Genomic DNA, 115,343 nt, shown 5'->3' with positions numbered 1-115,343 from the left:
GCCACGGCGACGATCGCGGTGATGTACGGGAAGAACGCGACCGTGCGGAAGAACGCGCGGCCCTTGAGCTTCGAGTTCAGGAGCACCGCGAGTCCGAAGGCGAGCGCGAGCGTGAGCGGGATGTGCACGACCGCGTAGTAGAGCGTGTTGACGAGCGCGTCCCAGAAGTTCTCGTCGGTGAAGAGTCGACGCCAGTTCCACACGCCGTTGAACTGCGGGTCGCCCAGGGCGCTCCACTTGGTGAACGACGTGTAGAACAGCGTGACGACGGGGATCAGGATCAGCAGGAAGAAGCCGATGAAGTTCGGCGCGATGAAGATGAGTCCGTTGCGCAGGTTGCGGTTGCGCAGCTTGTTGACATGACTCGAGTTGTCGCGCACGTCGCGTGCGTTCCGCACGTCATGCGCGGAGCCATCCGCCACCTCACGAGTGCGATTGCGATGCTCGTTCATGATTCCACCCTCACTTCCCCTGATCCTTCGGGAGCAGGCCGGTGTTGGCGATCGCGTGCTCGGCCTTGGCGAGCGCGTCGTCGACGGACTTCGTTTCGGACAGGATCGAGGACTGGGCCATGTTGAGCTCGTCCTGGATGACCTGCGTGGCCTCGCCGACCGGGTTCTCCTGCTTGATGACCGACTTGCGGATCACCTCGCGCGACTGTTCGTCGGCGGGCAGGCCGTCCTTGGCGAAGAACGCGTCGAGCGCCTTGTCCGAGGTGTAGGCGGGCACCGAACCGGTCCTGGCGGTGACTTCGGCGCCCCCCTCCCCCGCGGCCCAGGCGACGAACTCCTTGGCGGCCTTCATCTTGGCGGACGGCGAGTTCGCGGAGACCGCGAAGCCGGTCGGGTCGCCGTAGGTGACCGGATGCTCGATCGTCGAGTCGCTCAGCTGAGGCAGGGCGGCGACGCCCCAGTCGAACTTGTTGGCCTCGCCGCTGCTCTGCTGGTCGGCGAGCGGGCCCATGAACCATGTGCCCATCGGCAGCAGCGCGGCCTTCTCGGTGCCGAACTGCGACTGGTAGGTGGTCTTCGAGGCGGAGACGGTGTTGTACGAGAGGGTCAGGCCCTCGTGCTGCATGTCGAGGAACAGCTTGTACATCGGTTTCAGGTACGAGTAGTCGCCGGAGAAGAACAGGTCGTTCTGGCCTTCGACGCCGGCGCCCTTGGACTGCTGGGCGAGCGCGATGGCCTGCGGGATCGACTGGAACGAGGTGTGGTGGTAGGTCGGGTAGGCGTCCTTGTATCCGGCCACGGGCAGCTTCCTCTTGAGCTGGCGGCACACGGACAGGTAGTCGTCCCATGTCCACGTGCCGTCCGGCGCGTCGACGCCGGCGGCGTCAAGCATCGTCCGGTTGTAGTACAGGACGGTCGCGTCGACGCGGTACGGCATCGCGTAGGTCTTCCCGTCGATGACGTAGTCCTTGGCGACGGCGAGGTTGTCGTCGTCGGCGTACTGCGCCGCGACGTCACTCAGATCGGCGAGCGCGCCCGGCGAAGCGTACGTGTAGTACATCTTCAGGTTCTTCATCGGGAAGACGTCCGGCGCCTTGCCGGCGGACAGGTCGGCGATCAGCTGCTTGTCGTAGTCGTCGGCGCTGTACTCCTTGACGTCGATGTGGACGTCCGGATGCGTCTTCTCGAATGCGTCCGCCAGCGCCTGGAACTCCGGGCGCGTGGACAGGGTCCAGCCGGCCATGCTGATGGTGACGCTCCCATCGGGATTACGCCCATCGGCATCGGCCGAGCCGGACCCGCATGCGGCGAGCGCGAGGCCCGCCGCACATGCCGTCGCGGCGGCGATGAGACGCCGCAGCCGCGACGACGGTTCCTTCCTCAACATGGCAAATCTCTCCTTCCAGTATCTGCCGTGATGCGGAACTGTCGTGATGCGGGGTCAGGACAGCTCAGAACAGCGTCTCGTCGTGGTCGTCGGCGGGGTGGGGCGTATAGGTGATCTCGAACTCGTCGTCGGCCGGGGCGTCGGTGGCGTTGAACGCGCCGGCGTTGGACTTGTGCAGGCTCACGGTGCCGTAGGCCGGGACGGTGACCTTCTGCCAGCGGGCGCCTTCGCCGTTGATCTCGACGGCCACCTCGATGTCCTTGGCGGTCGGGTTGTAGAGGATGGCCGCCAGATCGCCGTTGTCGGCGACGAAGGCGACGGAGCCGAGTCCGCCGTGGCGTCCGTCGCGCGTGTAGTTGGACGAGGCGACGCGGTGGGAGCCGACCTTCACGTCCTGGCCGAAGTTGCGCAGCATGAAGTATTCGAGGTTGCGCTTGACCTTGCCGGTGGACGAGTCGATGGTGATGACGCCGCGGCGGCCGGAGGTGCCGGCGTAGCTCGGGAAGCCCTGCTCGTCGAGCGCCATGTTCCACAGGTTGATCAGGCCCATGCCGTTGCGCACGAGCCAGGTGCCGATCTCGCCGAACATGACGTGGCTGGCCTCGTCGACGGTGTCGTCGAGCATGCAGCGGCGTTCGGTCATCGCGACCTTCCAGTTCGGGAACTGGCGGGCGCCGTTGTGGACCCACTCGGGCAGGCCGGAGTAGGTGTGGAAGGCGACGCCGGCGAAGGCGGACGCCTGGGCCGGGGTCATGTACTCGCTCACCGGGCGCTGGTAGAAGCGCAGGGAGTCGTCGCCGAAGTAGATCTCGACGTCGGGGAACGTGCGGTCGAGGGCCGGGCGCAGGTATTCGGAACCCCACTTGGCGAGCTCTTCGGGGGTCCACACGGTGATCGGCCACGGGCAGCCGTTGCTCGGCTCGTTCTGCATCGTCACGGAGGTGATGTGGATGCCGTACTTGGCGTACGCGGCGATGAACTTGACGAAGTACTGCGCGTACACGTAGTCGATGGTGTCCTGGTAGCGGTAGCCGTTGCCGACGTATTCGCCGAGGCGCAGGCGGCCGGCGCCGGAGAGCACGCCGGAGGTCTTCATCCACGCCGGGGCGGACCACGGGGAGGCCATGATCTTGACGGCCGGGTTGATCGCGACGATCTCCTGCAGGACCGGGATCACGTTCTTGAGGTCGCGGGTGGCGTCCGGAGCGCCGGGCTCGCCCTCGCCGATGGAGAAGTACTGGAGGGATGCGTCGGCGGCGACGCCTTCGGGCAGGTCGTCGTAGGAGTAGTACTTCTGGCTGGAGAAGTCGCACGAGCCGATGGAGATGCGCACGGAGGAGAAGCCGCCCTGCTCGGGGCTGAACATCTCCTCGAGGATGGCGTGGCGCTGCTCGGGGCTCATCGAGTTCATGAACAGGGATGCGGAGGAGTCGGTGATCGCGGCACCGACGCCCTCCCACATCTGGTAGCGGCGGGTCGGGTCGATGATGACCGGAACGGCGTCGCCGTGATCACTTTCGATCACCGGCGTACTGATTTCGGCGCGACGGTCGGCGAGATCGCCCGTCGTGCGGGTCCAGCGCTCGTGCGCAAACGGATTGAGAAACTCGGTCATCCTGACCACTCCTTCGTGCTACTGGCGCAAGCGATTCCGCGGTTCGGCCATCCGGGCCGCCATCGCCAACCATCGCCAACGCGTCATCCTGCATGTTCGTACGTGTTCAGTATACACGCGACACGCACTTCAAAACTTTTTCAGTCTTTTTTTATCAGTTTCGATCATAGCATGATTATTTGTGATATAGTCATGCACGTAACGTTCGACGGAGCAAGGAAGTTCGAGACGCACCGAAGCCGTCGGACAGCGCGGGGAGCACCTGCGAGCGCATCACGCCCGGCCCCGCGAGCATAAGGAACAAGAAAGGAACATCATGACGGCTGCAACCGCTGATGCCGCGACCGCGAAGGTCGTGGAGAACCCGCCGTTCAAGAAGACCGAGCCTATGGCCTACGCCATGGGCGACATCGGCAACGGCTTCTACTTCCAGCTGGTCACCAACTACGCGATGATCTACATGACCGACGCCCTGGGCATCAACCCGCTCATCGCCGGCTGGATCATCTTCGCGGGCAAGCTCATCTCCGCCTTCACCGATTTCGGCACCGGCGTATGGGCCGACAACGCCCCGCTGCGCAAGGACGGCCGCTACCACTGGTTCGTGCGCACCCTGCGCTACCCGCTGATGGCCGTCATCATCCTGACCTTCCTGCCGTTCGTCTCCAGCTGGGCGCTGCCGGCGCGAATCACGTACATCACCGTGATCTACATCCTCGGCGTCGCCTTCTACTCCTCCACCTCCGCCCCGTACGGCTCCTTCGCCTCCGTCTCCACGCCTGACGTCAAGCACCGCGACGAGATGGCCGCGGGCCGTGGCTTCGGTTCGACCGCCGGCGGCATCATCGTGACCTTCATCCTGCCGCTCGTGATGTACACCACCGTCAACGGCAAGAAGATCCTCAACGGCCCGGTCCTGATCTGGGTCGCCATCATCTTCGCCGCCCTGCTGTGGATCTGCTACGAGATCACCCTGCGCGGCACCGTCGAGCGCATCCGCGTCGAGAAGGGCAAGAACGAGCACGTCCCGCTGTTCAAGTCCCTCATGTACATGTTCTCCAACCGCGCCATGGTGGCCCTGATGCTCGCCGCCCTGCTGCTCATCTTCGCCCAGATGTTCGCCGGCGCCGTGAACGCCTACCTGTACAAGGACTACTTCAACAACACCACCGCCCTGGCCATTCTCGCCTTCCAGAACATCCCGGTCCTGATCGTCGCCCCGTTCGTGCCGGCCATCTGCGACAAGTACGGCAAGAAGCTTGTCTGCGGCATCCTGCTGGTCTTCACCACCGTGGTCTACGTCGTGATGTTCCTCCTGCACATCACCAACCCGTACGTGTTCGTCGGCTTCTCGATCGTCGCGATCTTCGGCAACGGCGTCTTCGGCCTGATGGTCTGGAGCTTCATCACCGACATCATCGACGACATCCAGGTCAAGACCCACACCCGTGAGGACGGCACCGTGTACACCGGCTACATGTTCGCCCGCAAGATCGGCCAGGCCCTCTCCGGCCTGCTGCCGGGCGTCGTGCTCGCCGCCACCGGCTACGTGACCGCCACCTCCGGCCAGGCCATCACCCAGTCCGCCGACACGCTGAACAACATCTACGCGGTCGCCACGCTGGCCCCGGCCATCGGCAACGGCCTGATCGCCCTCATCCTGCTCTTCATGTACCCGCTGTCCGGCGAGATCTCCAAGAAGAACGCCGCCGAGCTCGCCGCCCGCCGCGAACGCGGCGAGATGTGATCCGCTGACCCCCGGTCGCTGACCGATCCGCGGATTCCGCCCCGATAGCAGAGCTCCCGGCCACAGACTGCAAGCTGTGGCCGGGAGCTCTTGTCATCTGTACGATGCATATGTGCTATGATCGTTAACGATCAATAACGCTCACTTTCATCCGCGTTATTCCTTTCACACCCACACACCACCACACATCGCCAAAGGAAGCCACCATGTCCGAGTTCGCCGCGCTGATGCCCGCCGCCTTCACCACCGATCCGAAGCATCTCGTCACCATCATCGTCGTGGCCGTCGTCGTCACCATCGCCAGCTTCGTCGTCAACCAGTTCACCAAGCGCCGCTGACGAGGTCAGCGTAGGCCCCGCTGTCCCAGAAACCACTTCCACGCCGGAATCTGATGGATGACACGGCCGTCCCGTTTCCAATCGACCTCCTTGCCGTCCGCGACGATGATGGTGCCCGTCTCGACATCCCGTTCCGACATCAGCTCCCATAACGCACGGGTCTCACGTTCGGCCATGGCCGGATCATCCATGTTCATGGTGACCTGATACAGGTCGTATCCATCATGCTCAAGCATGTCGCCCACCACGAAATCCACTTCGTATCCATGGGTTTCGGTACGGCACGACGATATGCCGTCCCTGCGGAATCCGAGACTGCGCCGCCTGAGTTCAAGGTACACGGCGTTCTCCAGCCGCTGCCCGTCATCACGCATGCCGGCCGCGCTCGCCGCCGCGACCAAGCCGGGATCTATCGCGTATATCTTCGGCATTGAGGTGGTCCTCTCGCTCAACGACACGGAGAACTCCCTCACACGGAAAAACAGGTAGGCGTCCTCGAAGTATTCCAGAAGATCACCCAGCATCGCCCGACTGGTCATCAGCCCCGCCGATCTCAGCTCATTCTCGATCTTGCGGACGGACAACTGCCTGCCGACGACCCCCATCACACGGCGGGCCATCATGGACGCCACGCGTGGCCGACCGATGTCATGGCGCTCGACCACATCGCGCGACACCACCCGCTGCACATATGACTGCAACAGGGCGATCCGCTGCGGCGCGGGAAGATCCAGCGCCGCCGGAAACCCGCCATGTTCCAGATACGTCCGGAATTCATTCGACAACACCACACGCTCCGTGGTGGAATATCCTTCCCGCGGGTCACGGGACAACACGTCCCCGTCCACACCGCCCCCAGCGAGGAGAACCTCGCGGAACGAATACGGCAGCAGTTCGAAATCCAAGGCACGCCCACGAAACTCCGTCGAGATCTCCTTGGACAGCATCTTCGAGGATGAACCGGTGACGTATATCGTGGCCTTGACGGTGTCGACCACACGCCGCAGCCACTTGCCCCAGTCGGACATCTCCTGCAGCTCATCGAAGAACAGATACATGCCGTCCTTCATCGCCTCCGGGTGCATCGAATAGAACGTCTCCAACACTTCGTCACCGGTTTCCGGAGTGACGTTCCCCAGACGGTCGTCCTCGAAATTGACGTAGCATATGCGATTCCACCCGATGCCCATATCGCGCAGCGTCTCGATCTCCTGGAACAGGCGGTAGCTTTTGCCGCTCCGACGCATGCCCACGATCACCTTGACCAGATTGCCCACCTTCGGCGGCAATGGTCTGCCCAGATCCAGATCGCGCGGTGTGATGGGTTGAAAATCCTCGATGCGGAAGTTCCTCAGCTTCTCTTCGATGACGGGATTCCCTGCCATTGCACACGCCCCCTTGCCAGACTGATGCTTAACTGGTAACTTCATCATACCAATAACATGAAAATCGGTAAAAGAAAATTACCAGTTTGATGTTTCATCCGTTCCGCTGTCTCGTAGAGACGCGTTCATGACAGCAAACAGCGCAGAGAGCAGCATGACATGGGGGCGCGAGTCGGAGAAGATCCGGCACGCGCCCCCATATGTGCAATTCGGATTTGCCGACGGCCGACGCCTGAGGGTTATCTGAGGTCACCTAAGGCCGCGGCCGGCGCACCAGACTCGTTCGACGGCCCACGAGGCGGGGTCGAGGAGGTTGAAGTCGGCGGCGTAGCCGGGGGCGATGAGGCCCAGGGGCGCGCCGGTGACCGGGTTCGGCCGGTCGAAGCCGAACGCGCGGGCCGGGGTCAGGGTCGCGGCCTCGACCGCGTCGGCCGGATCGAAGCCGAGCGTCAACACCGCGCGCTGGACCGCGACCTCGAGCGTCAGCGTGGAGCCGGCGATCGCCCCGTTGGAGACGAGCCGCGCGTGCCCGTCGACGACGTTCACATCGAGCTCGCCGAGCTTGTACGCACCGTCCGGGCAACCGGTCGCAGCCATCGAGTCGGTGACGAACGCGATGCGATGCGGCGCCAGACCGAAGCCCAGCCTCACCATCGGGTCCTGCACGTGGAAGCCGTCGTTGATGAGCTCGATCGTGACGCGCGGATCCTCCACGGCCGCGGGGATCGGGCCCGGCTCGCGGTGGTGCAACCCGTTCATCGCATTGAACATGTGCGTCATGATGCCGGCGCCCGCGTCGAACCCGGCCTTCGCGGTCGCGTAATCGGCGTCGCAGTGGCCGACGGCCGGTACGACGCCCGCGGCTCGGAACCGGCGGATCGCGTCGAGTCCATGCTCGTATTCCGGCGCGATCGTGATCTGGCGGATGCAGCCGAGACGGCCGGAGCCCGCGTGACGGCCGACGGCGGCACCACCAACACCGGGAACGCCGGCACCCACGCCGGAGACGCCGGACGCCTCGAGCATCTCGTCGACCAGATCCGGCGTCGGGTCCTTGAGGCAGTTCGGGTCGTGCGCGCCCTTGCGCTTCAGCGCAAGGAACGGCCCCTCCAAATGGCACCCGAGGATGTCCGGACGGCCGGACGCCATCTTCTCGCGCACGGTGCGGATGTTGCGGCAGATCACGTCCATCGGATTCGTGATCAGCGAGAGCACCTGACGCGTCGTACCGTGCACCGCGTGGCCCGCACGCGCCACGTCGATCCCCTCCGGACCATCATCGAACGACTTCTCCCACGCGCCGTGCGAGTGGATGTCGACGTATCCGGGCGTGAGGATCCGCCCGCCCGCGTCGATCACCGACTCCCGCGACGCCGGATCGATGCCGACCGTGCGGCATGCGTGCTCGAACGCCTCCTCGCCCGAGCCGTTCGCCCCGGTCTGACCGGACGCGACGATCACGCCTCGCGCGTCGGAGACTACCCAGTAGTTGCCGCGCACGCCGCCCGCGTCGACCTTGCGGCTCCCCCGGATCGCGACCGGGCGCGCCTCACCTTCCAACGCGGCGGTCACACGCGCGACGGTCGCGTTCCTGTCTTCGGCTGATTCAGCTGCCATTCCCATTACTCCTTGTCAAACGTCCCGCAGATGACGAAGGCTCCCGCCGGCGGAACCGTCGACGGGAGCGGATACGCGCCGATCCCTCGGTCAGGTCAGATGCCCTGCCAGGCCGGCTTGTGCGCGAAGGCGTACCGGTAGTAGTCCTTGTGACGCAGACGCGAGGCGGCCTCCTCGTCGACGATGATCGTCGCATGCGGATGCAGCTGCAACGCGGACGCCGGGCAGAACGCGGACACGCCACCCTCCACCGTCTCCTCGATCGCCTCCGCCTTGCCCGAACCAAACGCCAGCAACACCAGATGACGCGCCTTGAGCACCGTGCCGATGCCCTGCGTGATGCAGTGGGTCGGCACCTTATTGATGTCATCGTCGAAGAAACGCGCGTTGTCGATGCGCGTCTGCTCGGCGAGGGTCTTCACGCGCGTGCCCGACGCCAGCGACGAGCCCGGCTCGTTGAAGCCGATGTGCCCGTCGGTGCCGATGCCGAGGATCTGCACGTCGATGCCTCCCGCAGCCTCGATCGCGCGGTCGTAGGCCGGGCCCGCGAGCGCGATCTTCTCACCGTCCTCGAGCGGGGCCCCGTTGAGCAGATCGCCGGGCACATGCACCTTGGCCGGGTCGAGGCCCAAGGGCTCCACGACCGTGCGGTGGATGGTCGAGTGGTAGGACTGCGGGTGATCGAGCGGCAGGCCCAGATACTCGTCGAGCGCGAATCCGCGCACTCGGCTCACGTCGATCGACTCGTCGTGCACGATCTTGGCGAGCGCCTGATAGGCGGCCAGCGGGCTCGATCCCGTGGCGAGTCCCAGCACCGCGTCCGGCTTGGCCTTGATGAGGTCCGCGACGGCGCGGCCGTAGATTTCGCCGGCCTCCGCCTCGCTCTTGACGATGATCACTTCAGCCATGATGTTGCTCCTTAGTGTTCGGTTGTCGTCGTTGCCATTCGACGTTGAATGGAGTGGACACCGCCCATTCTAGGCGGCATCGGGCTATTTATGCAAACTATCTTAACTTTATGAATGTCGGGTTCCATTCACCATCACGGCGGCGCCGTACGCGCCCAGCGGCACGTCGGTCGGGGCCAGCCGCAACCGGTCGCCGATACGCAGTCCGGCGAGGAACGGGCACGTCGCCTCGCGTCGCCTCATCTCGTCGCGCACGACCTCGACCAGCGGCATGCCGGTCTTCGCCATGCCGCCGCCGAGGATGATCACATCCGGGTCGACGGTCTGCACGACGATCTGCAGTCCGTCGCCGATCGCGTGCGTGACCATCGCGAGCACGCGCTCCGCCTCCGGTTCGCCCGCCCGCGCGCGTGTGATGAGGTCCGGCATCGGGGCCATACCGGAATCGGCTGGTACGGGCCACAGGCGAGCCACGGCCGATCCCGAGCACACCGTCTCCAGACATCCGACCTGGCCGCAGGGGCAGGGGAAGCGGTTCGGGTCGATCGGGATGTGCCCGATCTCGCCGCACGCGCCGCCGGCGCCGTGCTGCAGCACGCCGTCGATGAGGATGCCCGCGGCGAATCCGGTGCCGAAGTTGAGGACCACGGTCGAACCTGCTTGGGCGTCTTCTCCCCCGCCGTCCCGCGCATCGTCCAGCGCATTGGCCGCGCCGACGGCGGCCGCGTTCACGTCGTTCTCGACCGTCACCGGCACGCCGCCAAGGCGTTCCGAGACGCGGGGGCCGAGCGCGAGCTCGTCGACGTCGAGATTGACGATGTTCGACACATGGCCGGTCGCGGAGTCTACCCGGCCCGGCGTGCCGATGCCGACCGAGGCGACGACGCCGTTCATGCCGGGACCCGTCGAATCGGCCCCGCAGCCCGCCGCACCGCCGGTCGCGCCGGCGACCACGTCACGGACCAGTCCCGCCACATCCTCGACGACGTTGTCGCCGCCGCGGCGCGCGGGGATCCGGCGATCCGCGACGATGGCGCCGTGCACGTCGACCGCCACGGCCTCGATCTTCGTGCCGCCGATGTCGACGCCGACGCGGTAGCCGCCGGCCACACCCACGGCACCGCCGCCGGCCACACCACCGGCGCTCGGCCTATCGTTGTCCGCTGCCGTCGCATGCGTTGTATGCGTCATCGCACACCTCCCGATTCTTCCGACCGCTCCGGTTCCGCGATCGAATCACACCCATCAACCGTGACGAACCCCAGACCCTCGAGGAACCGCAGCGTCTGTCGCTTGTCCTTGAATACGGCGGTGTTGCCGAGGATGCGATGGCACACGCTACCGAGCTCGTCGCGCACGGCCGCGTGAACGGCCTCGGGGTCACGACGCCTGTCACCGCAGCCAGCATCGTCATCACCATCACCATCGAACCTCGCCACAAGCTCATCCCACTGCGGCCTGAACTCGCGCTCCGACTCGGGCAACGGCCCGCCGGCGACGAGCGCCTCCTCGATGCGCCCGAGCTGGTCGACGAGCCGTCCGGGCAGGATGAACAGGCCCTGCGCCTCGATCAGGCCGATCGGTTCCTGCTTGATCGCCCAGAACTCGGGGTGCGCGTGGAACACGCCTTCGGGGTATTCCTCGCTGACCGCATTGTTGCGGAAGATCAGGCTCATCTCGTACCCGCGATCCGTGACGACCACGGTCGGCGAGATCGCGGACTGGAGGTTGCCGTCAGCGTTGCGGCTCGCGATCCCGGCGGACTCGTCGTCGTGGTCGACCCACGCCTCGCGGATGCGTTCGGACACCGCGATCACGTCCTCACGCGAGCGCGAGACGACGCGTACCGCGGTGCCCGGCCAGTCGAGGATCTCGACGACGACGCCCGGGAAATCCGGTGCCACGAGCGAGGTGCCCCACGCGCCGGCCTTGTGCATCGGCAGCAGCTCGCCGCCGCCCTGGTAATGATCGTGGGCGAGCACCGATCCGCCGATGCGCGGCAATGCGGCGTTGCAGCCGAGGAAGTAGCCCGGGAATCGATCGACGAAATCAATGAGATGCCCGAACGTGTCGCGGTCCACATGCATCGGCGTGTGATGCCTGTTCACGCAGATGCCGTGCTGGTGGAAGTAGCCGTACGGGGAGAACTGCCAGAACCACTCCTCGCCGCCGAGCGTGACCGGTATCGTGCGCAACGTGCGCTTGTCGCGTCCGGCGAAGCCCTCGTTCTCATGGCAGATCGTGCACTTCGGATATCCGCCGGACACCGCGTTGCCGGCGGCCGCCGTCTTCATGTTCTTGAACTCGGGCTTGGCGAGGTTGATCGTGATGACCAGCCCGTGCGAGTCGAAGCGCGGGTTCCTGTCGAGCACGGCCTTCTTCACGTAATGGTTCGCCACGCAGTAGCGGTAGAACCAGTCCATCGCAGCCATGCCGCCGGACTCTCCGTCGGTTTCCCCGCCAAGCCCCTCACCGAGTTCGATGACGGTGAACCGGTCCTCCACATAGGAGGGCCGCTGGGAGAGCAGTCCCATCACCTCATCGTCGTCATCGAGACCGTCCTCGCCAAGGGCGAGCAGACGGTTGCGGGTCCAGTCGGCGTCACGCGGGTCGAGATCCAGATGCTCGATCGCGTAGTCGATCAGACCGTCGATGCGGGCGAAGACGGCATCCTTCTCGGCGCTCTCGGTCGCCGCCGTCTCCGCTGCCGTCCCTGCTGTCGTCATTGGCGATCCCCCTCCGCATGCTCGGCGCCGTCCAGTACATCGTCGACGATGGCGCGGATTTCGCCGGCTTTGGCCTCCATCTCCTCGACGAGCCTGATCTGCGTACGGGCGCGCACCAGATTGTGCTCCGGATACTTCGTCGCGAAGTACGTGTCGCCCGCGAGATAGTCCGCGAGGAAGCGCATGCCGCACTCCAACGTCATCAGGTTGCCGGCGAACGCGAACAGCTCACCCTCGCGCGGCGTGACGCTGCCGCGCACCTCGCCGATGAACCCCTCGGCGTACGCGCGGAAATACTCGGTGCTGAAATGCACCTTGTCGAGGTCCCGCTCGTCCTCGAGCGCAGTGGAGGCGCCGAAGCGGATCGAATCGCCGAAGTCGTAGAGCATCGAACCCGGCATGATCGTGTCAAGGTCGATGATCGCGCGCGCCTCGCCCGACTCGGCATCCATCAGGATGTTGTTGAGCTTGGTGTCGTTGTGGGTCACGCGCAGCGGGATCGACCCGTCGGCCAGCCCCTCCACGACCGTACCGTACTGGCTTTCGCGCGCGAGGAAGAAGTCGATCTCCTCCCGGCAGGTCGCGGCACGGCCCTGCGAGTCGGCCTCGACCGCCGCCCGGAAGTCGGCGAACCGGTGCGGGGTGTCGTGGAAGTGCGCGATCGGCTCGGTCAGCTGCGAGGCGTCGAACCCGGCGAGCGTCGACTGGAACTCGCCGAACGCCCTGCCGGACTCGCGGAACACGTCCGCGTTCGGCACGAGGTTGTACGAGATCGTGCCTTCGATGAAGTCGTACGCCCGCCACTCACCGCTCGGCAATGAGGCGTAGGATGCGCCGTCCTTCGTGCGGATGATGTCGAGCGTTTCCTCGCCATGCTCGCGCAGGAACGCGGTGACCAGCTCGATGTTGCGCATGAGGTTCGGCGTGTCCGGGAAGACGTTCGTGTTCATCCGCTGCAGGATGTAGCGGTGTGTGGCCGTGGTGACCAGATACGTCACGTTGATGTGCCCGTCGCCGTATGGTTCGACCCGTTCGATCGCGCCGTCGAAGTCGAAGCGCGAGGCGACCGCCTCCAGTTCGCTTGCGTCGAGTGTGTTGAGTGTCATGGTGATCCTTCCCTCGTCATTGAGTGGAGGCGCGTGCGGCCCGACTCCGCTGCCTCGCCGCATCGTCCTTGTACTGCCGTCACCATCGTATCCCAGCTCCACGATCACTGCAAACTACCTTTACATTATCGTGGCGCAAGTGATACGAACGGTTGTCAGGGATTCTAGACACTCCAGTCAAGTGTTCTCGTTAACAATCTTCCCCTTGCGCATCCGGTACAGCACGGCTACAGCACGGCTACAGCACGGCGTTGGCGACGGCCATCGCGGCGACTCCGGCGAGGCCCATCGAGGTCAGGCAGAAGCCGGACAGGCGCGCGTTGCCGAGGACCTTGTCGGTGAAGATCGCGGAGAAGATGCCGGCCGGGGCGAAGCAGATGAACACGACGGCCTTGCGGGTCATCGCGTCGAACGGCAGCAGATGCCACGCGGCGAACGCGAACAGCAGCCCGAACCCGAACCGGCAGACGAGGATCATCAGCGCGTCGGCCACGTCGCGGCGGGAGCCGGGCAGGTCCATCATCATGCCGATCATCAGCATCGAGCACAGGGTGTTGCCGCCGGAGATCGGGGCGAGGAAATCGGCCACCGGCATCGGCGGCTTCACGCCGGCGATCATGAGGACCGTCATCACCATGTAGACGTCGAACGGCACGGACGTGACGAAATTGCGCACGATGGTGCGCGCGAAGGCGCGGCGAGCGAGGCGACGGGCGTCGGGATCGCCGGAGCGCGGGGTCGCACGCGGCACGACGGTCGCGCGCGGATCGGAACCGACCTGCGCGGCGAGCGGACGGGACGAGTCGATGTTGAGCAGGGCGGCGGTGGTCACGTAGTTGCCGGCGGACATCATGATGGAGTTGCCGACGTCGAACATGATGGCCGGCAGCGCGGCGGCCGGGCCGATGAACGTGGTGAGGATCGGCAGCGTGAAGTTGCCGACGTTGAACCCGGCGCCGTTGAGCATCAGGAACGCACGGCGCGCGACCGGCATGCGCCGGGAGACGACGAACATCGTCACGAGCGGGATCGTCGCGCAGATCAGGCCGAACGCGGAGATCCACAACAGCCCCAGATCGTGGCGCCCGGTGGCGAATGAGGAGACGATGGCGGCCGGCAGGGTGATGTTGAGCACCACCTTCTGCAGCACCTTGTAGTTGTCGGGCCCGAACAGTCCGATGCGTTTGAGCGCGTATCCGATGAGGATGACGGTCAGGATCTTGGCGACGGCGAGCATGACGGCCCCTTGATTTCAGCGTTGGTTTCAGCGTTGGTTTGCGGACTCGAATGACGGACTCGTTTGCGGACTCGTATGACGAGAAAAGGGGCGATTCCCTGCGGAACCGCCCCTTTTCTCGCAAACATGGAAGAAGTCAGGAGTGGAGATGGATCAGGCGATCACTCGTCGTGGCCCCAGACACGGACCTTGCCCGGAGCGACGTCACCGAGCAGGTGGGTCGGCGCCGGGTTGAGCTCGAACTCGCCGTCGGCCGGGACCTCGGACTTGTTAAGCTCGCCGTTGCCCTTGTGGACGGTGACCGTACCCCAAGCGGGGACGGTGACCTTCTGCCACTTGTTGCCCTCGCCGGAGATGGTGAAGGCGGCCTCGAGCGGCTCGCCGGTCGGGTTGTAGATGTGGGCCGCGACGTCGCCGTTCGGGGCGAGGAAGGCCACGGAGCCCAGACCGCCGGACCAGCCGTCAGGGGTGTAGTTGGAGGAGCGGACGACCACGGAGCCGGGCTCGACATCCTGGCCGAAGGCGCGCAGCATGAAGTACTCGAGGTTGCGGATGACCTCACCGGTCTCGTGCTGGATGGTCACGACACCACGGCGGCCGGTCGCGCCGACCTGGTTCGGAAGGCCACGCTCGTCGAGCGCGAGGTTCCACAGGGCGATGAAGGACTCGCCGGTGCGCACCAGCCAGTTGCCGATGATGCCGGACATGATGTGGGCGGCGTCCTCCGGGGTCTCCTCGATCATGCAGCGACGCTCGGTCATGCCGAACAGCCAGTGGCTGTAGGAGCGGTTGGCGTTGAAGACGTTGGAGTACGGGCCCTCGTAGGTGTGGAAGGTCAGGCCGTCGACGGAGGCGGCCTCCTCCGGGGTGACGATGTCACGCACCGGCCACTGCAGGTTGTGCATGGAGTCGTCGTTGATGAAGATGCGCATCTCCGGGTAGAACTCGTTGAACGCCGGGCGCAGGAAGTTGTGGGCGAACTCGGCCTGCTGCTTGAGGGTCCACATCATGGCCGGCCACTTCGGGGCGTTGGACGGCTCGTTCTGGACGCTGACGCCCCAGATCGGGATGCCGAGCTTCTCCATCTCCTGCACGTACTTGACGAAGTAGCGGGCGTAGGTGCCCTCGAAGGAGTCGTGCATCGGGTCGAAGCCATTGCCGGTCCACTCGTTGAAGCGCAGGTGACCGCCCTGGCACAGGTGACCGGTGTTCTTCATCCACGCCGGGGCGGACCACGGGGAGGCGATGATCTTGATGGACGGGTTGATCTTCAGGATCTCGAGCAGCACCGGGATGATGTACTTGAAGTCCTTGGTGGCGTCCGGGGCGCCCGGCTCGCCGGTGCCGAGGGAGAACTTGGAGAGCACGTTGTCGTGCTCGCCGAAGGGCAGGTCATCGTAGGTGTAGTACGGCTGCGCGGCCGGCTCGCAGGAGCCCAGCGGGATGCGCAGGACGGAGAAGCCGCCCTTGTCCGGGTTGAAGCAGTCGTCCAGGAAGGCGTGACGCTGCTCGGCGTTCATCGAGCCCCAGATCAGGGAGGCGGCCGCGTCGGTCAGGGCGGCGCCGGCGCCGAGCCACGGCTGCTTGCGGTCGGCCAGATCGACGACGATCTTGGCGGCATCACCCGGGTCGGTGACGACCTCGGGGGCGGCGAGGGTCTCGCGACGCTGCTTGAGATCGCCGGAGGTGACGGTCCAGAATTCGTTGCTGTACTTGCTCATGTTGGTCCTTAGCTGTGTGTGCCTGTACACCATGCGGTCCCGATCACGTCTCCGTGACCGTTTCCCGTTGACGGTTCACACTATAGCATTTTTAATCTGTTTCGATCAAATCTAATCATGCTCATTCAGCGTGTCGCGGCGATCGTCGTCGATGATGCGGGTTTTCCATGGGTTTCGCATACAATGAAACGCACTAATGATCACGAATGTGCATCGAGATGAATCGCCCGATCATCGAAGGACCGTAGCGTCAGCGCACATTCCGACCACACCATAGGAAGCGAAGAAGTTAGAGAGCAGATCATGGCAGACATCACCAACCACCGCAACGCAACCGGCGACGAAGCCGACCCCACGACGACCGCCGGCATCGGCGCGGCCGGCACGAACGCGGCGAAGCGTGATTACCTGCCCGCCGAACGCCAGAACATGATCCTCAACCTGCTCACGCGCCAAAGCGTGGCCACCGTCGCCGAACTCGCCAAGCTGCTCAACACCACCGAGATCACCGTGCGGCGCGACCTGACCGTGCTGAGCAAGGCCGGGCTGCTGAAGCGCATCCGCGGCGGCGCGATGTCCGTCAGCAGCTCCGCCAGCGCGGACGGCAACCCGACGATCGAGGAGATCGCGACCACCGCCCTGTCCGAGCGCACCCCCGCCGGCGGCATCGCCATCAAGCCGGCGCCGCGCAACCTCGAACTCGGCCACGATCAGCCGGCCATCGGCGTGATGCTGCCCGAGCCGAGCTTCTTCTGGCCGGGGGTCATCGAGCACATGCGCACGATCGCCTCGCGTCTGGGCCTGCGCATCATCACGCGCGAGACCGCGTACGACATCGACGCGCACGAGGACGAGATCCTCACCGACATGGTCTCGGACCCGACCATCTGCGGCCTGATCGTGGCCCCCAGCGTGCACTCATACGGCAAGCGCACATGGGACTGGATCGCCGCGTCCGAGACGCCTACCGTCGTGATCGAGCGCGACCTGCCGTTATTGTGCGAGCATTTCGTCGACTCCGTAAGAACCAACCACCCGTACGGCGTGCGCAAGGCCGCCGTCCACTTCATCGAGCACGGTCATCGGTTCGTGGGAGCGGCCTTCACCGATTCGCCGACCTCGCCGATGATCCAGGAGGGTTGGCGCGACATCATCGAGTCGACCGACGAGATCCAGTGCCCGTTCGTCTTCGACGGCATCCAGCCGTACGACACGAAGGGCGTCAACGGCATCGTCGACAAGATCCTGCTGTCGGGCGTCACGGCACTACTCGTCCACTCCGACTATCTGGCGATCGCCATCGCGCAGACACTGGAGCGGCGAGGCAAGCGCGTGCCCGACGACCTGTCGATGATCTCGGTCGATGGCTTCGCGACGCCCAGCTCGCGCCCGTTGACCGTCCTGCGCTCCTCTGACAAGGATCTCGCCGAAGCCGCGATCCGCACGCTGCTCGCGCGTATCCAGGACCCGGACCGCGCCACCCGTCACGTCCTCGTCGACCCGAACCTCATCGACCGAGGCTCCGTCATCGACGCGGAGTAGACCACCCTGTGGGTACCCATAACAGGGTACCCACAGGGAACCGGGAAACCCCAGAAGGACATCCACGGGTACTCACACCGGAGTACCCAAAGGGGAACATCACGGGTACTTACAACGGGACACCCAAAAGGGGACATCACGGGCACTCACACCGGAACACCCCAAAGGAGTACCCACACGTCCACAAGTATCCACAGTAGGCGTCAGCGTACGTTCCCCCGGGTATTCCCCACAGGCTTCCGGAAGAACGTACATTAAGACCCGGTTAGGGTACGGTTACCCGGAAAATCACAGGAAATACCCGTACAAACGTACGCTCAAGTCACCACCGTACGTCTCCCCGTACGCTCCTCGGGGGAGCTCCCCAGCGACTCCCGGAAAACGTACGGCCAACCATCACCACCGTACGTCCCCCCGGGTATTCCCCACAGACTTCCGGAGGAACGTACACTAAGACTCAGTTAGGGTACGGTTACCCGGAAAATCACGGAAAATACCCGGAGGAACGTACGCTCAGGCCAGTAGCCGGCGTGTGGTTCACGGGGCGTACGGCCACACAGGGCACACGGCCACGCGGGGGCACGGCCACAACGTACGACCACAACATACGGCCCCCGGGTAATGGGCCTACAGTTCTACCTCTTCCTTGGTGGGGTCGTCTTTGATGTGGGCGAACTTGGCGGCCAAGGCCTCCTTGTTGCGCCTCTCGTCCTCCTCCTTGGCCTTCTTCTTGGCGGCGGCCGGGTCCCACAGGACGTCCTCGCGGTGCTTGGCCCATTCGACGGCGGCCAATGGGGAAACGAGGCCAGCAAGCGCGTCGACGGAAGTCCCGACACCAACCGGAGCCTCATCTCCATCGCCGACGAGGACCTTGGCACGGGCTTCCAGCAGCTCACGGATCTGATCGTCGTTCAGGGCGATGCGCGGCACGGCGAGCTGCTCGTTGAGCTCGTTGATCACCAGCATCAGTGGCAGAAATGCCTTGACAGCATCATCAGCACCGGCCCCAACATCAACACCGTCCTCGGCGACAGACTCCCCGTCCGCAACACCGTCCGCAACCGCGCCGATCAGCGCGTCAAATACCGTGAGCCCGGCCGCGAAGCGATGGGCCACCGCGTCGACCAATGCCGAGGACGGCTGGAAGGCGTCGTCCGTCGGTGCGGCACCGGCGGAGCCGACCGTACCAGCAGCATCAGAGACCCCGACCGTACCGACGGCACCAGCGGATTCCGTCATCCCGGCATCACCCGAACCAGCGGACTCCCCCGAACCAGCGGACTCCCCCGCCTCGGAACCCGAGGCATCCCCCGAACCGTCCAAACCGACCGAACCGACCGCATACACCCCGGAATCGAACTCCCCCGCGTCCATCGCGCCCTCGACCGACTCCAGCACCTCGTGCACGCGCACGGACACCGCGTCCGGCCACACGACCCCGAGCGCCTCGACCGCGTCGTCAACCAGAGAGGCGTCGCCCGACTCGGAGAAGTCGGCCATCGCGTCGTAGGCGTCATTGGCGGCCAACAGCGCGTCGACGATCGACTGCGGACGGCCGGGAATCGCGTCGGCACCCTCGTAGACGAACTCGGCGTCCGGCACGGTCACGTTCTCGCCGGTGAGGATCCTGGCGAACGCGCGAGTAATGCGCACCTGCAGGTTCTCCGCGTACTTCGCGTCGTTGTCCATGTGCATGGCCTCGGTCAGCGGCCACAGGGCCACCAGCCTCGCGCCGGCCGTCGCGGCCTCGCGCACGGCGGGCAGCGCGGCGAGTCGCGCCACGTCTTCGGTGTTCAGTTCGTAAGTCATAAGGGCTCCTTTGCATGACCGTTCACCGGGGCCATCCTCAGCCCCGTGACGCCCGCCGCCGTTCCCGGCGCATCCGACAACCGACATCCGGCACGGCATCGGACCGCCGTATCGGCCGGCCCGCCGACGCACCGGGACCACCGGGATTACCGGACGTACCGGAATCACCGGTGAAGGCGGGGCGCATATCCGTATCCGATTCTAATGCGCCCTCACTCGATGCCGGCGGCGGGGTCGACATACGTGATGGACATCACACGGCCGGTATCGCTGTCGAACGTGATCGACGTGATCGAGGCGAGCGCGGTGTGGCGCAGGAACATCCAATGCTCGGCGTGACCGGTTTCGAGCAGGTGGCGGAACGACCAGATCGGCGACTCGTGGCTGACGACGATGATCTGCTCGCCCGCATGCTGCTTCACCTTCTCGCGGGCGAACGCGCCGACTCGCGCGGCGATATGCGCGTACGACTCGCCCCAGCTGGGCCGCCACAGGTTGCGCACCAGCTTCCAGTTGCCGTTCCTCCATAGCGCGCCCTCGCCGTGGCCGATGCGCTTGCCCCGGAACTCGTTGCCGGCCTCGATCACCCGCTCGTCGGTCACGAGCTCCAGCGGCTTCTGCCCACGCGACTCACGCACCGGGTTCAACGCGTCGAGGATCGTCCCGGCGGTCTCGCGCGTACGATCGAGCGGAGACGAGTAGACCGCCGAGACCGTGTTCATCTGCGGGCTTTCGGCGATGTACCGGCCCGTCGCCTCGGCCATGCGCCGGCCCACGTCGGACAGGTGGAAGTCGGGCAGACGCTCGTAGAGCAGGTGATCGGGGTTGTAGACCTTGCCGTGACGGACGAAATGGATGGTGGTGGCGCTCACCGCCGGCCTCCTTGATCTGGTTGATCCGGGTTGCGAATACTGTCTCCAATCTACCGTCCGTCGGGGGATTCCACCGCGTGTCGTGACCGCTTACAGCGTAGAGTCGGCCGCGACGCAAACGTGCGCACGGTCGAACGAACAGCCGGAAAACGCACCCCTTTGCGCGACCAGAAGGACAGCACATCAGTATCGATGAGGGCTCCGCCGTCCAACGCCACGGACGATCGGGGGACATCCAATCGGGAGCGGAAAGGAGCAGGTGCAGTATGTCCGAAACCATCAATCAGACCAACACTCAGGCGGGTCAGACGAATCAGACGAATCAGACGGGTCAGACGAATCAGACAGGGCAGCCGAACGGCGGCCGGGGACCGCGCAGGACCACGGTCGGATCGGCACTCAAAGAGATCGGCGGCAAGGTGTTCGGCGGGTACGCGGAGCTGCTGCGCATCCCCCACACCGCGCGCTATTCGATCGGCGGCGTCATCGCGTGCATGCCGTTCCCGATGATCGGCATGACGATCACGATCTCCGTGCAGCACTACTACGGCAACTACTCGCTGGCCGGCATGCTCACCGCCGTCCAGGCGATCGCGCTGGCGATCTCGACGCCGTTGCTCGGCAAGCTCACCGACAAGTTCGGCCAGCGTCAGGTCTCGATCCCGACGATCATCGTGTGGATCGTCGCCGCGATCGCGCTGACCACGTCGATCACGAACCGCGCGCCCGAATGGGTGCTGTACTGTCTGACGCCGTTCCTCGCCGCGATCCCGCCGTGGGGCGCGATGAGCCGCGCCCGCTGGACGCGACTGCTCAAGGGCGACCGCGAGCGCACCGACCGCGCGTTGAGCCTGTGCGGTGTGCTCGACGAGTGCATGTGGGTGGTCGGCAATCCGCTCGCCTCGACATTGGCGGTGATCTCCGGCCTGCTCGCGTTCTCGTTCACCGGCGTGTGCGTGATCGTCGGCGCGTTGATGTTCCTCACGGAGCTTTCGACCGAACCGCCGTCGCAATCCGATCTGGCACGCGCGGAGGGCATCACCCGCAAGGAGTACCGCGCCCGCGAGGCCGCGAAGGCCGAGGCGCTGAAGGAGCAGACTGCGGCCGAGGAGACGCGTCGCCGTCTCGCGCGCGAGGGCGTGACCGACCCGGATACGATCTCGCGGGAGGTCGAGCACGCGGTGGCCGACGTGCGCAGCGGCAAGGCCAAGAAGGCGTCGATCTGGGGTCCGGGCCTCGTCGCCGTGTGCGTGACGTGGTTCGGCTTGGGCGCGTTCCAGTCGGCGGCCGGCATCTCGATCATCGCGTTCGCGACCGAATCGAACATGAAGCAGTACACCGGTTTCGTGTTCGCGTGCTTCTCGATCAGCTCGCTGTGCGGCGCGATCGTGTACGGCGCGAAGAACTGGGCGATCCCGCTGTGGAAGCGTTTCTACTTCTGTCTCGCGGTGGTGAACCTCGGCATCGGCTCGTTCATGTTCGCGCGCCACCTGTGGGTGATCATGATCATCTATCTGCTGATCGGCGTGTGCCAGGCGCCCACGTGGATCAACGGCAACCAGCTGATGCTGCACTTGGTGCCGCCGTCGCGCCTCACCGAGGGCATGGCGTGGATGGGCGCGATGAACTCGATCGGCGCGTCCGCGGGCTCGGCGATCGCCGGCCAGTTCATCGACCGCATGGGCTCGCACGGTGGCTTCCTCGTCGTGACCGTGCTCGCCCTGGGGTCGCTCGCGATCGCGTTGATCGGCTTCAGGCAGATCAAGAGCTCCACCGAACAGCCGACCCTGACCGAAGTCGCGGTGTGAACAGCCTCTCCGGCCCCCTCTGACGAGGGGGCTGTCAGCGAAGCTGACTGGGGGGAGAGAGCGGTTACCTGTTCCCGTGCGACGCTACCCCTCAGACCCGTTTCACGGGCCAGCTCGTCCGCAATTAAGGACGTGCCACGCACGACGTTATGCTGGCTCGCCTGTCGGCTCGCACGTCGCCTACAAACAGCTCTGCTGTTTGCTTGACGGCAACGTCCTGACAAGGGGAGCCATGAATAGAGGACTACTGCCAGCCCTTGGGCGTGTGCTCGAGCGACCACACGCCGAGGCGATGCGAGAAGCTGTTCTCCCACTTGGCTTCGAGCTCCTCGGCGGTGAGCTTGTTCTCCGCCGAGCGCAGGCGGTTCATCGCGTGCGTGTGGGTGTCGTCGAGCAGCCACTTGCGGATCGCGAAGTTCCACACCATCACGACGGCGGTGGCGACGAGCTTGCCGACGTTGGTGCGCAGCAGGTACTCCGCGTGCTGGGTGTTGAACGCGTCGTGGTTCATGCCGTACGTGGAGATCCAGATGATCGCGTCGTTCATGAACAGGCCCACCACGGCGCCGGCCACGAAGATGACGATCTCCATCCAGCGTGCCATGTCCTCACGGTGCTTGAACACGAACTTCATGCTCGCGAGGTAGTTGAAGATCAGGGAGATGATGAACGAGATGGTGGCGGCCAGCACGTTGTGCATGTGGAACACGCCGACCAGGATGTTGAGGATGCCCCAGTCGATGACGAAGGCGATGACGCCGACGATACCGAATTTCATAAGCTGCGCGATCAGTTTTCTCACAGTCAGGTATTCAACACTACGTGCCTGACCGTCGGCTGGCCGTTGCCTGCATCCATCCCGCAATCTCCGCATTTGCGACGAACGAGACCGAACTAGATCGAACTAGGACCGAACTAGACTGGGAGACGACCATCCCCGCATCCCAGGGGTTTCATTCCACCAAGGAGGAACCATGCCCGTCATCCACACCCATGTCTCCGTCAAGACCACGCCCGAGCAGCGTGAGGCCCTGAAGACCGCCTACGGCAAGGCCATCACCGCCGTGCCGGGCAAGTCCGAAGGCTGGCTGATGTGCCCGTTCGAGGACGAGATGCCGATCTACTTCGCCGGTTCCGACGACCAGCCGGCCGCCTATGTCGAGGTGAACGTGTTCGGCCGTTCCGTACCGGGCTCCGCATGGGAGAAGCTCACCGAGCAGATCATGACCGCGCTGAACTCCACGCTCGGCATCCCCGAGGACCGCACCTACATCCGCTACACCGCCACCACCGACTGGGGCTGGAACGGCGGCAACTTCTAGTCGTCACGCCCTATCCACGCCCTATCTGCGTTATGAGGGGTATTTTTCCGCTATTGCGGACATCTATCTCGCTTACGAGGGGTATATGACTCATATACAAAGGCCCGGAAACGGCTTAACCGCATTGCGGTTGAACCGTTTCCGGGCCTTTGTACCTAGACCAAGCACCCCTCATAACGCAGATAGAGGTCCGTGCCGGTGAAAAAGCACCCCTCGTAAGCGAGATGCTCCCGGAATGCTCCAGGTCAGACGATCTTCGGCATCGGCGTGGTCAGCGAGGTCGTCAGGTTGACGTGGACCAGTCCGGCGCCGGCGTGCACCTCGACCTTCTTCAGGGTCACGGTGCGCTCGTCCTCAGGCGCGCGGTCGTCGTCGGTCATCGTGGCCGGCGACTTGACCGCCACCAGCGCGAGATCGGACAGCGAGAAGCCGGCGGACTCGCACAGCTTCACGGCCTCGTCGCGCGAGGCGATGAACCCGTCCTTGAGCTTAACGCGCTCGGCCGGCACGCCGTAGGCGTTCTCGGCCACCCACTTCACGTTCTCGATGACCGACATGCCCTTGTGGCTGTGCGGGCGGGCGGGCATCGAACCGTTCACGAGCGCGTCGACGAAGCCGTCGAGCTGCGGGGCGAGCGCCTCGCCGCCGTCGCGGTACAGGTTGCCGATGATCGGGTCGCGGAACTCGAGCTTCGCGGCCGTCTCCTTGAGGGACGGGATCTGGTCGTCCTCGCCGTCCCACAGGTTGACGAGCGGGAAGGTCGGGATGTCGAGCTGCTCGAGGCGGTTGACGTGGAACGGGTAGCGCCATGCGAGCTCCGGATCGTCACGCCAGGTGGAGGCGCGGGTCACGACGACCGCGGCGGACGGCCACTGCGCGCCGAACTCGCGGCAGGCGATGTCGAGCCACTTCTGGGCGCCGGCGTCGGTGCCGTAGCCGGCCTCGACGATGACGACGTCGTGCAGCGCGCACGCCATCTCGACGGAGACGAGCGTCGGGATGCCGATCGACACGTTGGCGAACGGGCCGCCGTGCACGTACACCGGGGAGCCGTTCACGGTCTCGGTCTTGGCCGGCTTGACCGCGTCGGTCAGGATGCCGGTGATGCGCCACAGGTCGACGAACTCGCCGAAGGTGACGGCCTTGCCGTCCTTCGTGCCGGCGATCATCTTCGCCACGCGCTCGGCGATCTCGTCCATCGAACGGGACAGCACGACGATCTGCATGAGCTCGCAGGTCGGGGTGAGCACGACCTTCTCCTTGACGTCGCCCTTGCCGTAGTCGACGGCGATGGAGCGCAGGGAGCGGCTCGGCACCTCGGAGACGCGCGGCACGAGGATGTCGTCGAGGCGGCCCTCGTCGACGGCCTTCTCGGCGAAGGAGACGAGCAGGTTCTGTGCCGCCTCGATCGCGCCCATCTCTCCACACAGGCCCCAGTCGATGAGCTCGGGGTGGGTCAGGGACGCCTTGCCGCCGCCGGAGGCGCCGCCCTTGGAGCCGGCGGCCGTGATGCCCATGCTCGGCTGGCGCAGCACGGCGGCTGCGTCGATGCCGCGCTTGTTGAGCGCGTCGATCAGGGCGATGGTGGTGGTGGTCTTGCCTTCGCCGCGCGACGCCTTGAGCGGGGTGTCCGCGGTGACGAGCACGACCTTGCCGTGCTTGCGCGGGGCGTCGGGATTGTTCTTGAGGTAGTCGAGATAGCCGAACGCGTCGATCTTCTCGACCGGGCCGTACTGGCTGGTGAAGTCTTCGATGGTGGTCATGGATAAACCTTTCTCAATATCGCTGGCTCCCCTTGTCAGGGGAGCTGGCTCGTGTAACGAGACTGAGGGGTAGTCACATCATATAGAAAACTACCCCTCAGTCAGCTATCGCTGACAGCTCCCCTGACAAGGGGAGCCAAGACAGTGAATCAGAAGTCGGACATGTGGAAGCCGTTCTTCATGGCCATGGACCGCGTGTACAGCACGGAGTCGAGCAGCTTCTCGGTTTCGACCTTGAGCTGGTCGGCCATGGTCTGGTTGGCTGCGGCGAGAATACCACGGACCTCCTCGTTGCGCACGGCCTCGATGATCTCCTCCGGCTCGAGCGGCTGCACGTCGCCGTCCACGTTGTCGGCCTCGAACTCGGCCTCGGCGGCGGACTCGGCCTCCTCCTCGGCGGCCGTCAGGCCCAGGCGCGCGACCTGCTCGTCGGTGGCGGAGACGAGGCGGTGGCCCAGCGCGCCGGTTTTCTGCTGGTAGCGCTCGACCGCGTTGGACGTGTCGGCGAACGCGCCGTCGCACAGAGCGGCGATCACGCGGTTGGCCCAGTAGAAGTTCTCGGTGGTCACGCGCGTGGTGGTGTCGGCGAGGTAGGCCGGCGTCACGTCGACGTTCGGGTAGAACGGCACGAGCGTGTTGAACGGGTTGGAGCCGTACGCCATCCACTGGATCGCGCGGTTGGCCTGCGGGCGATACGGGCGGATCTGCATGACCGCGAGCTGGCTCTGGCGGTTGATGCCGATCGGACGGTACATGTGGCGGGTGTGCTCGTCGCCGAGCTTGCCGTACGGATCGTACGGGGTGCCCTGGTAGTGGCCGGAGAGGACGTACTTGATGTCCTCGATGGTCACCTTGCGCTCGGGCTGGCGGGCCCACGGGATGTCGTTGTTCTCCGGGGAGTGGTCGGCGTCCGGGCCGTCCCACACCTCGTCGTACGGGTTGAGGAAGCGCTGCATCCACCACGCGCGCGGCGTGTTGTAGACGTGGTCGGAGTCGGAGTGGGAGCCGAAGGCGTCGCGCGGGTTGAACGGCGTGGTGTTCTCGACGGCGAGGTCGAGGTGGTTCTCCTCGATGAACTCGGCGAGATCCTCGGAGCACATGTGGTCCTCCTGATCGCCCAGCGCGTCGTCGAGATCGAACTCGTCGATGCCAAGCTGGTTCGGCATCGTCACGTACGCCTCGTCCGGCACGCGCTTGGCGATCCAGTGGTGGCCGCCGACGGTCTCGAGCCACCAGATCTCGTCCGCATCGGAGAACGCGACGCCGTTCATCTCGTAGGTGCCGTACTCCTCGAGCAGCGCGCCCAGTCGGGCCACGCCCTCGCGCGCGGTCCTCACGTACGGCAGGACGATGGTGAGGAAGTCCTCCTCGCCGATGCCGCCGGGAATCTCCGGCTCGTAGCCGTCCTCGCCGGGCTTGCCCTTGGCGGGCACGAGTTCGACGAACGGGTCGGCGCCAAGCACGCGCTCGTTGGTCGTCAGGGTCTCGGTGGCGCTCATCGCGACGTTGGCCTCGTTGACGCCGGCCTCGCCCCAGATGCCCTCCTTGCGGTCCGCGTTCGGCACGGACGTGTACTGCAGCGGGTCGTCCGGCAGCTCGATGGTCACATGGGAGATCACCGACGTGTACGTGCGCGGCTGCTCCTCGGGCGTGATGACGAGGAACTGCTTGGGGTTGAACTCGCCGTTGGCGGAATCCTCGTTGCGGGCGATGATGGTCGAGCCGTCGTAGCTCGCGTCCTTGCCGACCAGAATCGTGGTGCAGGCCATGGTTGGATGGGTGTCCTTTCTTGTTGTCTTCGATGATGCTCAATGATGCTTTACAGCGATCGGCGCGTCGTCACGCCCTGCCGGTCAGGAAGATGCCGGCCTGATCGGCCTGCTCCCCCGACTCGCGCAGCCGGTGCAGCAGCTCGTTCATCCAGAATCCCTGATTGAGGCCGGGCAGCGGCTCCTTGGTGGCCCAGACGTGCAGGTAGTAGTCGTGGTCCTTGTCCGGCGGCTGCGGGCCGTTGTAGCGCATGATGACGGCCGGGTCGTTCTCGCGGCCGACGAACCTCGAGGCCGAGGAGTTGCGGCCCTGCACCGCCTCGGGGATCATCGCGGGCATCTGGCGGGAGAAGTCCGGCGGGATCGACAGGGCGTGCGAGTCGTTGAAGTCGAACATCAGCGCGTCGATCGGCAGGTTCGCGACGGTCCAGTGGATCCATTCGAAGCCGCACACCGGGATCGAGTCCGGGTCGGTGAACGTCCAATGCAGGTACTTCGCGTCGGGGTCCACCTCGTCGACGTAGAAGGGGAAGGAGATGACGGGCACGCCACCCGCGCGGTATTCGGGCGCGGCCGCCTTGGCGAAATCGTCGGGGATGACGGTGAAATCAGCGGAGATCTTCATACGCTCCAGTGTATCGCGTGCCACGTTGCGCGCGTGATTCGCCGGGTTCGCCGGGTGGGTCCGCCGGGAAGAACATGCCGAATAAAAGGAAGCCCGGCCCCGGGCGGCGGGGAGTGCTCATTCCCGCCGCCCGGAGCCGGGCTGCAAGTGGTGATCCGGATGAAGGGGAAGCCGGATCACGTCTGTTGGGTCATCGCCGCCCGGCGCACCGTTCGGAGCGCGGCGCCGGGAGGCGGGGATGGGGCCGGGACCGTACGCCCCGGCCAATGAGATCAGTCGCCCCAGGCCGGCTTGTAGAAGTCGCCGTTCAGGGCGGCCTCGGCCTTGGCCTTGGCCTCCTCGAAGGTGACTTCGGCGAGTTGGGCGCGCACGTCGTCCAGCGCCACCGGGGTCATGGACAGCGAGTTGACGCCGAGACCGGTCAGCACGACGGCCAGATCCGGATCGGCCGCGGCCTCGCCGCACACGCCGACCGGCATGCCGTGGGCGTTGCCCGCGTCGGCGATCAGCTTGATCGCGCGCAGGACCGCCGGGTGCCATGCGGTCTGGTAGTTGGAGACGGAGCCGAGGATGCGGTCGGCGGCCATCGTGTACTGGGTCAGGTCGTTGGTGCCGATGGAGACGAAGTCGGCGACCTCGGCCACCTTGTCGGCCATCAGGGCGATGGACGGGACCTCGGCCATGACGCCGACCTTCTTCAGGCCGAAGCTCTTGCCGAGCTTGACGAAGTACGCGGCCTCATGCTCGTCGGCGACCATCGGGGCCATGACCCACAGGTCGGCGTCGGTCTGCGCGTCGGCGGCGGCGAGGGCCTTGAGCTGGCCTTCGAGGACCTCCTTGTGCACGCGCAGGGTGCGCAGGCCACGCAGGCCGAGGGCCGGGTTCGGCTCGTCCTCCGGGGTCAGGAACGGCAGCGGCTTGTCGGCGCCGGCGTCCAGCATGCGGATGACGACCTTCTTGCCGGGGAACTGCGCGAGCAGCTCGGTGTAGGCCTTGGTCTGCTCCTCGACGCTCGGCGGCTCGGCGTTGCCGATGAACAGGAACTCGGAGCGGAACAGGCCCACGCCCTCCGCGCCGTACTCGATGGCGGTCTTGCCGTCGGCCGGCTTGCCGAGGTTGGCGAGCAGCGGGACGTGATGGCCGTCCTTGGTGCCGCCGGCCTGACCGCGCAGCTCCTTGGCCCTGGCGGCCTTCGCCTTGGCGTGCTCGGCCTCGTCGATCTGCTCCTCGGTCGGCTCGGTGACGACCTCGCCCTTGGCGGCGTTGACGATCACGGTCTCGCCGTTCTTCAAGTCCTCGGCGCCGGCCGCGGAGACGACCGCGACGATGCCGCGGGCGCGGGCCAGGATCGCGGTGTGGGAGGTCGGACCGCCCTGCGAGGTGACGATCGCAAGGGTCTTCTCAAGGTCCAGCGAGGAGGTGTCGGCGGGGGAAAGATCGTCGGCGACGAGCACGAACGGCTCCTCGGAATCCGGCACACCCGGCGCGGGCACGCCGCGCAGCTCGGCGATGACGCGCTGGCCGACGTCGTGCAGGTCGGCGGCGCGCTCGGCCTGGTAGCCGCCGATCATCCTGAACATCTCCTCGACCTGGGCGAAGCCCTCGAGCACCGCACGCTCACCGGTCTTGCCGCCGTTGACGAGGTTCTGGATGGAGGTGGCGAGCGACGGATCGGAGGCGAACATGGCGATCGCCTCGAGGATCGGAGCGGCCTGCTTGGCGCCTTCATCGCCGTTCTTGGCCTCCTCGGCGCGGCGGTTCAGCTCCGCGTTGACGGTGGCGAGGGCCTTGGTGACGCGATCGTTCTCCACGACCGCGCTGATGGATGCGTCGCGGCGCACGTCCGCCGGCTCCTCCAGCGGCGGGGCCATGCGAATGACCTTGCCGACGGCGACTCCACGTCCGATTCCACTTCCGGTGATAACCATGATCGAGCACTCCTTTATGTCTTATGTCTTGTCCTGACCGGCGGCGCGCGGTTCGTTCCGCGATGCCGGCCAGCGGTGTAATGGCGTGTAATCCATTTACCGACAGTGTCAGTATACACAGAAAAATTATTCCAGCAATACCGGTAATCGTTTTCTGCGTGTCGTGAAAAACTGTGCTATAGTTTCTTTCAGCGCGAGACGTCATCGATAGACGATCGCGCGCGACAACAACATACAGACATAAAGGAGTGCTCCCTATGGCAACTGCAACCCGTTCCACCGTGATCAACGACCCCGTCGGCATCCACGCCCGTCCGGCCGCCGAATTCGCTCAGGCCGTCACCGCCTCCGGCTGCACGGTCACCATCGCCAAGGAGGGCGGCGCCCCCGTTCCGGCCGGCTCCATCCTGTCCATCATGGGCCTGGGCATCAAGCAGGGCGACACCGTCAACCTGACCGTCGAGGGCGACAACGCCGAGGCCGTCGCCGACTCCCTGGTCGAGACCCTGACCAAGGCCGAGTGATCCGGCGCATCTGAACTCTTCGGACGCCACAAGCGCATGGTGACGTCCGATCCTTTCCCCTATTCCAACGTGTTCGCCGCCCGCGCGCTATGATGCTGTGCCGGGCGGCGAATTCGTTTTTCAAGCGGGTTGCACCGGGTTCGCCCGCGGATCACACCACACCGGATATCAATTCCAGAAACGGAAGAGCAGCTTATGGCCAACCGGGCATCGAAGTCCCAGGCATCCATCGTGGAGGTCGCCACGCTGGCGAACGTCTCCACCGCCACGGTGTCGCGCGTGCTCTCCGGCCGGCGGTCCAAGGACGACGAGATCGCGGCGCGCGTGCGCAGGGCCGCCGCCGAACTCCACTACTCCGTCAACTACGCGGCCAGCGCCCTGCGCTCCGACGTGACCAACACGATCGGACTGGTCATCCCCACCGCCTCCGACAACTTCTCCGCCGGGCTCCTCGACGAGCTGGAACCGACCGTCGACGACGACAGCCGCCAGCTCCTGCTCGGCATCGGCGCCGACGAGGCCACGCAGATCGACCGCATCGACGCGCTCTGCTCGCGCAAGGTGGACGGGCTCATCGTCGTCACCTCCGCCGGCGCCGACCTGTCGCAGGTGTTCGACAAGTACGCCGACTCCATCCCGATCGTGCAGGTGGGCGGCCGCCAGCGCTCCTTCCGCACGAACATGGTCTCCATCGACGAGAACACCGCGATGGAGGCGATCATCCGGCATCTGGCCGAACAGGGCGTGCGCTCGGTCGCGTACCTCGCCGGCAAGGAGGTCTCGTTCGAGTCGGCCGAGCTGTTCGCGATGTTCCACACGCAGGTACGCGCCGCCGGACTCACCACCGACAGCGACTGGAACCGATTCGGCGATCGCACGGTCACGCGCGGATTCGACTGCACGATCCGCCTGTTCGGCGAGCGCGGCCACCCCGATGCGGTCGTCTGCGCCGACGACACGATCGCGTTCGGCGTGATGATGGCCCTGCACGCGCTCGGCATGAACGTGCCCGAGGACATCAAGGTCGTCGGCTACAACGACTCCCCCATCGCCTCGGCGTCCCTGCCGACGATGACCTCGGTCCGCCCGCCCTACGCGCAGATCGTCTCCGAGGCCCTGCGACTCATCGAATCCGGCCCCGGCCACCCCTTGCACGTCTCCCTGCCCCCGCAGCTCATCGTGCGCGTCTCCTCCACCAAGCGGTAGGAACCATCTTGGCTCCCCTTGTCAGGGGAGCTGGCCCGCGAAGCGGGTCTGAGGGGTAGTCACAGCGCCGACACGTCTTCAGTCCGCCCCGGTAACCGGTGTGGTGGCCGCGGGACGATGCACGACACACTCAAGGCCGTTCGGCCAAGCCTACGGTCGCGCCTCGCCCCGCGGCCACCACACCTCCTTCCGTGCATATGTTTCCGATTCATTCGTTATTCGTTATTCCTACACGCCCGGGCGGGTGCGGGTGGCTACGTCCTGGAAGCGGAAGTAGTCGGGGCGGTGGCGGGATTGGGTCCATTCGAATTGGACGCCGTGGTCGTCGTAGGTCTGGCCGGTGATGACGGCCAGGCAGTTGTAGCCTTTGAGGTCGAGATAGCGGCGGTCCTGCGCGGTGACCTTCTCCACGGTCATCGTGCGTTTGCTGGTGGTGATGACGATGCCCAGCTCGCCCTCCAGATAGTCGTAGACCGACGCCCGCGCGATGTCCTCGGTCAGCCCCTTGGCGATGTCCGAACGGAAATAGTTGTGGTCGAGGATGAGCGGTTCGCCGTCGAGCAGGCGCAGGCGCAGGATGTAGGTCAGCGACGCGCCCTCCTCGAATCCGGTGCGGGCGGCGAGCTTGGCGTCGGCGATGACGTGGCGGAACTCCAACACCTCGGTCGAAGCCACGCGATGGTTGCGCGCGACGGATTCCTTGAACGACTCGATCCCGCCGACGGTGAACGCGGCCTGCTCGACCGGCTGGTAGATGGTGCGCACGCCACGGCCGTGCATCGACTGCACGTAACCGTCCGAGGCCAGTTGGGCGATCGCGCGGCGCACGGTGTTGCGCGAGCAGTCGTACCGCGCGGCCAGCTCGTTCTCACTGGGTAGCAGCGACTGGTAGGCGTACTCCTCCTGTTCGATCCGCTCCTTCAGATCGCGATAGATGTCGTCGTACTTCGCCTTCGGCATGCGTCGTTCGCCCCCTCCCCAGCAGTCCCATCTCATCACCACTTGTTTAAACGTCTTGTCGATTCTAGTATCCCTCGCCAAGAAAGGCGAGCAACCTTCCGACACTCAAGGACGACCAACCCGCCCCCCTCTGATGGGACGCTGCCGTGAAGCAAACAGCAGGGCTGTTTGTAGGCAGCGTGCGAGCCGACAGGCGAGCCAGCAGAAACGCGCGCACAGCGCGTCCTTAATTGCAGGACGGGCTGTCAGCGACAGCTGACTGGGGGAGAGACGACCGCCCCAACGACACGCCGACCCCGCGTCCCCTCGACACGCGGATTGACTTGTTCAAACAAGTTACTTATACTTGTTCAAACAAGTTGAGGTGTGATTCACGGCGAATCACCCCGACCCACAAACGACAACGGCAAGCAACGAAGCACCCCCCGCGGGGGTCAGGTCAAGGAGAGACATATGGGCAAGTACGAGGGCGACGCCAGGCGCCTGCTCGATCTGGTGGGAGGAACCGCCAACATCAAGGCCGTCACGCACTGCATGACCCGCATGAGGTTCGTGCTCGTCGACCCGAAGCAGGCCGACGAACCCGCCATCGAGGAGATCGTCTCGGTCAAGGGCATCTTCACCCAGGCCGGCCAGTTCCAGGTCATCATCGGCAACGACGTGGCCGAGTTCTACAAGGACTTCACCGCCGTCTCCGGCATCGAGGGCGTGAGCAAGGACGAGGCCAAGGCCGCCGCCAAGTCGAACCAAAACGTCGCGCAGAAGATCATGGGCACGCTCGGCGAGATCTTCGCCCCGATCATTCCCGCCCTGATCTGCGGCGGTCTGATCCTCGGCTTCCGCAACGTGATCGGCGAGATCAACTTCTTCACCGACTCCGGCGCGTTCGACCTCGCGAACGGCACCAAGTCCCTCGCGGACATCTCCCAGTTCTGGGCCGGCACCTACAGCTTCCTGTGGCTCATCGGCGAGGCCGTGTTCCACATGCTCCCGGTCGGCATCTGCTGGTCCATCACCCGCAAGATGGGCACCACGCAAATCCTCGGCATCGTGCTGGGCCTGACGCTCGTCTCCCCGCAGCTGCTCAACGGCTTCTCCGTGGCCTCCACGCCCGCCAAGGACATCCCGGTGTGGGACTTCGGCTTCACCAAGGTGCAGATGATCGGCTATCAGGGTCAGGTCATCGCCGCGATGATGGCCGCGTTCGTGCTCGTCTACCTCGAACGCTTCTTCCGCAAGCACTGCCCCGAGGTCGTCAGCATGATCGTCGTGCCGCTGTGCTCGCTGCTGCCCGCCGTCGTCATCGCGCACACCATCGTCGGCCCGATCGGCTGGAAGATCGGCGACTGGATCGCCTCCGCCGTCTACGCCGGCCTCTTCTCCCCCGTCCGCGTCCTGTTCGCCGCCGTCTTCGGCCTGCTCTACGCGCCCGTCGTCATGACCGGCCTGCACCACATGACCAACGCCATCGACACCCAGCTCGTCACCCAGTACGGCGGCACCGCGCTGTGGCCGATGATCGCCCTGTCCAACATCGCGCAGGGTTCCGCCGTGGTCGGCATGGCCGTGCTGCAGAAGAAGAACGAGCGCGCCCAGCAGGTCAACGTCCCCGCCCTCATCTCCTGCTACCTCGGCGTCACCGAGCCGGCCCTGTTCGGCGTGAACCTGAAGTACCGCTTCCCGCTCATCTGCGGCATGATCGGCTCCGCCTCCGCCGCGATGATCTCCGTCGGACTCGGCGTCGAGGCCACGTCGATCGGCGTCGGCGGCCTGCCGGGCATCCTGTCCATCAAACCGCAGTTCTGGGGCGTCTTCCTGCTCGCGATGCTCACCGCCGTGGTCGTGCCGTTCGTGCTCACTGTCGCCGTGGGACGCAGGAAGCTCACCGCCGTCGACCGCTTCGGCAAGGAGCACGCGGTCGCCGCCACGGCCGAGCCGGTCGCCGTCTCCGGCACCACCGTCGCGTCCGTCGCGCCCGTTGACACCACCCCGGCTCCGACCGCCGAGAAGACCGCCGACCAGAACGCCGCCGACCAGAACGCCGCCCCGACCGAACTCACCGCGATCCTCGATGGCACCGTCCTCCCGATCGATCAGGCGCCCGACGACGTCTTCTCGAAGAAGATCGTCGGCGACGGCGTGGCCTTCGAACCCACCGGCACCACCGTGGTCGCCCCGGCCGACGCCACCGTCTCCGTGGTCATGGCCGACACCGGCCACGCCTGCGGACTGAAGCTCGCCAACGGCCTCGAACTGCTCATCCACGTGGGCGTCGACACCGTCTCGATGGGCGGCGACGGCTTCCGGCTGCATGTCAAGGCCGGCGACGCGGTCCGTCGCGGCGATCCGCTGATCACCTTCGACCCAGCCAAGATCAAGGCCGCGGGCCATCCGACCACCACGATGCTCGTCGTCACCGGCGAAGGCGACGCCGAGAACGTGACCATGCACTCCGGATTCACGGCCGTCGCCGGCGAAACCCCGGTCATCACCTGGAAGTGAGGACACCATGACGTTCACCACCGATTTCCACAAGGCCACCGTCTACCAGATCTACCCGAAGTCGTTCGCCGACTCGAACGGCGACGGACTGGGCGATCTCAGGGGCGTGATCGGCAAGCTCGACTACATCGCCGACCTCGGCGCGGACTACATCTGGTCGACCCCGTTCTTCGTCTCCCCGCAGAACGACAACGGCTACGACGTCGCCGACTACTACGACGTCGACCCGGCGTACGGCACGATGGCCGACGTCGAGGAGCTCATCGCCGAAGCCGGCAAGCGCGGCATCGGCCTCATGTTCGACATGGTCTTCAACCATGTGTCCACCGAGCACGAGTGGTTCCGCAAGGCGATGGCCGGCGACCCGCACTACAAGAAGTTCTTCTACTTCCGCAAGGGCAAGGGCCCGGGCGTGCCGCCGACGAACTGGGAGAGCAAGTTCGGCGGCCCCGCGTGGGCGTACGTGCCCGAGTTCGACGAGTGGTACCTGCACCTGTTCGACCCCACGCAGGCCGACCTCGACTGGGAGAACCCGGACGTGCGCCACGAGGTCCAGAAGATCGTGCGATTCTGGATGGGCAAGGGCGTGCGCGGCTTCCGCTTCGACGTCATCAACCTGATCAGCAAGGCCGCGTTCGAGGATGATCCGGACGGCGACGGCCGCCGCTTCTACACCGACGGCCCGCGCGTCCACGAATACCTGCGCGAGCTCAACGAGGCGACGTTCGGCACCGATCCGGGCATCATCACCGTCGGCGAGATGTCCTCCACGTCGATGGAGCAGTGCTATCGGTACGCCGGCGCCGACACCCACGAGTTGAGCATGGTGTTCAGCTTCCACCATCTCAAGGTCGACTTCATGGGCAACGAGAAGTGGGTGCTGGTGCCGCCGGACTTCGCCAGGCTCAAGCGCATCGTCTTCGACTGGCAGACCAACATGGCCGCGCATAACGCATGGAACGCGGTGTTCTGGTGCAACCACGACCAGCCGCGCGTGGTCTCACGCTTCGGCGACGAGGGCCGCTACTGGAAGGAGTCGGCCAAGATGCTCGCCACGGTGATGCACTGCCTGCGCGGCACGCCGTACGTCTATCAGGGCGAGGAACTGGGCATGACGAACGCCGACTACACGTCGATCGACCAGTTCCGCGACGTGGAGAGCCTCAACCACTACGAGATCCTCCAGCGCAAGGGCCTGAAGGCCGATGACGCGCTGCGCATCATCCAGGTGCATTCGCGCGACAACTCCCGCACGCCGATGCAGTGGGACGACTCGCAGTACGCCGGATTCATGCCGTCGTCGCCGGCTTCGGCCTCGGCCTCGCATCACGCCGCGGCCGAACCGTGGCTGGCCGTGAACGCGAACCGCGATCACATCAACGCCGCCGCGGAGCTCGCCGACCCGGATTCGATCTACCACTACTACCAGCGACTCATCGCCCTGCGCAAGGAACTGGACGTGATCGCCTTCGGCGACGTCGAACCGCTGGCCGTGGATCACCCGGACGTGTTCGCCTACCGCCGGCGCTGGCAGGGTCACGAGCTGATCATGGTCGCCAACTTCCACGGTCACGACACCGAATGGACCGGCGTCGAAGTCCCCGATCTCGACGGTTTCGAGCGCATCCTCGGCAACTACGCCGACGCCCCACGCGCCGGAGCCGCGGACGGCGCCTCAAACCTGCGCCCTTACGAGACGTCCGTCTGGTACCGCTGAGTCGGACCCTCCCGCCACTCGGCGAACGTCAACCGTTTGCCGTGCGCTGAACGGCGCAATCATGTGGTCTTCAACACAGGAACCGTGTGATTGCGCGCTTAATCCCGCACCCATCCCGCCCCAACTTGTCACAACGCGCGCATCAACCGCCTGCCGTGCGCGTTGTGACAAGAATCCGTGTCACAACGCGCGAAAAACACCCCGATTCTCGTCTTGTGACACGGATCCTCGGGCCCGAACCCACGAACACAAGAATCACACAACCACAAAAGCCCGGAATTCCGCCATTCCTGAGATCTTGTGTCAATCCCGGACGGATTCATTACCCTCAAAATTTGCCACAACACGCGAAAACCCTTCAAATCGTCGCGTTGTGACGATTCACCGATCGGGCGATCCGCTCGTTTCCGCCCGGCGCAGGCGCTCCTCCAGGTAATGGATGTAATGGATCTGCTGTTCGATGAGCAGATCACGCGGGTCAGAGGGCACGGCCGCGACCTCGGCATCAGATCGAATGACCGCATCTCTGCCGCCAGCACTGTCCGTACCGGAGATCACATCGTCCGCGCTTTCCGCCGGATCATGCGATGTCTTACGCGGGCGTCCTGCGGGCAAGGCGGGCACCCGCGCCTCGGCACGCCACCTCGCGAACGCACGCTCGATACGCTTATAACCGATCAACTTCGGATCCAACCCCGCCTCGCGAAACAAATCCACCGGATGCTCGCCCGCACGATACCGGCGAACGCAATCCCGACGAAACCAATCCGCATACACGATCCTCGTCGACGACGCCCCAGCCACCGCCGGCAACGACCGCAAATACGCCACCAGCTCCCCGGAAAACGCAACCACAACACCACCCCCGCAACGCAAAAGCCACAACGCCCCAAACAGGAAAAGGGTTCCGACCATCCCCTACAGGGGGACGACCGGAACCCTATCCGTCTCATGCCATGGGATATCGACCGTTCAGCAGAGGATGCTCGTTGTCATGAGAGGAAACACCCACGAAAACGAACACCTCTCACAGAGACGACGTCCCGGTCAGCGACTCACTGGGCCTTGAACGCGATGCCCTCGTCACGCCACTTGTGCATCAGGACCACACCACGCTCGTTAGCCGAAGTGGTCAGCAGGTGATCACCGTTGCCCGGGTTGTACAGGCGGTGCACATCGGTCTTCGCACCATCCGGCACATAGAACGCGATGCCCTCGTCGCGCCAACCGGCCTCGATCAGCACGTCACGCTCCTTGGCGGAAGTCGTGAACAGGTGCTTGGCACCCGGATTGTACACACGGTACACCGGAGTGCCCTTGTCCGAGGACATGCGGAACGCCACACCCTCATCACGCCAACCGGCGGAGCGCAACACCGACTGCTCGGTCGCACTGGCCGTGTAGAAGTGCTCGCCCGACCACGGGTTGTAGAAGCGCTCCACATCAACGATCGTCGCCGACGGAACGGTCGTACCGCCGTTGTTGTTGCCGTTGTTGCCGGAACCACCGTTGTTGCCGCCATTATCACCGCCGTTACCGCCGGTGGAGTTCTTCTGCCACTGGGCATACAGCGTGAAGTCCTCGGTCACCGGGGAAGCGAAGTCGTAATCGTTCGCACCCTCCGGATCGGAGGTCCAACCCGTGAACGTGTACCCGGCACGGGTCGGAGCCTCGGGCTCCGTCGCCTTTTCGCCGGCCTTCACCGTCTGAGACGCGACAGCAGAACCGCCACGCGAATCAAACGTCACCTTGAAGGTCTGCGGCTTCGGAGCCGGATTCTTCCACTCATAGGCGAAGTTCAGCTGGTCGGTGGGCTTGCCGGCGGCGTCGAAGTAGGACACGTGCGCCTGACCGTCCTGCACGATGACCTGCACCGTGGCGGAGTTCTTGCCATCCACCGCGGACACGTCCTTGGCGTCATCGGAGCCGGACACGCCGGCAGCGGTCACCTTGAACGTGTACCAGCCGGCCGGCACGTTGGCGAAGTTCAGCGTGACAGGATAATCATCCGTGGTCCACTCGGCGTCCTTGTCCAGTGTCAGCGTCGCCACATGGGTCTTGGAATCATACTTCACGCCATTCTGCTCAAAGTTTGGAAGATCGACGTTTCCCTGCACCTTCTCCACATAGAACATGAACTGCTCGTTCTCATGGAAGACACCGGGGTTGATGGCAATCTTGCCATTCACCGTGGTGGCGGTCGCGGCACCTTGCTTCTCAACCGTCCACGGATAGTCCTTGTACTTGCCGTCCTGCACGGCCACGTAACCCTTGGCAAGCTCCTGATCGGTCGGCTTCACGTTGAAGTGGCCGCCCGAGATCGACACAACGCCCTTGGCGGAGCGATCAGAAACGGTCTGTTCCTTGGAGGAGAAGAATCCGCCGGTCACGTTGATGGTGCCGGCCTCGGCCTTCAGGGCATAGCCGTCAGTGCTCTTGAACTCGCCCGACTCGATGGTGGTCGTGCCGGTCTCGTTCACGATGGCGGAACCACTCTTCGGGGTCACGGCACCGGTCTGGAGTTTCGGATCGCCGTTTCCCTCGCGCTTGATAGTCAGGTTGCCCTTGTTGGTGATGGTGCCGGACACGGTGGAATACCACAGGTCAACCACGGAGATTTGCTTAGCCTTAAGAGTGGCAGACCCGTTCAGGTCGCCGATCAGCGTGATGTTGGTCTTGCTGTCGGAGGCATCGGCGCTGTCAAACGCGGAGCCGAGCTTCTCGTAGGCGGAACCGGTCTTCGTGTTCACAGCCGTGAAACCACTGAAGCTAAGAATCGGATCCAACACGTTTTCGAACGTGTTGCTCTTGAACTTCGCGATCTTGTTATTCCCGGAGTAACCGCCGACCTGGAACATGCCGTAATGCGCGTTCTTCACCGTGTTGCCGGTGAATTCGACCTGGCTGGCCCCGGCGACGCCGGCGAATTCAGCCCTGCCGCTGTCCGCGGCACCGTCGAACGTGTTGTTCTTGACGGTGATGGTGCTGCTGCCGCTATTGGCAATCAGGAATTGGCTCGGGGCAACCTTGGTGGCTTCTTCAGACGGCTTGGTCACGTTGACCGTGTTGCCTTCAATACGCACGTTCTTCAGCCGGTTGTTATCGCTGTAGCCGATGAGGTTGACGGCGACATTGCTGTTGATATCCTGGGCCTGATTGCCTCGGCCGTTGGCGTCGTTGAGGCGACCGAGGTTGAACGTGTTGTTCCTGATGGCGATGTTCTCCACGTTCGCAAACACGGCCACGGCGTTGACCTGCCACTCAAAGCCCCTGTACAGCGCGCTCGGGGAGTTGAACGTGTTGTTTTCGACGGTCACGTCCGACACGCCCTGAAGCTGGAGTGAATTGACTTGTATCCTCTCCAACGGATTCGGCGTGTTTTCCGGACGGTTGAACGTGATGCCCTTGACCGTCGAGCCCTTCGCGCTGGCGGCGAGGTAGAGTTTGCCGGAATACACGGCACCCGGCGCGGCGGTGATGGTCAGCTTCTTCTTCACCGTGAGGTTCTCGGACACATTACCGGTCAGGGTAATGGTGTCACCGGCCTTGGCGTCATCGATGGCCTTCTGCCACTTGGCGTCAGCGGCGGCCTTCGTCTGCGTCAAGGACGCCTGCGGAACCGGAGCGTCAGGAGTATCCTGAGCATTGGCAGCTGGCACTATTGCCAAGGAACTTAATGTGCATGCGGCCGCAATAATCGCTATCAAGCGACGGCCCGACGGATGATTCTCTCTCATCCTGTACCACCTTCATTGAAGTAGATGTTATATGAAGTACAGGCTCAAACCCCCAGCCCTTAGATACATCGATACCCCCCCCCGAGACGTTCCGCCCATAAAACGAAACACATGTCACCCATCGGACAAACAGAAGCCCGACACCCACACACTCTTCCCGCCCGGCAAGCCGCCACGGCATCCATCCGCCAACACCCCCTCGCCAGCACCCAACCCCAAGAGAGAATCCCGCCACCATCTGACACACATCTCTCGCCAACACCAAGCCAGCGGGACATCTCCGTCACCATGTCACGCACGGCTCTCACTGACACCCCACCCAGTGAGACACACACGCCACCACCCGGCATACGTCTCTCACCGACACCGCACCAGCGAGACATGTCCGTCACTACCCGACGCCCACATCCCGTCAACACCCAGTTCAGTGAGACGTTTCCGCCACCATCCGTCCCCCGTCTCCCGCTATCCTCGCCCGAGCAAGACATTCCCGTCACCAACCCGCACTCGCATCTCGCCGACGCCCTGTCCAACGAGAGAAACCCGTCACCAACCCCACACACACCGCTCACTGGCGCCGTCCCAGAGAGACATTCCCGTCACCAACCCGCACGCGTCTCTCACCAGAGCCGAGACATCGAGCGTTCCCTGACACCATCTGACCTATTTCATCGAATAATGAGAACCGTGCCACCCATTGAGCGCCGACGCCGGCGCCCCACACATGACAGTCGAGCATACACAGCCCGTACAAACGCTCTCGTTGTCAAAAGTGTGAAATCACTACACTTTTAACATGTTAAAAGTGTTCGATGGATACACTTTTGACAACAACACACAGGCGGACTGTCCCACACCTGCAGCACCGCACTCAGAACACTCAGAACATCAGCGCGCAGAACAGCGCCTCGAAGACCAGCACGGGGTTTCCGTTGCCCATGAGACGTCTGCGCGCGACCGCGACCTCGTCGAGTCGCGCCACGGCGGCGGCGCGCGGCATGCGCGAGGCCAGTTCCATGATCGCCGTACGGTTCTCCAGATTGATCAAACCGACCGAGCCCTCCGCACCGTTCTGGATCACGGCCACGTCGCGGTAGATCGAGGCGATCGAGTTCAGCGCGCGGTCGAGCACGTCGCGGCTGCGGCGCGTGGCACGGCGCTTCACCTCGTCCTTCTTGGAGATCGCGTTGTACGCGCCGCGCAGTTTCGGCGGGATGCGATCGTCGGCCCCGAGTCCGTTGACCCGGCGGAAGTTCGCCTCCTCGCGCGCGACCTGACGCGCCGCATCAACCTCGGCCTGCGCCTTCGCGTTCGCGTTCAGCGATCCGGCGAGCAACACGGCCTGCGACGCCTTACGCAGCCCGAGCACGCCGACGATCAGCTCGTCGCGGTCGGTCATGACCCGCTCGTCGGTGGCGTACAGTTTCGCGATGCCGATGTGCCCTTCGGAAAGCCGCGCCGCACGCCTCGCGATCTTCGGTTCCGCGCCGACGCTCTCCTCCAGATACTTCGCGACCGACTCCGCCCCCGGCACGGCGAGGTTCACGATGCGCGTGCGCGAGCGGATGGTCGGCAGCACGTCCTGCGCGCTCGGGGCGCACAGCAGCCAGATGCAGTGTTCGGCCGGCTCCTCGATCTCCTTCAGCAGCACGTTCGTGGTGCGTTCGAGCATGCGGTCGACGTCCTCGATGATGATGATCCGCCACGGCGCGGTGCTCGGCATCTGCTCGGACACGCCGATCAGCTCGCGCACCTCGTCGATGCCGATCGTCACCTTGTCGGTGGCGAGCACGCTCACGTCCGGGTGCGTCCCGGCGAGCACCTGCCTGGTCACCTTGGTCGGTTCGTCGCCCATGCCGTGATCGGGGCTTTCCAGCGCGGCCGCGAACGCGCGCGCCATGTTCGACCGTCCCGATCCGGGAGGACCGCAGATCAGCCACGACTGCGCGATCTGCCTCGGCTCGCCCGCCGCGATGGCCTTCAGTTGTTCGACGACCGGCCGTTGGCCGACGATCGCATCCCACACGCTCATGCCGACTCCCCGCCGTTCTCGCCGTCGCGCCGTTCGCGCAGCAGCAGTCCGTCAATATCCGTCCGGATGGTCGCCCACACCTCGTCGATGGATCGCGATGCGTCGATCACGCGGAATCGCTCCGGCTCGCCTGCGGCCAGATCGAGGAACGCCTGTCGTGTGCGATTCTGGAACTCGTTGCCGGCCGATTCCATGCGATCGGCAGCGTGGGTCAGCCGCAAGTGCGACAGCGACGGGTCCATGTCAAGCAGATACGTGCGCACCGGCAGCAGACCGTCCGTCGCCCACATGCTCAACTCCCGGATTTCGGCGGCGGTCAGCTCGCGTCCGCCCGCCTGATACGCCAGCGACGAGTCGAGATACCGGTCGGTGATGACGACCTCGCCGCGTTCGAGCGCCGGTCGGATCGTCTCGGCGACATGCTGCGCGCGATCGGCGGCGAACAGCAGCGCCTCCGCGCGCGGCGCGATGTCGGCGGCTTGACCGGAATCGCCATCATCCACCCCATGCAACAGCAGCCGCCGGATGGCCCGCCCCAATGCGGTGCCACCCGGCTCGCGGGTCACGACCACGCCCAGTCCGCGCGATTCCAGATACGCGCGCAGCCGTTCGACCTGCGTGGTCTTGCCCACGCCGTCGACGCCCTCGAATGAGATGAACAGTCCAGCCATGGCTTCCACCATAACTGCTGCCTGCGATTCCCCGGCGTCCGTCCCTTATTCGCGGCGACCTCGCGACTACTTCGCGGCGCGCTTGGGCTTGGCGGCGACGACCGCGGGACGCACGTAGCCCTCGTTCGCGGTGAGCCAGTCGATGTCGCTCTTCACGGTGGAAGAGGTGGAGCCGATCTTCTCGGCGATGCGCGTGTTGGCCCAGCCCTTGTCGGCGAGCTTCCTGACCTCGGCGCGGCGCTCGGCGCGCTTCGCCTCGACGGCGCTCACCTTCGGCGCGGCCTTGGTGGCCTTGGCCGAAGCCTTGGCCTTCGACCCCGCGGCGCCCGATCGCCCGCCGCGCCCGCGCTTGGGCGCCGGGCCCATCGCGCGCTTCTCGGCGAGGATGCGGTACGCGTCCGCCGGCTCGATCGTCGCCGGATCGTACTGGCGTGGCAACGTGCGGTTGGTCTCGCCGTCGGTCAGGTACAGGCCGAATCGGCCTTCCTTGATGACGACCGGCTTGCCGGACTCCGGGTCGTTGCCGAGCGCGCGGATCGGCGGCTTGGCGGCGCCGCGACCGCGACCGCGGTACTTCGGCTGCGCGAACAGATCCTTCGCCTGATCGATGGTGACGGTGAAGATCTCGTCCTCGGAGTTGAGCGAGCGGGTCTCGGTGGAGCCGTCCGCCTTCGTCTTGGTCAGGTACGGGCCGTAGCGGCCGTTGTTCGCGATGACGTGCGATTCGGTGATCTCGCCGGTCTCGGCGTTCGTCTCCTCGTAGGAGCCGACCTCGCGCGGCAGACGCAGCAGCTTCAACGCGTCCTCGAGCGTGATCGACTCGGGGCTCATCGTCTTGAACAGGCTCGCCATCTTCGGTTTCGGCGCGGCCGGCTGCTTCTTCGATCCACGCTTGGCGCCGGTGGTTTCGGCGGCCGCAGAAGACGTCCCAGTACCCTCGCCGGCGCCGGCCTCGGCCGGCGGAATCAGCGCCACATACGGCCCGAACCGCCCGTTGCGCACCTCGACCGTGCCTCCCGTCACCGGATCGACGCCCAACTCGCGAGGGCCCCCGGAATGGTTCTCGATCAGATCGTGCGCCACGGCGACGGTGAGCTCGTCCGGCGCGATCGTGTCGGGCAGGGACGCGCGCTTCGGGTTGCCTTCGGCGTCCAGATGCTGCATGTCCTCGAGGTACGGGCCGTAGCGGCCGACGCGCACATGCAGCCCGTCGCCGATCTCGATCGTGTTGATCGCGCGCGCGTCGATGTCGCCGAGCTGCGCGACCTGCTGCTGCAGGCCCTCGTGCGCCTCGTCGGCCGACTGCGCGGCGCCGCGTCCGGAACCAAAGTAAAAGCGGGTGAGCCAGTCGCGTCCGGTCTCCTTGCCGTGCGCGATCTGGTCGAGGCCGTTCTCCATCTCGGCGGTGAACTGGTAGTCGACGAGCTTCGGGAAGTTCTTCTCGAGCAGTTTGACGACGGCGAACGCCAGCCACGACGGGATCAGCGCGCGGCCGCGCTCGTACACGTATCCGCGGTCGATGATCGTGGAGATGATCGACGCGTAGGTCGACGGACGGCCGATCTCCTTGGCCTCCAGCGTCTTGACCAGCGACGCCTCGGTGTATCGCGCCGGCGGCTGGGTCTCGTGGCCGGCCGCCTCGACCGCGGACGCGCCGAGCCGCTGCCCCTCGCTCATCGGCGGCAGGGAGGCGTTCTCATCGGCCGACTTGGCCTTGCCGGCGCCGTTCTCGCCGTCGTCCTTCGCTTTATCAGACGCCTTATCAGACGACGAAGCCCCACGACGCCCCTCGCCGGTCGCCTTCATGAATCCCAGGAACTCGATGACCGTGCCGGACGCCTGGAACGCGGCCTCGCCGTGCTCCCCCGCCGGGGCGGTGAGCTTGACGGTCGCGGTCGAACCGGTGGCGTCGGCCATCTGCGAGGCGAGCGTGCGCTGCCAGATCAGCGTGTACAGCTTCAGCTGGTCGCTCGGCACCTTGGTCGCCAGCTCGTCCGGGTCGTGGAAGTGCGCGCCGGCCGGGCGGATGCACTCGTGGGCCTCCTGCGCGCCGGCGGTCTTGGTCGCGTACTGCTTGGGCGCGTCGGAGAGGTATCGCTCGCCGAAGTGGGTCGTGACGCTTTCGCGCGCGGCCGCGATGGCCTCCTGCGACAGCGTCACCGAATCGGTACGCATATACGTGATATAGCCGTTCTCGTACAGGCCCTGCGCGGCGCGCATCGTGGCGCGCGAGCTCATGCCGAGACGGTTGCCGGCGGTCTGCTGGAGGGTCGACGTGGTGAACGGCGGCAGCGGGCGGCGGCGGTACGGCTTCGATTCCATCGACGTGACGGTGAACGCCGCGTCGCGCAGCGTCAGGGCGATCGCCTGCGCGCTCGCCCCGTCGAGCTGGCGCACACCGGCGGCCTCGCCGTCCGCGGTGAGCCGTCCGTCGGCGCCGAAATCCTTCGAACCGGCCAGACGACGCCCGTCCAGTCCGGTCATGCGCGCGTCGAACGACACGGGCGCGCCTTCCGCACCCGGCGCGGACAGCGTCGCGGTCACATCCCAGTAGGGGGCGCGCACGAACGCCATGCGCTCACGCTCACGCTCGACGATCAGCCTTGTCGCGACCGACTGCACGCGGCCCGCGGACAGGCCCGGTCCGACCTTGCGCCACAGCACCGGCGACAGCTCGTAGCCGTAGAGCCGGTCGAGGATGCGTCGCGTCTCCTGCGCGTCGACCATGTCGGCGTCGACGTCGCGCGTCTGGGTGAGCGACTGGCGGATCGCGTTCTTGGTGATCTCGTGGAAGACCATGCGCTTGACCGGCACCTTGGGCTTCAGCGTCTCGACCAGATGCCACGCGATGGCCTCGCCCTCGCGGTCCTCATCGGTGGCGAGGTAGAGCTCGTCGGCCTTCTTCAACGCGGATTTGAGTTCGGAGACCGTCTTCTTCTTGTTCGCGTCGACGATGTAATAGGGTTTGAAGCCGTCGTCGACGTCAACGCCGAACTTGCCGAACTTCGCCTTCTCGTCGGCGGGCACCTGACTCGGCTGCGCGAGATCGCGGATGTGGCCCACCGACGCCATCACCGTGTACCCATCCCCCAGATAGCCGCTGATCTTATGCGCCTTGGTGGGAGACTCCACGATCACCAGCTTGGTGCCATTTGCCATGATCTCTCCTTGTTCTTCTTCCACTGTGCAGTCATCATACTCACGCCGTATGGCCAGAGGCCCCGGAACGGCGCTTCGACGGGGCAGATGCGGCCGGCGGCGCCGGCGGGGCGCCGACCAGACCGAGCCGGCTCAGGGGCGCGGCGGTGATCTGCCGCATCATCAGCGCAAGGCCGAACACCAGCACGACCACGGCGGTGACGAGGATCACGGTCGCCGCCACCGAGCTGGACCGCGCCCACGTCGCGCTCATCGTCAGTCCCGGCACGATCTGCCAGACGACGTACGCACCGTACAGGATCGCCATGATCGCGGCGGTCAGGGACACGCTGGAGACGATCTGCACGCCCGCGGAGGATCGCCGCGATCCGGTCCGGTCCATGCCGGAGACGCGCGTGAACGCGAGGACGATCATCGCGACACCACCGGTCAGCAGCGTCGCCATCACGATGTCGGAGGGACGATGCCAGCTACCGTGGATGATGGACAGCCCGACGAACGCGCTCCACGTCATGCCGACGAGCGCGGCGACCCACCGCCAGCCGCGCGACACGGCGAACAGCAGGGCGATCGACGCGGCGACGGCGAACGTCATGTGTCCGGACGGCGCGGACGGGCCGTCGACGATCACGGTGTGGATGATGAACGGACGCGGCAGCACGCGCTTGAGGAACGTGAGCGCGAAGCACACGAGCCCGAACACGGCGAGCTGGCCGATGAGCCACCAGCGGCGTCGCACGGCCGCGATGAGCACCGCGACGGCCGCGAGCGCCGACGATCCGGCGATCACGGCCACATGGGTGCCGAGGTCCAGCAGCACGCCGACCGCGGCGGGCATCGTGTTGGCGAACGAGGTCTCGGCCAGGTCGTCGAACGACTGCCCTGCCTCGGTGAAGACGGCGAGCCACCACACGCCGAACGCGGCGGCGGCGAGCGCGATGCCGAGCAGGACGCACAGCACGCGGCTGGAGATGCGCGGGCGGCGGGCCAGCGGGTCGTCGTCGACGAAGGAGGATGCCCGGGAGGCGCCACGGGAGGCGCCGCCCCGGCCGCCCGCCGGCGCGGGCGAGGACGGCGAGACGGCGGCGCCCATCGCCGCGGTCAGGTCCATCGTGTTCGTGTTCTCCAGATCCGCCACGTCGGACAGGGACGTCGGCGCCGGGGGCGCGGCCGGCACGGGGATGTCCAACGGCTCGAAGTCGCGCACCAGATCGGACGGCGCTTGGGGGTCGCGGATCACGGGACCGGCCTGTCCCGCGGTATCCGAAGGCTTGTGTTCGTCGGTCATGCCATACACAGTAACGCACGCACGGTAACGAGGCCGGGGAGAAGACCTGAGGGAAAATAGAAAACCCCCACGCACCCGTCAGAGGCCGCTTACCCTTGCTGCATTCCTGCCCTGGGGGGATTGGGCGACGTAGCGCCGCGTGGAGGCTTTGTCTACTATACACCATGCGTCGACCGGCGCGTCTCGTTCCCAAAATCTCATTTACGTTGGCTTCGGCTCCCCTTGTCAGGGGAGCTGGCCCGCGAAGCGGGACTGAGGGGTAGTCAATGTGCTTACAAATGTACAAGCGCAGGATCCATCTACATCCCAGCATCATTCCAGCCCCATTCCAGCCGCTCACCAGCCGCTCACCAGCCACCTTCCAGACACCACCGGAATTTGTGAGGATTTCACGGAAAAACCCTTGACTCCCCGCCTTTCCAAGCGAAACCCAAGTCGCTTGTTCAAGGCGTGTGGTTACGGTGGAGGGTATGGTTTCACACTCTCGTAACGTACGGAAGCATGCCCGGAGGGCGGCTCAAGGCAGGTCGGTGCGCGGATCGGATCGCACGCCTGCGGCCCGCCACTACCGCGGCGGCAACCATCGTGCCAAGGGCGGGAACGGCCCGAGGATGAGGGGTCGCAGCCGTCATCTCATCCTCAAATGGGCGCTCGGTCTGATCGCCGCGGGACTCGCGGCCGGCATCGGACTGTTCACCTACCTGTACGTCACCACGGAGATCCCGCAGCCGGAGAAGATCGCGATGGCGTCGAACACCACCGTCTACTTCAACGACGGCACCACCGAAATGGGCACCTTCTCCGACCAGAACCGCGAGATCATCGACTGCGCGGTGCTGCCCGACTACGTGGGCAACGCGATCGTGGCCTCGGAGAACCGCAGCTTCTACACCGACCGCGGCATCGACCTGCAGGGCATCGCCCGCGCGCTGGTGAACAACGTCACCAAGGGCACGCGCCAAGGCGGCTCGACGATCACCCAGCAGTACGCGGAGCGCTATTACCTGGGCGAGACGACCTCGTACACTGGCAAGCTGCACGAGGCGATCCTCGCGCTGAAGATCGCGCAGAGCCAGGACAAGGCCCAGGTGCTGTGCAACTACATGAACACGATCTACCTCGGCCGCGGCTCGTACGGCATCCAGGCGGCCGCGCAGGCGTACTTCAACAAGGACGCGAAGGACCTGACCGTCTCCGAGGCGGCGATGCTGGCCGGCATCATCCCGGCGCCGTCCACATGGGACCCGGCGCAGAGCCCGAAGATGGCCGAGCAGCGCTTCCACCGCGTGATCTCGATCATGAAGGAGGACGGCTACATCACCTCGCAGGAGGCCTCCTCCGCCGCGATGCCGACCACCGTCGAGAACAAGCAGCAGGACATGTACAAGGGCCCGAACGGCTATCTGCTGCAGATGGTGCGCGACGAGCTGGTCAACAGCAAGGCATTCACCAAGGACGACCTCGACACCGGCGGCTACAAGATCGTCACCACGATCGACAAGTCCAAGCAGGACCTCATGCAGCAGGTCGTCAGCCCCGCGAGCAACGGCATGCAGGGCGTCGTACCCGACGGCATGCAGTTTGGCGCGATGAGCGCGAACCCGAAGGACGGTTCGATCATCGCCCTGTACGCGGGCGACGACTACCTCACCAAGCAGCTCAACAACGCCACGCAGGCCCAGTACGAGGTCGGCTCCACGATGAAGCCGTTCGCGCTGATGGGCGCGGTGCAGTCGAAGGTCAGTCTCAACACGATCTTCAACGGCAACTCGAAGCGCACGTTCCCCGGCATCGCGGGCACGGTGAGCAACGTCGACGGCGAGAACCTCGGCTACATCAACCTGTACAAGGCCACCGCGCAGTCGTCGAACACCGTGTTCATGGACCTGCAGACCAAGCTCGGCACGAAGAAGATCGCGCAGATCGCGCGCGAGGCCGGCGTGCAGAGCACGTCGCTCGACGGCTCCGAGCCGTACACCGTGCTCGGCAACAACGCGCTGACCGTCAAGGACATGACGTGGGCGTACTCCACGCTCGCGAACCAGGGCAACAAGCCGACGCTGCACATCGTCGCCAGCGTCAAGGACACCGACAACAAGGACCTCTACAAGGCGCCGACCTCGACCACGAAGGTGTTCGAGGCGAACGACGCGAACCTCGTGACCAAGGCGCTCACGGGCGTGGTCCAGTCGGGCACCGCCACCGAGGCGCGGTCGATCGGCCACACGATCGCCGGCAAGTCGGGCACGTCGAACAACTCGTACGCGGCGAGCTTCGTCGGCTACACGCCGTCCGTCGTCTCCACGTTCGCGATGTGGTATCCGGACGCGAACGGCAACCCGCAGGAGATCCCGCGATTCGGGCGATGGACCGGCCGCTCCGACTACCCGATCCACCTGTTCACCCAGTACATGAAGCAGGCGCTGGCCGGCACCGCGAACGAGACGTTCCCGACCGCGAAGGACAACGGCAAGGTGGGCGGCTCCGACGGCACGTGGGGCACCGGCTCGAGCTCCTCGAGCAAGTACTACGGCTCCTCGTCGTCCGGTTCGTCCGACTCCGAGGGTGACACGCAGGACGGGTCCACCGACTCCGCGCAGTCCGGGCAGACCGGCGAAAACGGCGCGGGCGGCGGTTCCGGCAGCGGTACGGGCAACGGCACCGGCTCGGGATCGAACGGCTCCGGGACGGGCACGGGAGGCACGACCGGCGGCACGGGTTCCGGCAACGGCACGCAGTGCACGACCAACCCGAACGCCGAAGGCTGCACCGGCTCCGGCGGGTCCGGGGACACGCCGTCCGATGAGCCGTCGAACGACGGCGACGGCCCGCAGATCGACCCGGCCCCGAACCCGGAATACGGTCCCGGACTGATGGGATAAACAATGGAACACGAGGAAGGGCCTCGCATGGAAACCAATCCATGCGAGGCCCTTCCTTCTCGGCTCCCCTTGTCAGACGAGCCGGCCCGCGAAGCGGGACTGAGGGGTAGTCCCCCAGTCAGATCAACGCTGCTCGGAGCGGTTCACGCGGTTGATGCCGGAGATGATCGCCTTGAGCGCGCTGGTCGTGATCGACGAGTCGATGCCGACGCCCCAGATGATCTCGGCGTCCGCGTCGGAGCCGACCTGGCACTCCACGTAGGAGGCGGCCATCGCGTCGGTGCCCACGGACATCGTGTGCTCCACGTAGTCCATGACCGACGCCTCGATGCCGAGCTTTGCGATCGCGTTGAGGAACGCGGCGATCGGGCCGTTGCCCACGCCGGAGACCTCGCGCTCGCGAGGCTCGTCGACGCCGACGTTCACGCCGCGGTCGAGCACGCGCGCCTTGAGCACGGTGTCGGAACCGTCCTCGCCGGAGGAGACCGACACCTTGAGCAGCTTCAGACGGCCCCACGGGGCGAGCGTCGCATCGTGCGTGTCGCCGACGACCACGCCGGCGGCGGTCATGCCCGACTGCTCGACCGGCAGGTACTCGTCCTTGAACAGACGCCAGATGTCCTCGTCCTTGACTTCCTTCTTCGTGTCATCGGCGTACTTCTGGACGACCTTGTCGAACTCCACCTGCAGGCGCTTCGGCAGGTCGAGGTTGTGGTTCGTCTTGAGCAGGTAGGCCATGCCGCCCTTGCCGGACTGGGAGTTGACGCGGATGATCGCCTCGTACGTACGGCCGATGTCCTTCGGATCGATCGGCAGGTAGGGCACGAGCCAGACGAACTTGTCGAGGTCGGCGCCGGCGCGGTCGGCGGCCACCTGACGGGCCTCGAGGCCCTTCTTGATGGCGTCCTGATGCGAACCGGAGAACGCGGTGAACACGAAGTTGCCCGCGTACGGGTGACGCTCGGAGATCTTGATCTGGTTGCAGTACTCGACGGTCTTGCGGATCTCCGGCACGTCGGACAGGTCGAGCTGCGGGTCGACGCCCTGCGTGAGCAGGTTCAGGCCCAGCGTGACGAGGTCGACGTTGCCGGTACGCTCGCCGTTGCCGAGCAGGCAGCCCTCGACGCGGTCGGCGCCGGCCAGCACGGCCAGCTCGGTGGCGGCCACGCCCATGCCCTCGTCGTTGTGCGGGTGCAGGGAGAGCACCACGGAGTCGCGGTCGTCGAGGTTGTTGGAGACGTACTCCACCTCGTCGGCGAACACGTTCGGCGTGGTCATCTCGACCGTGGCCGGCAGGTTGATGATCATCGGGTGCTCGGGGGTCGGCTTGATGACGCCGATCACCGCGTTGCACACCTCGACCGCGTATTCCGGCTCGGTGCCGGTGAAGGACTCCGGGGAGTACTCGTAGTACAGGTCGATGCCCTCGGCCTCGCCCTCGAGGTGCTTGCACAGCTCGGCGGCGTCGGTGGCGAGCTTCTTGATCTCCTCCTTGTTCTTGCGGAACACGACCTCGCGCTGCAGCACGGAGACGGAGTTGTAGAAGTGCACGATCGCGCGCTTGGCGCCCTTCAGGGCCTCGTAGGTGCGGCGGATCAGATGCTCGCGGCACTGGGTGAGCACGACGATGGTCACGTCGTCCGGGATGAGTTCACGCTCGATGAGCATGCGGATGAAGTCGAAATCGGTCTCCGAGGCGGACGGGAAGCCCACCTCGATCTCCTTGAATCCCATGGAGACCAGAAGGTTCCAGAAACGCAGCTTGCGCTCGGAGTCCATCGGGTTGACGAGCGCCTGGTTGCCGTCACGCAGGTCGACGGAGCACCAGCGCGGCGCGCGCTGCAGCTTCTTGCCCGGCCAAGTGCGCTGCGGGTAGTCGAACGGCACCTGCTTGTCGTAGGCGACGTACTTGGTGTACGGCATCTTGCTCGGCTTCTGCGGGTCGCCGATGAATCGCGCCGGAGGCAGCAGCGGGTCGTTGTTCCCTCCGTTGGATGCCGCGGCGACCGCGGCGAGATCGAACACCGATGATTGATCCTGACCCATCGTTCCTCCTTTGCTTGGTACTTGGTATCCGGCCGTTTTCCCGGCCATCCGACAGTATCATTCGTTTACGCACACGTAACATGCGTAATCCCCCATCCTACCGAGGACGCGTCCCAACGCCCCGCCGCGTCCACTATGTTGCGATTGAGATCGCCGTTTCGCGCGATTTCGCCCGTAATGTCGCGCATCTCACAGTATCGCGGCGTCGCCCCGCTCCTCTCGTGCGCCCTGCTCGGCGCCTCGCTCGGGCGACTCGCGTACCATGGGAGCCATGACACTGCGATTCCGCGAGGACGGCACCTTCCGCGTGCTGCAGATGGCCGACATCCAGGACAAGCCGGAGGTCGACCCCGATACTATCCATCTGATCCGCGAGGCGATCCGCAAGGCCGATCCCGATCTGGTGGTGCTGACCGGCGATCAGATCCGCGGCTACGATCCCGCCTACATCGACACCTTCCTGCGCCGCCGCGGCGAGCAGCCCGGCGCGCGCGTCCGTCTCGTCACCGAGCTCGAGGCGAAGCTGCGCGGCGTCAAACGCCGTATCGCCGAACGCCGCAATCCCGACGTCGACCCGGTCGACGACATCGTCACGCCCGACGACCTGATGGACGAGACGCGCGCCAAGGTGCGCCGCACGTTCGCCGCGTTCCTCGGGCCCGTCGTCGACGCCGGCGTGCCGTTCGCCGCGACGTACGGCAACCACGACTTCCAGTGCGGCATCCTCGCCGAGGAGCAGGACGACCTCTACCGCGAGCTGCCCGGATGCCTCAATCCCGAGGCGCCCGCGTCCGACGATCCCGACGCGCCCCGCCCCGACCCGCTCGCGTTCGAGCCCGGCACGTTCGCCCTTCCGGTCGAATCGTCCGACGGCTCCGGCCACATCGCGATGAGCGTGATGATGGTCAATTCGGGCGATTACGCAGACAAGAACACCCCCGCCGAACGCGACGCGCAGTACCCGCTCTACGCGACGAACCCGCGTGGCCTCGATCTGGCCGACTCCGACGGCTACGGCACCCCCTCCCCCGAGGCGATCGCATGGCTGGGCGACGTGCAGCGCGAGCTGGCCTCGCGCAACGGCGACGGCAGGCCCGTGCCCGCGATCGCGTTCCAGCACATCCCGCCGCAGGAGTTCTACGACGTGTTGAAGGAGGTGCCGGCGTGGACGCCGAACGCGGTGGAGGGTTCGCGCACCTTCGCCGGCCGCTGCTTCGTGCTCGATGAGTCGAAGTGCCGTCCTGGCTCGCGTCTCGGCGAGGGCATCGGCTGCGCCGACGAGAACGTGGGCGAGGTCGACGCGATGCGCGAGGCCGGCGGCTACTTCGCGCTGTTCTGCGGACACGACCACAAGAACTCGTTCGTCGGACACGACGACGGCATCGATCTGGGCTACGCGCCCACCTGCGGGTTCGAGTGCTACGGCCCGAAGTCGCGTCTGCGCGGCATCCGCCTGTTCGAGTTCCATGAGGACCATCCGTCCACGTACACCACGCGCATGCTCACGTGGGGCGAACTGGTCGGCCGCTACTCGCACGACGAGCTGCGCGTCTGGTTCGAGGACCACTGCGTCACCGACGGCGTCAGCGCCCGCGACCAGATGCGCCGCCCCGCCGTCTTCGCCACCACCGCGACCCTCGCCGGCCTTCTCCTCTACGCCGTCACCATCCCCCTGCGCCGCCTCCTGTTCCGCCGCTGAGACGGCCCGATTCCGGGATCGGCCCGCTACCGGAACAGGCTCACCCCGCGACGGGCCACGCAGTAGGCGTTGCCGAGCCAGGTGTGACGCGAGTTCGGCCACACGGCGCCGAGCCGCGGCGCGTTCTGACTCATCCAGATGCTCGGCACGCGGCCGTCCGCCGAACGCGATCCGAGCAGGTTGAACCCGTTCTTCTCCAGCAGCCATTCGGGGTGCTGCGTGGCGATCGCCAGCCCCTCCTCCAATGTGAGCGGCATGCGCTCGTCGGAGTCGATGAGCTTGCGCGCAACGTCCGGCTCGCGGTTGATGTAGCAGGTGCCGGTGTGCGGTTCGACGACGAGGTAGAACGGCCCCTCCGGCGGTTCGAACCCGTCCTGCGGCAGGAAGCTGGCGATGTCGCGCGGCGGCATCGTCGTGAATCCGGCCATGCGGTTGATGGAGGTTCGGGCGATCAGCGACTCGGGAGAGACGAGCTCGCGCGTCGGCACCAGCAGTATGTCCGCGCCGAGATCGGAGTGTTCGAGCGCCTCGATCAGCGGACGCGCGAGGGAGCGGAACGCGGCGGCGCTCATATCCGCCACATCCGGGTATCCCAACGCCACGATCCGATCGAGCTGGTTCTTCGCTTCTTCCGATGCAATCGACATGCTTACAGCCTACCGCCGTGCCGGGAACCAGCGAACCAGTCACCATGCGGGCAAACGGGGGCGGACGCGCCGGCCGTTCCGTAGACTTGACGGTTACGTCACGTTGTATCCACCCATCTATTCCAAGAGGTTGTTATGTCCGAGAAACTCAAGGTCGGCGTCCTCGGCGCCACCGGTATGGTCGGTCAGCGCTTCATCACGCTGCTTGAGAACCACCCGTGGTTCGAGGTGACCACGCTCGCCGCGTCCGCGCACAGCGCCGGCAAGACGTACGAGGAGGCGGTCGGCGACCGTTGGAAGATGGAAGCGCCGATGCCCGAGTATGTCAAGCACATGACGGTGGTCGACGGCGACGACGCCGAGAAGGTCGCCGCCGGAGTGGACTTCATGTTCTCCGCCGTGAACATGCCGAAGGACCAGATCCGCGCGATCGAGGAGCGCTACGCGAAGACCGAGACCCCGGTCGTCTCCAACAACAGCGCCCACCGCTGGACCCCGGACGTGCCGATGGTCGTGCCGGAGATCAACCCGGAGCATTTCGCCGTGATCGAGCACCAGCGCAAGCGCCTCGGCACCACGCGCGGCTTCATCGCGGTCAAGCCGAACTGCTCGATCCAGGCGTACACGCCGGCGCTGGCCGCGTGGAAGGAGTTCGAGCCGCACGAGGTGGTCGTGAGCACCTATCAGGCGATCTCCGGCGCCGGCAAGACGTTCAGGGACTGGCCGGAGATGGTGGGCAACATCATCCCGTTCATCTCCGGCGAGGAGGCCAAGAGCGAGAAGGAGCCGCTCAAGGTCTTCGGCCATGTGGACGACGAGAAGGGCGAGATCGTGCCGTTCGACGGCCCGCTGCGCATTACCTCGCAGTGCATCCGCGTGCCCGTGCTCGACGGCCACACCGCCACCGTGTTCATCAACTTCGGCAAGAAGGCCACGAAGGAGGAGCTGGTCGACCGACTGGTCAACTACACCTCCCGCGCCGCCGAGCTGGGCCTGCCGCACGCGCCGAAGCACTTCATCCAGTACCTGACCGAGGACGATCGCCCGCAGGTCAAGCTGGACGTCAACTACGAGGGCGGCATGGGCGTGTCGATCGGCCGTCTGCGCGAGGATTCGATCTTCGACTGGAAGTTCGTCGGCCTCGCCCACAACACCCTGCGCGGCGCCGCCGGCGGCGCCCTCGAATGCGCCGAAATGCTCAAGGCCCTCGGCTACATCACCAAGAAGTAAGGTCTGAGCAGCACTGACCCCAGCCGGGTATCGCAGTCCCCCACGGTTCCGCGATACCCGGCTTTTTCATGGAGCACTGCCGTTCAACCGTTCAGCACGAAAAACCAGTGCAAAACAAAGGAGGCGGGACATGCCCGCCTCCTCATTCGATGAATGCGCCGCTCAGCGACCGGTGCCGCCGTAGACGACGGCCTCCACCTGCGTGGCGTCGAGGCCGTAGGCGGTGTGCAGGGCGCGCACGGCGTCGTTGAGCTGGTCGAGCGGCACGAGCGCGGCGATGCGGATCTCGGAGGTGGAGATCATCAGCACGTTGATGCCGTGGTCGCTCAACGCCTGGAAGAACTTGGCGGCGAGGCCGGAGTGGGTCTTCATGCCCACGCCGACGACGGCGACCTTGCCGACCTTGGTGTCCACATCGAAGGAACGGTAGCCGAGCTCCTCGTGCTTGTCGATCAGGGCGTTCTCCACCGCCTTGACGGACGACTCCGGCACGGTGAAGGAGATGTCGGCGAGGCCCGCGGAGGAACCGGCCTGCACGATCATGTCCACGTTGATGCCGGCGGCGGCCAGCTCGGTGAACACCTTCGCGGCCATGCCCGGCTCGTTCGGCACGCCACGCACGGTGGCCAGCGCCTCGGAACGGTCATGCGCCACACCGGAGATGACCGGCGCCTCGGGGCCGAGATCCGGGAACAGGTCGCCCATCGATTTTTCGTTGTTGTTGTCGCTCATTGTCTTGCCTTGTCTTGCTTCGTAAACGTTGGTGGTTCAGTCGATGTTCGGCAGCGTACGCGGGTCGACGCCGTCGGGCACGACCAGCGTGCCGGGCCTGTGGGAGAAGGAGCTGCGAACATGCAGCGGCATCTTGAACCGCTGCGCGTACTCGACGCAACGCAGCGCCAGCACCTTCGAGCCGCAGGAGGCCATCTCGAGGATCGCGTCATAGCCGACGTACGGAATGCGGCGCGCGGTCGGCACGATGCGCGGGTCGGCGGTGAAGATGCCGTCCACGTCGGTGTAGATCTCGCAGATGTCCGCGCCGAGCGCCACGGCGAGCGCGACAGCGGATGTGTCGGAACCGCCGCGGCCGAGCGTGGTGGCGTCGCCCTTCGCGTTGATGCCCTGGAAGCCCGCGACGATGGCGACGTCGCCCAGCGACAGCGCGTTCTTCACGCGATCGGGCTTGACGGCCTTGATGTGGGCCGCTCCGTAGCGCGCGTCGGTGAAGAAGCCGGCCTGCTGGCCGGTGAAGGAGTGGGCGCGGCTGCCTTCGGCGTGGATGGCCATCGCGAGCAGGCTCATCGAGATGCGTTCGCCGGCGGTCATGAGCATGTCCATCTCGCGCTCGGGCGGGTTGGAGTCGATGCTCAGCGCCTGATCGATGAGATCGTCGGTGGTGTCGCCCATTGCGGAGACGACCACCGCGACCTTGTTGCCTTTCTTCTTGGTCTCGACGACGCGTTTGGCCACACGCTTAATCGATTCCGTATCGGCGACCGACGAGCCGCCGTACTTCTGCACGATGAGAGCCACTGCCTATCCAATCCTCTTCTCACGCTCCGCCGCCCCTGATTGACCGGGGTTCGACGACGGAGGCGTTTGCCGCATATTCTACGTAAACGCAACGATTATAAGGATTTCGCGGTACACCCAACGAACCCTCGCCACCATGCGGACACGCCCGCGAGCCAGCCTCGCACTACGCGATCACGCCTCGCGTCGTCCGGCGAGCGCGCGGCCGAGCGTGATCTCGTCGGCGTACTCGAGGTCCGATCCGACCGGCAGACCACTGGCGAGGCGCGTGACCTTCACGCCGAGTGGGCTCAGCAGTCGACTCAGGTACGTTGTGGTCGCCTCGCCCTCGATGTTCGGGTCGAGCGCGAGGATGATCTCCTTGACCGTGTCGTCCTTCAGCCGATCGAGCAGTTTCGCGATGTTGAGGTCGCTCGGTCCCACGTTGGCCATCGGGTTGATGGCGCCGCCGAGTACGTGGTACAGCCCGCGGTATTCGCGCGTGCGCTCGATGCTCATCACGTCCTTCGGTTCCTCGACCACGCAGATGACGGTGTGATCCCGCCTCGGGTCTGCACACACCGGACAGGGACTGGTCTCGCACACGTTGCCGCAGATGTCGCAGAACCGGACCTTCGCCTTGACCTCGGCGATGGCGTCGGCCAGCTCGGACGCCTCCTGCTCGTCGGCCCCGAGCAGGTAGAACGCGATGCGCTGCGCCCCCTTCGGTCCGATGCCCGGCAGTTTGTTGAATGCGTCGATCAACCGCTGTATCGCGCCGTCATAGGCCAATGCCATCGTCACTTCTCCTTGTCACTCTCTCACTCGCCGTCGTGTCTGGGCGCCGGATGCATGTTGCGCGGGTTGCGCGGGTCATCCGCCGCGAACTCCTCGACCTTCTTGACCTCGAAGAGCTTGCGCAGTTCGTCACGATCCATCGCCGTGGCCTCGCCCAGCGAGCGGTCGTCCATCGAGTACTCGTCCTCGTCCGCGGCGACCTGCGGCTGCGCTCCGGCCGGACCCGACGGCTGCACCGTCCGACCCATGTTCCATGGATCAGCGGCAGCGGATGCGGATGCCGTTCCGAAGCCGGACACGTTCGACCCTCCGGCCATGCCACCGCCGGAAGCGGCCGGCGACGGGAATGTTCCACGTGAAACGCCGTGCGCGCCCCCTTGCGGGAAACCGCCGCCGGACGCCGCCTCCGACGGCGCGCCCCACGGGTCGTCCGGCTCCACGGGCGGCGGCACGTCCTTCCACGGATCGTCCGACTCATTGGTCGATCCGCCGGCCGATCCATTGGCCGGCCGGCCCCCGCCCTGCTGCGCCGTGCCGAATCCCGGCGCATGGCCATGCTGGCCGGCACCGGATCCACTCCTGATACCACCTGCGGCACTGGCGCTCTGATTCCACGGGTCGACGCCCGCCGCCGACGGCCGTTTCGCCGGTACAGGCTGGGCCCACGGGTCGATGCCGTCGCTCAGATCGGGCACCGCCACATGCTTGTGATGATGTTCCTCCGGCGCAGCGCTATCGCCGCTCACCGACGACCGGGCCGCTCCGGAACCGGACGCGGCACGACGGGCCGGCAACGGGTGCGCCCACGGATCATCGTCATCCAATGACGAAGCGGTCTCCGACGACGAGACATGACTGGCAGTGGCACCGCCTCGGTGGGCCTCGTCGTCGTCCGACGCCGTGCCGGCCGTATGCGCTGCCTGCGCCTGCGGCTCGCGCCCGCCCTCCTGAGCCGCAGCCGCGTTGCCCGTCTCGGCCGTGGGAGCCAGATTCACCGCGGCCTTCAGGTTCTCCTGCACCAGCTGCGCCTTGATACGCTGCTGCTCACCCGCCGGCAGCTTGCTGAACGCCGGGGTCTTCTGACCGTCATCCGTGGTGGGCGTGGGCGCGATCTCGGTCTGCTCTCCGAACACCTTGCGCACCTCGGCGCGCAGGATGTTCACGACCTTGTTGCTGCCGTCGACCTCCTCGGCCGCCACGGCGAGTGCGAAGGCGTACTTGCTCAGCGGCTTGTCGAACTTGAGCCACAGGCGCATCCGCCCGGTCTGCTTGTACGGGCGGTAGCTGATGCGCAAAACCTTGTCGCGCGTGACGTACCGGCGCACGTCCGCCGGCAGCGCCGCGACCAGCGCGTCCCACTTCTGGTCGGGGGTGCGATTGTCCGGCTCCTGCGGAGCCTGAGCCGGCTGGCCCGATTGCGCCGGCTGCGATTGCGCCGCCGACGGCGCGACGGCATCCCCGCCGGACTGACCGACGCCAGACTGATTATGGGACGCCCCGGCAAAACCACCGTTCGACGACGACGCTCCCGTATTCCTGGCGGCACCGGCGAACCCACCATGGCCCGCAGCCGCGCCTCCGGCGACGCCGGCATTGCGCGCGGCTCCAGCGAATCCTCCATGTCCGGAAACGGCTCCAGAAGCCGCTCCCGCGCCCGCACCACCCGGCGTGGCACCCGATGCGGCCCCGGCAGCACTCGCCGCGCCAACGCCCGAAGCACCGGTCACAGCCACGGCGGGCGCCGCGAACCCGTTCTCCGCCCCGGCCAGCAGCCTCGCCGCCAGAAGCTCCAGACGCATGCGCGGCGAGATCGCGCCGGTCATCGCGCCCAACGTGTCGTTGATGATGTCGGCCATGGCGGTGAGCGCCCCGAGTCCCAGCGCGGCCGCCTGCCGATGCAGGTCGCCCATCTCTTCGGCCTCGGCGGTGTCGGACAGCACGCTCTCCGCCTTGTCGCCCGCCAGCGTGAGCACCAGCAGGTCGCGCACGCGCGCGAGCAGATCCTCGACGAACCGTCGCGGGTCGAATCCGCCGACCACGACCTTCTGGATGACCCCGTACAGCTTCTCCCCGCTGCGGTCGATCACCGCGTCGACGGCCTCGCCGATCAGCGCCTCGGGCGTGAAGCCGAGCAGCGCCACGGAGGCGTCGTGCGTGATCACCCCGTCGACCGAGCCGACCATCAGCTGGTCCAGCACGGACAACGTGTCTCGCACCGAACCGCCGCCGGCGCGCATGGCGAGCTTGAGCACGCCCGGTTCGGGCTTGATGTGCTCCTTCTCGCAGATTTCCTCGAGATACGGCCCCATGATCTCGGCCGGCACGAGCCTGAACGGGTAATGGTGGGTGCGCGAGCGGATGGTGCCGATCACCTTGTCGGGCTCGGTGGTAGCGAAGATGAACATCACATGCTCGGGCGGTTCCTCGACGATCTTGAGCAGCGCGTTGAATCCCTGTGGCGTGACCATGTGGGCCTCGTCGAGGATGAAGATCTTGTACCGGTCGCGCGCCGGGGCGAACCCCGCGCGCTCACGCAGCTCGCGGGCGTCGTCGACGCCGTTGTGCGACGCCGCGTCGATCTCGACCACATCGATCGAGCCGGGGCCCCCTGTGGCGAGGTCCTTGCACGACTCGCACTCGCCGCACGGATGCGAGGTCGGACCCTTCACGCAGTTCACGCACCGGGCGAGGATGCGCGCGGAACTGGTCTTGCCGCACCCGCGCGGACCGGAGAACAGGTACGCATGGGTGAGTTTGCCTTCGTCCAGCGCCCTCATCAGCGGGACGGTGACCTGATCCTGGCCGATCACGCCCTCGAACGTGTCCGGACGATAACGTCGATACAGTGCAAGTGCCATATGTTCCAACCTACCTTAAACCGGCTACGCGCCGCAGCCCGGCGCGGATCCGTCGTCTCCGTGCCGGCCACCGCCCACAGACGACGGAATATTGACGAAACGCGCGCGACTGTCGTACGCGCCGCCGCGATCGCATACACTGTTCCCATGAGCAGTTTTGACACGACGTCAACAGCGACGATGACGGCGATAACGGACAAGGGAGACGCACGGCGCACGGCGATCGTGCGCGCGGCGCGGGAGATCTGCCTGGAGAAGGGGTTCTCCAAGATCACCGTAAGCGACATCGCCTCCCGCGCACGCATGACGCGCTCGCTCTTCTACCACTATTTCCCGGACAAGGACGCCGTCGCCGATGCGGTGCTCGACGACGTGGTGGGCGAGATACTCTCCAAGCTCGAGGCGTGGAACAAGGCGCGCCAGGTCGGCAACATCGGCAAGGCCCTCGACGACATGGTCAGTCTGACGCGCGCGCTCATCGCGGACGAGGGACCGTTCTCCGCCCGCATGATCCACGAGGGCAACGCCGAACTGTACATCCGGTTCATCGACCGGACGGCCGACCGCATCGCCGATCTGCTGGAACGCACCGTCGTCCGCGAGTTCCGCGAACTGCACGGCCTGCCGATCGACAACGTGCACGAGACGTTCTTCACGCTCATCGTCGGCCTGATCTCGCTGATCCGCTCGCACCCGAACGTCACCGACGCGACGTTGAAGGCGCTCATCGCCCAGACGCTGCATCTGACCGACTACATAGACTGACCGAACCAGCTCGACCCGGCCTGCCCGCCCCCACCGCCACGGTTCACAGGAACTCGCCCGTGACCGGGTCCCGCCCGTCACGCCGGATCGCCTCCAGCACGGCCCGTTCGCTGCGCTCGCGTTCCTGCCAACGAGCCACCGCGGGCGGTACGAGCACCCGCAACGCCCGGTCGCACGCATGCACGCGGACCGGCAACCGGCCGATGTATTCGCCGTCGGCCATCAGCACCGGAGGTTCGGCTCCTCCGGCGGACCGCGTGATCTCGACGTCGCGCACCCGTTTCCACCCGAATACGCGCGAGGCGAGCAGCCGGCCGTTGTACGCCTTGGAGATCGCGTCGGCGATCTCCGCGGGACTCGGCATGTGATCGATCCAGATCAGGTCGAGTAGCCCGTCGTCGAGACGCGAATACGGAGAGACCTCGAGTCCGCCTCCGATGTGCCGCGAATTGGCGACGGTCACCATCGGTGTGATGAGGTCACGCTCCTCGACCGTACAGTCCGCCAGCGTGGCCTTGACGTGGTATCCATACCGCTTCAGATGCGCGACCTCGACGAGCACCGCGACGAAGTACCGCAGCGATCCGCCCGGCAGATGCGAGTGGTTCGCGCGATCGTTGATGCTCGCGTCCAACCCGCACGACAGCATCCCGGCATAGCGTCTGTCGAACGTCGGCGCATCGTCCAGCTCCTCACCGCTGGTGGGATCCGTCGCGATGGACCCCGGCAGTCCGGTGACGCGCCCCAGATCGACATCCACATACGAGCCGCGCACGATGGCACCGACGATGCCTTCGACCGCGGTGGTGATCCTGTTCACGGGCAGGGAGAGGCCTCGGGCGAAATCGTTGCCGGAACCTGTCGCGACGACGCCCAGCGGTTTGCCGCTGGAGCCCACCGCGTTCGCGCCGAGGGCGATCATGCCGTCGCCGCCGACCACGACCAGATGGTCGTACTCGTCCATCCGGTCGCGCGTCCGCATCAAGGAATCCTCGAAACTGTCGCCGGTGAGGTCCAGTACGTCGAATCCGTGACGGCTGCCGGCCTGTTCCAGCAGATCGAGTACACGGGCGCCGATCCTGGCGCCTTTGCCCTTGTCGGAAACGGGGTTGCCGACCATCGCGACGGTCGTACGCTTCTGGCTCTCAGTCATAGGGAACACGATAACCACGAGGCGGGCGAACGCGCCAGCCGGTGCGGAGTGCGGAATCTCATACCGTTGTCTATTCGCAGGAGGTCGGCCCCGCGCGTGCGGATTGGACCATCTCCGGCAGGAAGGGCATCCCGACGTCCAAGCCGACCTGGACCGTCACGTCCTCGCCGGTGTCACCGCCGGTTTCACAGGATCGCAGGGTGGCGCCGTGACCTTCGGCGACTTCGGCCGCGACAGCGCACGGATCGCCGCCTTCCCACAGCGCGTTGGCCGCCGACAGGGCCGACAGGTCGGCGGCCGTCGCCGCGCGGGATCGGGCCACCGATATCCGGCCGGCGCCCGTCACGATGACGATCATCACGGCGACGACCGTGATCAGCATGACGCCGAGCATGGTGCCGGCGCCCTCGTCGGCATGGTCGCGGCCGTTCATGTCAGCACTCCTACCGCTTCGCCCTTCACCAATGACGGCAGGATGCCCATCGGATCGGGGATCACCGGACAACGCGTGACGACGGTGACGGTGCCACCATCGACGTCGATGTCCACTTCGGCGTCCTGACCGGCGACCGATTGGGCCGCGGCCTTGACCGCGTCGTCGTCGCCGGTGGAGATCGCCGTCCGGGCCGCCGCGGACGCGGCGTCCTGACAGTTCACCGACACCATCACCCCTCGTCCGAGGGCGGCGAGTAGGACGGCCATTATCAGTACCGCGGGAAGGACGCTGGCGAATTCCGCGGTGACCGCGCCAGGATCGGATCGGGAGAGCCAATCCTGCAATTGGCGCCAGCGCCGGTTGCGATGACTGGGTATATACGGAATATGCAATAGGGGCGTCGGCCCGAAGAGGGCCGACGGGGAACACGTACGAGTGGAGGAATGACTCGTCGATCGGCGTCGTCCGCCGACAACGGCGGGAACCGTTGCCGGCGGACGGCGTGCGCGACGTTTCGTGTGAGGCTTCATCGCGAGGCTCGAATCAGGCGCGATTCACGGCGATCCCGGAATCATGCCTTGAGGGTGAGCTTCCCCGTGATGATCGATTCGAAGATGGTCATGAAGATCTTCTTGACCAAATCCTTGAATTCCTCGGACTTCAGAATCGCCAGCAGGATGCCGCCAAGGCCCACCGCGGCGATGGTCACCGCGGCGTACTCGACGGTGGCGGCGCCCTCCTCGGGCTCGGCGGTCAGGGTGCGCATCCTGGCGTCGAGCATGTAGAGACGAGCCTTCGCGCTGGTCAGCATGTTCTTGATCTTGGTGTTCATCATGACTCCTTCATCATGTTCGTTGTTGATTTCCTTGGGTCACCCGTTCCATGTCCGGAGCCGTCGTTGGCCACGTCCGCGGATCGGGTAGGACCACTGTGCGACGGGTCGCCCGGCGCCCGAATGGAATACGGCCCATGTGGACGAAGCCCCCGGAGTTATCCACACCTCGGCGTGTTATCCACAGGCCGCACGCATGCTTCCGGCGATGTGGACGACACGCCGACAGCCTGCCCAAAACGCACACAATCGCACAGTCAAACGTTTTGAGTCGCACACGCCCGGCCAATCCGTCAGAATTTCGACGCACATGGAACCATTTGCGCAAAGAAGCGAACAAGCCGCCGTTCCGGGTTGCGAGCCGGCGAGCGCCCGCCTAGATTATGAACTACAAGAACAACTGAACAGAGCAGAGCCCACAAAGAGTAATGGTCAAAAGGCTAATACGTTGGACGGGCATTGGAAAGACTTACCGTTGCAACGATGATGTTGTGTTGAGATTCTGCTCGCAGTTGGACTTGTACGAAAGGGCCCGCCGTTGCGGGCCCTTTCCTTTTTCGTAAGGTACGTCCCCCTAATCTCTTCCTGGCCAGCCCCATTGGCATCCCCTTCGTCAGAGGGGCCTTCGTCCACAGGGGTCGGAACGGTTTGCGCGGGCGGGGCGATGCTCGGTTCAATCGGGCGCATGAACATGCCTCTTCGTATCCCAGTCATCCACCGTGCCGACGAAACACCGCGATACACACCGAACGTACCGCCTCCGGCACCGGTTCCCGTACCGGCGCCCGTTCCCATGCCATCGTCCGTTTCCGTGCCATCGCCCGTTTCCGTGCCATCGCCTCCGGTTCCCGCAACCGCGGCGCCGGAACGGCAACCGGACGCCCGATCGCGCGGACAGAAGACGCGGACCGTCACTATCGGAACCACGACGGGGCGATTGGGCAACCTCGTCACATTCACCTCCCCCGGCGGAGGCGTGGGATTGACCACGCTGATGGCGATGTGCGGGCTGACGCTCGGCAAGCGGGGTGTCGGCTGCGCGTTGATGGACGCCGATCTGGGCGGCGGCGGGCTTGGCGTCCTGCTCGGCATCGAACATGAACAGGGTCTGTCACTGCAGGATCTCAACGCGCCGCTGGGACACATCGAGGGCGATGCGCTCAATCACGAACTGCCGCAGTGGGAAGGCATGCCCGTGCTCGCCAACGCGCCCTGGTCCGGCGAGAACCCGGACTGGTGGGAGATGCAGGCCGCCGTACGCGCCCTGTGCGAGGCGAACGAGATCGTACTGGCGGACGCGGGACGGGGCATGGTGCTGGAGCACGTTCCGGAACTGGCGGAGGCGCGTCACATCGTCGCCGTCGAACTGTCGGCGCTGGGATTGGCGCGCGCGAGATCGCATCTCGCCATGCTCGACAGACTGTCGTCGCGCGACGACGCGGACGACGACGCCCAGTCAGCTGGCGATCCGGATGAGAAGGAGCCGCCGATCATCATCGGCGTGGAACCCCGCGGCGCGTCGAAACGGGCGATGACCTCCTCCGTCGCTCTGCAGGAGGCGATCGCGCGGTTCGGGGACGAGGCGCTGGGGCCGTTGCACGGCGATCCCGCGACATGCGCCGACATCATGAACGGGCTCGGCGTCAGAACGGTGCCGAAAGTCGACAAACGGACGATCGAATCACTGGCCGATCTGATCGTCGAACCGGCGCCCCAACCACGCGCGGCGAGACACCGCAGACGAGGCGCCCGGCGATCGAGACGATGACGCCGACCGCCAACCGCACGATCGACGCAACCCCCGGCACGAACGCCACGAAAGGAGAGACGACATGACCGACCTGATGTTCGGACCGCTCGAGGACCTGGTACGGGACCCGCAGGTCACCGACGTCGCGGTCACCTGCGACGGCAAGGTATGGGCGGACCGCGGCTCCGGCATGTGCGAATGCCATGCGAGCATCCCGTTCCGATCGCCGCAGGTCGTACGGGAATACGCGGTGCAGCTGTGCGCGCAGCTCGGCAGGAGACTGGACGACGCGCAGCCGATCGCCGACGCGTCCAGCGAGGACGGCGTGCGCATCCACGCGGCGATCGCGCCACTGGTGCCGCAGGGCGCATCCGTATCCATCCGATTGCCGGACCGCATGTTCTCCTCGCTGTCGACGCTATGCGGCAAAGGACTGTTCCCGGCCGCATGGCTGCCGCTGATGCGCGGACTAGTCTCGCACCACGCCACCGTGCTCATCACCGGAGGCACCGGCGCCGGCAAGACCACACTGCTCAAGGCGCTGCTCGGCGAATGCGGCCCGACCGAACGCGTCATCACAGTGGAGGAGGTGCGAGAGCTGGGCGCACTGCCATTGACCAACCGGGTGTCACTCGCCACGAGGGAGGCGAACGTGGAGGGGACGGGCGCGATCGGGCTGCCGGAACTCGTCAAAGCCACGCTGCGCATGCGCCCCGACCGGGTGGTGTTGGGCGAATGCCGAGGCGAGGAGATCGCCGACCTGCTGCGCGCATACAACTCCGGCCACCACGGCGGCATGACCACGCTGCACGCGGACAGCGTCGCGCGCGTCCCCTCACGACTGATCTCGCTGGGACTGCTGGCGGGGCTCGCACCGCAGGCCATGACGATGCTGTCGCACGACGCATTCGACGTGGTGATCCATGTGGAACGCGCCGCGCACGGACGACACATCGCGCAGATAGGCCGACTCGTCGACCGACGGGGCGATCTGGCCGGCGAACCGCTGTGCGTGTGGGACGGGCGATCGGAGCCGGCGCTCGCCGACGATTGGCCGCGGTTCGTCGAGCAGTGGAGCGAGGAGAAGAGGAATGCCGAAAAGCAGGGCGCTGAGAAGAGGAGCGCCAAGCGTCTCGTGGTGCCGCTCCCCGTAAGGCCCGCGCAATCCGCGGCGCCGCGGCATGCCGCGCGCCCATCCGCAGCAACCGCCACCCCATCCACAACCCCGCGCATCACCCCACACATAGATCCGCGCATCACAGACTCGCGCATCACCCCACGCACAGTCCCGTACACAGGACCGCACGCAGACCCGCACGGCGAAAGGACGGCGCCATGTACGCCTCAGCGATACTGATCGCCACGCTTACGACGGCCATCGGCGTCGGCGCGCTGTTCCTGTGGCGCGAACCGACCGCCGCACCATACGGATGGGGCGTCAACGGCATCGCTGCCGACCCGACCGATTCCGCCGCGGACGGCCCGGCGAAGACCGGCGTGGACGCGGCGATCGCAGCCGTCGTGGCACGTACGAAGGGCGGCGGCAGCGCGGTCGACGCGTTCCAAGACCAGGGCGGCATACGATTCGCGACCCCGCAGGTCAGTCCCGCGCGAGCCGCCGCGGTGCTGCGCGCCAGGGCCGGGCGCAACGACACCGACGAGGACATCGAACGCACGGCGAAGCATCTGGCCGCCGCATGCAGGCTGAGCGAGCGGCTGGGATGCGCGGTATCGCACTGTCTGGAGGCCGTGGCGGCCAACCACCGGCGGGAAAGCAAGGCGTACGACCTCAAGCAGCAGGCGTTCGCCGGCCCGAAGGCGTCCATCAAACTGCTGTCGGCGCTGCCGCTGATCACGATCATCGCGAGCGAACTGATGGGCTCACATTCGGCACGGTTCCTGCTCACGAACCCGATCGGTTGGGGATGCCTCGTCATCGGCCTTGCATGGTACGGGGCGGGCATGCTGTGGACGCACCGGATGCTCGGCGCGTTCGGAAGGAACGATGACACGGACGAGAACCTGCCGATCGCACTGGAGATGCTGCGGGCCGCGCTCTCCCAGGGATCATCGATCCCGAGCGCGCTGGTCGCGGTGGGTACAGTGCTCGAGGAGGCGAACGACGAGGAATGCGGCGAACAGGACGATGGCGGCTATCGGCCGCTGGCCCGCGGCATGCGCGAATCGGGTCTCGCGCTCACGCGCGGCGCGAGTTGGAAGGAGGCGTGGCTCGGCGCCAACGCGGTCACCCTGCGCATTCGCGACGAACGGGACGCGGAGGACGGGCGCAAAGGCCGAAGGCGGGGAAGGCGGAGCGGAGGCGACGGCAGGATCGGCGACGACGCCGAACAGGAGCGTCGTATGGGGTTGGCCGCGCTGCATCCGTCGATGCTGGTGATCTGCGACTGCCTCGGGGAGGCGTGGAGTCACGGCGCGTCACCCACCGACCGGCTGACGCTCGCGGCCCGCGAATACGACCGCGAACAGCTGTCGATGATCGAACAGGAGGCTGCGAAGCTGTCGGTGAAGCTGCTGGTGCCGACGGCGCTGTGCTTCCTGCCCGCGTTCATATCGATCGGCATCGTACCGGCGATCGCCTCGACGCTGTGGGGCTGAAGAAGGGGATGAAGAATGTGAACTCGCGTTGAACTTTGGCGAGTCCCATCGTATGAGACCCGTTCCAACGCCTAGGATGTGGAGTATGGCACAGATATTTGACGCACCCTCGAAAGCGATTCTGCGAAGCCAGATAGCCGAGCACATCGCCGAAACCGACAAGAACGACCGGCGCGAAACCATGGAAGGCGAAGCGCCGCTGCCCACCGACCGCTTCTTCGACCGCGAGCTGAGCTGGCTCAAGTTCAACAAGCGCGTCCTCGAACTGGCCGAGGACGAGGACATCCCGCTGCTGGAGCGCGCGAGCTTCGCGGCCATCTTCGCCAACAACCTCGACGAGTTCTTCATGGTCCGCGTCGCCGGCCTGAAGCGCCGCATCGACACCGGCATCGCCGTGCCGTCCGCCGCCGGCCTGAGCCCGCGCCAGCTGCTGCGCGCGATCGGCGAGCAGGCGCACGCGCTGCAGAACGAGCACGCCCACTACGTGATCGACCACATCTTCCCGGCCTTGGCCGAGCAGCGCATCGTGCTGCTGAGCTGGGACAAGCTCACCACCGCCGAGCAGGAGCGCCTGTCGCGCTACTACCGCCAGCAGGTCTTCCCCGTGCTGACCCCGCTCGCCGTGGACCCGGCCCACCCGTTCCCGTACATCTCCGGCGGCTCCATCAACCTCGCCGTGATCGTCGAGAACCCGGCCTCCGGCAAGTCGCACTTCGCCCGCGTGAAGATCCCCGGCAACCTCAACCGCCTCGTGCCGGTCGACGACATGACCGATGAGGAGTCCAAGGAGGAGCGCTACGGCTTCATCACGATGGAGAACCTCATCATCGCCCATCTGGAATCCCTGTTCCCGGGCATGATCATCAAGGAGGCGCGTTCCTTCCGCGTCACCCGCAACGAGGACATCGACGTCGAAGAGGATGACGCCGAGAACCTGCTCAACGCGATGGAGAAGGAACTGCTCCGTCGTCGCTTCGGGCCGCCGATCCGCCTCGAGATCTCCGACCAGACCAGCCCGTTCCTCTCCCAGCTGCTCGCCGACCAGCTCGGCGTCAGCCCGGACGAGGTCTACCGTCTGCCGGCCCCGCTGGACATGACCGTGCTCTTCGAGCTCGGCGGCATCGACCGTCCGGACCTGAAGAACCGCCCGTTCATCCCGACGACGAACCGTCAGATCGCCGAGGTCGAGTCGAGCCGCGCACAGGACATCTTCGCCGCGATCCGCGAGCGCGACATCCTGCTGCACCACCCCTACGACTCCTTCTCCACCTCCGTCCAGGCCTTTCTGGCGCAGGCTGCTGCGGATCCTAAGGTCTTGGCTATCAAGCAGACGCTCTACCGAACCAGCTCCAACTCGCCGATCATCGACGCGCTGATCGATGCGGCGCACGCCGGCAAGCAGGTGCTGGCCCTGGTCGAGATCAAGGCTCGCTTCGACGAGGACGCCAACATCGCGTGGGCCCGCAAGCTCGAACGCGCCGGCGTGCACGTCGTGTACGGCATCGTTGGCCTCAAGACCCACTGCAAGCTCATCGAGGTGGTGCGTCAGGAGGCCGACGGCCTGCGTCGCTACTGCCACGTCGGCACCGGTAACTACAACCCGAAGACCGCCCGCATCTACACCGATCTGGGTCTGCTGACCTGCGATCCGGTGGTCGGACAGGACCTCACCCGCCTGTTCAACCAGCTGTCGGGCTACGCGCCGAAGTCGAGCTTCCACCGCCTGCTCGTCGCGCCGCGCACCATCCGCTCCGGCCTCATCCAGCGCATCCGCCGCGAGGAGGACGCCGCGCGCGCCGGCAAGGAAGCGTGGATCAAGATCAAGGTCAACTCCGTCGTGGACGAGAAGACGATCGACGCGCTGTACCGCGCCTCGCAGGCCGGTGTGAAGATCGACATCGTCGAGCGCGGCATCTGCTCGCTCAAGCCCGGCGTGCCCGGCCTGTCCGAGAACATCCGCGTGCGTTCGATCCTCGGCCGCTTCCTCGAGCACAGCCGCATCTACGCGTTCTGCAACTCGGACGGCCCGCAGATCGGCGAAGGCCCGATGTCCGGCCCGGAGGTGTGGATCGGTTCCGCCGATCTGATGCACCGCAACCTCGACCGTCGTGTCGAGGCTCTGGTGCGCATCACCGCCCCGGAGCAGATCCAGTCGCTGCTCGACTACATTGACCTGCAGATGGCCGACTCCACCTCCAGCTGGCACATGCTGCCGGACGGCTCCTACGAGCGTCACTCGAAGGACGAGGAGGGTCGCCCGCTGGTCGATTGCCAGGAGTACCTGATCCGCAAGCACATGCGTCGCCGCGGCGCGCACAGCTGATTCACTAATCCGCTGATCCGTCGCTCGTAGGATCAGCAGGCTACGCCCCGATCGTTCCCGAATCACACGGCAAGACGATCGGGGCGTATACTTATCTGCAGCAGTGCATGATAACCGAACGCGGTTCGAAGGCCGGTCCAGCAATGGGCCGGCCTTCGTCGTGTCAGGCAAAAAACTACGTACGCAACGTGTGAACGCACAGCGGACGCGTACAATCGAAGGGTGGGTAGAGTGAGGAAAATCATCGAAGCAGCAGGCGGAATCCTGTATCGACGACGCCAGCGGACGGTCGACGACGCCGACGTTGCCGAAGTCGGCGTCGACCCGCCCGACGGGACGAACGGAACGGCCGAAGAGACCGGAAATATCGGAGCAAACGGGGCCGGCATCGACGTGGATGCGGCACGGAACGGGGCGCAACGCGGCGTTCCGCTGTTCGACGACATCGAACTGTGTCTCGTGCATCGACCGAAATACGACGACTGGAGCTGGCCGAAGGGCAAGCTCGACCCGAACGAATCGCATCGCCACGCCGCCGTGCGCGAGATCGGCGAGGAGACGGGCATGTCGGTGGCGTTGGGGCCGTATCTGGGAGAAATCGAATACCCGCAGTCGGAGGAGGGTAGCAAACTCCGCCACACGAAGGACCGGACCGTCGACACGAAGCACATCCTGTTCTGGATGGCCACGGCGATCAGCCCGGTGGAAAATCTGAAGCGCACCGGGGCGTTCGGACCGGTGCATCGCGCCGACAAGGACGAGATCGACGAGATCGTCTGGCTCACCCCGGACAAGGCGCGCAAGAAACTCAGCCATTCCACGGACAGGGAGATCCTCGCCCTGTTCATCGACCGGCTCGAGGAGGGGGCGGCGGACGCGGTGCCGTTCCTGATCGTGCGGCACGGCAAGGCCGAGGCGCGCAAGGCGTGGCGCGGCACCGACGCGAACCGGCCGATCACCCCGCTCGGGGCGGCCGCGGCGTTCGCGCTGAGCTATGAGCTCGCCTGCTTCAACCCGATCCGCCTGTCCACCTCGCCGTGGATACGGTGCCAGGAGACGATCGAGATGTTCGCATGGCAGACCGGACGCGACATGATCAATCTGCCGGCGCTCACCGAGGATGCGTTCGCCCGCGACCCCGACGGGGCGTGGGAGTGCATGTTGAGCGAAATCGAATACGCGCTCGACCATCGGCTGCCCACGGCGGTGTGCATGCATCGGCCGGTCATCGGTGGTATATTCGAGCATCTGCGTGACTTGTGCGTCTCGCCGCTGCTTGCGAAACGGCTGATCGCCAAGTCCCCCTACATGCCCACGGGCAACGCGATGGCGTTGTTCGTCACGCCCACGCCCGACGGCCCCCGCATCATCGACATCCAGAAGGTCGCACCGCTTGTCTACTAGCTACTCCCCCACCGACGGCTTCACCAACTCCGGCTCCGGCTCGGTCCGCGCCTCACGCTCGGGATTCATCCCGACGCCGGGACACGGCACCCGCCCCTCACGCCCCGGACAGCTCGCCCCCGCGCTGCTCGACCAGATGTCGGGCGGCTCCGATCCCGGCATGGTCAACGAGATCGCGCACTCGTCCGCCGCGTCGCTGCTCGACCGCGTACGGCACAGCGAGGACCCTGAGGTCGTCGCGCGCGTGCTGACCGTCGTCGAGCGCAACGGCGTGGACGAGATCGCGGAACTGTGGAGCTCGTCGCCGTCCGACTCGCTGCCGGGCGTGCTGTGGCGGCTGTACATGCTGCGTACGTGGATGCGGTCGCGACGCGACGCGATCGCGCGGCTGTGGCGCGTCGGCGAGCCGGTCGCGACGAGCGCGTCGGCCATCGCGGGCGTCGATCAGGCGCCGACCGAGGACGACATCGCACGACTGGCCGATTCGATCCTGTCCGGCGCGTTCACCGGCGATTTCGCGGTGGCGATGGAACGCGCGGCGGCGTTCACCGACGTGGTGGCGCTGGGCCTGCGCGTCGAGGCGCGCAGGCTGACCGCGGCCGCAGAGGAGCGGGAGGATGGGGCTGCCGGGGTTGCCGGGTCTTCCGTGTCGCTTGCCGACGCGAAGGCGATGCGCACCAAGGCGGCGAACATGCTGCACACCGGGGCGAATCTCATGGCGACGGCGAAGGACTTCCACCACGCGGCGAACCTGTGGCGGCGCGGGAAGCTGGAGTAGGGGCGAAATAGCCCGAAATCGCCCGAAAATAGCCCGAAAATAGCCGAGGCGGGAAAAGAAGGAAAAGAATAAGCGTCGAACCGTGAAAGCGCCTGTCGGCGCGAAGGCCGCTCGCAGCGGCAAAAAATGGAGCCCGGGGCTTAAGCACGGCCCGACGCGGGTAACAGTATACCCAAGTACGTGGCCGTGCCACGCCGGCCGGACGATGTGACGGCACGGCGGCGGCGCGGTAGTCTGGGAAGCATGGAACTGCATGTTTTGAATCACCCGCTCGTCGAGCACAAACTGACCGTGCTCCGCGACAAGAACACCCCGTCCTCCACCTTCCGTGAGCTCGTCTCCGAACTGGTCATGCTCGAGGCGTACGAGGCCACCCGCGACCTGTCCGTCGTGTCCGTGCCGATCGAAACGCCGGTCGCACCGATGACCGGCAAGAAGCTGGCCGAGCCTCGTCCGATCATCGTGCCGGTGCTGCGCGCCGGACTCGGCATGCTCGACGGCATGACCCGCCTGCTGCCGACCGCCGAAGTCGGATTCCTCGGCATGAAGCGCGACGAGGACCACCCCACCCAGCAGATCACATACGCGAACCGACTGCCCGACGACCTGTCCGGCCGCCAGTGCTTCCTCATCGACCCGATGCTCGCCACCGGCGGCACGCTGGTCGCCGCCACGCACTATCTGGCCGAGCGCGGCGCGAAGGACGTCACGGCGATCAACATCATCGCCGCGCCGGAGGGCATCAAGTACGTCGAGGAGCACATCGACCCGTCCATCGACTTCAAGGTCGTGGTGTGCGCGGTCGACGAGAAGCTCAACGAGAAGTGCTACATCGTGCCGGGACTCGGCGATGCCGGCGACCGCCTGTACGGCGTGATCGACTGACCGGATGCAGATCGACATTATCGCGCCGGGGCGCGTGAAGGAGCGGTACCTGCGCGACGCGATCGACGAGTACTCGAAACGACTGTCGCGCTACTGCCGGTTGAACATCATCGAGGTCGCCGACGAGAAGACGCCGGAACACGCCTCGGAAGGCGTGGACCGGCAGATCAAGGCGAAGGAGGGCGAACGCATCGCGAAGCATCTGCGCGACGGTGCGTTCGTCATCGCCCTGGCGATCGATGGCAAACAGCTGTCCAGCGAGGAGCTGGCGGCGAAGATGGCAGACTGGGGATTGCACGGCGTGAGCCACATCCAGCTCGTCATCGGAGGGTCGATCGGACTGGATGACATGATCCTGCGTCGGGCCGACTTCCGCCTGAGTTTCTCGAAGATGACGTTCCCGCACCAGCTCATGCGCGTGATCCTGCTCGAGCAGATCTACCGCGCGTACAAGATCAACGCCGGGGAGCCGTATCACAAGTAGGCCGCGAATAGGGCATGAATAGGGCTCCCCGGCGATCGCCGGCCCGGTGTCACGTCAGTCACATCGCCGGCCCGATGTCACGTCACCGGCCCGATGTCACGTCACCGGGCCGGCCGTAATCAGCGGATGTCGTCGGGGACGAACGCCTCGAAGATGTGGTGGTCGAAGAACTGGTCGCAGTCGGCGAGCTCGGCGCTGGAACGCACCGTCCACGAGACGGTGATCGCGCCCATCGCGCGCGCGATGCGGACCTGCGGCGAGGAACCGCCCGTCCAGTCGTAGGCGATGAAATCGGGGCGGGACAGCCAGTCGAAGGCGAGCAGGCCGGCGGCCCACTCGGCCGGGCCGTTCTTGCCGAGCGATGCGGGCCAGCTCAGCTGACCGCGGCAGACGTCCGGGTGATGCTCCTTGTACCAGTTGACGGCGCCGGGGTGGAAGGATTCGATCACGTACGGGCCGTCATACGCCTCGAGCAGGGCGTGGCCCTTCTCCATCAGCTCCTCCTCGCGCTCGCCCCACGCGCGATTGTCGGAGAACTTGTATTCGACGATGAGCGGCGCGCGGCCGGCGACGACCTTGAGCACGTCGGAGAACAGCGGCACATGCTGGTAGTAGCCGGCGGGCGCGGCAGGCGGCGTGACGACCAGCGGCACCGACTCCTCGGCGCCCGGCAGCGGGACGGCCTTGAGGTCGCCCGGCTTGGAGCCGCGGGATGCGGGGAACAGCGGGATGCGCGTGAGCTCGTCATAGGTGAGGTCCTCGATGCGGCGGGGATCGCCGGCCACACGGAGCAGATCGGCGTCGTGGACGACCACGACCTGGCCGTCGAGCGTCAACTGGAGGTCGAGCTCGATGCCGTAGCCGGCCTCGCAGGCGGCGGCGAACGCGGCGAGCGAGTTCTCGGGGGCGATCGGGCCGTTCGTCTCCGGCGTGCCGTAGCCGGCCTTCATCGCCATGCGGCGGGCGAGCGCCACATAGTCGGCGTTCTCGGCGATCGACGCGTCGGCGGTGTCCGCCTGGGCGCTGACCGGGTTGTCGCCACCGTAATCGGGGATGTCGGTGACGCCGACCAGACCGGAACCGGCGTCGTGCAGGCCGCGGTGCGCATACCAGACGTCGGGGATGACGGGCACGAAGTTGCGGCGCTTGTCGTTGAACGAACGAGGGGCGACTGCCCACGCGGCCGCGCCGGCGAGCGCGACGCCGCCGATCAGCGCGTTCCTGAGGAATTTCGACATGACGTTCTTTGATCCTTCCGTAGCGCGGGGTGGCGGTCGGGCGCGACGCCCCGCAATGTTGGTTAACAGATTACCGCCGCGGGGCCGCGCGAAGGTAACGGAGTCTTACGAACATTGGGTGAATTTCGCCGGATTGAGGCGGAGGTGGACTGAGGCGGAGACGGACCGCGGATGACGCGGGTATACCCTAGAGGGCATGACAGGACGATTCGCGCCGACCCCTTCCGGGCGCATGCACATCGGGAACATCACCGCGATGCTCGCGGCGTGGTTGGATGGCCGCGCGGGGTGCGCTGCGGGGATGCGCGGCCGGATGCTGCTGCGCATCGAGGATATCGACACCCCTCGCGTGCTGCCGGACGCGGACCGCTGGATCATGGATGATCTGGCCTGGCTCGGGCTTGATTGGGACGGCGAACCCGTGTACCAGTCGCGGCGGCTCGATGTGTATGAGGAGGCGCTTGCGGCGTTACGGGGTATGGAGGTTTCGTCGTCGGCCGTATCCGGTTTCGGTAATGGCAATGACGACCGCGGCAGTGACGACCGCGAAAAGCGTCTCCCCCGTCCTCTGGTCTACCCGTGCTTCTGCTCGCGTGCGGACATCCGCGCCGCTTCCGCGCCGCAGGAAGGCGATGGGTTTCAGATCTATCCGGGCACCTGCCGGCGGCTGATGCGCGATCACCCCGAGACCGTTGCGGCGAGGCTCGCGCATGGCGATCGGCATTCCCTGCGCATTGCGATGCCAGAGGCGGATCGTGGTGTTGTCGGCGGTACCACTGCTGGCGGCACCACTGTCAGCAGCACTGTCGGCAGCACCGTCAGCTTTGTGGATGAGATCTTCGGGCCGCAGACCTATGATCTCGCGCGAGAGATCGGCGACTCGGTGATTCGCCGGTCCGATGGGCTGTTCGCGTACCAGTTCGTCGTCACCGTGGATGATCTGCTGATGGGCGTCGACTCCATCGTGCGCGGGCGCGACCTGCTGCGGTCCACCGCGTTGCAGATCTACATCCGCGAGTGTCTGGCCGAGGCACCGACGCATATGCGCTACACGCACATCCCGCTGATCGACAACGCGGCCGGGCGTCGCCTCGCCAAACGCGAGCGGTCGCTCGATATGGGGGCGCTGCGCTCGCGCGGGGTCACCGCTGAGGAGGTCATCGGCTGCTGTGCGTGGCTGCTGCGGCTCATCGACCGGCCGGAGCCGTGTGCACCGGCCGATCTGCTGCCGATGTTCGCCGAGCATGGGTGGGACCGGCTGCGTAAGGACCACTCCGATCGGGCGCTCAAGCCGGACGATCCGGCGATGCCGAGGTGGCTGGTTGAAGCGTTGGGTGAATAGGAGGGAAGTTGACCTCGCCAATCGCCTGATGGTTTTCTCTCCCCCAGTCAGCTTCGCTGACAGCCCCCTCGTCAGAGGGTGCCAAAAACAGATCTTCCAACGAACAGCAAAAGGCCCGGTGCGCGGGATTGCGCATCGGGCCTTGCGAGTGACGGCCGCGGGTTAGGTTCAGGGCAGCGCGGTTGCTGCGCACTGACTCGCGGTCGTCACGAATCGTGATATCGCCTGAGATGGACTATCTCAGTCGTCGGTCTTGACGCTGTCGACGGAGACGTCGGGGTCGTCGGACGGGGTGCCGTGGCCGCCGGAGAGCGGGTCCTCCGGCATCGCGGTGAGCTCAAGGTGCTCGCCGCCGGTCTGGTCGACGAGCACGGTGTCGCCGTCGTGGACCTTGCCGGCCAGCAGCATGCGGGCCAGCTGATCGCCGACCTCGGTCTGGACCAGACGACGCAGCGGACGCGCACCGTAGGCCGGATCGTAGCCCATATTGGCGAGCCATTCGCGTGCGGCGCTAGTCACGTCGAGCGTAATGCGGCGATCGGTGAGGCGCTGGGCGACCGAGTGCACCTGAATGTCGACGATGCCGCCAAGCTCCTCGCGGGTGAGCGGGTGGAACATCACGATGTCGTCGAGACGGTTCAGGAACTCCGGCTTGAAGTTCATGTGCACGGCGTTCATCACGGCGTTCTTCTTCTGGTCGGCGTCCATATCCTCGTTGACGAGGAACTGGGAGCCGAGGTTCGATGTCATGATGAGGATCGTGTTCTTGAAGTCCACGGTCCTGCCTTGGCCGTCGGTCAGACGGCCGTCGTCGAGCACCTGCAGCAGCACGTCGAAGATCTCCGGATTCGCCTTCTCGACCTCGTCGAACAGCACGACGGAGTACGGGCGACGACGCACGGCCTCGGTGAGCTGGCCGCCCTGCTCGTAGCCGACATAGCCGGGGGCCGCGCCGATCAGACGGGACACGGACGCCTTCTCCATGTACTCGGACATGTCGATGCGCACCATCGCCTTCTCGTCGTCGAACAGGAAGTCGGCGAGCGCCTTCGCGAGTTCGGTCTTGCCCACGCCGGTGGGTCCCAGGAACAGGAACGAGCCGGTCGGGCGGTTCGGGTCGGAGATGCCGGCACGCGAACGACGCACGGCGTCGGACACGGCGGTGATGGCCTCCTTCTGGCCGATCACGCGCTTGCCGAGGTAGTCCTCCATGTGCAGGAGCTTCTCGTTCTCGCCCTGCATCAGGCGGCCGACGGGGATGCCGGTCCAGTCGGAGACAATCTCAGCGACGGAATCGGCGTCGACGTGGTCAGGGACCATCGGCTCGGGCTTGTTCTGGCCGTCCTCGGTGGACTCGGCGTCGGCCTTCTCGGCGGCGGCGAGCTGCTTCTGGATGGCCGGCATCTCACCGTACAGGATGCGGCTGGCCTCGGCGAGGTTGCCCTCGCGGGTGAACTTGTCGGCCTGCACGCGCAGGGCGTCGAGCTTGGCGCGCAGATCGCCGACCTTGTTGTGGCCGGCCTTCTCTGCGTCCCAGCGGGCCTTCAACCCCGAGAGCTTCTCGCGGGCGTCGGCCATTTCGGCCTGCAGCTTCTCCAAGCGCTCCTTGGAGGCCGGGTCCTCGGCCTTCTTGAGCTGCATCTCCTCCATCTCGTAGCGCGTGACCTTGCGCTGCAGCTCATCGATCTCCTCCGGGGAGGAATCGAGCTCCATACGCAGGTGCGCGGCGGCCTCGTCGACCAGATCGATGGCCTTGTCCGGCAGCTGACGGCCGGAGATGTACCGGTTGGACAGCGTCGCGGCGGCGACGAGCGCGTCATCGCCGATCGTGACCTTGTGGTGAGCCTCGTAGCGCTGCTTCAGGCCACGCAGGATCGCGATCGTGTCCTCCACGCTCGGCTCGCCGACGAACACCTGCTGGAAACGACGCTCCAGCGCCGGGTCCTTCTCGATGTTCTCACGGTACTCGTCCAGCGTGGTCGCGCCGATCAGACGCAGTTCGCCGCGGGCGAGCATCGGCTTGAGCATGTTGCCGGCGTCCATCGAGCCTTCGGCCGCGCCGGCACCGACGATCGTGTGGATCTCGTCGATGAACGTGATGATCTGGCCGTTCGCGCCCTTGATCTCGTTGAGGACGCTCTTCAAGCGTTCCTCGAACTCGCCACGGTACTTCGAACCGGCCACCATCGAACCCAGATCGAGGCTGATGAGCTTCTTGCCCTGCAGCGTGGTCGGCACGTCGCCGGCGACGATGCGCTGGGCGAGGCCCTCGACGACGGCGGTCTTGCCGACGCCGGGCTCGCCGATCAGCACCGGGTTGTTCTTCGTACGACGGCTCAGTATCTGGATGACGCGGCGGATCTCCTGATCACGGCCGATCACCGGGTCGAGCTTGCCCTCCTTCGCGGCGGCGGTCAGGTCGGTGGAATACTTCTCCAGAGCCTTGTAGCTGCCCTCCGCGTCAGGGCTGGTGACCTTGGCGCCGCCGCGCACCTGCGGCACGGCCTTGCGCAGCGCCTCCGGGGTGACGCCGTACTTCTTGAGGATGTCGGCCGACTGGTTCGGCGCGCTTGCGGCGATGCCGATGAGCAGATGCTCGGTGGAGACGTATTCGTCCCCCATCTGCTGCATCTCCTTCTCGGCCTGCGCGAGCGCGGCGGTCAGCTGACGGCTGGCCTGCGGCTGCGAGGTGGTCGAGCCGGACGCGCTCGGCAGGGCGACCAGCGCGTTGCGCACGGCCGCGCCGATGGTCTGCGGGTCGCCGCCCGCCGCCTGAATGAGACCACGCACGACGCCCTGCTCCTGACGCAGCAGCGCATCGACGACGTGCAGGGTCTCGACCTGCGCGTTGCCCGCGGCAGACGCACTCTGGATGGCGTCCCCGATGGCCTCCTGAGCCATGGTGGTGAACTTCTGTTCCATACTGTCCTCCAAGTCTTCTGTCGCCCGCTATGCGGCGGGCGTTTCTGTCATGTTCTGACAAGCTCAACAGACCCAGAGGCCATTCTATTCCCGAAAGTTGAGCGGAAGCGGCTCAAGTTTTTGATTTCGAGATGGGCGGGGAGGCATACGCTTTCTGACTCATTTACTGCATCATCACCGGTTTTCTGCCTCATTTTGGTAGCATATGATGCAGAAAACAATTGATGAGGCAGCAAAGGAGGCAGCTTCGTGAGGGAATTCGACTACGTCACAGCGTCCACATCACTGCTCACTCCACGCACCACCGGCCTGTTGACCGCCATCCATGAAGCCAAGGGACGACACACCGCCCACACCGCGATTCATCCGGATTTTCTGGAGACCCTGGTCGCGGTCGCGCGCATCCAGAGCACGGACGCCTCCAATCGCATCGAAGGCATCGCCACCAGCGACAGACGCCTCAACGCGCTTGTCGAGGAGAAGACCACTCCGCGCAATCGTGACGAAGAGGAGATCGCGGGATACCGAGATGTGCTCGCCACCATCCACGACAGTCATGACTACATACCGCCCACACCGAACGTCATCCTGCAGCTGCATCGCGACCTGTTCCGCCACACACCCTTGGCATTCGGCGGACGATTCAAGGACGGGGACAACAACATCATCGAGCGCGATGCGAACGGAGAACGCAAAGTGCGATTCGCACCACCGTCGGCGTTGATCACGCCGGAACTCGTCGAAGGCGTCTGCAGTGCGTATTCCGAAGCAATCCGCGACGGGAACACCGATCCGCTGCTGGCAATCGCCATGTTCGTGTTCGACTTCACCTGCATCCACCCGTTCAACGACGGCAACGGGCGCATGAGCAGGCTGCTGACGCTGCTGCTCCTGTACCGCAACGGGTACGATGTCGGCAAATACATCAGCATCGAACATCTCATCGAACGCAGCAAAGACACCTATTATGAGGCGCTGGCGGCGAGCACGGTTGGATGGAACGACGGAACGAACGACTACGCGCCGTTCGTAAACTATATGCTCGGCGTGATTCTGGCGGCGTACCGAGAACTTGATGAACGCATGGGCACGCTGTCCACGGCGGCCGCGGCTGGACACGTTGCCGGAAATGCGACCGGCGGACGAGGAGCACGCAAGGCAACCAAGGAGGAACGCATCGCGGCCCTGTTCGACCGGGAGCTGGCGCCGCTGTCCAAAGCGGACATCCTCGCCCGCATGCCGGATATCAGCGCCACCACCGTCGAGCGAGCACTCAAGACCCTGCAGGACGATGGCAGGATCGAGAAGATCGGCGCCGGCCGCGCCACCCGGTATGTGGCGCGGCGGTGACAGGCGGCAGCGCAGGAGACGCCGATATACACATGCATCGATCCGGCATCACGAGATCGGATTGGACAGGTATTTGCCGTAGACCCGCTGCAGGTGGATGGTCAGATACATCATTTCGTTGTCCGGAACCTCGAACCCGTAGTTCTGGCTGATGTATGCGGCGATGCGCTCGGCCGCGCGGAACGCCTGTGCATATTGCACACGGATGAGTTCGAATAGCTGACGATCCCGAAGCTCTTCAGCGTGTTGACTTCCAGACACCACACGCATTGCAAAGAACTTCAGATGGACCATCATGCGGTAGTAGTCCAACGAATCCGGATCGATTTCAACATGAAACAGGTTCCTCACCAACGCATTGATCTCCTGCACCATCTGCGTGGCCTGAAACGTCTGCCCCATGCTGCTGCCGGTGTTCGCGTTCACCAGATGCAACGCGATGAACGCGGCCTCATCCTCCGGCAATTCCACGGCGAAACGTGCATTCAGATAGCTCACGGCCTCACGAGCGACCTCGAACTCCTCACGGTAGATCATCTTCGTTTCCACAAGCAGACGGTTGCGGATGACGACGCCCTTGCGGCAACGCTCCACAGCGAAATGCACATGATCCGTCAACGCCAGATACAGGTTGTCATCCAATTCATGTCCCAACCGCATCTTCGCATTGGCGATGATCGATTGCACGGCCTCGAAGTATTCTTCGGGAATATCCCCCACCATTTCGGAGAAGCGTTTGGACAGATCCGGCACACCTTGCGTGAAGAGCCTTTCGATCTTCGACTCGTCGATATCGTCACCGTGCTTCTTGCCGAAGGCAACACCGCATCCCATGACGATGACATCCTGCCCACGATCATTGACAGCGACGGCGATGTTGTTATTCAAAACCTTGGCGATTTTCACAATGCTTCCTCGCGCTTTCCTACCTCGCACCGAGATATCGATGCCCTTCGCGACGCTTTCGGTATTGCCCGCCTCCCGCCGACGCACCATTGCCGTTCGAGCGCCGGGGCGGTAACAATCCTCATCAAGCATTGCTTGCTTATCTTATTTGTCCAACTGCAAGAATAATGATTCCCGACCTCCTGTGTCAACGCACGCGCACGTCGCGACACGCCCATTCGACAGCATGCCTGCGCGCATGTATCTTGTCTCGTGACAAGCGTCGTTGCTTGATGAGGATTGTTACCGCCTGCGCGGGCAATACCGAAAGCAGTGTCAGGGATTGCCTTCGGTATGCCGCGCATTTTTTGTTTACCGCCGAGTACAGGACTCCGGTCAACAGCATTACGTGGCCCACCGCAGGGGATTCCACCATCCAACTGCGAAAGGAACCAACGATGGAAACCCAGCAACTCGCCGCACGCATCATCGAAGATGTCGGCGGGAAAGACAACATCCGCGAAGTCTTCCACTGCGTCACCAGACTGCGCTTCTACGTCAATGACCTCACCAAGGTCGATCAGGCGAAGCTCAAGTCCCTCAAGGGTGTACTTGGCGTGGTCAACCAGACCGGACAATTGCAGATCATCATCGGCAATGAGGTCGATACGGTCTGTTCAGCAGTGCAAAGCCAACTCGGTATGGCCGTTACCGGCACCGCAATGGGCGGCAGCGACACCTCCGTCCCCACGCAAGACACAGACTCCAAGACCAAACTTGATGGCGACGTCAAGGCGAACAAGCAGAAGATGAAGAAATTCCGCGTCGGCGGCATCTTCGAGACCATCTCCGCGATCATCCTGCCCATCATCCCCGCCCTCGCCGGTACCGGTATCCTCAAGGGGCTGGTTTCGATCATGACCAGTTACATGGGGTTTGCCGCCGATTCCGATCTGATCAAGATGCTCACCATCTGTTCGGACGTGGTCTTCTACTTCCTGCCGTTCTTCATCGCATGGTCCGCGGCGAAACGCTTCAAGACCGACACCGCCATGGCCCTGGTACTCGCAGGATTCATGCTGTACCCGACAATGACCGCGGGGCTGGCCGAGAACGCCGACCCGATGCACCTGTTCGGCCTGCCAATCCCGTTCGTCAAATACGCATCGAGCTCGATCCCGATCATCCTGTCGGTATGGGCGCTGAAATACGTATATGCATTCGTTGACAAGTGGATGCCTAAACCGCTGCGATTGGTGTTCACGCCGCTGATCGTCGCACTGATCATGTGCCCCATCACACTCGGAGTCACCGGCCCCATCGCCAACTACCTGTCCATCGGCATCGCATGGCTGTTCAAGTCGCTGTTCACGGTTTCCCCCCTGCTTGCAGGCCTCGTCATCGGAGCGACCCGCTCCCTGCTGGTATTCACCGGTATGCATCTGTCTTTGGGCGCCGTCATCATGCAGAACCTCGCCCAGTACGGCACGGATCCGATCCTGCCGGTCAACACGATGGGCACCCTTGCTATCGTCGGCAGCTGCTTTGGTGTATGGGTCTGCGCGAAGAAGCGTGAGAACAAGGAGATCGGCATGTCCACTTTCATCTCCTCGTTCATCGGCATCACCGAACCCGGCATCTACGGCGTGCTCATGGTATTCCGTAACGCGTTGATCGCCGACATCATCGCCGGCGGCGTGGCTGGAGCCTTCGTCGCCTACTTCGGCGGCACCACCAATGCCTATGTCAACTCCTGCATCCTGTCGCTGCCGGTGTTCGTCGGCCCAGGATTCGTGTACGTGTGCATCGGCATGGGCATCGCATTCGCGCTCGGAGCCGGATTGACCATCCTGTTCGGTATCGACGAGGGTGATGGAGCGCGCGTCGACTTCGGAAATTGGTTTGGCAAGAACAAGAAAAAGAATAACAACCCTCTCGCTGCCGCCGCAGCCACAGCCCCCGTCACCATCACGGATAAGACGACTGAGCCCAACACTCCCACGCATACACCCAGCGCCACCACCGTCATCACCGTCACCAGCCCGATGACCGGCGAGATCATTCCGCTGGAACAAGTCGAGGATAAGGTTTTCTCTTCCGGCACACTCGGCAAAGGCGTAGCGATCAAACCGACCGAGGGACTGGTCACCGCCCCGTTCGACGGCACCGTCTCCGCGATCTACCCCTCCAAGCACGCCGTCGGTATCACATCCGACACCGGCGTCGACCTGCTGGTTCACATCGGCATCGACACGGTTCAGCTCGCCGGAGCCGGATTCACCACGAAGGTGCAACAGGGACAGCACGTGACCGTCGGACAACCACTCGTGGAATTCGACATCGCCGCCATTCAACAGGCCGGATACTCCACCACAACCCCCGTGCTGATCACCAATTCGTCCGATTGGACCGATGTGTTCCCTCTGGCCGAATCAGGTTCCACGACCCGAGGAGAAGCCCTCCTGAAAATCCTCAAGTGATCCAGTGGCCGTTACACACCCGGCCAGCAATATAACCACAATCCACTGCAACCTACAACAACATCAAGGAGCATTACCATGTACGTCAACGAAGCACCGTTGCACTTCCCGAATGGATTCATGTGGGGAGGCGCCGTCGCCGCCAATCAAGTCGAAGGAGCCTGGAACGAGGACGGCAAAGGCATGACCATCGAGGACTGCCTGCCCTACCGCAATATCGGAGTATCCGATTTCACTAAACAGTTCGCCTTCTCCAGCAAGGACCTCGACGAAGCATTGAAGGCCGGCCCCGAAGCCAACTACCCCAAGCGTCGTGGCATCGACTTCTACCATCACTACAAGGAAGACATCGCGATGATGGCGGAAATGGGGTTCAAGGTCTTCCGTATGTCCATTAGCTGGGCGCGAATCTTCACCGATCCGCGCGACCCGGAGCCGAACGAAGCGGGCATCGCCTTCTATGAGGACGTGTTCAAGGAATGCCGCCGTCACGGCATCGAACCGATGGTCACCCTATCTCACTATGACCCGCCGCTGACTCTTATCACCGAATACCGCGGCTGGTACTCGCGCGAATGCATCGATCTGTTCATCAAGTACGCGAAGGTCTGCTTCGAACGCTTCGGCAAGTACGTCAAGTACTGGCTGACATTCAACGAAGTCGACGCCATGCTGAGGCACCCGGTCACCTCCGGCGGCCTGATCGAAGACAGATTCCCGGGCCTGAACTTCGAAGAGGTCATGTATCAGGCGATGCACCATCAGATGGTCGCGAGCGCGAAGGCCGTCGAACTTGGCCATCGGATGTGTCCAGACTCGCAGATCGGATGCATGATGACCAAACTGTGCTTCTACCCGTTCACCTGCAAGCCGGAAGACAACCTCGCCACCCAACAGCGCATGCGAAGCATCTACCGTTATGTCGATATCCAAGTGTTCGGGGAATATCCGCGCTACCTGCTTGCCGAAATCAAGCGCAAGGGGCTGCATGTGGAGACAAGGCCCGAAGATGAGGCCACCCTCAAGGCGGGCACGGTCGATTTCGTCACCTTCTCCTACTACATGACCAGCTGCATGGCCGCTTCCACGGAAGGGCTCGACATGGCCCCCGGCAACACTGTCAACGGCGTGAAGAACCCCTACCTGCCATCCAGCGAATGGGGCTGGCAAACCGATCCGACCGGCCTGCGCATCTCGCTGGTCGAGCTGTACGACCGTTACCGCAAACCGTTGTTCATCGTCGAGAACGGTCTCGGTGCGAAGGATGTGTTGTCTGAGGACGGGCATGTGCACGATCCGTATCGCATCGAATATCTGCGCGACCACGTGCGGGCGATGAGCGACGCCATCAACTTGGATGGCGTGGATCTGATCGGCTACACTTGGTGGGGTTGCATCGATCTCGTTTCGGAAAGCACTCGTCAGATGTCGAAACGCTACGGGTTCATCTACGTGGATCTGGATGACGACGGCAATGGTACGATGAAGCGCATCCGCAAGGACAGTTTCGACTACTACGGCAAGGTCATCGCATCGAACGGGACCGAGTTGGAGTGACGCAGCGATGAGTGAGCCGGAGCCTGCATGAGCCCCGGCTCTCTCTTCTTTGCCAGATGATTGTCGCAACACGCTCGCATCGGTCTTTTCGTTACGTTGTGACGAGAATCCTTGTCACAACACGACGAAACCGGGCGGAATCGCACGTTGTGACAGGAACCAGCCGAGAACGGCCGCGAACGACCATGAACCGGTAATGCAAAAGGGCAGAATTCCGCCATTCCTCTCGCCCTGAATCGAGCGCTTGACCGGGAAGAACGGACGACGGTTGTCACAACGTGCAGAAATCACACGGAATCGCACGTTGTGACAACCCAACGTGTACACAACGCGCGAAAAACGCGATATTCGACACGTTATGGCACGGGGACGGCCGCGGCGAGTCACGCCGCTACGCGCGGACGATCACGTTGCGCAGGTCGCCGATGCCTTCGACGTGGACGATGGTCTCGTCGCCGGGATCGAGGTGACCGGAGGCGTTCGGCGTGCCGGTCATGATGACGTCGCCGGGCAGCAGCGTCGAGAACGAGGAGATCGCGGCGATCTGCTCGGGGATGCCGTGCACGAGGTTGGCGGTGGTGCCGGAGGCCATCGGCACGTCCTCGCCGTTGAGCGTGAACGAGATCTTCGCGTCACGCCAGTTGAGGTCGTCGCGTCCGACGATCCACGGGCCGAGCGGACAGGAGGTGTCGAAGCCCTTGGCCCGGGTCCACGTCGGGTCGAGGCCCTGCAGGTCGCGCAGGGTGACGTCGTTGACGCAGGTGAAACCGAGCACGTAGTCCATCGCCTTCTCGACGGGCACGTTCTTGGCGATGCGTCCGATGACGACGGCGACCTCGGGCTCGAAGTTCATGTCCTTCGAGCACTCCGGGTAGACGATCGGGTCGTCGGGGCCGATCACCGAGGTGGACGGCTTGGTGAAGATGACCATGTCCTCCGGCGCGTGGCCGATCTCGGAGTGTCCGGCCTCGTGCATGAACTGCGCGTGGGCCTCGTAGTTCTTGGCCAGGCCGTAGACCTTGGACGGGATGACCGGGGACAGCAGTCGCAGACCGTCCATGTCAAGCGGGTAGCGGTTGCCGGTGGGCGTGACCTGGCCGCCCAGCAGCGGGTGGCCGTCGAGTTCGACGAGGTAGTCCTTGCCGTCCGACTCGTCCGTCTGGACGAAGGCGTAGCGCGGCGAATCATTCAAAGAAAAGCGTGCGATTCTCATACGCCCAGTCTAGACCCGCTTGGCGTCGTCCGCCCGACTCTGATTCTCGGGACTTTGTCCCGACGCCTTACCGCCTCGTTGCCGCGCCGGGAGACATTGCGGGCGACTTCGGAGTAACCCGCCATTGAAAAGGCGCCTCAGGGCGTCTCAGAGAGTCTCAGAGAGTCTCAGAGAGTCTCAGAGAGTCTCAGAGAGTCTCAGAGAGTCTCAGAGAGTCTCAGCGCGACAAATTCCCGAAATCAGGCCACAGTTCCCGAATTTGTTGCGCTGAGCCGGAGTCAGTGCAACAAATTCAGGAATTCAAGGGTGATTTCGGGAAATTGTTGCGCTGGGATCAGTTGCGCTGGGCGGTTGCGCTGGGATCATCGTGAGCCCATTGACCGGACCGAACGGATAGCCACAGATCAGAACGGATAGCCACGGGTCACAGGGCGGCGTAGGTGTCGGCGATGATCGCGTCGATCGCGGCGGTGCGGGCGGCCTCGGAACCGGGGACTGCCGCGCGGACGCGGGCGGCGGCGGAATCGGCGGCAGACGTCGCTTCGGCGTCGTCGTAGTAGCCGTAGTCGGTGTCCTCGTAGTCGTAACCGTGGCCGTAACTGTCGTGGTACGTCGCGTCGAAGGCGCCCGCAGCGGCCGCCGCCGCGAAGATCACGATGATGACGATCACGAACAGCATCTGCACGACGCTGATGACGATGCCGGCGATCGCGAGTCCGCGGCCCTTCTCGCCGGTGCGCTTGATCTGCCTCAATCCGATGATGCTCAGGATCAGGCCGGCGATCGCGACGAAGAACGACAACGCGAAGCCCACGACGGCCATCACGTTCCAACCCGGGTTTTGCGGCGCCGGGTAGCCGTAGCCCGGCTGGGAGTAGCCTGGCTGGCCATAACCGGGCTGGCCATAACCCGACTGCGTGTAGTCGTAGCCCGGCTGGGGCTGGACGTACGGGTTCTGGCTCTGGCCGTACTGCTCATATGGCTGCTCATACGGCTGACCGTACGCCGGCTGGACCGGCTGGGCGTACGGGTTCTGCGGGGTCTGTCCATATGCAGTCTGACCGTTCTGGCCGTTCTGCGCGGTCGCGGGAGTCCCGTAGCCGTAGGGCTGCTCGCCGTAGCCGGCACCGTTCTCCTGCTGGGGCTGGGGCGCGTATCCGGCGGGCTGAGACGGCGCGGCATACGGGTTGTTCTGCCCGTACTCCGGCTGGGCCGGTTGGCCGTACAATGCGGAATCACCCTGCGGCTCATACGCCGGATTGACGGGCGATGCGGGCGAAGGATTGAACGGGTTCTCAGCCGGCGCACCAGCCTCCGACTGGAACGGCGCGGTATCCGGGTTCTGCCCGTACTCCGGCTGGAAGGACGGCGGCTGAGTCTGCGGCTCGTTCAGACCGTCACGATCGCCCGGAGTGTTCGGACCGCCCTGCTCATTCTGCGGAACCGGATCGCCCGAACCGTACAGCTGGCGCGCATCCGGCTGCTGCGATTGAGGCTGCTGCGCGTTCGGCTCCTCGGGATTGGTGGAAAACGGATTGGTCATGGCGCCCTCCTCGTCGACACGTCACACATCACACGTCACACATCACCGACGACATTGGTGAATGTATCCCCAGCTTACCGCGAACGCGCGTGGATGGAAGGCTTTCCGGCGCATCCGCGACGCATAATGGGATGGGACGCATCGCCCGGGGCAGCGCTCACGGCCGCGCGCCCACGCAAGTCCGGCAACGTCCAGCAACGTCCGGTAACCCGACCAAGGGAGGAACCATGGCAGTCAACGCATCGAAGGTGCTGATCATCGTCAACAACTGGGGCATCGAGGAGACGGAGCTGACCCGTCCGCTGCGCGATCTCAAGGCCGCGGGCGCCGACGTGACGCTCGCCGCGACGACGCTCGACAAGTGCGAGACCGTCGAGCACGACCGTTACGAGGGCGAGACGCTGACGCCCGACGCGAAGCTCTCCGATGTGCAGGCGTCCGACTACGACCTGCTGGTCGTGCCCGGCGGCACCTGCAACGTCGATCGCATCCGTGTGAACGAGGACGCGATCACGCTGGCACAGGAGTTCGCGCATGAAGGCAAGCCGATCGCGGCGATCTGCCACGGCGCCTGGCTGCTGGTCAACGCAGGGCTCATCGAAGGCAAGACCGCGTCGCCGTGCCGCTACATCGCCGCGGACATCGAGAACGCGGGCGGACACTACGTCGACAGCCAGCTCACGGTCGACGACGCGAACGGCTGGAAGCTCATCACCTCGCGCAAGCCCGACGATCTGGACTACTTCGTCGGCGCGATCAAGGATGCGCTCGGCGACTGATTCAGTTCTCGACGTGGAAGTCCGGATCGTGGGGGTATACGTCGATCTCGTCGACGGCGACCCGGTCGACGTGCCCCCATCGCGGCCCGACTTTGAGCTGTGAGATGAACGCGGCGACGGCCGATCGGGACCCTTGCGCCTCGACCTCGACGTCGCCGCTCCACAGGTTGCGCACCCAGCCGGTGACGCCGGCCTTGCGCGCGGCCTGATACGCGAAGTAGCGGTAGCCCACGCCCTGCACGAGTCCGGAGACGGTGGCGTGGATGCGGATGACGTCCTTGCTTCTGTGCGCAGTGACCATGATTCCCCGATCGACCGTCCGGCCCGTCAGATGAACGCGCGAGGCCCGAAGATCGCGGTGCCGACGCGCACGATCGTCGCGCCCTCCTCGATGGCGAGCGCCATGTCGTTCGTCATGCCCATCGACAGCTCCGTGCAGTGCTCGGTGCCGTCGGCGCCCGAGGCGAGGATCTGGTCGCGGGTGCGGCGCAGGTGCGCGAATCCCGCGCGGATCGTGCGCTCGTCGTCGACGTGCGCGCCGATCGTCATAAGGCCCTGCAGTTCCAGCCCTCCCATCGCGCCGATGCGCTTGGCGAGGTCGATCGCGTGGCTCGGCGGGCATCCGGACTTCGATTCCTCGCCCGACTCGTTGACCTCGAGCAGGACGCCGACCGTCATGTCACGCATGACCGCGCGGCGGGCGATCTTCTCGGCGAGTTCGATCGAGTCGACCGATTCGATGGTGTTGACGACGGGCAGCACCTTGCCGATCTTGTTGGACTGCAGCTGGCCGATCAGGTGGAACGGCACGTCTTTGCCGAGCGTGAGACCGCGTTCGAGCAGTCGTTTCGCCAATCCGTCGGCCTTGGCCTGCACCTCCTGCGGCCGGTTCTCGCCGATCAGGCGGATGCCCGCGTCGATCGCGGTGACGATCTCGCCGACGTCACGCGTCTTCGTCGCGGCGAGCAGTTTGACCGACCCGACCTCGCGGCCGGAGTCGACCTCGGCTGAGGCGACGGCGTCCATCGTGCGCCTGACGCCGTCCGCGATCTGACGCGCGCGTTCCTCGTCGATGATGTCGTTCGTCAGATCCTTGTGATCCATGTACGCGGTCATGCTTGCGCTCCCCCGTTATCGGCCCTGTTGACGTGTTTGCTCCCATCGTAGTCGGGTCGCGCGCCTCCGAGCGAGAGGTTTCCGTCAGGACATGACAGCGGCCTCTCGCTGGCGGCTGCCTAGCGAGAGACCGTGATCGTTGTGTGACCGATATGTCTCGCGGAGAGCCTCCTCAGCGAGAGGTTGCCGTCATGACGAGACGGGTATGTCTCGCTGGGACACAGTTGGCGGGAGGTTTCCGTCCGCCTGTGACGGAAACCTCTCGCCTAACGGCGCCCGGAGCGCCAGCGGCGGGCACTAGCGGCGCTGGAAGACGCGCATCTGGCCCAGATCGCGGTTGGCCCAGGCGTAGTACGGGATGAGCTTCAGCGTGGCGGGGTCTGCGGAACGCGGTTCGTCGGCGTCGAGGTAGAGCGGCGCGTCGTCCGGGTCGGCGGACTCGCGCACGGCCGGCAGGCTGACCGTGTCGACGCCGCCCAGCAGGTCCGGCTCGAAGGCGACGGTCGCGTCGGCGCCGGTCACGCCGTCGGCGAGACGGTAATCCCACAGATCGCCCGCGTTGTCGGCCTGCTCGGCGCAGTAGACGAGCGGGCCGCGCGTGACGGCGACCTGCCCGGCATCGGAGCGCACATGTGAGTTGGCGCGCACGAATCGGACGGACATGTCGAGGTCGAGCGAGATCTCGACGGTTTCGCCGGGGGCGACGTCGACGTACGCGAAACCGTACTCGAGGTCTCCGGCGAACGGCTGTCCGTTGACAGTGAGCGCGTACGATCCGCGCGACCACGCGGGGATGCGCACGCCGAAGCGGATTGGCTCGGCCGAGACACCGGAATCGCCCGCAGCATCCGGCAGCGAAATCGTGTACTCGACGCGGCCATCCCACGGGAAGTTCGAACGCTGCTCGACTCGAAGCCCGCGCGAGGAGACCGCGACGTTCGCGATGAACTGGTGGCTCAGCACCGTGCGGCCGCCGTCGCGCTCGGTGTAGATGTAGCGATCCACCGAGGCGATGAGTCGGGCGATGTTGGCCGGGCAACAGGCGCAGCCGAACCAGTCGACGCGATGCGAGAGCACATGGTGGCGATCCGGGTTGTCGAGACCGTCGGGCGTGGTCTCCAGGGCGTTGACGTAGTAGTACTGCTTGCCGTCGAGGGAGATGCCGGCGATCGAGCCGTTGAACAGCTCCTTCTCGAGCACGTCGGCGTATTCGGCCTTCGGCTCGGCGAGCAGCATCTGCTGGGCGAACATGCTCATCGACACGGACGCGCAGGTCTCGCCGTACATCGTGTCGTTCGGCAGGTCGTAGTCGTAGGTGAACGATTCGCCGACATGCGTGGAGCCGATGCCGCCGGTCACATACATACGCTTGGTGACGATGTTGCGCCAGAATCGTCTGGCGGTGTCCATCAGCTCCTCGTCGCCGGTCAGACGAGCGACGTGGGCGATGCCGGTGCACAGGTAGCCGACGCGCACGGCGTGGCCGTTGGCGGTCTGCTGCTGGCGGACCGGCTCGCCGGCCTGGAAGTACGTGGGCTTGTAAAAGCCGAGGTCCGGGAAGATGTTGTCGTTGTCGATCGCCTTGAGCTGCTTGGTGTAGAACTGCGGGTCCTGACCGCGCACGTCGATCAGGTACTGGGCGAGCGCGAGATAGCGCCGTTCGCCGGTCACGTCGTACAGCTTGGCGAGGGCCAGCTCGATCTCGGGATGGCCGTCGGCGCCGTGGATCTTACCGTCCTCCGGACCGAAGTTGGCATCGAGGCAATCGGCCATCCTCTTCGCCACGTCGAGGGCCTGCTCGTTGCCGGTCACGTCGTGGTAGGCGACGGCGGCCTCGATGTAGTGACCCATCACATACATCTCGTGGCTCTGCTGGATCAGGCTGAAACGCTCGCGGTGCGCCCACACGCCGGACTTGATCTGGTAGGGGGTGTCGAGGTAGCCGTCGGGCTGCTGGGCGCGGGCGATCAGGTCGACCGTGCGGTCGCACAGGGCCTTGAGCTCCGGATCCGGGTGGTAGGCGAGCGCGTAGGCGGCCTCCTCGAGCCACTTGTAGACGTCGGAATCCTGGAAGACCATGCCGTGGAACTCGTCGTCGAGCTCGCCCGCGGCGACCTTCAGGTTCGCGACCGCGTGGCTTTTGTTGTCGGACAGCTGGTTACCCGCCGGATCGTCGGGGACGACGGTGTCGATCTCGTCGTTCATCACTCCCCACTGATAGGGGATCACCGACTCGACGATCTGGTCGCGACGCTGCTTCCAGAACGGGGAGGTAATCGTTACCTTCATGATGTACCTTTCGGATGCGCCCGCTTGGGGCAACTGCGCGCGCCAAGCGGACTTTTGGGGACTGCGGTTGATTGCGCAGTCGGTTTCTTCTGCTCTTCTGTTTGTGTGCGCGGGGCGGGTGCGCCGGGCTGGCGGTTTCACGGATCAGCCGGTAGATAAGGACTTCGCTGGCGCGACGACTGTCATTGCTTCGGGCTATTCAGCCCTCAGCCTTTGACGGCTCCGCCTCCGGCCCTGCAATTAAGGACTCGCCTTCGGCGAGACTCAATCCGGCTTCGACACTGTCGTGTCTCAGCCTGGAGCGGTCGGGGAGCCCACCGGGCTCCCCTAAAGGGCGTCAGCCCTTTACCGCTCCAGCCATGAAGCCCTTGACGTAGTACTTCTGGAGGGCGAGGAAGAGGATGGCGCAGGGGATGAGCAGGACGACGACGCCGGCTTCGGTGGCGCCGTAGTCGATGACGCCCATGGTCTGCTGGCGCATGTTCACCATCGCGAGCGGCAGGGTGGACTTGGCCGAGGAGCTCAAGTACAGCGGGATCATGAAGTTGTTCCACGCCTCGAGGAAGGCGAGCAGGCCGACGGTGACCATCGAGGGCTTGACGACCGGCACGAGGATCCTGAACAGGGCCTGGAAGGAGTTGCAGCCGTCGACCATGGCGGCCTCCTCCATGTCCTTCGGGATCGCGTCGAACGCGTTGCGCATGATGAACGTCGACATCGGCAGCTGGAACAGCGTGATGACGAGACCGACTCCGAGCAGGGTGTCGTTGAGGCCGATGTCCTTGAACCACACCATCAGCGGGATCAGCAGCGAGGCGTACGGAACCATGAGGATGGACAGGGTGACCATGAAGCCGAAGTTGCGGCCCGGGTAGTCGAATCGGGAGAACGAGTAGCCGGCCAGCGTGCAGACGACCACGGAGAAGACCACGGCGACCAGCGAGACGATGACCGAGTTGAACAGGTACTTCGGCAGGCCTTCCTGATAGCCGAACAGGGTCAGGTAGTTGGCGACGCCCCAACCTTCCGACTGGGCGGAGCCCTTCTGCGGGCTGAAGGAGCTGACCACGACCCAGATCAGCGGGGAGACGAAGATGATAGCCAGAAGGGCTTCCAGGACTCGCGCGATGACGCGCTTCCACAGCGGGGTAGTCATGATGTGTTACCTCCCCTTTCTCACTTGGTGTTGTCGCGCATGCCGCGCATCTGGATGGAGTTGATGATCACGAGGGCGATCAGCACGATCAGCGACAGCGCCGCGGCCATGCCGAGATCCTTCTTGGAGTCGAACGCGAAGTTGTAGATGAGCTGGACGACGGTCATCGTGGAGTTGTTCGGGCCGCCCTTGGTCAGGATGAAGAACTGGTCGAAGGCGAGGATCGAACCGGTGACGCAGTAGACGAGGCACATCACGATGGTCGGCTTCATCAGCGGCAGGGTGATGGAGCGGAAGATGCGCCAGGTGCCGGCACCGTCCATGCGGGCCGCCTCGTAGAGGTCGCCCGGGATGGCCTGCAGGCCGATCATCATGAGCAGCATGTAGTAGCCGGAGAATCGCCACACGATGACGATGATCGTGGCCCACAGCGCGGACTGGCCGGTGGCGAGCACCGAGCCGCCCTCCTGCACGAGTCCGAGCGCGCTCAGGATCTTGGTGAGCGGGCCGACCTGCGGGGAGTACAGGGCGTAGAACAGCAGGGACGCGGAGGCGAGACCGGTGGCGGAGGGCAGCAGGAAGCAGGTCCTCAGCACGTTGTTCCACTTGGTCGACTCCTGCACGATCAGGGCCATGCCGAGGCCGAGGATCAGCAGGAAGATCGTGACGATCACGGTGTATTCCAGCGTGAAGCCGATCGACGGCCAGAACAGCTTGTGCTCGAACACCTTGACGAAGTTGTCCGGGAAGTTGACGCCGCGGTTGCCGCCCAGCAGGCTCCAACGGGAGAAGGCCATGTAGACGAGCAGCACGATCGGCACGAAGAACAGGACGACGATCATGACCCAATCGGGCAGGGCGTACAGGATGCCCCGCTTGAACGCCTGGGCCTTGGCCGTGGACTTGTGCTCGGGCACGGCCGCGGCGGACTTGGAAACACTTGACATGCTTCACTCCTTTGTGGGGATTTGTGAACGGTGATCGAACGATGATCGATTGTTCGGATTGAATGCAATCCGTTATCAGGGCCGATTCCTCGGGTTTCGGAAGAAGGAGAAAGGAAGGAGAAGAAACAGGAGGTTGCGGAATCGGCCCCGGCAACGGAACACAGTCAGGGGATGCGCGAGGATACGCGCGGATATGTTCGGTTGGTGGGGGCCGGCGGCCGCCGCCCGTTGTTTTGAGGGGCGGGGCGGCCGCCGGTTGTTCAGTTATGTGCGTTCAGTTATTCGGTTGATTCAGGCGATCAGTGCGATCAGTTGCCGGCGAGGACGTCGGTGACGGCCTGGTTGTCGGCCTTGAGGTCGGACTTGCCCCAGACGGCGTTCTGGACGAGCAGCTGCCACGGGGAGCCGGCGGCGTTGAAGCCCTCGTTGAAGGCGGCGGACTTCGGGGTCTTGCCGTTGCCGTCGATGATCGTGGAGTTGATGGTCTGGATGCGCGGATCGGCGTCGTCGTAGGCGGTCTTCAGGGTCTCGATGTTGGAGGCGGTGTAGCCGTTGTCGGCGAAGACTTCCTTCTGGGTGTCGGACTGCATCAGCCAGTAGAGGAAGTTCCAAGCCTGGGCGACGTGCTTGGAGTCCTTCGAGATGCCCATGGCGTCACCGCCGAGGAACGTGGAGGTCTTGCCTTCCTTGGTGCCCGGGATCGGGGTCACGCCGACCTCGAAGCCGCCGGACTTCTCAGCGTCGAAGATGTCGTTGAGGGAGGTGTTCGGGTAGGGCATGACGCCGATCTTGCCGTTGGCGAACGGGGCGGTCCACGTCGCGCCGGTCTCCTCCTTGGAGCCCGCGCCGAGGCCGTTCTGGGTGTTGGCCAGCTCCTTGTAGGCGTCGAGGACGGCCTTCATGGAGTCGTTGTTCAGCGTGGCTTCGGTGCCGTCGTCGTTCATGACGTTCTCACCGTCGGCCCACACGGACGGGAAGAGGTCGAAGACCAGGGCGCCACCGGACTGGCCGGCGAGGTAGGAGCCCGCGACGCCGTCCTTGTTGAGGGCAGCGACCTTCTTGGCCTGCTCGGTGAACTCGGCGATGGACTTCGGGCCCTGCTCCGGGTCGAGTCCGGCCTCCTTGTAGAGGTTCTTGTTCCAGACCATCACGGAGACGTCGGTGATGAACGGCAGGGTGTGCTTGGCGCCGTCCACGGTGCCGGCCTCGATGTGGCCCTGCTGCAGGTCCTTCAAGTTGTCGAGCCCGTCGATCTGCTTGGTGATGTCGGCGAAGATGCCCTCGGACGCCCAGTACGGGATGCGCACGACGTCGCCGGCGAGGATGTCGGGCAGGGAGTCGGTCTGCGTGGCGCCGCCGACCTTGCCCTCCATGTCGTCGTTCGGGATGATCTCGAGCTTGACCTGGTTCTTGTGGCTCTTGTTGTACGCCTCGACGACGCCCTTGGCCTGACGCTCCAGCGGGGAGCGGGTCCACATGGTGATCGTGGTGCCGTCGTCGGTGCCCTTCGCCGGGATGTCGGAGGTGTCGGCGGCACCGGTGCTGCCGGATCCACCGCCGCAGGCGGCCAGCGGGATAAGCATTGCGGCGGCGGCGATGCCGGCCAGTGCGCGGGTGACCTTGTTGAAAGCCATAATCGCTTCTTTCTCTAAAATGTTCCGCTCATCTCTGAGAGGCGGTGGCGGACTTTCCGCCTCCGGTCCCTCGCGGTGTTCCACCCGGTCCTCCTTCGACCGAACGAAACTCTGCGAAAGCCTTTTCACAATATAACGCCATTCCCCCGTGATTGCAAAACCGCTTTCGCACTTTTCTCGAAGCATGTCACCAAGCTATGCGAATCCCTGAAAAATAGCGAAACCCAGCTCTCAATACATGCCTTCACGTGTTGCGTCAATCGTTTTGACTGTCGAAAATCACCGGAAATTGCGGCGTGTCTACAAATGATTACGCAATCATCTGCGAAAACTCACACTTTAAAACTTTCGCACGATATTGTGCACAGAATCGAACACCGTCATCACGCCCCCGTGACACAGAAAACCGGTTTGCGAAAACTTTCGCATCGTGACTATACTGAAATACAGCTCCGACGCGGCAGTCGGAACGGGCACGACAACAGTTTCACCGACTCTCATAAAGGAACGGCCATGGTTGAGGACAGGCGCCAGAACGCACGGCTCGAGGACGTGGCGGCCGCCGCGGGCGTATCGCTCGCGACCGCGTCGAAGGCGCTGCACAACAAGCCACGCATCAGCGAGGAGACCCGCCAGCGGGTGCTCGAGGCGGCCCGACAGCTCAACTACGCGCCGAACAAGCTCGCCCAGTCGCTCGCCCGCGGCACATCCGGACTGATCGGACTGGTCACCTCCGACCTGCAAGGCCGCTTCTCCACCCCGATCCTCATCGGCGCCGAGAACGAGCTGCGCGCGCAGTCGATCTCCGTTCTGCTGGCCAACGCGCGAGGCGACGCCGCGATGGAACGCACGCACGTCGAGAAACTGCTCGATCTGAAAGTCGACGGACTACTCATCGTGCAGCGCGAGACCAACCCGCGCCCCTCGCTCGGCAACGACTGGGGTGTGCCACTCGTCTACGCCTACGGCCCCTCCACCGACCCGAACGACTGCTCGGTGACCTGCGACAACGTGGAGGCTGGACGCACGGCCGTCAATCACCTCATCTCCTGCGGACGGCACAGGATCGCGATCATCGGCGGCGACGAAACATACACCGCGGCCACCGACCGCACCAAGGGCGCGCTCGAGGCGCTGGCCGAATTCGGCCTCGAGCCGGCCGGGCCGATCCGCTACGGCCGATGGGACGAGAACTGGGGTCGCGCCGCCACCCGGCTGCTGCTCGATCAGGGCGTCGACTTCGACGCGGTCGTCTGCCAGTCCGACCAGCTCGCGCGCGGATGCATCGACGCGCTGAAGCAGCAGGGCATGAAGATCCCGGACGACGTGGCGGTCATCGGCCACGACAACTGGGACGTGCTCACCAAGAGCTCCAGGCCCGCGCTGACCTCGATCGACAACGAGACCGAGCTCATCGGCCGCCGAGCCGCGCGCTACCTGATGGACGCGATCAACGGCCGCCCGCATCACGGCGTCGACTACGTCCCCTGCCGTCTTGTCCAGCGCGAGTCGACGCTGCCGCTCGACTGAGGCATGCACCCAACTTCTTCCATGGAAGAAGTTCAGTCCAAAATCGCCCTCAATTTCTTGTATGGAAGAAATTGGCCACGATTTTGCTATACTTTCTTGCATGGAAGAAACCCGACCACAACTGGTCAACCGCCCGCAATACCTTGATCGCATCGCACCGTTCATCGACGAAGACGTCGTCAAGGTGCTGGTGGGGCTTCGTCGAAGCGGCAAATCGGACATGCTGCGGCTCATCCAACGCAGACTCGTCGAGGAAGGTCGCAAGCCGGAGCAGTTCATCTCGCTGAACTTCGAGGACTACTCGCTCATTCCCCTGCACGACCCGGACAAACTGTACCCGTATCTGATGAAGCGTCTGGAAGGCATTGACGGCAAACCCTACGTTTTTCTCGACGAGGTTCAGGAGGTACGGAACTTCGAGAAGGTCGTCAACTCGCTGCGCGCCACCACGCCGGCGGACGTGTACATCACCGGGTCCAACTCGACGCTGCTCTCCGGCGAACTCGCCACGTATCTCGGCGGCAGATACGTGCAATTCGAGGTATATCCGTTCGGCTACTCCGAGTTCGTCGAAGCACGGACGATCCTCGGGACGGGCCATTCGTTCGAGGACTTCCTGCGCATCGGCGGCATGCCGTTCGCAGCCACCCACGACTGGGACGAGGACAGCCAGCGCACCTATCTGACGGACATCTACCGGTCCGTCGTGCTGAGGGACATCGTCCGGCGGCATCGCGTCCGCGACGTCTCCCTGCTGGAGAGGGTCGCCCTGTTCGCCATGCAAAACATCGGTAACACGTTCTCCGCCAGCGCCATCGCGGCGTATCTCAAATCGGAGGGATTGGACATCGGCGTGCAGACCGTCATCAACTACCTCGACTACTTCTGCGACGCGTTCCTGCTGGAGAAGATGCCGCGATACGACATCGCCGGCAAGCAGGTGCTTAAGACGATGCAGAAATACTACGTCGCCGACCATGGTCTGCGTGGAGCGGTCGTCGGCGACGGCATGGACCAGCTGCAGGGGCTGCTGGAGAACATCGTCGCGATGGAGGGGCTGCGCCGCGGATATCGTGTATCGGTCGGTGCGACGGCTGGCAAGGAAGTCGACTTCGTCTTCGCCAAGGGCGACACCCGACGCTACGTGCAGGTCACCTACCTGATGCAGTCCCAGAAGACCATCGACCGCGAGTTCGGAGCGTTCGACTCCATCGCGGACAACTACCCGAAGACCGTGGTCTCGATGGACCCGATCCTCCGCCCGCGAAACGGCATCGAGCACCGCCGCATCGACGAATTCCTGCTCGCCGAGGACTGGTGAGGCTATCCAACCTCCATTGCCGACTTATGGCGTTCTCTGCCGATATCTGGCGTACGAGGAACGAGAGGTTATCGGCGGAAACCCCGTTCTCCGTACGCTCGGGCCGGATCAGCGTACGCGGAACGGGGCCTGACCGACGAAGTCACCCGTATTCGTACGCCTCCAGTTGGTCAGAATACGAATACGGGTGATAGAGATCGGGTAGCCACGGGGGACGTACGCTGAGCAAGGGCCAGCGTACGGGGACCGGAAGTCGGGGCGGTATCGCCACGGGGAACGTACGCGAACAGGAAGCTTGGGCTGAGATAACCTCAGGGAACGTACACGGCTGGGTTGGGGCCCTGTCCGGCCTCTGCCCCGCATCACCATGGACGACCGATCCAAGGGACTCCGGCATCGGACAGCTTGCGGAGCAGCGGCTGCTGGGATGATACATCGTCGTAATCGCAATGGACGATCGTCGTGACGCCGAGCGAACGCAGCGACTGGTCACGGGTCAGCTGGTCGCTGACCACCTGTTTCACCGATCGACGACCGGCCATGGACGGATCGGAGTATTTGCGCATGCCGTCGTATTCCAGCACGATGATGCGCCCGTCATGGATCCGCCAAAGGAAATCGACTCGATACACCCGATCGGCCGTGCGGAACTCCACCTGGAATTCGGGAACGGCGTACCCGCCGGACACGATCACCCCATAGACCATCGACTCGCCACCGTTCTCGCACTTGCCATTGGCGTATTTCAGCACCCTCGTCACCGATGTGAGATCCGACCTGGCCCTGTGGCATGCGGCACGCACATCCTGCATGTCCACTCCCCTGCGAATCGCCGAGTCGAACAGCGGCAAGGCCTGCACGAAAGAGACCTTCCGGGCACAGACCACCAGCGTCCGGGCGGCATCGGTGACGGGAATCCCGGCGATCGTGGACGACCGGATCGTAGGCATGAACGTGCGTCGCAGCGTGTAGGCTCCGCGATTCGCGATCACCCTGTCACCGCGTCCACGGGTATCCGCGATCGTCACCACGTCATCGTGCATTCCCCATGTGTGATCGAAGCCGTGGGCGTCCAGAGCGGTCAGACCGGTGAACACCCATTTCGGATGCATCAGATGCAGCGTCCTCGATACGCACAAGGACCGTTGGCATGGGTTCAGGGCCCTCCAGAACTCGGGTCGAGCGTAGACGTTCGGATATGGCGAGACCAGTTCGCCGACCTGATATCGCCTGCGCAGCGCACGTCGCGCGGCATCGTCGGCGCCGTACAGGCACCGATGCTGTTCTTCGGACTCGCGGATGAGCGCATTCACCACCTTGTGTTGCTTCATGCCTCCACGGTAGGCGGTCCGATGCGAGGCCGCCACACCGGCATATGGTCATGGGGACAGGGTGCATAACACGGTGGATGATCTGTCCAGAACGCACGAACACTGTGGTTTATTCCAATAGGTCCACGGACAGGGCCGGATGGGGGCCGGATGGAGGATGGAAGGGACACCAGCAGGAATGGGCAGAGACAGACGGGGCAGAATCAGTGGGAACTGGACAAGGATAAGACCAACCAGGACAGGGTGGCGGGACCGGTTGGGTCATGGCTGGGTCATGGTTGGGTCATGGCTGGGTCATGTGAGTACGCATATCGGGACCAGCAACAAGGGAACCCCGTTCTTCGTACGCTCAGGTCGACTCAGCATACGAGGAACGGGGCCTGACCGACAAAATCACCCGTATTCGTACGCCTCCAGTTGGTCAGAGTACGAATATGGGTGATGGGAGTCCGATAGTCACGAGGAACGTACGCTGAGAGGATGGCAGCGTACGCGTATTGAGGGATGAGACCGTATGACCACAGGGAACGTACGCGGGACTGACCGACCACAGTCGCGCACGTATGGGGGGACGCCGAGTACGCATACGGGGACTAACGAAAGGCAAGTCCCGTTCTCCGTGCGCTCAGGGTCGGGCAGCGTACGCGGAACGGGGCTTGGCCGACGATGTCACCCGTATTCGTACGCTTCCAGCCGGTCAGGGTACGAATACGGGTGATGGAGACCAGATAGCCACGAGGATCGTATGCTGAGGCGACCGCAGCGTACGCCCATTGGGGTATGCACCGTTACAACCACGGAGAACGTACAGGCCATCCGGCCACGACTTTTGCCACGGGCAAGCGTACGGCGATTTCGGACCGACTAGGCCGGGAGGTCCGGAGACCGTTGATCGAAACCGGGTTAGCCATGTGGCGGACCGTATGATAGGTAGACAATGGGCCGGATGAATGATGGTCTGGATGACAGGGTAGACGAACCACGGTCCGAACCACGGAGTAGACGAACCATGGCCCGAACGACAGGGTGAACGAACGATGGTCCGGCACTACGGGCTGACCGATGGAGGGGCTATACCCCTACCGCTTTTTGGACTTGCGGCCTTTGAGGTAGATGTCCAGAACGATCCAGCAACCGAGGACGAAGGCGACGACGTAGCCCATGAAACCGACGATCGGGATGCCGAAGATGATCGGCTTCATGCCAGCGTAGTAGACGATCGAGGAACCGATGAACAGGCCGACCACGATCAGCGCCATCGTCAGGCGGTTGACCATATCGGAGAGCAGCTGGAACGGCTCCTGCGAGCCGACGAGCTCCATGTTCATGCGCAGCTGGCCGCGTGTGAGCATGCGAGCGGCCACGTTGAGCTCGCTCATCGCACCGAGCGCGCTGTGCAGGGCCTCATGCCCCTCGACACCGAGCGATTTCAGCTCGTCCTTGACCATCTGGTCGGGCGTGCGCGAGGTGGCGATGTGCCGGGAGATGATCTCGATCATGTTCACGTCCGGGATGAACTCGTCGAGCAGTCCCTCGAGCGTGACGAGCGCGCGTCCGACCGTCGTGATCGTGCTCGGCACCTCGATGCCGTGCCTTTGCGCGAGCGAGGTCAGTGCGGTCAGGAACGCGGCGATGTCAAGGTCGGCCAGATCGACCGTGCCGTACTCCTTGACGATCACGTCGAGGTCGGCGAGCAGGGCCGGATAGTCGGCCGGATCGGCCTCGCCGCCGGCGAATCGCAGCAGGCCATCGGCGAGCGCGGGCGAGTCCTGCTTGGCGACGGCGAAGATCATGTCCTTCATGACCGCGCGAGTCTTGACGTCGAGTCGGCCGGTCATGCCGAGGTCGATCAGGACGATCTGCCCGCCGCGGATGATGATGTTGCCCGGGTGCGGGTCGGCGTGGAAGAAGCCGTCGTCGAGGATCTGCGTGGAGTAGTTGTCGACGAGTTTGGTGCCGATGTCCTTCAGGTCGTAGCCGGCGGCGACCAGTTCGCCGGCGTGCGAGACGGAGATGCCCTCCACGTACTCCATGACGACCACATGCTCGGTGCACAGGTCCGGGTAGGGCTTGGGGCAGTCCATGTACTTGAATCGCGCCGAGAATCGCTTGAATTCCGCGAGATTGCGCGCTTCGACGAGGAAGTCGGTCTCCGATTCGAACGTGTCCCACAGCTCCTCGACCACGCCTTTGAGGTCGACGATCTGCGAGGTGCCGATCACCTTGGTTGCGGCCTTGGCGATCGAGCGCATGATGGAGACGTCCTGCGCCATCGTCTCGCGCACGCCGGGGCGCTGGACCTTGACGGCGACGTCCTCGCCGGTGGTCAGCGTCGCGCGGTGCACCTGCGCGAGGGATGCGGAGCCGAGCGGCTGCGGGTCGATGTGCTTGAAGATCGTGTCGATCGGGCGGCCGTATTCGGCCGTGAGCGTGTCGATGACGGTCTGATAGGGCATCGGATCGGCGTCGGCGCGCAGTTTGGCGAGTTCGTCGCAGAAGCTCTGCGGCAGGATTTCGGAGCGCATCGACAGGATCTGCCCGACCTTGACGAACGTGGGGCCGAGCGCCTCGAACATCAGGCGCATCTTGACCGGGGTGAGGCCCTTCAGCGCGTCGAACTGGTTGACGATGCGCGTGATCTGGGCGAGGCGCTTGGCCTTGCCCCAGCGGGTCAGGTGGTAGCGCGAGGAGAAGTCGTCGCGATGCGGCCCGAACAGTCCGATGGTCTCGGCGTACACCGAATCGGGATCGGGCATGGTTGTGGTGGGGGAGGGAGCGGAGACAGATTGGACCATGGGCTGTGACGGCTGTGACGGCTGTGACGGAGTGCCCGCGAACTGCTTACGTTTGCTGCCGTCTGCCATGGACCGTTCACACCTCTTACACTGACTTACTTGGAATCCAACCTATGGAAGTATTCTTGTCTTCTATCTCTCCCCCAGTCAGCTTCGCTGACAGCCGACCCGCAATTACGGACGCGCTGCGCGCGCACCTTATTGGCTCGCCTGTCGGCTCGCACGTTGCCTACAAACAGCTCTGCTGTTTGCTTCACGACAACGTCCCGTCAGAGGGGCCGAGTGGGCGGCGACCCCTCATCGAGATCACCGCCCCGACAACCCCCTCGTCAGAGGGGGGCCGAGACCGGTCGCGTAGCTACTGAACAGTGGGGAGGTCAGGCCTCCGCGGGCTTGTCCTCGTCCGCCGCGGCGTCCGGGTCGGAAGCCGGATCGGCGGCCGACTCAGCCGGATCGGCGGCCTTGGCCGCGGCGGCGCGCTTTTCGTCGTCCTTGTTCGCGTCGTTGACGAGGGACTCGCCCACCTTGCGCTTGAGCTCGGTGTTGAGGCTCTTGCCCTGTTCGACGGTCAGCTCGCCCTTCTTGACGAGGTCGTCGACGATCGCGCTGCCCTTCTCGTAACCGGTGGCGAGGGCGCCGATGCCCGCCAGCACGACCTTGCGCAGTCCGTCACCCAAATCGAAATCCGCCATGATAACCCTCCTTCATCGAGTTGTCGAGGCCGGTGCGCGACCTGATGCCGCGCTCCCGTACCTCCAGCGTACTCCATCGGAGGGCGTCGGAACAGGCGGGTTATTGGGCAGTCGCACCGGGTACGTACCAGCGGATCAGCGCGGGCGGGACGCGGCGACCGCGCGCGCCCGGTCGGCGATCTTGCCCAGCCGGACGAGCTCGGCGGCCTGTTCCGGAGTCTGGTCGGCCGTGGCGAGCGAGGCGCCGTCGTCCAGATCGTAGCGGCGTTCGACGGCCTTGCGGATCAGGAAGTCGGCGATGCGCGGGTTCTTCGGCAGCAGCGAGCCGTGCATGTACGTGCCGATCACGTTGTTCACGCGCGCGCCCTCGGTGAAGTCCTCGCCGTTGTTGCCGCGCCCCTCCTCGTCGACCGATCCGAGCGGCGACGTGGTGTCGCGCAGGAACGTCTGGCCGGAATGGTTCTCGTAGCCGATGATGTCGCCGAAATCGTCGGAGTGCTCGACGAGGTTGCCGATCATGCGCACGTTGCGTCCGACCGTGTACGCGCCGATCACGCCGATGCCGCCGAGTCGGGAGCCTTCGGCGGTTTCGAAGAACTCGCCGAACAGCTGGTACATGCCGCAGATCATCAGCATCGGGGTGCCGTGGAACGCGAGTCCGCGGATGAGGTCGGCGCGTGCGAAGAAGTCGTCGATGATCTTGCTCTGGCCGCTGTCCTGCCCGCCGCCGCCGAGGATCAGGTCGACGTGGTCGGGCCAGTCGTCGCCCTGATTGTACTGGTGGATGACCGGCTCGTAGCCGTACAGTTCGAGGCGACGACGGATCGTCAGCACGTTGCCGGAGTCGCCGTAGATGTTCATGTCCTTCGGGTAGAGGGACATCACGTCGATGGTCTTGGACATCGTTTTTCCTCTTTACTCGCTCTTACTACTCGCTCTTGCTCGACTCGTCCGCCCGACTACTTGCCGGATCCCACGCCGGCGTCGGCGACCTTCGCGATGCGGCCCAGCGCGGCGCGCACCTTGAGCATCGCGGTGTACGTGCAGTAGATGTGTTTCGGTTTGCCGGGATCGCGCCTGACGAACGCGGCGAGCGCGGCGTCGATGTCGGTGTCGACCGCATCGACCGCGACCTGGTCGTAGCCGAGTCGCAGGGCCATGTCCCACGCGCGCACGCCGGAGACCTGCGCGACGCCGGTTGCCTTGAGCGAGGTGAAGTCGACGTCCCACAGCCAGCTCATGTCGCGGCCGTCGGCGTATTCGTCGTTGATGACGATCATCGTGTCGGCGCCCTCCGGCGGGAGACTCGCGAGCGACAGGCGGAAGCCCATCGGGTTCTTGACGAGCAGGAGCTCGGTCGGCGAACCGTTCACGTCGATGACCTCGCCGCGCCCGAACGCCGGGGTGACGCGCGAGACCGCGGCGATGAGATCGTCGATCTTCGCGTCGGGTCTGACCGCGCGCACGACGGCGAGCGCGGCGGCGGCGTTGTAGAGGTTGTAGACGCCTTCGAGTTTGACCTTGGTGTGGCGTTCGATGACGACGTCACCGGACGCGCCCGGCTTGCCGGGGGTACCGGGCTTGCCGGCGAAGCGGAACGTGGCGGCGTGGTCGCCGACCTCGGTCAGGGTGACGTCGGCCGGCAGCGTGGCGATGGCCAGCGCCTCCGGGTTCACGGGCGGCAGGGTGAGCGTGTCGGACAGGTCGGTCGTCGCGCCCGGTTCAGTCGCGGAACCGGCCCCGGCCTCGCCGGCCCCGTCCTCGCCTTCGACGGACACGGTCGTCGCCATGTCGTCGTCGGAGGGGAAGAACCGCTTGAGGTCGTCGGACAGGCCGAAGTACTTCACCGTCGTGCTCACCGGCGCAAGTCCCGCGAGGCGGGCGATGCGCGGGTCCTCGCGGTTGAGGACGACCGTGCCGGTGGTGGCGGCCGCGACGTGGCCGAGCAGTCGGGCGGTGTTGTCGATCTCGCCGAAGCGGTCGAGCTGGTCGCGCATCACGTTGAGCAGAAGCGCGTATCGCGGCTTGACCTGACGCACGAAGTGCACGGCGTACGCCTCATCCAGCTCGAGCACGGCGATGTCGGCGTCGAGCCGGCCGGTGAGCGTGACCTGCTGCAGCAGCGCGGAGACGACGCCGCGCGTGAAGTTCGATCCGGTCGGGTTGGTGAACACCTTGAGCCCGAGGTCGGAGAGCATCGAGGCGACCATGCGCGTGGTCGTGGTCTTGCCGTTCGTGCCGGAGACGAGCACGACGCCGAGCGGCAGACGGCCGAGCGTGCGCGCGAGGTACGTCGGGTCGATCATCTCGACGACCTTGCCGGGGAACGCGGAGCCGCCGTGGCGCGTGACGCGGGAGGCCCAGCGCACGCCCTTGCCGATCAGCGGCGTCGCGAACCCGTACAGCGGGCCGCGCGGCACACGCTGCGACCCCTGTGGAACATTGCGTGAAACACTTTGGGAACCATTCTTCGCCATCTCACACCCCCTGATTGTTGTAGTCCTGCTGCATGTCCTGGAACTTCGACAGGGCGCCGACGAACCCCAGATGGAACGTCTCGGTCGGGCCGTTGCGGTGCTTCGCCATGATGATGTCGGCCTCGCCCGGACGATCCTCCTTGTCGTAGAAGTCCGGTCGGTGCACGAGGAACACCACGTCGGCGTCCTGCTCGATCGAACCGGATTCACGCAGATCGGACAGCTGCGGCTTCTTGTCGTTGCGCATCTCCGGGCCACGGTTCAGCTGCGAGAGGGCCACGACCGGCACCTCAAGCTCCTTGGCGAGCAGCTTCAAGGCGCGGGAGAACTCGGAGACCTCCTGCTGGCGGGATTCGACCTGCTTGCCCGAGGTCATGAGCTGCAGGTAGTCGATGACGACGAGCTTCAGATCGTTGGTCTGCTTGAGGCGGCGGCATTTTGCGCGGATCTCCATCAGGCTCATGTTCGGGCTGTCGTCGATGAACAGCGGGGCGTCGTCGAGCTGCGTCCAGAACGAGTTGAGCCTGTTCCAGCGTTCCGGCGTGATCTCGTCGGCGCGGCGCAGCGCCCCGAGCGGGATCTCGGTCTCGGCGGAGATGATGCGCTGGGCGAGCTCCACCTTGCTCATCTCGAGGCTGAACACGATCGTCGTCAAGTGGTGATGCAGCGCGGCGGAGCGCGCGAAGTCGATGCCGAGCGTCGACTTGCCCATGGCCGGGCGGCCCGCGACGACGACCATCTGACCGGGCTGGAGGCCTTGCGTGACGTCATCGATGTCGCGGAAGCCGGTGGGCACGCCCTTGTTGACGAGGCCCTGCTGGAGCTTGTCGATCTGGTCGAGCGCGTCGTGGACGACCGTCGTGATCGCGGAATAGTCCTGACGCACCTTGCCGACGGACATCTCGTACACCTCGGCCTGCGCGAGGTTGACGACGTCCTCGGCCTGCGATCCCTCGGCGGAATAGCCGAGCTGCGCGATCTTCGTGCCGGCGGCGATCACGTTGCGCAGGATCGCGCGCTGATGGACGATCTCGGCGTAGTACGTGGCGTTCGCGGCGGTCGGCACGGACGCGACGAGCGAATGCAGGTAGTCGGTGCCGCCGACCTTGTCGAGGTCGCCGTTCTTGAGCAGCTGGTTGGCGACGAGCACCGCGTCGACCGGCTGGCTCGCGGAGAACAGGTTGATGATCGCCTCGTAGATGGTCTGATGCTTCGGCTGGTAGAAGTCGGTGACCTCGATCATCTGCGAGACCTCGCCGATGGCGTCCTTGCTCATGAGCATGCCACCGAGCACGGCCATCTCCGCGTCGTCGTCATGCGGGGGCACGCGGTCGAACAGGGCGTCGCGCACGGGGGCGCCGGTGGCCCCCGGCACGTAGCCGGTGCCGTTGCCACCGCGACCGCTTCCGCCACGACCGATTCCGCCGCGATTGCCGCCGGAACGGCCGGCTCCGCCGTCGTCGCGGGGACCTCCCCCGCCGTACTCGTCCCCGCCACCGGCGACCGCGACGAACGCGTCGTCGGCCCGCTCATCTTCCCAAGGTTCCTCAGCCATAGCCACCTAGTATAGGTTCATCGAACAACGCCGGTAGATGCGGTGCGGAACGCGTACGTTATGCACGCATCCATGCGTCGCTGCGGGCGCGCAAGCCGTTGGCCAGGCCGCGACCGCCCATGAGGACCACGTTGAACACGGCCCACAGGGCGATCGTGCGAGCGAAGTCGCCCGGCAGCATCGGCAGGGCGAAGTCGGCAAGCGCGACGGCCAGCGCGATGTACACGCCCGCGGTCGCGAGGCACGTCGCGGCGAGATAGCGGTAGTCGCGCGCGCCGATCAGAATGCCGTCAAGCGCCATCATCCACCCTTGCAGCGGGAAGAAGACGCCCATCGTGACCATGCCGGCGGCGACCAGCAGCTGGATCGCGGGGTTCGGCGAGAAGACATGCCCGGCGAACAGGCCGACGCCCGCGAATCCGACGCCGATGACCGCGCCGACCTCGAGGCCCATGCGGCCGGTCGCGCGGGTGAGACGGCGCGCACGATCCATCGCGCCCGCGCCGAGCGCCGCGCCGACCAGGGTCTGGCCGGCGATGCCGACCGAGTCGAGCATGTTCATCGCGAAGTTCCACGACGAGTTGACCGCCTGGAACCCGGCCAGCACCTCGGTGCCCATACGGGCCGCGCATCCCACGGTCACGACCATCGCCGCGCGGATCGCCAGCGTGCGCACGAACAGCGGCAGGGCGTCGCCGCCGGCGCGCTTCAACCCCGCGATCCGGGGTTTGAGGCTCGCGCCGTCGGCCCTTGCCCACAGGACGGCCGGCACCGCGAGGAACAGTCCCATGAACCATTGCGCGATCAGGGTGGCTGCGCCGGAGCCGACGATGCCCCAGTCGAGGACGATCACGAACAGGACGTCGAGCGCGGTGTTGAGCACGGCGCCGCAGACCGCGGCGATCAGGGTGATGCGGACCTTCTGCAGGCCGCGGAACACGCCGTTGGCGGAGTAGACGAGCAGCATGCCGGGCGCGCCGAGCACGATCGCCCGCGTGTAGGCGACCGCCTGATCGAGCACCTCGCCCTGCCCGCCAAGCGCGCGGCACAGCGGTTCAGCGGCGGCGAACAGGCCGACCGAAAGCGCGACGCCGATGCCGAGCGCCAGCCACAGCCCGTCGATGCCGGCCTGCATGCCCTCGCGACGACGGCCGGCGCCGAGCAGGTGCGCGACCTGCGCGGTGGTCGAATACGCGAGGAAGATGCACAGACCGACCGCGGTGAGGATGATCGTCGAGCCGATCGACAGGCCGGCGAGCGCCGCGTCGCCGATGTGGCCGACGATGGCGGTGTCGATGAGGATGAACGTCGGCTCCGCGATGAGCTGGCCGAAGGTCGGCAGCGCCAGCGCCAGCAAACGGCGGCGTTGCGCGCGATCCGTCTCCCCTGTTTCCGACATCCGCGCTCCTTCTCCGACTCCGCGTTTCCACAGGCACCATACACGTTCCGGCGGTCGTTCACCGTGCGTTCAGATTCGATTACCACGGTGTTTCGGATTACGCAAGCCGGGGTTGTGCTGTGGATAAGTTATCCCCAAGTTATCCACTGAGTTATCCCCACTGTGTGGATAACTCAGTGGATTATCCCCATACTTATCCCCGAAATGTGGATAACTATTTTCCTTATCCACATTCCTCCCCGCGCGTGTCGCGACGTGACATTATCGCCACGATGTTCCGTACACATCGCCGATACGGAATCGGGGTATCGCGTGGGCCGCAGGGGATGGCGATGCTCTGTTCCGGACACGCTCCGGGCCGCTCTGGCCAAGTCTTTACGGTCCAGAGCAGAGCATCGCCATCCCCTGCTCCGTTGCGTGGGGATGTTACGTCAATGCGCCATCCCCCGCGGTCACCGCGGAAAAACAGAAAAGCAGAAAACAACCTACATCTGCGCGCGGGTCACGGCGACCATCTGGCGGGCGAGGGTCTCGCGCCACTTGCTCCAGCCGTAGCGCTTGGTGATCGCCTCCTCGGGGGTCGCGCCGAGCGACGAGCCGTCGGCGCGGGTCAGGTCGTAGAGCATGTCGAGCAGGACCGGATCGTGGTCGACCCGGTCGGCGAGTTCGCGGCCGGTCGCGGGATCGTTCGGGTCGCGGCCGGTCGCGAACTCGCTGAGCGTCAGATGCTCGCGCACGAGGAACGTGACCATGCGCACGGTGTCGTCGTCGAAGCCCATGCGTCGGGCGATGACCGGCGCGTGGCGCGCGCCCTCGGCCGCGTGGTCGGCCACGCCGGAACGCTTGCCGATGTCGTGTAGGAGTCCGGCGAGCAGCAGCGCGGCGTAATGGTGATCGTCGTACCGCACCGATCCGTCGTCGCCGAGCACTTCGCCGTCGACCCCGGCCCCGGCCCCGGCCTTCGCCGCGGCCGACGGGAACCCGACCTCGCGACCCAATCGCGTGACCACCTCGATCGTATGGCGGTCGATCGTGTAGCGGTGCGCGGCCGACACGGACGGGCGGTTGCGGATGCCGAGCCACTCGGGCATCCACTTGCCCGGGATGTCGGCGAAATCGATCTCCTCCCACACGTCGAGCAGCGACGGGCCGCACGCGAGCAGGTCGACGAACAGCGAGCGCGACGTCGCGTCCCACCGGTTCGAGTGGATCGGGCAGCGTCGCAGGTTGGTGAGCGTGCCGGGGTTGATCGGCAGGCCGTGGCGTCCGGCCGCGACCGCGACGCGCAACGCGAGCGAGGCGTCGGCGGACGGGTCGACGCCGGGCGCGAGCACGACCTCCTGCTCGTGTTCGGCGACGCCGGGCGCGAGGATGTCGAACTTCGGCGCCTCGCGGTGGCCGCCGGCGCGCTGGGAGAACATCTGGAAGAACGCGAATCGCGGTTTCTCGTGCGTGAGCGAGTGTTCGGCGCGGGAGGCGGTGGAGTCGAGCGCGAACGCGATGCGCCGGCCGATGCGCGCGAGCATCGTCTGCATGTCGTCGATCGCCTTGGCCTCGCGTTCGCCGCCGGACGGCAGGGTCGGGTCCGCGAGGCCCAGCATCGCGGCGACCTTGTCCTGATACGGCGTGAGCAGCAGGTTCGTGTCCTTGTTCGCGACCAGATGGATGCAGTCGCGCACGTCGAGCAGCCGGTCGACGGCCTCGTCGTACACGCCGTGGGGGCGGTCGGCCAGCCAGGAGACGGCGAGCGCGGAGACGAGGACCGAGTCGCGCAGGCCGCCGCGCGCATCCTTGACGTCGGGCTGGTTCAGGTACTGGAGTCGGCCGAACTCGTCGAGACGCGACTTCGCGGAGTCGAGCAGTTCGGGCAGGCGTTTGCGCGCGGCCTTGCGCCAGCGTTCGAGGATCGAATCGGAGGTTTCGCGCAGGAGCTCGATGTCGCCGGCGATCGGTTCGACGTCGAGCCAGCCCATCGCGGCGGGCAGGTCGTGGTCGGTGACCGATTCGCACTGCTGTCGCGTGCGGATCGAATGGTCGAGGTCGAGTCCGGAGTCCCACAGCGGATACCACAGTTTGTTGGCGAGCTCGTTGAGCTGTTGGTCGCTGATCGCGTGCGGGTCGTAGATGATGACGAGATCGAGGTCGGAGGACGGGCCGATCTGGCCGCGGGCGAGCGATCCGACCGCCGCGAAGCCGATCCCGCGCTCGGGGACCGTGAAGCTCGTGGCCGCCGTGGCCTCGTCCCACAGGGCCTTGAGGCTCGTCATCGCAAGCTCGGTGCGGGCCTTGCGTTTGGCCGCGCCGGAACGGTACACGCCGTCGTCGTCCGGCCGGCTCAGTTCCATGAATCGTTGCTTGAGACCATCCACCGCGCTGGTCATGCTGCTGGCTCCTTCTTCGGGTGATTCCGCCCGAACGTTCCCGTGTCGATGTTTCCGAGTGTTCCCGAGTGTTCCCGGATACTTCCGAATACGACAGAGTCCCCGCACGGCTCCGATAGCGGCGTGCGGGGACTCCTTGTCTATTGATGGCCCGAACCCTTCGGGAAAGCGAAAGCGTCCGGACGTCTGTCATGCGCCGGGGCGAAACCGGCGCGTCGCGTCAGATCGCGGCGGAACCGGACTCGCCGGTGCGCACGCGGGTGACGGAATCGAGCGGCGCGACCCAGACCTTGCCGTCGCCGATGGTTCCGGTGCCGGCGGCCTTGACGATCACACCCACGAGGGTTTCGGCGTCCGCATCGTCGGACAGGACCTCGATGCGGATCTTCGGAATCAGATCGACGGTGTATTCGGCGCCGCGGTAGACCTCGGTGTGTCCGCGCTGACGGCCGTAGCCGTTGGCCTCGGAGACGGTCAGACCGTGCACGCCGGCGGCCGCGAGGGCCTCCTTGACGTCGTCGAGCTTATGGGGCTGAATGATTGCGGTGATGAGCTTCATCTCACCTCACCTCCTTGAGAACGGAGCTGGCGGTACCAGCAAAATCGTAGGCACGCTCGCCCTGGTCGGCAAGATCGATACCGCCGACCTCCTGGGCCTCGGTGACGCGCCAGCCGATCGTCTTCTCGAGCGCGAAGGCGATGATCGCGGTCACGACGGCGGAGTAGACGATCGCGCACAGGGCGATGACGATCTGCACGACGAGCTGCTTCCAGTCGCCGCCGGCCAGCAGGCCGGTGCCCTCGCCAAAGAAGCCGATCAGGACGGTGCCGGTGAAACCACCGACGCCGTGGACGCCGACGACGTCGAGCGAATCATCGTAGCCGAACTTGAACTTGAGACCGCAGGCGAGGCAGGTCAGGATGCCGACGATCGCGCCGAGGACGATCGCCCACAGCGGGGAGACCACATCGGCGGCCGGGGTGATGCCGACCAGGCCGGCGACCATACCGGAGGCAGCGCCCATCGCGGTGTAGTGGCCGGAACGGATCTTCTCGGTGAAGCCCCAGGAGAGCATGGCGGCGGCTGCGGCGGCGGACGTGGAGACCCACGCGTAGCCGGCGGTGCCGTTCGCGGCGAAGGCGGAACCGGCGTTGAAGCCGAACCAGCCGAACCACAGCAGGAAGGCGCCGAGCATCACGAACGGGACGTTGTGAGGACGGAACGGCTGCACGGCGAAGCCCTTGCGCTTGCCGATGATCAGGACGATCACGAGGGCCGCGACTGCCGCGTTGATGTGGACGACCGTACCACCTGCGAAGTCGTGGGCGGCGGCGCCGATGGCGGTGGAGATCGCGCCGGTGCCGGACAGCAGGCCCTTGTTCCAGACCATGTGGGCCATCGGAGCGTAGTCGAAGGTCAGCCACAGCACCACGAAGATCATCCAGGTGCTGTACTTGACGCGCTCGGCGATGGCGCCACAGATCAGGCCGACGGTGATCATCGCGAACGCGACCTGGAAGGCCACGTCGACGGACACCGGGTACTTGTTCGCGTTCAGACCGGTCGTCGTGAACACGCCGTCCTTGGCGACCATCGAATCCTTCAGCAGGAAGCCGGAGGCCGGGTCACCGAAGATGCCGCCGATGTCGGAACCGGCGTACGCGATCGACCAGCCCCACAGGACCCAGACGATCATCGTGACCGACAGCGCGGCCGCCTCGAGCATCAGCATGTTCAGCACGGCCTTCGCGCGGACCATGCCACCGTAGAAGAACGCCACACCCGGCGTCATGAGGAAAACCAGGGACGCGGAAGTCAAAATCCATGCGGTGTTTCCGGAATCCATGTCTACCTCCCTCTCTTGTCCTTCCCGGTCTGGCCGCACGCGCCGCGCCCTGACGTGATGTCACGGCCTGCCGCACGACGGATCGGGTCTCTGTTCGTTATTGCCGTCCCCTGTAACGGGGCTAACAGTTCGGTAGTGAACGCCCGGTTGGTTTTGAGTTCGTTACGGCAGGTTACGCGATTGTTAATCGAGTCAGATCATCAAGTCAGGCGAGGATGCCTTCCACGAAGGACTCGGGGGTGAACGGGGCGAGGTCGTCGGGGCCTTCGCCGAGGCCGACGAGCTTGACGGGGACGCCGAGCTCCTTCTGCACGGAGATCACGATGCCGCCCTTGGCGGAGCCGTCGAGCTTCGAGAGGACCACGCCGGTGATGCCGATCGCCTCGGCGAACACCTTGGCCTGGGTCATGCCGTTCTGGCCGGTGGTGGCGTCGAGGACGAGCAGCACCTCGTCGACGGGCAGGTTCTTCTCGGTGACGCGGCGGATCTTGCCGAGCTCGTCCATCAGGTTGGACTTGTTCTGCAGTCGGCCGGCGGTGTCGATGATGAGCACGTCGGCGTTCATCTCCTTGGCCTTCGCGCTGGCCTCGAACGCGACCGACGCGGGGTCGGCGCCGTCCTTGTCGGAGCGGACGACCGGCACGTTCACGCGGGCGCCCCACGTCTCGAGCTGGTCGGCGGCGGCGGCGCGGAAGGTGTCGGCCGCGCCCATGACGACCTGCTTGCCCTCGGAGACGAACAGTCGGGCGAGCTTGCCGGCGGTCGTGGTCTTGCCGGTGCCGTTGACGCCGACCATGATGATGACGCTCGGCCTGTTCGCGCCGGGCTTGTCGGCGTTGAGCCGACGATCCGTGTCGCGGCCGACCAGGTCGAGGAGCTTCTCCTTGAGGGCCGCGCGCACCTCGTCGGGAGTGGCCTTGCCGGTGCCGTTGACGCCGACGATGATGATGACGCTCGGCCTGTTCGCGCCGGGCTTGTCGGCGTTGAGCCGAC

General features: G+C 65.1%; 84 protein-coding genes, 1 other RNA gene and 1 pseudogene (1 of these 86 running past the window's edge). 28 read left to right on the top strand and 58 right to left on the bottom strand.

Features of this window, described 5'->3' with window-relative positions; genetic code table 11:
- The 3 genes from CSQ85_RS06150 to CSQ85_RS06140 form a co-directional block, all read right to left on the bottom strand.
- Window positions 1-452, bottom strand: partial view of a carbohydrate ABC transporter permease gene (locus tag CSQ85_RS06150; RefSeq protein WP_150383324.1) — the 5' portion only. Its footprint begins 520 nt before the window's first position; the window shows 452 of its 972 coding nt (coding positions 1-452); the start codon lies at window positions 450-452; its stop codon lies beyond the left edge, outside the window.
- Between the two features lie 10 nt (window positions 453-462).
- Complete coding sequence (locus CSQ85_RS06145) at window positions 463-1,839, bottom strand: ABC transporter substrate-binding protein (RefSeq protein ID WP_150383323.1); 1,377 nt, start codon at window positions 1,837-1,839, stop codon at window positions 463-465.
- A gap of 64 nt (window positions 1,840-1,903) precedes the next feature.
- The gene (locus CSQ85_RS06140; protein ID WP_150383322.1) at window positions 1,904-3,454 is read right to left on the bottom strand and encodes a glycoside hydrolase family 30 protein; all 1,551 of its coding nucleotides are present in this window, start codon (window positions 3,452-3,454) and stop codon (window positions 1,904-1,906) included.
- 316 nt (window positions 3,455-3,770) lie between these two features.
- Here CSQ85_RS06140 and CSQ85_RS06135 point away from each other — a divergent pair, with 316 nt between their 5' ends.
- A complete protein-coding gene (locus tag CSQ85_RS06135; RefSeq protein WP_150383321.1) occupies window positions 3,771-5,201 on the top strand; it encodes an MFS transporter in 1,431 nt (476 codons plus the stop codon).
- A gap of 206 nt (window positions 5,202-5,407) precedes the next feature.
- Window positions 5,408-5,539, top strand: a complete 132-nt coding sequence (locus tag CSQ85_RS13525; protein WP_258175957.1) for a hypothetical protein — start codon at window positions 5,408-5,410, stop codon at window positions 5,537-5,539.
- A 5-nt stretch (window positions 5,540-5,544) separates the two neighbouring features.
- Here CSQ85_RS13525 and CSQ85_RS06130 read toward each other — a convergent pair whose 3' ends face one another.
- From CSQ85_RS06130 to CSQ85_RS06095, 8 genes are all read right to left on the bottom strand, one after another.
- Complete coding sequence (locus CSQ85_RS06130) at window positions 5,545-6,972, bottom strand: ATP-binding protein (RefSeq protein ID WP_223846873.1); 1,428 nt, start codon at window positions 6,970-6,972, stop codon at window positions 5,545-5,547.
- Window positions 6,973-7,173: 201 nt separating this feature from the next.
- Window positions 7,174-8,541 carry an N-acetylglucosamine-6-phosphate deacetylase gene (locus CSQ85_RS06125; RefSeq protein ID WP_150383320.1) on the bottom strand — a complete coding sequence of 456 codons (1,368 nt, stop codon included), beginning with the start codon at window positions 8,539-8,541 and terminating at the stop codon, window positions 7,174-7,176.
- 95 nt (window positions 8,542-8,636) lie between these two features.
- Window positions 8,637-9,449 (bottom strand): glucosamine-6-phosphate deaminase, encoded by an 813-nt coding sequence (nagB, locus tag CSQ85_RS06120; protein ID WP_150383319.1) that lies wholly within the window; start codon window positions 9,447-9,449, stop codon window positions 8,637-8,639.
- Between the two features lie 108 nt (window positions 9,450-9,557).
- The gene (locus tag CSQ85_RS06115; RefSeq protein WP_150383318.1) at window positions 9,558-10,640 is read right to left on the bottom strand and encodes an ROK family protein; all 1,083 of its coding nucleotides are present in this window, start codon (window positions 10,638-10,640) and stop codon (window positions 9,558-9,560) included.
- Window positions 10,637-12,175 carry a galactose-1-phosphate uridylyltransferase gene (locus CSQ85_RS06110; protein ID WP_150383317.1) on the bottom strand — a complete coding sequence of 513 codons (1,539 nt, stop codon included), beginning with the start codon at window positions 12,173-12,175 and terminating at the stop codon, window positions 10,637-10,639. The genes CSQ85_RS06115 and CSQ85_RS06110 overlap by 4 nt, the downstream gene beginning before the upstream one ends.
- Entirely contained in the window at window positions 12,172-13,281 is a 1,110-nt protein-coding gene (locus CSQ85_RS06105) for a phosphotransferase enzyme family protein (RefSeq protein ID WP_150383316.1), read from the bottom strand. The genes CSQ85_RS06110 and CSQ85_RS06105 overlap by 4 nt, the downstream gene beginning before the upstream one ends.
- A gap of 238 nt (window positions 13,282-13,519) precedes the next feature.
- Window positions 13,520-14,518, bottom strand: a complete 999-nt coding sequence (locus CSQ85_RS06100) for an AEC family transporter (protein WP_150383315.1) — start codon at window positions 14,516-14,518, stop codon at window positions 13,520-13,522.
- A gap of 161 nt (window positions 14,519-14,679) precedes the next feature.
- Entirely contained in the window at window positions 14,680-16,239 is a 1,560-nt protein-coding gene (locus CSQ85_RS06095; protein ID WP_107041924.1) for a glycoside hydrolase family 30 protein, read from the bottom strand.
- Between the two features lie 303 nt (window positions 16,240-16,542).
- Here CSQ85_RS06095 and CSQ85_RS06090 point away from each other — a divergent pair, with 303 nt between their 5' ends.
- The gene (locus CSQ85_RS06090) at window positions 16,543-17,781 is read left to right on the top strand and encodes a substrate-binding domain-containing protein (RefSeq protein WP_150383314.1); all 1,239 of its coding nucleotides are present in this window, start codon (window positions 16,543-16,545) and stop codon (window positions 17,779-17,781) included.
- 627 nt (window positions 17,782-18,408) lie between these two features.
- Here CSQ85_RS06090 and CSQ85_RS13380 read toward each other — a convergent pair.
- Both CSQ85_RS13380 and CSQ85_RS06080 read right to left on the bottom strand, forming a co-directional pair.
- On the bottom strand, window positions 18,409-19,590 hold the full coding sequence (locus CSQ85_RS13380) for a hypothetical protein (protein WP_223846872.1): 1,182 nt from the start codon (window positions 19,588-19,590) through the stop codon (window positions 18,409-18,411).
- Between the two features lie 212 nt (window positions 19,591-19,802).
- Window positions 19,803-20,462: a histidine phosphatase family protein gene (locus tag CSQ85_RS06080; RefSeq protein WP_150383313.1), complete on the bottom strand. Its 660-nt coding sequence runs from the start codon at window positions 20,460-20,462 to the stop codon at window positions 19,803-19,805.
- A 266-nt stretch (window positions 20,463-20,728) separates the two neighbouring features.
- On the opposite strand from CSQ85_RS06080, the gene CSQ85_RS06075 reads away from it, so the two are divergent.
- Window positions 20,729-22,270, top strand: a complete 1,542-nt coding sequence (locus CSQ85_RS06075) for an MFS transporter (RefSeq protein ID WP_150383312.1) — start codon at window positions 20,729-20,731, stop codon at window positions 22,268-22,270.
- A gap of 244 nt (window positions 22,271-22,514) precedes the next feature.
- Here the strand turns inward: CSQ85_RS06075 and CSQ85_RS06070 are convergent, their stop codons facing one another.
- Window positions 22,515-23,048: a GtrA family protein gene (locus CSQ85_RS06070; RefSeq protein WP_190972920.1), complete on the bottom strand. Its 534-nt coding sequence runs from the start codon at window positions 23,046-23,048 to the stop codon at window positions 22,515-22,517.
- 196 nt (window positions 23,049-23,244) lie between these two features.
- On the opposite strand from CSQ85_RS06070, the gene CSQ85_RS06065 reads away from it, so the two are divergent.
- A complete protein-coding gene (locus tag CSQ85_RS06065; RefSeq protein WP_150383310.1) occupies window positions 23,245-23,592 on the top strand; it encodes a phenylpyruvate tautomerase MIF-related protein in 348 nt (115 codons plus the stop codon).
- A gap of 245 nt (window positions 23,593-23,837) precedes the next feature.
- On the opposite strand, the gene CSQ85_RS06060 is transcribed toward CSQ85_RS06065, so the two are convergent.
- The 4 genes from CSQ85_RS06060 to ptsP form a co-directional block, all read right to left on the bottom strand.
- The gene (locus tag CSQ85_RS06060) at window positions 23,838-25,355 is read right to left on the bottom strand and encodes a formate--tetrahydrofolate ligase (protein ID WP_150383309.1); all 1,518 of its coding nucleotides are present in this window, start codon (window positions 25,353-25,355) and stop codon (window positions 23,838-23,840) included.
- Between the two features lie 149 nt (window positions 25,356-25,504).
- The gene (locus CSQ85_RS06055) at window positions 25,505-27,124 is read right to left on the bottom strand and encodes a C69 family dipeptidase (protein ID WP_150383308.1); all 1,620 of its coding nucleotides are present in this window, start codon (window positions 27,122-27,124) and stop codon (window positions 25,505-25,507) included.
- A gap of 70 nt (window positions 27,125-27,194) precedes the next feature.
- Window positions 27,195-27,749, bottom strand: a complete 555-nt coding sequence (locus CSQ85_RS06050; RefSeq protein WP_107041917.1) for a YbhB/YbcL family Raf kinase inhibitor-like protein — start codon at window positions 27,747-27,749, stop codon at window positions 27,195-27,197.
- Between the two features lie 272 nt (window positions 27,750-28,021).
- A complete protein-coding gene (gene ptsP, locus CSQ85_RS06045) occupies window positions 28,022-29,677 on the bottom strand; it encodes a phosphoenolpyruvate--protein phosphotransferase (protein WP_150383307.1) in 1,656 nt (551 codons plus the stop codon).
- A 257-nt stretch (window positions 29,678-29,934) separates the two neighbouring features.
- Here ptsP and CSQ85_RS06040 point away from each other — a divergent pair, with 257 nt between their 5' ends.
- Together CSQ85_RS06040 and CSQ85_RS06035 are read left to right on the top strand one after the other, a co-directional pair.
- Complete coding sequence (locus CSQ85_RS06040) at window positions 29,935-30,201, top strand: HPr family phosphocarrier protein (RefSeq protein ID WP_150383306.1); 267 nt, start codon at window positions 29,935-29,937, stop codon at window positions 30,199-30,201.
- 195 nt (window positions 30,202-30,396) lie between these two features.
- Window positions 30,397-31,407 carry a LacI family DNA-binding transcriptional regulator gene (locus CSQ85_RS06035; protein WP_150383305.1) on the top strand — a complete coding sequence of 337 codons (1,011 nt, stop codon included), beginning with the start codon at window positions 30,397-30,399 and terminating at the stop codon, window positions 31,405-31,407.
- A 228-nt stretch (window positions 31,408-31,635) separates the two neighbouring features.
- Here the strand turns inward: CSQ85_RS06035 and treR are convergent, their stop codons facing one another.
- The gene (treR, locus tag CSQ85_RS06030) at window positions 31,636-32,367 is read right to left on the bottom strand and encodes a trehalose operon repressor (RefSeq protein ID WP_150383304.1); all 732 of its coding nucleotides are present in this window, start codon (window positions 32,365-32,367) and stop codon (window positions 31,636-31,638) included.
- A gap of 453 nt (window positions 32,368-32,820) precedes the next feature.
- Here treR and treP point away from each other — a divergent pair, with 453 nt between their 5' ends.
- Window positions 32,821-34,869 (top strand): PTS system trehalose-specific EIIBC component, encoded by a 2,049-nt coding sequence (gene treP / locus CSQ85_RS06025; RefSeq protein ID WP_150383303.1) that lies wholly within the window; start codon window positions 32,821-32,823, stop codon window positions 34,867-34,869.
- Between the two features lie 7 nt (window positions 34,870-34,876).
- Complete coding sequence (treC, locus tag CSQ85_RS06020) at window positions 34,877-36,586, top strand: alpha,alpha-phosphotrehalase (RefSeq protein ID WP_150383302.1); 1,710 nt, start codon at window positions 34,877-34,879, stop codon at window positions 36,584-36,586.
- 381 nt (window positions 36,587-36,967) lie between these two features.
- Here treC and CSQ85_RS06015 read toward each other — a convergent pair whose 3' ends face one another.
- The 7 genes from CSQ85_RS06015 to ffs form a co-directional block, all read right to left on the bottom strand.
- Complete coding sequence (locus tag CSQ85_RS06015) at window positions 36,968-37,501, bottom strand: hypothetical protein (RefSeq protein ID WP_150383301.1); 534 nt, start codon at window positions 37,499-37,501, stop codon at window positions 36,968-36,970.
- Window positions 37,502-37,641: 140 nt separating this feature from the next.
- Window positions 37,642-40,191: an InlB B-repeat-containing protein gene (locus CSQ85_RS06010; protein WP_190972919.1), complete on the bottom strand. Its 2,550-nt coding sequence runs from the start codon at window positions 40,189-40,191 to the stop codon at window positions 37,642-37,644.
- 1,012 nt (window positions 40,192-41,203) lie between these two features.
- On the bottom strand, window positions 41,204-42,355 hold the full coding sequence (locus tag CSQ85_RS06005) for a DNA polymerase III subunit delta' (protein ID WP_150383299.1): 1,152 nt from the start codon (window positions 42,353-42,355) through the stop codon (window positions 41,204-41,206).
- Entirely contained in the window at window positions 42,352-43,026 is a 675-nt protein-coding gene (gene tmk, locus CSQ85_RS06000) for a dTMP kinase (protein WP_150383298.1), read from the bottom strand. Before tmk ends, CSQ85_RS06005 begins: the two co-directional genes overlap by 4 nt.
- 66 nt (window positions 43,027-43,092) lie before the next feature.
- Entirely contained in the window at window positions 43,093-46,185 is a 3,093-nt protein-coding gene (gene topA, locus CSQ85_RS05995; protein WP_150383297.1) for a type I DNA topoisomerase, read from the bottom strand.
- 40 nt (window positions 46,186-46,225) lie between these two features.
- Window positions 46,226-47,473, bottom strand: coding sequence for a phosphatase PAP2 family protein (locus CSQ85_RS05990; protein WP_150383296.1), 1,248 nt, complete (start codon window positions 47,471-47,473; stop codon window positions 46,226-46,228).
- A 55-nt stretch (window positions 47,474-47,528) separates the two neighbouring features.
- Window positions 47,529-47,625: signal recognition particle sRNA small type (gene ffs, locus CSQ85_RS05985), an RNA gene on the bottom strand.
- 318 nt (window positions 47,626-47,943) lie between these two features.
- Between ffs and CSQ85_RS05980 the strand changes: the two genes are divergently transcribed.
- On the top strand, window positions 47,944-50,355 hold the full coding sequence (locus CSQ85_RS05980; RefSeq protein ID WP_150383295.1) for a transglycosylase domain-containing protein: 2,412 nt from the start codon (window positions 47,944-47,946) through the stop codon (window positions 50,353-50,355).
- A 123-nt stretch (window positions 50,356-50,478) separates the two neighbouring features.
- Here CSQ85_RS05980 and leuA read toward each other — a convergent pair whose 3' ends face one another.
- Complete coding sequence (leuA, locus tag CSQ85_RS05975) at window positions 50,479-52,401, bottom strand: 2-isopropylmalate synthase (RefSeq protein WP_150383294.1); 1,923 nt, start codon at window positions 52,399-52,401, stop codon at window positions 50,479-50,481.
- Window positions 52,402-52,672: 271 nt separating this feature from the next.
- On the opposite strand from leuA, the gene CSQ85_RS05970 reads away from it, so the two are divergent.
- Entirely contained in the window at window positions 52,673-54,100 is a 1,428-nt protein-coding gene (locus CSQ85_RS05970; protein ID WP_190972918.1) for a metallophosphoesterase family protein, read from the top strand.
- A 26-nt stretch (window positions 54,101-54,126) separates the two neighbouring features.
- Here CSQ85_RS05970 and CSQ85_RS05965 read toward each other — a convergent pair whose 3' ends face one another.
- Window positions 54,127-54,747: a DUF5701 family protein gene (locus CSQ85_RS05965; RefSeq protein ID WP_107041905.1), complete on the bottom strand. Its 621-nt coding sequence runs from the start codon at window positions 54,745-54,747 to the stop codon at window positions 54,127-54,129.
- A 135-nt stretch (window positions 54,748-54,882) separates the two neighbouring features.
- Here CSQ85_RS05965 and asd point away from each other — a divergent pair, with 135 nt between their 5' ends.
- Complete coding sequence (asd, locus tag CSQ85_RS05960) at window positions 54,883-55,977, top strand: aspartate-semialdehyde dehydrogenase (RefSeq protein WP_150383293.1); 1,095 nt, start codon at window positions 54,883-54,885, stop codon at window positions 55,975-55,977.
- Window positions 55,978-56,139: 162 nt separating this feature from the next.
- Here asd and CSQ85_RS05955 read toward each other — a convergent pair whose 3' ends face one another.
- The 4 genes from CSQ85_RS05955 to dnaX form a co-directional block, all read right to left on the bottom strand.
- Window positions 56,140-56,709: an ACT domain-containing protein gene (locus tag CSQ85_RS05955; protein WP_043165622.1), complete on the bottom strand. Its 570-nt coding sequence runs from the start codon at window positions 56,707-56,709 to the stop codon at window positions 56,140-56,142.
- 36 nt (window positions 56,710-56,745) lie between these two features.
- Window positions 56,746-57,510, bottom strand: coding sequence for an aspartate kinase (locus tag CSQ85_RS05950; protein ID WP_107041902.1), 765 nt, complete (start codon window positions 57,508-57,510; stop codon window positions 56,746-56,748).
- Between the two features lie 174 nt (window positions 57,511-57,684).
- On the bottom strand, window positions 57,685-58,287 hold the full coding sequence (gene recR / locus CSQ85_RS05945) for a recombination mediator RecR (protein WP_107041901.1): 603 nt from the start codon (window positions 58,285-58,287) through the stop codon (window positions 57,685-57,687).
- Window positions 58,288-58,310: 23 nt separating this feature from the next.
- Window positions 58,311-61,145 (bottom strand): DNA polymerase III subunit gamma/tau, encoded by a 2,835-nt coding sequence (gene dnaX, locus CSQ85_RS05940; RefSeq protein ID WP_150383292.1) that lies wholly within the window; start codon window positions 61,143-61,145, stop codon window positions 58,311-58,313.
- A 147-nt stretch (window positions 61,146-61,292) separates the two neighbouring features.
- Between dnaX and CSQ85_RS05935 the strand changes: the two genes are divergently transcribed.
- Window positions 61,293-61,910, top strand: a complete 618-nt coding sequence (locus tag CSQ85_RS05935) for a TetR/AcrR family transcriptional regulator (RefSeq protein ID WP_223846871.1) — start codon at window positions 61,293-61,295, stop codon at window positions 61,908-61,910.
- Window positions 61,911-61,953: 43 nt separating this feature from the next.
- On the opposite strand, the gene CSQ85_RS05930 is transcribed toward CSQ85_RS05935, so the two are convergent.
- From CSQ85_RS05930 to CSQ85_RS05915, 4 genes are all read right to left on the bottom strand, one after another.
- Complete coding sequence (locus CSQ85_RS05930; RefSeq protein WP_150383291.1) at window positions 61,954-63,063, bottom strand: diacylglycerol/lipid kinase family protein; 1,110 nt, start codon at window positions 63,061-63,063, stop codon at window positions 61,954-61,956.
- A 70-nt stretch (window positions 63,064-63,133) separates the two neighbouring features.
- A complete protein-coding gene (locus tag CSQ85_RS05925; RefSeq protein WP_150383290.1) occupies window positions 63,134-63,496 on the bottom strand; it encodes an Rv3654c family TadE-like protein in 363 nt (120 codons plus the stop codon).
- Entirely contained in the window at window positions 63,493-64,029 is a 537-nt protein-coding gene (locus tag CSQ85_RS05920) for a TadE family type IV pilus minor pilin (protein ID WP_150383289.1), read from the bottom strand. Before CSQ85_RS05920 ends, CSQ85_RS05925 begins: the two co-directional genes overlap by 4 nt.
- Window positions 64,030-64,070: 41 nt before the next feature.
- A complete protein-coding gene (locus tag CSQ85_RS05915; protein WP_150383288.1) occupies window positions 64,071-64,334 on the bottom strand; it encodes a DUF4244 domain-containing protein in 264 nt (87 codons plus the stop codon).
- 934 nt (window positions 64,335-65,268) lie between these two features.
- Here CSQ85_RS05915 and CSQ85_RS05905 point away from each other — a divergent pair.
- The 8 genes and pseudogenes from CSQ85_RS05905 (at window position 65,269) to rlmH (ending at window position 74,571) form a co-directional block, all read left to right on the top strand.
- The gene (locus tag CSQ85_RS05905) at window positions 65,269-66,099 is read left to right on the top strand and encodes a hypothetical protein (protein ID WP_190972917.1); all 831 of its coding nucleotides are present in this window, start codon (window positions 65,269-65,271) and stop codon (window positions 66,097-66,099) included.
- A gap of 64 nt (window positions 66,100-66,163) precedes the next feature.
- Window positions 66,164-67,156: pseudogene (locus tag CSQ85_RS05900) on the top strand (CpaF family protein); the annotation flags it as partial.
- Window positions 67,157-67,416: 260 nt separating this feature from the next.
- Window positions 67,417-68,697: a hypothetical protein gene (locus CSQ85_RS05895; RefSeq protein ID WP_150383285.1), complete on the top strand. Its 1,281-nt coding sequence runs from the start codon at window positions 67,417-67,419 to the stop codon at window positions 68,695-68,697.
- A gap of 85 nt (window positions 68,698-68,782) precedes the next feature.
- Window positions 68,783-71,020 carry an RNA degradosome polyphosphate kinase gene (locus CSQ85_RS05890; RefSeq protein WP_107041891.1) on the top strand — a complete coding sequence of 746 codons (2,238 nt, stop codon included), beginning with the start codon at window positions 68,783-68,785 and terminating at the stop codon, window positions 71,018-71,020.
- Window positions 71,021-71,251: 231 nt separating this feature from the next.
- On the top strand, window positions 71,252-72,424 hold the full coding sequence (locus CSQ85_RS05885; protein WP_150383284.1) for an NUDIX hydrolase: 1,173 nt from the start codon (window positions 71,252-71,254) through the stop codon (window positions 72,422-72,424).
- A gap of 136 nt (window positions 72,425-72,560) precedes the next feature.
- Window positions 72,561-73,202: a hypothetical protein gene (locus CSQ85_RS05880; protein ID WP_150383384.1), complete on the top strand. Its 642-nt coding sequence runs from the start codon at window positions 72,561-72,563 to the stop codon at window positions 73,200-73,202.
- A gap of 243 nt (window positions 73,203-73,445) precedes the next feature.
- Window positions 73,446-74,087 (top strand): uracil phosphoribosyltransferase, encoded by a 642-nt coding sequence (gene upp / locus CSQ85_RS05875; protein ID WP_107042212.1) that lies wholly within the window; start codon window positions 73,446-73,448, stop codon window positions 74,085-74,087.
- 4 nt (window positions 74,088-74,091) lie between these two features.
- Window positions 74,092-74,571: a 23S rRNA (pseudouridine(1915)-N(3))-methyltransferase RlmH gene (gene rlmH / locus CSQ85_RS05870; RefSeq protein ID WP_150383283.1), complete on the top strand. Its 480-nt coding sequence runs from the start codon at window positions 74,092-74,094 to the stop codon at window positions 74,569-74,571.
- Between the two features lie 119 nt (window positions 74,572-74,690).
- Here rlmH and CSQ85_RS05865 read toward each other — a convergent pair whose 3' ends face one another.
- Window positions 74,691-75,809: a glycerophosphodiester phosphodiesterase family protein gene (locus CSQ85_RS05865; protein WP_150383282.1), complete on the bottom strand. Its 1,119-nt coding sequence runs from the start codon at window positions 75,807-75,809 to the stop codon at window positions 74,691-74,693.
- A 196-nt stretch (window positions 75,810-76,005) separates the two neighbouring features.
- Here CSQ85_RS05865 and CSQ85_RS05860 point away from each other — a divergent pair, with 196 nt between their 5' ends.
- On the top strand, window positions 76,006-77,151 hold the full coding sequence (locus CSQ85_RS05860; protein WP_150383281.1) for a glutamyl-Q tRNA(Asp) synthetase: 1,146 nt from the start codon (window positions 76,006-76,008) through the stop codon (window positions 77,149-77,151).
- Between the two features lie 240 nt (window positions 77,152-77,391).
- On the opposite strand, the gene clpB is transcribed toward CSQ85_RS05860, so the two are convergent.
- On the bottom strand, window positions 77,392-80,073 hold the full coding sequence (gene clpB / locus CSQ85_RS05855) for an ATP-dependent chaperone ClpB (protein WP_150383280.1): 2,682 nt from the start codon (window positions 80,071-80,073) through the stop codon (window positions 77,392-77,394).
- A gap of 249 nt (window positions 80,074-80,322) precedes the next feature.
- Here clpB and CSQ85_RS05850 point away from each other — a divergent pair, with 249 nt between their 5' ends.
- Complete coding sequence (locus CSQ85_RS05850) at window positions 80,323-81,423, top strand: Fic family protein (protein WP_150383279.1); 1,101 nt, start codon at window positions 80,323-80,325, stop codon at window positions 81,421-81,423.
- A gap of 48 nt (window positions 81,424-81,471) precedes the next feature.
- Here CSQ85_RS05850 and licT read toward each other — a convergent pair whose 3' ends face one another.
- Window positions 81,472-82,461, bottom strand: a complete 990-nt coding sequence (licT, locus tag CSQ85_RS05845) for a BglG family transcription antiterminator LicT (RefSeq protein WP_150383278.1) — start codon at window positions 82,459-82,461, stop codon at window positions 81,472-81,474.
- On the opposite strand from licT, the gene CSQ85_RS05840 reads away from it, so the two are divergent.
- Window positions 82,419-84,788: a glucose PTS transporter subunit IIA gene (locus CSQ85_RS05840; protein WP_317909184.1), complete on the top strand. Its 2,370-nt coding sequence runs from the start codon at window positions 82,419-82,421 to the stop codon at window positions 84,786-84,788. The genes licT and CSQ85_RS05840 overlap by 43 nt on opposite strands.
- A gap of 78 nt (window positions 84,789-84,866) precedes the next feature.
- On the top strand, window positions 84,867-86,345 hold the full coding sequence (locus CSQ85_RS05835) for a glycoside hydrolase family 1 protein (RefSeq protein ID WP_150383277.1): 1,479 nt from the start codon (window positions 84,867-84,869) through the stop codon (window positions 86,343-86,345).
- Between the two features lie 391 nt (window positions 86,346-86,736).
- Here CSQ85_RS05835 and CSQ85_RS05830 read toward each other — a convergent pair whose 3' ends face one another.
- Together CSQ85_RS05830 and CSQ85_RS13370 are read right to left on the bottom strand one after the other, a co-directional pair.
- The gene (locus CSQ85_RS05830) at window positions 86,737-87,558 is read right to left on the bottom strand and encodes a fumarylacetoacetate hydrolase family protein (RefSeq protein ID WP_150383276.1); all 822 of its coding nucleotides are present in this window, start codon (window positions 87,556-87,558) and stop codon (window positions 86,737-86,739) included.
- Between the two features lie 424 nt (window positions 87,559-87,982).
- The gene (locus tag CSQ85_RS13370; RefSeq protein WP_223846870.1) at window positions 87,983-89,101 is read right to left on the bottom strand and encodes a DUF4190 domain-containing protein; all 1,119 of its coding nucleotides are present in this window, start codon (window positions 89,099-89,101) and stop codon (window positions 87,983-87,985) included.
- A 227-nt stretch (window positions 89,102-89,328) separates the two neighbouring features.
- Between CSQ85_RS13370 and CSQ85_RS05820 the strand changes: the two genes are divergently transcribed.
- Window positions 89,329-89,880, top strand: coding sequence for a type 1 glutamine amidotransferase domain-containing protein (locus CSQ85_RS05820; protein WP_150383275.1), 552 nt, complete (start codon window positions 89,329-89,331; stop codon window positions 89,878-89,880).
- A gap of 1 nt (window position 89,881) precedes the next feature.
- Here CSQ85_RS05820 and CSQ85_RS05815 read toward each other — a convergent pair whose 3' ends face one another.
- The 6 genes from CSQ85_RS05815 to CSQ85_RS05790 all read right to left on the bottom strand — a co-directional run bounded on the left by CSQ85_RS05815 (window position 89,882) and on the right by CSQ85_RS05790 (window position 97,025).
- Complete coding sequence (locus CSQ85_RS05815; protein WP_150383274.1) at window positions 89,882-90,181, bottom strand: acylphosphatase; 300 nt, start codon at window positions 90,179-90,181, stop codon at window positions 89,882-89,884.
- A 26-nt stretch (window positions 90,182-90,207) separates the two neighbouring features.
- Entirely contained in the window at window positions 90,208-90,996 is a 789-nt protein-coding gene (locus CSQ85_RS05810; protein WP_150383273.1) for a YggS family pyridoxal phosphate-dependent enzyme, read from the bottom strand.
- Window positions 90,997-91,293: 297 nt separating this feature from the next.
- Entirely contained in the window at window positions 91,294-93,285 is a 1,992-nt protein-coding gene (locus CSQ85_RS05805; RefSeq protein ID WP_150383272.1) for a glycoside hydrolase family 127 protein, read from the bottom strand.
- A gap of 337 nt (window positions 93,286-93,622) precedes the next feature.
- The gene (locus tag CSQ85_RS05800; RefSeq protein ID WP_150383271.1) at window positions 93,623-94,441 is read right to left on the bottom strand and encodes a carbohydrate ABC transporter permease; all 819 of its coding nucleotides are present in this window, start codon (window positions 94,439-94,441) and stop codon (window positions 93,623-93,625) included.
- A gap of 20 nt (window positions 94,442-94,461) precedes the next feature.
- The gene (locus tag CSQ85_RS05795; RefSeq protein WP_150383270.1) at window positions 94,462-95,388 is read right to left on the bottom strand and encodes a carbohydrate ABC transporter permease; all 927 of its coding nucleotides are present in this window, start codon (window positions 95,386-95,388) and stop codon (window positions 94,462-94,464) included.
- A gap of 308 nt (window positions 95,389-95,696) precedes the next feature.
- Window positions 95,697-97,025, bottom strand: a complete 1,329-nt coding sequence (locus tag CSQ85_RS05790) for an ABC transporter substrate-binding protein (protein ID WP_150383382.1) — start codon at window positions 97,023-97,025, stop codon at window positions 95,697-95,699.
- 510 nt (window positions 97,026-97,535) lie between these two features.
- On the opposite strand from CSQ85_RS05790, the gene CSQ85_RS05785 reads away from it, so the two are divergent.
- Both CSQ85_RS05785 and CSQ85_RS05780 read left to right on the top strand, forming a co-directional pair.
- On the top strand, window positions 97,536-98,552 hold the full coding sequence (locus CSQ85_RS05785; protein ID WP_150383269.1) for a LacI family DNA-binding transcriptional regulator: 1,017 nt from the start codon (window positions 97,536-97,538) through the stop codon (window positions 98,550-98,552).
- A 100-nt stretch (window positions 98,553-98,652) separates the two neighbouring features.
- Window positions 98,653-99,873: an ATP-binding protein gene (locus CSQ85_RS05780; RefSeq protein ID WP_223846868.1), complete on the top strand. Its 1,221-nt coding sequence runs from the start codon at window positions 98,653-98,655 to the stop codon at window positions 99,871-99,873.
- A gap of 362 nt (window positions 99,874-100,235) precedes the next feature.
- Here the strand turns inward: CSQ85_RS05780 and CSQ85_RS05775 are convergent, their stop codons facing one another.
- The 11 genes from CSQ85_RS05775 to ftsY form a co-directional block, all read right to left on the bottom strand.
- Window positions 100,236-101,204, bottom strand: coding sequence for a hypothetical protein (locus tag CSQ85_RS05775; protein ID WP_150383268.1), 969 nt, complete (start codon window positions 101,202-101,204; stop codon window positions 100,236-100,238).
- Between the two features lie 1,079 nt (window positions 101,205-102,283).
- The gene (locus CSQ85_RS05770) at window positions 102,284-103,960 is read right to left on the bottom strand and encodes an ABC1 kinase family protein (RefSeq protein WP_150383267.1); all 1,677 of its coding nucleotides are present in this window, start codon (window positions 103,958-103,960) and stop codon (window positions 102,284-102,286) included.
- Window positions 103,961-104,376: 416 nt separating this feature from the next.
- On the bottom strand, window positions 104,377-104,691 hold the full coding sequence (locus CSQ85_RS05765; protein ID WP_150383266.1) for a phasin family protein: 315 nt from the start codon (window positions 104,689-104,691) through the stop codon (window positions 104,377-104,379).
- A gap of 135 nt (window positions 104,692-104,826) precedes the next feature.
- Window positions 104,827-105,594 carry a type 1 glutamine amidotransferase gene (locus tag CSQ85_RS05760; protein WP_150383265.1) on the bottom strand — a complete coding sequence of 256 codons (768 nt, stop codon included), beginning with the start codon at window positions 105,592-105,594 and terminating at the stop codon, window positions 104,827-104,829.
- A gap of 56 nt (window positions 105,595-105,650) precedes the next feature.
- The gene (locus tag CSQ85_RS05755; protein WP_150383264.1) at window positions 105,651-107,168 is read right to left on the bottom strand and encodes a Mur ligase family protein; all 1,518 of its coding nucleotides are present in this window, start codon (window positions 107,166-107,168) and stop codon (window positions 105,651-105,653) included.
- 1 nt (window position 107,169) lies between these two features.
- On the bottom strand, window positions 107,170-108,723 hold the full coding sequence (gene dnaB / locus CSQ85_RS05750) for a replicative DNA helicase (protein WP_395956417.1): 1,554 nt from the start codon (window positions 108,721-108,723) through the stop codon (window positions 107,170-107,172).
- 58 nt (window positions 108,724-108,781) lie between these two features.
- The gene (locus CSQ85_RS05745) at window positions 108,782-110,122 is read right to left on the bottom strand and encodes an MATE family efflux transporter (protein ID WP_150383263.1); all 1,341 of its coding nucleotides are present in this window, start codon (window positions 110,120-110,122) and stop codon (window positions 108,782-108,784) included.
- 485 nt (window positions 110,123-110,607) lie between these two features.
- On the bottom strand, window positions 110,608-112,503 hold the full coding sequence (locus tag CSQ85_RS05740; RefSeq protein WP_150383262.1) for a [protein-PII] uridylyltransferase family protein: 1,896 nt from the start codon (window positions 112,501-112,503) through the stop codon (window positions 110,608-110,610).
- A 220-nt stretch (window positions 112,504-112,723) separates the two neighbouring features.
- A complete protein-coding gene (locus tag CSQ85_RS05735; RefSeq protein WP_043165676.1) occupies window positions 112,724-113,062 on the bottom strand; it encodes a P-II family nitrogen regulator in 339 nt (112 codons plus the stop codon).
- Window position 113,063: 1 nt separating this feature from the next.
- Window positions 113,064-114,350: an ammonium transporter gene (locus CSQ85_RS05730; protein ID WP_150383261.1), complete on the bottom strand. Its 1,287-nt coding sequence runs from the start codon at window positions 114,348-114,350 to the stop codon at window positions 113,064-113,066.
- Between the two features lie 205 nt (window positions 114,351-114,555).
- On the bottom strand, window positions 114,556-115,343 hold a 788-nt coding region (gene ftsY / locus CSQ85_RS05725), incomplete at its 5' end, for a signal recognition particle-docking protein FtsY (protein WP_223846867.1).

This window comes from Bifidobacterium rousetti, assembly GCF_008698235.1.
In the GTDB taxonomy this organism is placed as follows: domain Bacteria; phylum Actinomycetota; class Actinomycetes; order Actinomycetales; family Bifidobacteriaceae; genus Bifidobacterium; species Bifidobacterium rousetti.
Note: the sequence above shows the minus strand (reverse complement) of the source record. Positions and strands in the feature narration are given on the sequence as shown.

What these genes read in the sequence shown, in the direction of transcription:
- CSQ85_RS05915 (WP_150383288.1), bottom strand. Translation starts at nt 64,334, where the DNA reads ATGATGAACACCAAGATCAAGAACATGCTGACCAGCGCGAAGGCTCGT.
- CSQ85_RS05775 (WP_150383268.1), bottom strand. Translation starts at nt 101,204, where the DNA reads ATGAAGCAACACAAGGTGGTGAATGCGCTCATCCGCGAGTCCGAAGAA.
- CSQ85_RS05780 (WP_223846868.1), top strand. Translation starts at nt 98,653, where the DNA reads ATGGAAGAAACCCGACCACAACTGGTCAACCGCCCGCAATACCTTGAT.
- CSQ85_RS05815 (WP_150383274.1), bottom strand. Translation starts at nt 90,181, where the DNA reads ATGGTCACTGCGCACAGAAGCAAGGACGTCATCCGCATCCACGCCACC.
- CSQ85_RS05745 (WP_150383263.1), bottom strand. Translation starts at nt 110,122, where the DNA reads ATGTCGGAAACAGGGGAGACGGATCGCGCGCAACGCCGCCGTTTGCTG.
- CSQ85_RS05810 (WP_150383273.1), bottom strand. Translation starts at nt 90,996, where the DNA reads ATGACCGCGTACATGGATCACAAGGATCTGACGAACGACATCATCGAC.
- CSQ85_RS05920 (WP_150383289.1), bottom strand. Translation starts at nt 64,029, where the DNA reads ATGAAGCCTCACACGAAACGTCGCGCACGCCGTCCGCCGGCAACGGTT.
- CSQ85_RS06070 (WP_190972920.1), bottom strand. Translation starts at nt 23,048, where the DNA reads ATGAAATTCGGTATCGTCGGCGTCATCGCCTTCGTCATCGACTGGGGC.
- CSQ85_RS06125 (WP_150383320.1), bottom strand. Translation starts at nt 8,541, where the DNA reads ATGGCAGCTGAATCAGCCGAAGACAGGAACGCGACCGTCGCGCGTGTG.
- CSQ85_RS13370 (WP_223846870.1), bottom strand. Translation starts at nt 89,101, where the DNA reads ATGACCAATCCGTTTTCCACCAATCCCGAGGAGCCGAACGCGCAGCAG.
- CSQ85_RS05795 (WP_150383270.1), bottom strand. Translation starts at nt 95,388, where the DNA reads ATGTCAAGTGTTTCCAAGTCCGCCGCGGCCGTGCCCGAGCACAAGTCC.
- treC (WP_150383302.1), top strand. Translation starts at nt 34,877, where the DNA reads ATGACGTTCACCACCGATTTCCACAAGGCCACCGTCTACCAGATCTAC.
- tmk (WP_150383298.1), bottom strand. Translation starts at nt 43,026, where the DNA reads ATGGCTGGACTGTTCATCTCATTCGAGGGCGTCGACGGCGTGGGCAAG.
- recR (WP_107041901.1), bottom strand. Translation starts at nt 58,287, where the DNA reads ATGGCATTGGCCTATGACGGCGCGATACAGCGGTTGATCGACGCATTC.
- CSQ85_RS05820 (WP_150383275.1), top strand. Translation starts at nt 89,329, where the DNA reads ATGGCAGTCAACGCATCGAAGGTGCTGATCATCGTCAACAACTGGGGC.
- CSQ85_RS05740 (WP_150383262.1), bottom strand. Translation starts at nt 112,503, where the DNA reads ATGACCAGCGCGGTGGATGGTCTCAAGCAACGATTCATGGAACTGAGC.
- CSQ85_RS06055 (WP_150383308.1), bottom strand. Translation starts at nt 27,124, where the DNA reads ATGGCCTGCACCACGATTCTGGTCGGCAAGGACGCGAGCTACGACGGC.
- CSQ85_RS06015 (WP_150383301.1), bottom strand. Translation starts at nt 37,501, where the DNA reads ATGGTCGGAACCCTTTTCCTGTTTGGGGCGTTGTGGCTTTTGCGTTGC.
- CSQ85_RS06060 (WP_150383309.1), bottom strand. Translation starts at nt 25,355, where the DNA reads ATGACCACCATCGAAGACTTCACCAGCCAGTACGGCCCGGTCGAGAAG.
- topA (WP_150383297.1), bottom strand. Translation starts at nt 46,185, where the DNA reads ATGGCAAATGGCACCAAGCTGGTGATCGTGGAGTCTCCCACCAAGGCG.
- licT (WP_150383278.1), bottom strand. Translation starts at nt 82,461, where the DNA reads ATGCTTGATGAGGATTGTTACCGCCCCGGCGCTCGAACGGCAATGGTG.
- CSQ85_RS05880 (WP_150383384.1), top strand. Translation starts at nt 72,561, where the DNA reads ATGTCGGGCGGCTCCGATCCCGGCATGGTCAACGAGATCGCGCACTCG.
- CSQ85_RS06005 (WP_150383299.1), bottom strand. Translation starts at nt 42,355, where the DNA reads ATGAGCGTGTGGGATGCGATCGTCGGCCAACGGCCGGTCGTCGAACAA.
- CSQ85_RS05895 (WP_150383285.1), top strand. Translation starts at nt 67,417, where the DNA reads ATGTACGCCTCAGCGATACTGATCGCCACGCTTACGACGGCCATCGGC.
- CSQ85_RS05785 (WP_150383269.1), top strand. Translation starts at nt 97,536, where the DNA reads ATGGTTGAGGACAGGCGCCAGAACGCACGGCTCGAGGACGTGGCGGCC.
- CSQ85_RS05965 (WP_107041905.1), bottom strand. Translation starts at nt 54,747, where the DNA reads ATGTCGATTGCATCGGAAGAAGCGAAGAACCAGCTCGATCGGATCGTG.
- CSQ85_RS05990 (WP_150383296.1), bottom strand. Translation starts at nt 47,473, where the DNA reads ATGACCGACGAACACAAGCCTTCGGATACCGCGGGACAGGCCGGTCCC.
- CSQ85_RS06115 (WP_150383318.1), bottom strand. Translation starts at nt 10,640, where the DNA reads ATGACGCATACAACGCATGCGACGGCAGCGGACAACGATAGGCCGAGC.
- CSQ85_RS05890 (WP_107041891.1), top strand. Translation starts at nt 68,783, where the DNA reads ATGGCACAGATATTTGACGCACCCTCGAAAGCGATTCTGCGAAGCCAG.
- CSQ85_RS05835 (WP_150383277.1), top strand. Translation starts at nt 84,867, where the DNA reads ATGTACGTCAACGAAGCACCGTTGCACTTCCCGAATGGATTCATGTGG.
- CSQ85_RS05760 (WP_150383265.1), bottom strand. Translation starts at nt 105,594, where the DNA reads ATGTCCAAGACCATCGACGTGATGTCCCTCTACCCGAAGGACATGAAC.
- CSQ85_RS06135 (WP_150383321.1), top strand. Translation starts at nt 3,771, where the DNA reads ATGACGGCTGCAACCGCTGATGCCGCGACCGCGAAGGTCGTGGAGAAC.
- CSQ85_RS06105 (WP_150383316.1), bottom strand. Translation starts at nt 13,281, where the DNA reads ATGACACTCAACACACTCGACGCAAGCGAACTGGAGGCGGTCGCCTCG.
- CSQ85_RS06035 (WP_150383305.1), top strand. Translation starts at nt 30,397, where the DNA reads ATGGCCAACCGGGCATCGAAGTCCCAGGCATCCATCGTGGAGGTCGCC.
- CSQ85_RS13525 (WP_258175957.1), top strand. Translation starts at nt 5,408, where the DNA reads ATGTCCGAGTTCGCCGCGCTGATGCCCGCCGCCTTCACCACCGATCCG.
- CSQ85_RS06065 (WP_150383310.1), top strand. Translation starts at nt 23,245, where the DNA reads ATGCCCGTCATCCACACCCATGTCTCCGTCAAGACCACGCCCGAGCAG.
- CSQ85_RS05925 (WP_150383290.1), bottom strand. Translation starts at nt 63,496, where the DNA reads ATGAACGGCCGCGACCATGCCGACGAGGGCGCCGGCACCATGCTCGGC.
- leuA (WP_150383294.1), bottom strand. Translation starts at nt 52,401, where the DNA reads ATGGGTCAGGATCAATCATCGGTGTTCGATCTCGCCGCGGTCGCCGCG.
- CSQ85_RS05830 (WP_150383276.1), bottom strand. Translation starts at nt 87,558, where the DNA reads ATGAGAATCGCACGCTTTTCTTTGAATGATTCGCCGCGCTACGCCTTC.
- dnaX (WP_150383292.1), bottom strand. Translation starts at nt 61,145, where the DNA reads ATGGCACTTGCACTGTATCGACGTTATCGTCCGGACACGTTCGAGGGC.
- CSQ85_RS05935 (WP_223846871.1), top strand. Translation starts at nt 61,293, where the DNA reads ATGAGCAGTTTTGACACGACGTCAACAGCGACGATGACGGCGATAACG.
- CSQ85_RS05805 (WP_150383272.1), bottom strand. Translation starts at nt 93,285, where the DNA reads ATGAAGGTAACGATTACCTCCCCGTTCTGGAAGCAGCGTCGCGACCAG.
- treP (WP_150383303.1), top strand. Translation starts at nt 32,821, where the DNA reads ATGGGCAAGTACGAGGGCGACGCCAGGCGCCTGCTCGATCTGGTGGGA.
- CSQ85_RS06090 (WP_150383314.1), top strand. Translation starts at nt 16,543, where the DNA reads ATGGCAGACATCACCAACCACCGCAACGCAACCGGCGACGAAGCCGAC.
- upp (WP_107042212.1), top strand. Translation starts at nt 73,446, where the DNA reads ATGGAACTGCATGTTTTGAATCACCCGCTCGTCGAGCACAAACTGACC.
- CSQ85_RS05800 (WP_150383271.1), bottom strand. Translation starts at nt 94,441, where the DNA reads ATGACTACCCCGCTGTGGAAGCGCGTCATCGCGCGAGTCCTGGAAGCC.
- CSQ85_RS05735 (WP_043165676.1), bottom strand. Translation starts at nt 113,062, where the DNA reads ATGAAGCTCATCACCGCAATCATTCAGCCCCATAAGCTCGACGACGTC.
- CSQ85_RS05930 (WP_150383291.1), bottom strand. Translation starts at nt 63,063, where the DNA reads ATGACTGAGAGCCAGAAGCGTACGACCGTCGCGATGGTCGGCAACCCC.
- CSQ85_RS05730 (WP_150383261.1), bottom strand. Translation starts at nt 114,350, where the DNA reads ATGGATTCCGGAAACACCGCATGGATTTTGACTTCCGCGTCCCTGGTT.
- clpB (WP_150383280.1), bottom strand. Translation starts at nt 80,073, where the DNA reads ATGGAACAGAAGTTCACCACCATGGCTCAGGAGGCCATCGGGGACGCC.
- CSQ85_RS06140 (WP_150383322.1), bottom strand. Translation starts at nt 3,454, where the DNA reads ATGACCGAGTTTCTCAATCCGTTTGCGCACGAGCGCTGGACCCGCACG.
- CSQ85_RS05955 (WP_043165622.1), bottom strand. Translation starts at nt 56,709, where the DNA reads ATGAGCGACAACAACAACGAAAAATCGATGGGCGACCTGTTCCCGGAT.
- CSQ85_RS06075 (WP_150383312.1), top strand. Translation starts at nt 20,729, where the DNA reads ATGTCCGAAACCATCAATCAGACCAACACTCAGGCGGGTCAGACGAAT.
- CSQ85_RS06100 (WP_150383315.1), bottom strand. Translation starts at nt 14,518, where the DNA reads ATGCTCGCCGTCGCCAAGATCCTGACCGTCATCCTCATCGGATACGCG.
- CSQ85_RS06095 (WP_107041924.1), bottom strand. Translation starts at nt 16,239, where the DNA reads ATGAGCAAGTACAGCAACGAATTCTGGACCGTCACCTCCGGCGATCTC.
- CSQ85_RS05865 (WP_150383282.1), bottom strand. Translation starts at nt 75,809, where the DNA reads ATGTCGAAATTCCTCAGGAACGCGCTGATCGGCGGCGTCGCGCTCGCC.
- treR (WP_150383304.1), bottom strand. Translation starts at nt 32,367, where the DNA reads ATGCCGAAGGCGAAGTACGACGACATCTATCGCGATCTGAAGGAGCGG.
- rlmH (WP_150383283.1), top strand. Translation starts at nt 74,092, where the DNA reads ATGCAGATCGACATTATCGCGCCGGGGCGCGTGAAGGAGCGGTACCTG.
- CSQ85_RS06110 (WP_150383317.1), bottom strand. Translation starts at nt 12,175, where the DNA reads ATGACGACAGCAGGGACGGCAGCGGAGACGGCGGCGACCGAGAGCGCC.
- CSQ85_RS06145 (WP_150383323.1), bottom strand. Translation starts at nt 1,839, where the DNA reads ATGTTGAGGAAGGAACCGTCGTCGCGGCTGCGGCGTCTCATCGCCGCC.
- ptsP (WP_150383307.1), bottom strand. Translation starts at nt 29,677, where the DNA reads ATGGTTATCACCGGAAGTGGAATCGGACGTGGAGTCGCCGTCGGCAAG.
- dnaB (WP_395956417.1), bottom strand. Translation starts at nt 108,723, where the DNA reads ATGGCTGAGGAACCTTGGGAAGATGAGCGGGCCGACGACGCGTTCGTC.
- asd (WP_150383293.1), top strand. Translation starts at nt 54,883, where the DNA reads ATGTCCGAGAAACTCAAGGTCGGCGTCCTCGGCGCCACCGGTATGGTC.
- CSQ85_RS13380 (WP_223846872.1), bottom strand. Translation starts at nt 19,590, where the DNA reads ATGACTTACGAACTGAACACCGAAGACGTGGCGCGACTCGCCGCGCTG.
- CSQ85_RS05755 (WP_150383264.1), bottom strand. Translation starts at nt 107,168, where the DNA reads ATGGCGAAGAATGGTTCCCAAAGTGTTTCACGCAATGTTCCACAGGGG.
- CSQ85_RS05970 (WP_190972918.1), top strand. Translation starts at nt 52,673, where the DNA reads ATGACACTGCGATTCCGCGAGGACGGCACCTTCCGCGTGCTGCAGATG.
- nagB (WP_150383319.1), bottom strand. Translation starts at nt 9,449, where the DNA reads ATGGCTGAAGTGATCATCGTCAAGAGCGAGGCGGAGGCCGGCGAAATC.
- CSQ85_RS05770 (WP_150383267.1), bottom strand. Translation starts at nt 103,960, where the DNA reads ATGCCCGATCCCGATTCGGTGTACGCCGAGACCATCGGACTGTTCGGG.
- CSQ85_RS06050 (WP_107041917.1), bottom strand. Translation starts at nt 27,749, where the DNA reads ATGAAGATCTCCGCTGATTTCACCGTCATCCCCGACGATTTCGCCAAG.
- CSQ85_RS06040 (WP_150383306.1), top strand. Translation starts at nt 29,935, where the DNA reads ATGGCAACTGCAACCCGTTCCACCGTGATCAACGACCCCGTCGGCATC.
- CSQ85_RS05980 (WP_150383295.1), top strand. Translation starts at nt 47,944, where the DNA reads ATGGTTTCACACTCTCGTAACGTACGGAAGCATGCCCGGAGGGCGGCT.
- CSQ85_RS05860 (WP_150383281.1), top strand. Translation starts at nt 76,006, where the DNA reads ATGACAGGACGATTCGCGCCGACCCCTTCCGGGCGCATGCACATCGGG.
- CSQ85_RS06130 (WP_223846873.1), bottom strand. Translation starts at nt 6,972, where the DNA reads ATGATGAAGTTACCAGTTAAGCATCAGTCTGGCAAGGGGGCGTGTGCA.
- CSQ85_RS05765 (WP_150383266.1), bottom strand. Translation starts at nt 104,691, where the DNA reads ATGGCGGATTTCGATTTGGGTGACGGACTGCGCAAGGTCGTGCTGGCG.